The organism is Amycolatopsis sp. NPDC058278 (assembly GCF_042881395.1).
In the GTDB taxonomy this organism is placed as follows: Bacteria; Actinomycetota; Actinomycetes; order Mycobacteriales; family Pseudonocardiaceae; genus Amycolatopsis.
This window is the reverse complement of record NZ_JBHVXZ010000015.1, coordinates 1-111,467: the sequence shown is the minus strand read 5'-3', so window position 1 is coordinate 111,467 and position 111,467 is coordinate 1. Positions and strand designations below refer to the sequence as shown.

The 111,467-nt window shown below is 70.4% G+C and carries 112 protein-coding genes and 1 tRNA gene (1 of these 113 running past the window's edge); 60 read left to right on the top strand and 53 right to left on the bottom strand.

The annotated features are described in order from the left end of the window. Nucleotides 1-403, top strand: partial view of a hypothetical protein gene (locus tag ACFVYA_RS10680; RefSeq protein WP_387044394.1) — the 3' portion only. The gene continues 188 nt to the left of window position 1, outside the view; 403 of the gene's 591 nt are visible here — the last part of the coding sequence; the start codon falls outside the window, past its left edge; its stop codon occupies nt 401-403. 51 nt (nt 404-454) lie between these two features. Then, nucleotides 455-1,105: a hypothetical protein gene (locus ACFVYA_RS10675; RefSeq protein WP_387044392.1), complete on the top strand. Its 651-nt coding sequence runs from the start codon at nt 455-457 to the stop codon at nt 1,103-1,105. A gap of 18 nt (nt 1,106-1,123) precedes the next feature. Here the strand turns inward: ACFVYA_RS10675 and ACFVYA_RS10670 are convergent, their stop codons facing one another. After that, entirely contained in the window at nt 1,124-1,930 is an 807-nt protein-coding gene (locus tag ACFVYA_RS10670) for a serine protease (protein WP_285986997.1), read from the bottom strand. 296 nt (nt 1,931-2,226) lie between these two features. Here ACFVYA_RS10670 and topA point away from each other — a divergent pair, with 296 nt between their 5' ends. The 8 genes from topA (at nt 2,227) to ACFVYA_RS10630 (ending at nt 12,004) form a co-directional block, all read left to right on the top strand. Beyond that, on the top strand, nt 2,227-5,103 hold the full coding sequence (topA, locus tag ACFVYA_RS10665; RefSeq protein WP_387044390.1) for a type I DNA topoisomerase: 2,877 nt from the start codon (nt 2,227-2,229) through the stop codon (nt 5,101-5,103). A 146-nt stretch (nt 5,104-5,249) separates the two neighbouring features. After that, nucleotides 5,250-5,828, top strand: a complete 579-nt coding sequence (locus ACFVYA_RS10660; protein ID WP_387044388.1) for a hypothetical protein — start codon at nt 5,250-5,252, stop codon at nt 5,826-5,828. An 86-nt stretch (nt 5,829-5,914) separates the two neighbouring features. Then, entirely contained in the window at nt 5,915-6,706 is a 792-nt protein-coding gene (locus tag ACFVYA_RS10655) for an ESX secretion-associated protein EspG (RefSeq protein ID WP_285986994.1), read from the top strand. After that, nucleotides 6,699-6,887, top strand: a complete 189-nt coding sequence (locus tag ACFVYA_RS10650) for a hypothetical protein (protein WP_285986993.1) — start codon at nt 6,699-6,701, stop codon at nt 6,885-6,887. Before ACFVYA_RS10655 ends, ACFVYA_RS10650 begins: the two co-directional genes overlap by 8 nt. Further along, on the top strand, nt 6,880-7,671 hold the full coding sequence (locus ACFVYA_RS10645; RefSeq protein WP_387044385.1) for a hypothetical protein: 792 nt from the start codon (nt 6,880-6,882) through the stop codon (nt 7,669-7,671). Before ACFVYA_RS10650 ends, ACFVYA_RS10645 begins: the two co-directional genes overlap by 8 nt. 260 nt (nt 7,672-7,931) lie before the next feature. After that, the gene (locus tag ACFVYA_RS10640) at nt 7,932-8,540 is read left to right on the top strand and encodes a hypothetical protein (protein ID WP_285986991.1); all 609 of its coding nucleotides are present in this window, start codon (nt 7,932-7,934) and stop codon (nt 8,538-8,540) included. Nucleotides 8,541-8,687: 147 nt separating this feature from the next. After that, nucleotides 8,688-10,802, top strand: a complete 2,115-nt coding sequence (locus ACFVYA_RS10635) for a bifunctional MFS transporter/dTMP kinase (RefSeq protein WP_387044383.1) — start codon at nt 8,688-8,690, stop codon at nt 10,800-10,802. Beyond that, the gene (locus ACFVYA_RS10630) at nt 10,799-12,004 is read left to right on the top strand and encodes a DNA polymerase III subunit delta' (protein ID WP_387044381.1); all 1,206 of its coding nucleotides are present in this window, start codon (nt 10,799-10,801) and stop codon (nt 12,002-12,004) included. Before ACFVYA_RS10635 ends, ACFVYA_RS10630 begins: the two co-directional genes overlap by 4 nt. A 60-nt stretch (nt 12,005-12,064) precedes the next feature. Here the strand turns inward: ACFVYA_RS10630 and ACFVYA_RS10625 are convergent, their stop codons facing one another. Beyond that, nucleotides 12,065-13,732, bottom strand: a complete 1,668-nt coding sequence (locus tag ACFVYA_RS10625; RefSeq protein WP_387044379.1) for a hypothetical protein — start codon at nt 13,730-13,732, stop codon at nt 12,065-12,067. 134 nt (nt 13,733-13,866) lie between these two features. On the opposite strand from ACFVYA_RS10625, the gene ACFVYA_RS10620 reads away from it, so the two are divergent. The 4 genes from ACFVYA_RS10620 (at nt 13,867) to shbA (ending at nt 16,591) form a co-directional block, all read left to right on the top strand. Then, nucleotides 13,867-13,940, top strand: a tRNA-Thr gene (locus ACFVYA_RS10620). Nucleotides 13,941-15,139: 1,199 nt separating this feature from the next. Continuing rightward, the gene (locus ACFVYA_RS10615) at nt 15,140-15,712 is read left to right on the top strand and encodes a hypothetical protein (protein WP_387044377.1); all 573 of its coding nucleotides are present in this window, start codon (nt 15,140-15,142) and stop codon (nt 15,710-15,712) included. Next, nucleotides 15,709-15,942 (top strand): hypothetical protein, encoded by a 234-nt coding sequence (locus tag ACFVYA_RS10610; protein WP_387044375.1) that lies wholly within the window; start codon nt 15,709-15,711, stop codon nt 15,940-15,942. The genes ACFVYA_RS10615 and ACFVYA_RS10610 overlap by 4 nt, the downstream gene beginning before the upstream one ends. Nucleotides 15,943-15,991: 49 nt before the next feature. Further along, nucleotides 15,992-16,591, top strand: coding sequence for an RNA polymerase sigma factor ShbA (gene shbA, locus ACFVYA_RS10605; protein WP_387044373.1), 600 nt, complete (start codon nt 15,992-15,994; stop codon nt 16,589-16,591). Nucleotides 16,592-16,883: 292 nt separating this feature from the next. Here shbA and xerC read toward each other — a convergent pair whose 3' ends face one another. Further along, nucleotides 16,884-17,699, bottom strand: a complete 816-nt coding sequence (gene xerC / locus ACFVYA_RS10600; protein ID WP_387044371.1) for a tyrosine recombinase XerC — start codon at nt 17,697-17,699, stop codon at nt 16,884-16,886. 102 nt (nt 17,700-17,801) lie between these two features. Between xerC and ACFVYA_RS10595 the strand changes: the two genes are divergently transcribed. Beyond that, nucleotides 17,802-18,155 (top strand): GntR family transcriptional regulator, encoded by a 354-nt coding sequence (locus tag ACFVYA_RS10595; RefSeq protein ID WP_103351026.1) that lies wholly within the window; start codon nt 17,802-17,804, stop codon nt 18,153-18,155. On the opposite strand, the gene ACFVYA_RS10590 is transcribed toward ACFVYA_RS10595, so the two are convergent. Beyond that, complete coding sequence (locus tag ACFVYA_RS10590; protein ID WP_387044369.1) at nt 18,152-18,352, bottom strand: hypothetical protein; 201 nt, start codon at nt 18,350-18,352, stop codon at nt 18,152-18,154. The two genes, ACFVYA_RS10595 and ACFVYA_RS10590, sit on opposite strands and share 4 nt — an antisense overlap. 230 nt (nt 18,353-18,582) lie before the next feature. Between ACFVYA_RS10590 and ACFVYA_RS10585 the strand changes: the two genes are divergently transcribed. Beyond that, the gene (locus tag ACFVYA_RS10585) at nt 18,583-19,953 is read left to right on the top strand and encodes a hypothetical protein (RefSeq protein WP_387044368.1); all 1,371 of its coding nucleotides are present in this window, start codon (nt 18,583-18,585) and stop codon (nt 19,951-19,953) included. Here ACFVYA_RS10585 and ACFVYA_RS10580 read toward each other — a convergent pair. The 5 genes from ACFVYA_RS10580 to ACFVYA_RS10560 form a co-directional block, all read right to left on the bottom strand. After that, nucleotides 19,912-20,808 (bottom strand): phosphotransferase enzyme family protein, encoded by an 897-nt coding sequence (locus ACFVYA_RS10580; RefSeq protein ID WP_387044366.1) that lies wholly within the window; start codon nt 20,806-20,808, stop codon nt 19,912-19,914. The two genes, ACFVYA_RS10585 and ACFVYA_RS10580, sit on opposite strands and share 42 nt — an antisense overlap. A 128-nt stretch (nt 20,809-20,936) precedes the next feature. Beyond that, nucleotides 20,937-21,731: a Scr1 family TA system antitoxin-like transcriptional regulator gene (locus ACFVYA_RS10575; RefSeq protein ID WP_387044364.1), complete on the bottom strand. Its 795-nt coding sequence runs from the start codon at nt 21,729-21,731 to the stop codon at nt 20,937-20,939. Next, a complete protein-coding gene (locus ACFVYA_RS10570; protein ID WP_387044362.1) occupies nt 21,728-21,994 on the bottom strand; it encodes a hypothetical protein in 267 nt (88 codons plus the stop codon). Before ACFVYA_RS10570 ends, ACFVYA_RS10575 begins: the two co-directional genes overlap by 4 nt. After that, nucleotides 21,981-22,271, bottom strand: a complete 291-nt coding sequence (locus ACFVYA_RS10565) for a hypothetical protein (protein WP_387044360.1) — start codon at nt 22,269-22,271, stop codon at nt 21,981-21,983. Before ACFVYA_RS10565 ends, ACFVYA_RS10570 begins: the two co-directional genes overlap by 14 nt. Further along, nucleotides 22,268-22,465, bottom strand: coding sequence for a hypothetical protein (locus ACFVYA_RS10560; RefSeq protein WP_387044359.1), 198 nt, complete (start codon nt 22,463-22,465; stop codon nt 22,268-22,270). Before ACFVYA_RS10560 ends, ACFVYA_RS10565 begins: the two co-directional genes overlap by 4 nt. A gap of 309 nt (nt 22,466-22,774) precedes the next feature. On the opposite strand from ACFVYA_RS10560, the gene ACFVYA_RS10555 reads away from it, so the two are divergent. Continuing rightward, the gene (locus tag ACFVYA_RS10555; protein ID WP_387044358.1) at nt 22,775-23,926 is read left to right on the top strand and encodes a helix-turn-helix domain-containing protein; all 1,152 of its coding nucleotides are present in this window, start codon (nt 22,775-22,777) and stop codon (nt 23,924-23,926) included. A 95-nt stretch (nt 23,927-24,021) separates the two neighbouring features. On the opposite strand, the gene ACFVYA_RS10550 is transcribed toward ACFVYA_RS10555, so the two are convergent. The 3 genes from ACFVYA_RS10550 to ACFVYA_RS10540 all read right to left on the bottom strand — a co-directional run bounded on the left by ACFVYA_RS10550 (nt 24,022) and on the right by ACFVYA_RS10540 (nt 28,072). After that, nucleotides 24,022-26,112 (bottom strand): hypothetical protein, encoded by a 2,091-nt coding sequence (locus ACFVYA_RS10550; RefSeq protein WP_387044357.1) that lies wholly within the window; start codon nt 26,110-26,112, stop codon nt 24,022-24,024. A 500-nt stretch (nt 26,113-26,612) separates the two neighbouring features. Beyond that, the gene (locus tag ACFVYA_RS10545; RefSeq protein ID WP_387044356.1) at nt 26,613-27,482 is read right to left on the bottom strand and encodes a hypothetical protein; all 870 of its coding nucleotides are present in this window, start codon (nt 27,480-27,482) and stop codon (nt 26,613-26,615) included. Between the two features lie 134 nt (nt 27,483-27,616). Then, nucleotides 27,617-28,072, bottom strand: coding sequence for a GreA/GreB family elongation factor (locus ACFVYA_RS10540; protein ID WP_285986986.1), 456 nt, complete (start codon nt 28,070-28,072; stop codon nt 27,617-27,619). A 124-nt stretch (nt 28,073-28,196) separates the two neighbouring features. Here ACFVYA_RS10540 and ACFVYA_RS10535 point away from each other — a divergent pair, with 124 nt between their 5' ends. The 5 genes from ACFVYA_RS10535 to glyA all read left to right on the top strand — a co-directional run bounded on the left by ACFVYA_RS10535 (nt 28,197) and on the right by glyA (nt 32,520). Further along, a complete protein-coding gene (locus ACFVYA_RS10535; protein ID WP_285986985.1) occupies nt 28,197-28,784 on the top strand; it encodes a TetR/AcrR family transcriptional regulator in 588 nt (195 codons plus the stop codon). Between the two features lie 106 nt (nt 28,785-28,890). Beyond that, nucleotides 28,891-30,096: a M14 family metallopeptidase gene (locus tag ACFVYA_RS10530; protein ID WP_387044412.1), complete on the top strand. Its 1,206-nt coding sequence runs from the start codon at nt 28,891-28,893 to the stop codon at nt 30,094-30,096. Nucleotides 30,097-30,124: 28 nt separating this feature from the next. Next, nucleotides 30,125-30,643: a gamma carbonic anhydrase family protein gene (locus ACFVYA_RS10525; protein WP_285986984.1), complete on the top strand. Its 519-nt coding sequence runs from the start codon at nt 30,125-30,127 to the stop codon at nt 30,641-30,643. Nucleotides 30,644-30,676: 33 nt separating this feature from the next. After that, nucleotides 30,677-31,102 (top strand): uL11 family ribosomal protein, encoded by a 426-nt coding sequence (locus ACFVYA_RS10520; protein WP_285986983.1) that lies wholly within the window; start codon nt 30,677-30,679, stop codon nt 31,100-31,102. A gap of 149 nt (nt 31,103-31,251) precedes the next feature. Continuing rightward, nucleotides 31,252-32,520: a serine hydroxymethyltransferase gene (gene glyA / locus ACFVYA_RS10515; protein WP_387044353.1), complete on the top strand. Its 1,269-nt coding sequence runs from the start codon at nt 31,252-31,254 to the stop codon at nt 32,518-32,520. On the opposite strand, the gene ACFVYA_RS10510 is transcribed toward glyA, so the two are convergent. Beyond that, on the bottom strand, nt 32,508-33,269 hold the full coding sequence (locus ACFVYA_RS10510; RefSeq protein ID WP_387044352.1) for an inositol monophosphatase family protein: 762 nt from the start codon (nt 33,267-33,269) through the stop codon (nt 32,508-32,510). The two genes, glyA and ACFVYA_RS10510, sit on opposite strands and share 13 nt — an antisense overlap. Before the next feature lie 73 nt (nt 33,270-33,342). Between ACFVYA_RS10510 and ACFVYA_RS10505 the strand changes: the two genes are divergently transcribed. Beyond that, nucleotides 33,343-34,269, top strand: a complete 927-nt coding sequence (locus ACFVYA_RS10505) for an Lrp/AsnC family transcriptional regulator (RefSeq protein WP_387044351.1) — start codon at nt 33,343-33,345, stop codon at nt 34,267-34,269. Nucleotides 34,270-34,362: 93 nt separating this feature from the next. Further along, nucleotides 34,363-36,015 carry an MDR family MFS transporter gene (locus ACFVYA_RS10500; RefSeq protein WP_387044350.1) on the top strand — a complete coding sequence of 551 codons (1,653 nt, stop codon included), beginning with the start codon at nt 34,363-34,365 and terminating at the stop codon, nt 36,013-36,015. 54 nt (nt 36,016-36,069) lie between these two features. On the opposite strand, the gene ACFVYA_RS10495 is transcribed toward ACFVYA_RS10500, so the two are convergent. Next, nucleotides 36,070-36,588: an inorganic diphosphatase gene (locus tag ACFVYA_RS10495; RefSeq protein WP_285986978.1), complete on the bottom strand. Its 519-nt coding sequence runs from the start codon at nt 36,586-36,588 to the stop codon at nt 36,070-36,072. Nucleotides 36,589-36,763: 175 nt separating this feature from the next. Between ACFVYA_RS10495 and dacB the strand changes: the two genes are divergently transcribed. The 13 genes from dacB (at nt 36,764) to folK (ending at nt 50,401) form a co-directional block, all read left to right on the top strand. Further along, the gene (gene dacB, locus ACFVYA_RS10490) at nt 36,764-39,217 is read left to right on the top strand and encodes a D-alanyl-D-alanine carboxypeptidase/D-alanyl-D-alanine-endopeptidase (RefSeq protein ID WP_387044349.1); all 2,454 of its coding nucleotides are present in this window, start codon (nt 36,764-36,766) and stop codon (nt 39,215-39,217) included. Between the two features lie 91 nt (nt 39,218-39,308). After that, a complete protein-coding gene (locus ACFVYA_RS10485; protein ID WP_285993995.1) occupies nt 39,309-40,319 on the top strand; it encodes a zinc-dependent metalloprotease in 1,011 nt (336 codons plus the stop codon). Then, nucleotides 40,316-41,275, top strand: a complete 960-nt coding sequence (tilS, locus tag ACFVYA_RS10480; RefSeq protein ID WP_387044348.1) for a tRNA lysidine(34) synthetase TilS — start codon at nt 40,316-40,318, stop codon at nt 41,273-41,275. Before ACFVYA_RS10485 ends, tilS begins: the two co-directional genes overlap by 4 nt. Nucleotides 41,276-41,278: 3 nt before the next feature. Next, nucleotides 41,279-41,830: a hypoxanthine phosphoribosyltransferase gene (gene hpt / locus ACFVYA_RS10475; protein WP_285986975.1), complete on the top strand. Its 552-nt coding sequence runs from the start codon at nt 41,279-41,281 to the stop codon at nt 41,828-41,830. Nucleotides 41,831-41,987: 157 nt separating this feature from the next. Continuing rightward, nucleotides 41,988-42,353: a hypothetical protein gene (locus ACFVYA_RS10470; protein ID WP_285986974.1), complete on the top strand. Its 366-nt coding sequence runs from the start codon at nt 41,988-41,990 to the stop codon at nt 42,351-42,353. Between the two features lie 23 nt (nt 42,354-42,376). Next, nucleotides 42,377-43,789 (top strand): hypothetical protein, encoded by a 1,413-nt coding sequence (locus ACFVYA_RS10465; protein ID WP_387044346.1) that lies wholly within the window; start codon nt 42,377-42,379, stop codon nt 43,787-43,789. Nucleotides 43,790-43,849: 60 nt separating this feature from the next. After that, entirely contained in the window at nt 43,850-44,626 is a 777-nt protein-coding gene (locus ACFVYA_RS10460; RefSeq protein WP_387044345.1) for an ESX secretion-associated protein EspG, read from the top strand. A gap of 97 nt (nt 44,627-44,723) precedes the next feature. Continuing rightward, nucleotides 44,724-45,548: an ESX secretion-associated protein EspG gene (locus ACFVYA_RS10455; RefSeq protein ID WP_387044343.1), complete on the top strand. Its 825-nt coding sequence runs from the start codon at nt 44,724-44,726 to the stop codon at nt 45,546-45,548. 200 nt (nt 45,549-45,748) lie between these two features. Continuing rightward, on the top strand, nt 45,749-48,145 hold the full coding sequence (ftsH, locus tag ACFVYA_RS10450) for an ATP-dependent zinc metalloprotease FtsH (protein WP_387044341.1): 2,397 nt from the start codon (nt 45,749-45,751) through the stop codon (nt 48,143-48,145). Beyond that, a complete protein-coding gene (gene folE, locus ACFVYA_RS10445) occupies nt 48,123-48,728 on the top strand; it encodes a GTP cyclohydrolase I FolE (protein ID WP_387044339.1) in 606 nt (201 codons plus the stop codon). The genes ftsH and folE overlap by 23 nt, the downstream gene beginning before the upstream one ends. A gap of 35 nt (nt 48,729-48,763) precedes the next feature. Further along, the gene (folP, locus tag ACFVYA_RS10440) at nt 48,764-49,561 is read left to right on the top strand and encodes a dihydropteroate synthase (RefSeq protein WP_387044410.1); all 798 of its coding nucleotides are present in this window, start codon (nt 48,764-48,766) and stop codon (nt 49,559-49,561) included. Then, nucleotides 49,554-49,913: a dihydroneopterin aldolase gene (gene folB, locus ACFVYA_RS10435; protein WP_285986968.1), complete on the top strand. Its 360-nt coding sequence runs from the start codon at nt 49,554-49,556 to the stop codon at nt 49,911-49,913. Before folP ends, folB begins: the two co-directional genes overlap by 8 nt. Beyond that, entirely contained in the window at nt 49,910-50,401 is a 492-nt protein-coding gene (gene folK / locus ACFVYA_RS10430) for a 2-amino-4-hydroxy-6-hydroxymethyldihydropteridine diphosphokinase (protein WP_387044337.1), read from the top strand. The genes folB and folK overlap by 4 nt, the downstream gene beginning before the upstream one ends. 391 nt (nt 50,402-50,792) lie before the next feature. Here folK and ACFVYA_RS10425 read toward each other — a convergent pair whose 3' ends face one another. Continuing rightward, nucleotides 50,793-51,728 (bottom strand): MerR family transcriptional regulator, encoded by a 936-nt coding sequence (locus ACFVYA_RS10425; protein WP_387044335.1) that lies wholly within the window; start codon nt 51,726-51,728, stop codon nt 50,793-50,795. A 61-nt stretch (nt 51,729-51,789) separates the two neighbouring features. Here ACFVYA_RS10425 and ACFVYA_RS10420 point away from each other — a divergent pair, with 61 nt between their 5' ends. From ACFVYA_RS10420 to ACFVYA_RS10390, 7 genes are all read left to right on the top strand, one after another. Continuing rightward, on the top strand, nt 51,790-52,251 hold the full coding sequence (locus tag ACFVYA_RS10420) for a DUF3180 domain-containing protein (RefSeq protein ID WP_285986965.1): 462 nt from the start codon (nt 51,790-51,792) through the stop codon (nt 52,249-52,251). A gap of 69 nt (nt 52,252-52,320) precedes the next feature. Next, nucleotides 52,321-54,807 (top strand): DUF6779 domain-containing protein, encoded by a 2,487-nt coding sequence (locus tag ACFVYA_RS10415; protein ID WP_387044332.1) that lies wholly within the window; start codon nt 52,321-52,323, stop codon nt 54,805-54,807. A 361-nt stretch (nt 54,808-55,168) separates the two neighbouring features. Further along, nucleotides 55,169-56,272, top strand: a complete 1,104-nt coding sequence (locus tag ACFVYA_RS10410) for a PrsW family intramembrane metalloprotease (protein ID WP_285993993.1) — start codon at nt 55,169-55,171, stop codon at nt 56,270-56,272. Between the two features lie 89 nt (nt 56,273-56,361). Beyond that, entirely contained in the window at nt 56,362-57,321 is a 960-nt protein-coding gene (locus ACFVYA_RS10405) for a Rossmann-like and DUF2520 domain-containing protein (RefSeq protein ID WP_387044408.1), read from the top strand. Beyond that, nucleotides 57,318-58,229 carry a pantoate--beta-alanine ligase gene (gene panC, locus ACFVYA_RS10400; RefSeq protein ID WP_387044330.1) on the top strand — a complete coding sequence of 304 codons (912 nt, stop codon included), beginning with the start codon at nt 57,318-57,320 and terminating at the stop codon, nt 58,227-58,229. Before ACFVYA_RS10405 ends, panC begins: the two co-directional genes overlap by 4 nt. 9 nt (nt 58,230-58,238) lie before the next feature. Next, entirely contained in the window at nt 58,239-58,736 is a 498-nt protein-coding gene (panD, locus tag ACFVYA_RS10395; protein WP_387044328.1) for an aspartate 1-decarboxylase, read from the top strand. Between the two features lie 5 nt (nt 58,737-58,741). Further along, nucleotides 58,742-59,518, top strand: a complete 777-nt coding sequence (locus tag ACFVYA_RS10390; protein ID WP_285986960.1) for a type III pantothenate kinase — start codon at nt 58,742-58,744, stop codon at nt 59,516-59,518. 13 nt (nt 59,519-59,531) lie between these two features. On the opposite strand, the gene ACFVYA_RS10385 is transcribed toward ACFVYA_RS10390, so the two are convergent. Further along, nucleotides 59,532-59,933, bottom strand: coding sequence for a DUF6640 family protein (locus ACFVYA_RS10385; protein WP_285986959.1), 402 nt, complete (start codon nt 59,931-59,933; stop codon nt 59,532-59,534). Between the two features lie 49 nt (nt 59,934-59,982). After that, a complete protein-coding gene (locus ACFVYA_RS10380) occupies nt 59,983-60,735 on the bottom strand; it encodes a class I SAM-dependent methyltransferase (protein WP_285986958.1) in 753 nt (250 codons plus the stop codon). A gap of 76 nt (nt 60,736-60,811) precedes the next feature. On the opposite strand from ACFVYA_RS10380, the gene lysS reads away from it, so the two are divergent. Next, the gene (lysS, locus tag ACFVYA_RS10375; protein ID WP_387044326.1) at nt 60,812-62,320 is read left to right on the top strand and encodes a lysine--tRNA ligase; all 1,509 of its coding nucleotides are present in this window, start codon (nt 60,812-60,814) and stop codon (nt 62,318-62,320) included. A gap of 145 nt (nt 62,321-62,465) precedes the next feature. Beyond that, complete coding sequence (locus tag ACFVYA_RS10370; RefSeq protein ID WP_013230453.1) at nt 62,466-62,816, top strand: Lsr2 family protein; 351 nt, start codon at nt 62,466-62,468, stop codon at nt 62,814-62,816. 140 nt (nt 62,817-62,956) lie between these two features. On the opposite strand, the gene ACFVYA_RS10365 is transcribed toward ACFVYA_RS10370, so the two are convergent. Next, complete coding sequence (locus tag ACFVYA_RS10365; protein ID WP_387044324.1) at nt 62,957-63,814, bottom strand: DUF6597 domain-containing transcriptional factor; 858 nt, start codon at nt 63,812-63,814, stop codon at nt 62,957-62,959. Nucleotides 63,815-63,849: 35 nt separating this feature from the next. On the opposite strand from ACFVYA_RS10365, the gene ACFVYA_RS10360 reads away from it, so the two are divergent. Then, nucleotides 63,850-64,419, top strand: a complete 570-nt coding sequence (locus tag ACFVYA_RS10360; protein WP_387044322.1) for a TIGR03086 family metal-binding protein — start codon at nt 63,850-63,852, stop codon at nt 64,417-64,419. A gap of 1 nt (nt 64,420) precedes the next feature. Here the strand turns inward: ACFVYA_RS10360 and ACFVYA_RS10355 are convergent, their stop codons facing one another. After that, nucleotides 64,421-65,245: a (2Fe-2S)-binding protein gene (locus ACFVYA_RS10355; RefSeq protein WP_285986954.1), complete on the bottom strand. Its 825-nt coding sequence runs from the start codon at nt 65,243-65,245 to the stop codon at nt 64,421-64,423. Between the two features lie 359 nt (nt 65,246-65,604). On the opposite strand from ACFVYA_RS10355, the gene ACFVYA_RS10350 reads away from it, so the two are divergent. Beyond that, entirely contained in the window at nt 65,605-68,163 is a 2,559-nt protein-coding gene (locus ACFVYA_RS10350; protein WP_387044320.1) for an ATP-dependent Clp protease ATP-binding subunit, read from the top strand. A gap of 106 nt (nt 68,164-68,269) precedes the next feature. Next, on the top strand, nt 68,270-69,997 hold the full coding sequence (locus ACFVYA_RS10345) for an Hsp70 family protein (RefSeq protein ID WP_387044318.1): 1,728 nt from the start codon (nt 68,270-68,272) through the stop codon (nt 69,995-69,997). A 1-nt stretch (nt 69,998) separates the two neighbouring features. Here the strand turns inward: ACFVYA_RS10345 and ACFVYA_RS10340 are convergent, their stop codons facing one another. The 3 genes from ACFVYA_RS10340 to ACFVYA_RS10330 are packed head-to-tail and all read right to left on the bottom strand — an operon-like array spanning nt 69,999 to nt 71,923. Continuing rightward, entirely contained in the window at nt 69,999-70,484 is a 486-nt protein-coding gene (locus tag ACFVYA_RS10340; RefSeq protein ID WP_387044316.1) for a YbaB/EbfC family nucleoid-associated protein, read from the bottom strand. Continuing rightward, a complete protein-coding gene (locus tag ACFVYA_RS10335; RefSeq protein ID WP_387044314.1) occupies nt 70,477-71,538 on the bottom strand; it encodes a hypothetical protein in 1,062 nt (353 codons plus the stop codon). Before ACFVYA_RS10335 ends, ACFVYA_RS10340 begins: the two co-directional genes overlap by 8 nt. 4 nt (nt 71,539-71,542) lie before the next feature. Further along, nucleotides 71,543-71,923 (bottom strand): hypothetical protein, encoded by a 381-nt coding sequence (locus ACFVYA_RS10330; RefSeq protein WP_387044312.1) that lies wholly within the window; start codon nt 71,921-71,923, stop codon nt 71,543-71,545. A gap of 161 nt (nt 71,924-72,084) precedes the next feature. Between ACFVYA_RS10330 and ACFVYA_RS10325 the strand changes: the two genes are divergently transcribed. Continuing rightward, nucleotides 72,085-72,747, top strand: coding sequence for a hypothetical protein (locus ACFVYA_RS10325; RefSeq protein WP_387044311.1), 663 nt, complete (start codon nt 72,085-72,087; stop codon nt 72,745-72,747). Here the strand turns inward: ACFVYA_RS10325 and ACFVYA_RS10320 are convergent. The 3 genes from ACFVYA_RS10320 to ACFVYA_RS10310 all read right to left on the bottom strand — a co-directional run bounded on the left by ACFVYA_RS10320 (nt 72,744) and on the right by ACFVYA_RS10310 (nt 75,321). Beyond that, entirely contained in the window at nt 72,744-73,139 is a 396-nt protein-coding gene (locus ACFVYA_RS10320) for a hypothetical protein (RefSeq protein ID WP_387044309.1), read from the bottom strand. The two genes, ACFVYA_RS10325 and ACFVYA_RS10320, sit on opposite strands and share 4 nt — an antisense overlap. Before the next feature lie 35 nt (nt 73,140-73,174). Next, nucleotides 73,175-73,816 (bottom strand): pyroglutamyl-peptidase I, encoded by a 642-nt coding sequence (pcp, locus tag ACFVYA_RS10315; protein WP_387044307.1) that lies wholly within the window; start codon nt 73,814-73,816, stop codon nt 73,175-73,177. 71 nt (nt 73,817-73,887) lie between these two features. Next, entirely contained in the window at nt 73,888-75,321 is a 1,434-nt protein-coding gene (locus ACFVYA_RS10310) for a M1 family metallopeptidase (protein ID WP_387044305.1), read from the bottom strand. 146 nt (nt 75,322-75,467) lie between these two features. On the opposite strand from ACFVYA_RS10310, the gene ACFVYA_RS10305 reads away from it, so the two are divergent. After that, complete coding sequence (locus ACFVYA_RS10305) at nt 75,468-78,635, top strand: BTAD domain-containing putative transcriptional regulator (RefSeq protein ID WP_387044303.1); 3,168 nt, start codon at nt 75,468-75,470, stop codon at nt 78,633-78,635. An 88-nt stretch (nt 78,636-78,723) separates the two neighbouring features. On the opposite strand, the gene ACFVYA_RS10300 is transcribed toward ACFVYA_RS10305, so the two are convergent. Continuing rightward, complete coding sequence (locus ACFVYA_RS10300; protein ID WP_387044301.1) at nt 78,724-79,530, bottom strand: ABC transporter permease; 807 nt, start codon at nt 79,528-79,530, stop codon at nt 78,724-78,726. Continuing rightward, nucleotides 79,527-80,513 (bottom strand): ATP-binding cassette domain-containing protein, encoded by a 987-nt coding sequence (locus ACFVYA_RS10295; protein ID WP_387044299.1) that lies wholly within the window; start codon nt 80,511-80,513, stop codon nt 79,527-79,529. Before ACFVYA_RS10295 ends, ACFVYA_RS10300 begins: the two co-directional genes overlap by 4 nt. Before the next feature lie 106 nt (nt 80,514-80,619). Here ACFVYA_RS10295 and ACFVYA_RS10290 point away from each other — a divergent pair, with 106 nt between their 5' ends. Continuing rightward, nucleotides 80,620-81,636, top strand: coding sequence for an endonuclease/exonuclease/phosphatase family protein (locus ACFVYA_RS10290; RefSeq protein ID WP_387044297.1), 1,017 nt, complete (start codon nt 80,620-80,622; stop codon nt 81,634-81,636). Here the strand turns inward: ACFVYA_RS10290 and ACFVYA_RS10285 are convergent, their stop codons facing one another. Further along, nucleotides 81,637-82,434 (bottom strand): NAD-dependent deacetylase, encoded by a 798-nt coding sequence (locus ACFVYA_RS10285; RefSeq protein WP_387044295.1) that lies wholly within the window; start codon nt 82,432-82,434, stop codon nt 81,637-81,639. After that, entirely contained in the window at nt 82,427-82,738 is a 312-nt protein-coding gene (locus tag ACFVYA_RS10280) for an antibiotic biosynthesis monooxygenase (protein ID WP_285986939.1), read from the bottom strand. Before ACFVYA_RS10280 ends, ACFVYA_RS10285 begins: the two co-directional genes overlap by 8 nt. 51 nt (nt 82,739-82,789) lie before the next feature. Here ACFVYA_RS10280 and ACFVYA_RS10275 point away from each other — a divergent pair, with 51 nt between their 5' ends. Beyond that, nucleotides 82,790-84,178 (top strand): AAA family ATPase, encoded by a 1,389-nt coding sequence (locus tag ACFVYA_RS10275; protein WP_387044293.1) that lies wholly within the window; start codon nt 82,790-82,792, stop codon nt 84,176-84,178. Here the strand turns inward: ACFVYA_RS10275 and ACFVYA_RS10270 are convergent. Then, nucleotides 84,164-85,570 carry a M1 family metallopeptidase gene (locus ACFVYA_RS10270; RefSeq protein ID WP_387044291.1) on the bottom strand — a complete coding sequence of 469 codons (1,407 nt, stop codon included), beginning with the start codon at nt 85,568-85,570 and terminating at the stop codon, nt 84,164-84,166. The genes ACFVYA_RS10275 and ACFVYA_RS10270 overlap by 15 nt on opposite strands. 75 nt (nt 85,571-85,645) lie before the next feature. On the opposite strand from ACFVYA_RS10270, the gene ACFVYA_RS10265 reads away from it, so the two are divergent. Beyond that, nucleotides 85,646-86,392 carry an alpha/beta fold hydrolase gene (locus ACFVYA_RS10265; protein WP_387044287.1) on the top strand — a complete coding sequence of 249 codons (747 nt, stop codon included), beginning with the start codon at nt 85,646-85,648 and terminating at the stop codon, nt 86,390-86,392. Between the two features lie 128 nt (nt 86,393-86,520). On the opposite strand, the gene ACFVYA_RS10260 is transcribed toward ACFVYA_RS10265, so the two are convergent. From ACFVYA_RS10260 to ACFVYA_RS10240, 5 genes are all read right to left on the bottom strand, one after another. After that, nucleotides 86,521-87,477, bottom strand: coding sequence for an N-acetylmuramoyl-L-alanine amidase (locus ACFVYA_RS10260; protein ID WP_387044285.1), 957 nt, complete (start codon nt 87,475-87,477; stop codon nt 86,521-86,523). A gap of 63 nt (nt 87,478-87,540) precedes the next feature. Further along, on the bottom strand, nt 87,541-88,416 hold the full coding sequence (locus ACFVYA_RS10255) for an A/G-specific adenine glycosylase (protein ID WP_387044283.1): 876 nt from the start codon (nt 88,414-88,416) through the stop codon (nt 87,541-87,543). 9 nt (nt 88,417-88,425) lie between these two features. Continuing rightward, the gene (locus ACFVYA_RS10250; protein WP_387044281.1) at nt 88,426-89,382 is read right to left on the bottom strand and encodes a glycosyltransferase; all 957 of its coding nucleotides are present in this window, start codon (nt 89,380-89,382) and stop codon (nt 88,426-88,428) included. A gap of 46 nt (nt 89,383-89,428) precedes the next feature. Then, nucleotides 89,429-89,920, bottom strand: a complete 492-nt coding sequence (locus ACFVYA_RS10245) for a carbonic anhydrase (RefSeq protein ID WP_013230422.1) — start codon at nt 89,918-89,920, stop codon at nt 89,429-89,431. A 100-nt stretch (nt 89,921-90,020) separates the two neighbouring features. Beyond that, a complete protein-coding gene (locus ACFVYA_RS10240) occupies nt 90,021-91,121 on the bottom strand; it encodes a LacI family DNA-binding transcriptional regulator (RefSeq protein WP_387044279.1) in 1,101 nt (366 codons plus the stop codon). 186 nt (nt 91,122-91,307) lie between these two features. On the opposite strand from ACFVYA_RS10240, the gene ACFVYA_RS10235 reads away from it, so the two are divergent. The 3 genes from ACFVYA_RS10235 to ACFVYA_RS10225 are packed head-to-tail and all read left to right on the top strand — an operon-like array spanning nt 91,308 to nt 93,955. Further along, nucleotides 91,308-92,222, top strand: coding sequence for a metal ABC transporter solute-binding protein, Zn/Mn family (locus tag ACFVYA_RS10235; protein WP_387044277.1), 915 nt, complete (start codon nt 91,308-91,310; stop codon nt 92,220-92,222). Between the two features lie 2 nt (nt 92,223-92,224). After that, nucleotides 92,225-93,070, top strand: coding sequence for a metal ABC transporter ATP-binding protein (locus tag ACFVYA_RS10230; RefSeq protein WP_387044275.1), 846 nt, complete (start codon nt 92,225-92,227; stop codon nt 93,068-93,070). Nucleotides 93,071-93,073: 3 nt separating this feature from the next. Then, nucleotides 93,074-93,955: a metal ABC transporter permease gene (locus tag ACFVYA_RS10225; RefSeq protein WP_285986929.1), complete on the top strand. Its 882-nt coding sequence runs from the start codon at nt 93,074-93,076 to the stop codon at nt 93,953-93,955. 1 nt (nt 93,956) lies between these two features. Here ACFVYA_RS10225 and ACFVYA_RS10220 read toward each other — a convergent pair whose 3' ends face one another. The 3 genes from ACFVYA_RS10220 to ACFVYA_RS10210 form a co-directional block, all read right to left on the bottom strand. After that, nucleotides 93,957-94,391: a hypothetical protein gene (locus ACFVYA_RS10220; protein ID WP_387044273.1), complete on the bottom strand. Its 435-nt coding sequence runs from the start codon at nt 94,389-94,391 to the stop codon at nt 93,957-93,959. 95 nt (nt 94,392-94,486) lie between these two features. After that, nucleotides 94,487-95,695: a DUF445 domain-containing protein gene (locus tag ACFVYA_RS10215; protein ID WP_285986927.1), complete on the bottom strand. Its 1,209-nt coding sequence runs from the start codon at nt 95,693-95,695 to the stop codon at nt 94,487-94,489. Nucleotides 95,696-95,735: 40 nt separating this feature from the next. Continuing rightward, the gene (locus tag ACFVYA_RS10210; protein WP_285993992.1) at nt 95,736-96,905 is read right to left on the bottom strand and encodes a DUF445 family protein; all 1,170 of its coding nucleotides are present in this window, start codon (nt 96,903-96,905) and stop codon (nt 95,736-95,738) included. A 169-nt stretch (nt 96,906-97,074) separates the two neighbouring features. On the opposite strand from ACFVYA_RS10210, the gene ACFVYA_RS10205 reads away from it, so the two are divergent. Together ACFVYA_RS10205 and ACFVYA_RS10200 are read left to right on the top strand one after the other, a co-directional pair. Then, a complete protein-coding gene (locus tag ACFVYA_RS10205; protein WP_387044271.1) occupies nt 97,075-97,992 on the top strand; it encodes a hypothetical protein in 918 nt (305 codons plus the stop codon). 185 nt (nt 97,993-98,177) lie between these two features. Continuing rightward, nucleotides 98,178-98,828 (top strand): class II aldolase/adducin family protein, encoded by a 651-nt coding sequence (locus ACFVYA_RS10200; protein ID WP_285986925.1) that lies wholly within the window; start codon nt 98,178-98,180, stop codon nt 98,826-98,828. Here ACFVYA_RS10200 and ACFVYA_RS10195 read toward each other — a convergent pair. The 15 genes from ACFVYA_RS10195 to ACFVYA_RS10125 form a co-directional block, all read right to left on the bottom strand. Then, nucleotides 98,825-99,478, bottom strand: a complete 654-nt coding sequence (locus ACFVYA_RS10195) for an HD family phosphohydrolase (protein WP_387044269.1) — start codon at nt 99,476-99,478, stop codon at nt 98,825-98,827. The two genes, ACFVYA_RS10200 and ACFVYA_RS10195, sit on opposite strands and share 4 nt — an antisense overlap. A 73-nt stretch (nt 99,479-99,551) precedes the next feature. Further along, nucleotides 99,552-100,190, bottom strand: a complete 639-nt coding sequence (locus ACFVYA_RS10190; RefSeq protein WP_285986923.1) for a hypothetical protein — start codon at nt 100,188-100,190, stop codon at nt 99,552-99,554. Between the two features lie 2 nt (nt 100,191-100,192). Then, entirely contained in the window at nt 100,193-101,206 is a 1,014-nt protein-coding gene (locus tag ACFVYA_RS10185; RefSeq protein WP_285986922.1) for a hypothetical protein, read from the bottom strand. Between the two features lie 183 nt (nt 101,207-101,389). Next, complete coding sequence (locus tag ACFVYA_RS10180; protein ID WP_387044266.1) at nt 101,390-101,971, bottom strand: transglutaminase domain-containing protein; 582 nt, start codon at nt 101,969-101,971, stop codon at nt 101,390-101,392. A gap of 73 nt (nt 101,972-102,044) precedes the next feature. Beyond that, entirely contained in the window at nt 102,045-102,650 is a 606-nt protein-coding gene (locus ACFVYA_RS10175) for a histidine phosphatase family protein (protein ID WP_387044264.1), read from the bottom strand. Between the two features lie 64 nt (nt 102,651-102,714). Then, nucleotides 102,715-103,077, bottom strand: a complete 363-nt coding sequence (locus ACFVYA_RS10170) for a hypothetical protein (protein ID WP_387044262.1) — start codon at nt 103,075-103,077, stop codon at nt 102,715-102,717. A 267-nt stretch (nt 103,078-103,344) separates the two neighbouring features. Then, nucleotides 103,345-104,778, bottom strand: a complete 1,434-nt coding sequence (locus tag ACFVYA_RS10165; RefSeq protein ID WP_285986918.1) for an MBOAT family protein — start codon at nt 104,776-104,778, stop codon at nt 103,345-103,347. A 52-nt stretch (nt 104,779-104,830) separates the two neighbouring features. Beyond that, entirely contained in the window at nt 104,831-105,787 is a 957-nt protein-coding gene (gene rlmB, locus ACFVYA_RS10160; RefSeq protein ID WP_285986917.1) for a 23S rRNA (guanosine(2251)-2'-O)-methyltransferase RlmB, read from the bottom strand. 29 nt (nt 105,788-105,816) lie between these two features. Then, nucleotides 105,817-107,205: a cysteine--tRNA ligase gene (gene cysS, locus ACFVYA_RS10155; RefSeq protein WP_285986916.1), complete on the bottom strand. Its 1,389-nt coding sequence runs from the start codon at nt 107,203-107,205 to the stop codon at nt 105,817-105,819. A gap of 43 nt (nt 107,206-107,248) precedes the next feature. Further along, on the bottom strand, nt 107,249-107,935 hold the full coding sequence (locus tag ACFVYA_RS10150) for an HAD family hydrolase (protein WP_387044259.1): 687 nt from the start codon (nt 107,933-107,935) through the stop codon (nt 107,249-107,251). A gap of 56 nt (nt 107,936-107,991) precedes the next feature. After that, nucleotides 107,992-108,387, bottom strand: coding sequence for a PPOX class F420-dependent oxidoreductase (locus ACFVYA_RS10145; protein ID WP_387044257.1), 396 nt, complete (start codon nt 108,385-108,387; stop codon nt 107,992-107,994). 10 nt (nt 108,388-108,397) lie between these two features. Then, nucleotides 108,398-108,793 (bottom strand): PPOX class F420-dependent oxidoreductase, encoded by a 396-nt coding sequence (locus ACFVYA_RS10140; protein WP_387044255.1) that lies wholly within the window; start codon nt 108,791-108,793, stop codon nt 108,398-108,400. A 60-nt stretch (nt 108,794-108,853) separates the two neighbouring features. Next, nucleotides 108,854-109,321 carry a 2-C-methyl-D-erythritol 2,4-cyclodiphosphate synthase gene (gene ispF, locus ACFVYA_RS10135; RefSeq protein WP_285986912.1) on the bottom strand — a complete coding sequence of 156 codons (468 nt, stop codon included), beginning with the start codon at nt 109,319-109,321 and terminating at the stop codon, nt 108,854-108,856. Beyond that, nucleotides 109,318-109,932: a 2-C-methyl-D-erythritol 4-phosphate cytidylyltransferase gene (locus ACFVYA_RS10130; protein WP_387044253.1), complete on the bottom strand. Its 615-nt coding sequence runs from the start codon at nt 109,930-109,932 to the stop codon at nt 109,318-109,320. Before ACFVYA_RS10130 ends, ispF begins: the two co-directional genes overlap by 4 nt. 53 nt (nt 109,933-109,985) lie before the next feature. Further along, nucleotides 109,986-110,477 carry a CarD family transcriptional regulator gene (locus ACFVYA_RS10125; protein WP_004559016.1) on the bottom strand — a complete coding sequence of 164 codons (492 nt, stop codon included), beginning with the start codon at nt 110,475-110,477 and terminating at the stop codon, nt 109,986-109,988. A 286-nt stretch (nt 110,478-110,763) separates the two neighbouring features. Here ACFVYA_RS10125 and ACFVYA_RS10120 point away from each other — a divergent pair, with 286 nt between their 5' ends. Further along, nucleotides 110,764-111,465, top strand: a complete 702-nt coding sequence (locus tag ACFVYA_RS10120) for a hypothetical protein (RefSeq protein ID WP_387044250.1) — start codon at nt 110,764-110,766, stop codon at nt 111,463-111,465. The last annotated feature ends 2 nt before the right edge of the window (nt 111,466-111,467 follow it).

Genomic DNA, 111,467 nt, shown 5'->3' with positions numbered 1-111,467 from the left:
GGTCCGGGCCCTCGCCGCACTGCCCGCCGTCGATCCCAGCACGCCGCAGAAGGCGTCCCGGACCTCCAGTGACCTGCTTTCTTCGGTGGTCGACGGGCTCGACCAGAGCCTGTCCGGGCTGAAGGCGCTCGGCGCGCCGCCCGTGCCGTCGGCGGACGGCGGGCGCAAGGACGTCATCGGGCAGTTCACCGAAATCCGGGCGGCTGCGGATACCGCCCGCCGTCGCATCGAGGCGGCCCGCGGGAACGCGACGGCGACGAAGGAGGCCCTCGGCCAGGCCAGGGCGACGCTCGACCGCCTCGACGCGCTCGACTACCTCAAGGGCCTCAAGGACGTCCCGGCCCTCACCGCGGCGGAACAGCGCGCGCCGGCCTGCCGCCAGCTGGATCAGCCTGCCGGCTGAAGATCCGCGCGAGGCCTGCCGTGAATCGAACTTGTGTTCTAGTATAGCGCGGTGGATCGGACGATCTCGCTCTTCTCCGCCGAGGCCAGCGGGCCGGGCCTGGGCGACCTGGCCGGCCTGCTGTGCTGCCACGGCCAGATCACCGGGTTCGGGCGCACCGCCGCCCGGCTTTCGGTGGTCGTCGAGGAGCCGTGGCGGGCGCACGTCCTGGCCGGCGAGTTCCGCTGCCGCGGTGCGGACGCCCAGGTGTCGAAGGCCGACTGCGGCCGTCCGCAGGTGCGGACGTCGTTCCGGGTCGACCTGCTGCCGCTGGCGCTCCGGTGGCTGCGTGAGGGCTGCGCAGGCCCGGTCGAGGACGACTCGGGCAAGGCGGTGCCGGACGGGTTCCGGCTGAGCGGCGCGATGCTGCGGATGTGGGCGCTGGCCGGCGGCCGCCCCGCGACACAGGGTTACCTGCTGGCGGTGGACCCGCTCGCGCCCGGCATGCACGAGCGGCTCGTCGAAGCGCTGACGCCGTTGGGTGTCGCGGCGAAGCTGACCGGTCCGAAGGCCGAGGTCCCGGCCGTCAAAGTCACCGGCAAACGCCGGTTGGAGGCGCTGCTGGAACTGATCGGGGAGCCGCCACCCGGCGCCGAAGCGGCGTGGCCGGGTGCGGAGCCGCAACCGGTCCCGCACCCGGAGGCCGTGACGAGCACGGCCTGACCGGGTGCGAGAGCCGCGTCAGGGCCGGGGCAGCGTGCAGCCGGCCTGGGTGAGCGCGATTTCGTTGGCCGCGGTGAGGCAGGCCGGGATGCCGTAGGTCTCCTGGCCGTAGTTCGTCTTGTAGCGCACCGTGACGTTGCCGGCCTGGTCGACCTCGCACGGGTTGTTGTCCGTGCAGCGTTCGCCGTCCTCGTTGCCGGTGTTGTTGACGCCGACGACCTTGCCGCCGGAGATGATCGGCGAACCGGAGGTGCCGCCGATGGTCTGGCAGGCGGAGGTGTAGCGGATCGAGTCCTTCCAGGTCCAGCTGCCCTCTTTCAGCCGGTAGGCGAAACCGTCGATGTTGCAGGAGTAGATGCGCTTCCAGTAGCCCGAGACGACGTCGATCGCCGCGCCGGCCGACGGGTGGGCGTTCGACAGTTCCAACGGCGAGATCCCGTAGCTGGCCTTGATCTGCGCGTAGGTGGTGGTGAGCTGGTAGAGCGACACGTCGGTGTCGGTCATCGTGCCGTAGACGATCTTCTTGGCCCGCAGCGTCGCCTTGTTGCTGCCGCTGGCGGTGAGCAGCGTGAACGTCCGGCTGGAGGTGCGGTTGGTGATTACTTGGCCCGGCGCCGGGAAACCGGTTTCGAGGCAGTGCCCGTTGGACATGACGAGCGCGGGCGCGGTGTCGGGCGTCGCGGCGGGCTTGACCACCGACCCCGAGCAGTTGGACAGGGCCACGGTGCCGGCGAAGTTCGCCGCGGCCGCGTTCGCCGGAGTGACCCCCAGTAATACTGTGGCGGTCGCGGCGGTGAACAGGGCGCCGAGCAGGCGTCGGGTCATGGCGGGTCCTTTCGGCTGGACGGGGAAACCAGTGAAGCGGTCACCTCCCCGCGCCCACCACCGTCGAACGGAGGGTATCCGGATGGTCACGCGCTAGGCTGCGCGGGACGTGGCCGAAATCACTTGGCAGGTACGTTGGGGAAACATCGCCGAGGTCAGCGGCGATGCGCTGGGCACAGGACCGGCGGCGTGTTGGGCCACCTCCGCGCCGTCCGGGCCGGAACAGCGTGCACACTGGCAGGTCGAGACACGGGCCCTGGCAGGGACGTGGTGCAGTCCCGCGGCGGCGGGGCGAGATGAGCGGAGAGCAGGACAGCGTGGCAGGAGCACGGACCAAGAAGAACGGAGCCTCGGCGGACAACGGCGCCGGGCACCGGCGGCTGGTCATCGTCGAGTCGCCGACGAAGGCCCGCAAGATCGCGCCCTACCTCGGCGGCGGTTACGTCGTCGAGTCCTCCGTCGGGCACATCCGTGACCTGCCTCGTGGTGCCGCCGACGTGCCCGCCCAGTACAAGGGCGAAGCCTGGGCGCGGCTCGGCGTCGACGTCGACAACGGCTTCAAGGCCCTCTACGTGGTCACCCCGGACAAGAAGTCCAAGGTCACCGAGCTCAAGAGCCTGCTGAAGGACGTCGACGAGCTCTACCTCGCCACGGACCCCGACCGCGAGGGCGAAGCCATCGCGTGGCACCTCCTCGAGACGCTGAAGCCGAAGGTCCCGGTCCGCCGGATGGTCTTCCACGAGGTCACCGAGCAGGCCATCCTCGCGGCCGCCGACTCGACCCGTGAGCTCGACGTCGATCTCGTCGACGCCCAGGAGACCCGCCGCATCCTCGACCGCCTCTACGGCTACGAGGTCTCGCCGGTGCTGTGGAAGAAGGTCATGCCGAAGCTTTCGGCCGGCCGCGTGCAGTCGGTGGCGACCCGGATCGTGGTCGAGCGTGAACGCGAGCGGATGCGCTTCACCTCGGCGTCGTACTGGGACATCTCCGCAGCGATGGACGCCGGCGAAGAGGCTTCGCCGCGAAACTTCTCCGCCCGGCTCGTCGCCGTCGACGGCGCGCGCCTGGCCACCGGCCGCGACTTCGGCTCGGACGGCCAGCTCAAGGCGTCGAACAACGAGGTCCGCGTGCTGGCCGAGGCCGACGCGCGGCGCCTCGCCGAGGCGCTGAAGCAGCGTGACTTCAAGGTCTCCAGCGTCGAGGAGAAGCCGTACACGCGGAAGCCGTACGCGCCCTTCATGACCTCGACGCTGCAGCAGGAGGCGGGCCGCAAGATGCGGTTCACCTCGGAGCGCACCATGCGGATCGCGCAGAAGCTGTACGAAAACGGCTACATCACTTATATGCGTACCGACTCCACGACGCTGTCGGAGTCGGCGATCTCGGCCGCGCGCAGCCAGGCCACGCAGCTGTACGGCAAGGAGTACGTCTCGCCGACGCCGCGCCAGTACACGCGCAAGGTCAAGAACGCGCAGGAGGCCCACGAGGCGATCCGGCCGTCGGGCGAGGTCTTCCGCACGCCGGGCCAGGTCGCGAGCGAGCTGGACACCGACGAGTACCGGCTCTACGAGATGATCTGGCAGCGCACGATCGCGTCGCAGATGGCGGACGCCAAGGGCACCACGATGTCCGTGCGCATCGTCGGCAACGCGACCTCGGGCGAGGAGTGCACCTTCGCCGCTTCGGGCCGCACGATCACCTTCGCGGGCTTCCTCAAGGCGTACGTCGAGGCGGTCGACACCGAGACCGGTGGCGAGGCCGACGACAAGCAGAGCCGCCTGCCGGTGCTGGAGAAGGACCAGGCGCTGACCGCCGCGGACCTGAACCCGGACGGCCACACCACGTCGCCGCCGGCGCGGTACTCGGAGCCGAGCCTGGTCAGCAAGCTGGAAGAGCTGGGCATCGGCCGCCCGTCGACGTACGCGTCGATCATCAAGACCATCCAGGACCGCGGGTACGTCTGGAAGAAGGGCTCCGCGCTCGTTCCGTCGTGGGTCGCGTTCGCCGTGATCGGCCTGATGGAACGGCACTTCGAGCGGCTGGTCGACTACGACTTCACCGCCGGAATGGAGGACGAGCTCGACCGCATCGCCAACGGTGACGAGCAGCGCGGCCAGTGGCTGTCGAAGTTCTACTTCGGCGGCGACATGGGCGTCGACGGCTCGATCGGCCGGCTGGGCGGGCTGAAGAAGCTCGTCGAGGGCAGCGTCGAGGACATCGACGCGCGGGAGATCAACTCGATCCCGCTGTTCAGTGACGAAAACGGGCACACCGTCGTGGTCCGGGTCGGCCGCTACGGGCCGTACCTCGAGCGCGAGGTCGACGGGAACTCGCAGCGGGCGAACCTGCCGGAGGACCTGCCGCCGGACGAGCTCACGCAGGAGGTCGCGGAGAAGCTGTTCGCGACCCCGCAGGAAGGTCGTTCGCTGGGCGCCGACCCGGTGAGCGGACACGAGATCGTGGCGAAGGAAGGCCGCTTCGGGCCGTACGTGACCGAGGTGCTCCCGGAGATCGAGATCCCCGAGGACGCGACGGCCGCGCAGAAGAAGTCCGCGAAGGCCAAGGCGCCAAAGCCGCGTACGGGCTCGCTGTTCAAGTCGATGGACATCGAGACCATCACGTTGGAAGACGCGCTGAAGCTGCTCTCGCTGCCGCGCGTGGTCGGCAAGGACCCGGAGTCCGGCGACGAGATCACGGCGCAGAACGGGCGCTACGGGCCGTACCTGAAGAAGGGCACGGACTCGCGGTCGCTCTCGACCGAGGACCAGCTCTTCTCGATCACCCTCGAAGAAGCACTGAAGATCTACGCGGAGCCGAAGCAGCGGGGCCGGTCCGCGACGGCGAAGCCGCCGCTCAAGGAACTCGGCGAGGACCCGGTGTCGAAGAAGCCGATGGTGGTCAAGGACGGCCGGTTCGGCCCGTACGTCACCGACGGCGAGTACAACGCGACGCTGCGGAAGGGCGACGAAATCGAGTCGCTGACCGCGGAACGGGCGTCCGAGCTGCTGGCGGAGAAGCGGGCCAAGGGGCCGGCGCCGAAGCGGAAGGCGCCGGCGCGCAAGCCGGCTTCCACGACGGCGAAGACGGTCAAGGCGGGCACGACCAAGAAGGCGGCGGCCGCGAAGTCGACCGCGGCCAAGCGGTCGAGCTCGACCGCGACGAAGGCCAAGTAAGTCCGGCTCGAAGGCCTCCCCGCCGACCTGGTGGGGAGGCCTTCGACGTCACACCTTCGAGTGACACCTCGAACGGATGTTCGGGAATTGTCGGTGGTGCCGGGTTCCATGAACGCGTGACCAGAACACCACGCACCGTGCACACGGTGACTACCAAGATCCTCAAGCCGGTCCGGGCGGCGGCCGCCGGCAGTGCCTCCGCCCTGAACCTGATGGAGTCGCTGCCCGGCTTCCCGGGCAGCGGCGGCGTCTGCGGTGTGGCCGTCGCGATGGCCGGCGAGCCGTGGACCTCGGCGTTCTTCGACGACCGGAGCACGTTCGGGATCGCCGGCGACGGCGTGCGGCTGTCCGGACCCTCGCCGGGCAGTGTCGCGGAGCTGCTCCGGCTGGCGTTGGCGCGCCTGCCTGCCCTTCCGCCGGTGGCGGGCGAGGGGCTGTACCTCGATGCCGACGAGCGTGGCGTGCTCGAGGCCGAGCAGGAGTGTCTCGTCCTCGACCTGATGGACGATCTGCGGCGGGCCCGGCGTGGCACCGTCCAGCTCGACATCGCCCGCGACGGCGAGCGGTCGCGGTGGGAGATGCTCGCGTTCGTCGACGACGACCGGGGCCGGCACCTGGCGGTGCTGAGCAGACCGCGGGGCGGTCACCGCCGGTTCTGGTGGCTGCCCGGGACCGTGGAGCGGCTCGCGGAGTTCGTCGAGGGGCGGGTGCCGGACCATGGCTGAGCCACTCGCCGACCGTTTGCCGAACGATCTCACCTGCTCGAACACATGTGCGAGAAATTGTCGGTGCCAGGGTGTTCAATCGAGGGGTGAGCAACGCAGTCGCCGTCTTCGACGTCATCGACGAGGTCATCGCCCCGCTGTCGGCCGAGGTGCCGGAGCGGCCCTCGGTGATGGAGTTCTACGACCCCGAGTTCGAGATCCCGCCGGTGCTGGCGGACACCGGGCCCCTGCCGGGCCGTCGCTCCTCGCCCGCGTCGAGCCTCGCGGACGAGGTGGAGCAGTACACGCGGTTCGTCGCCGGGATGGCGGCGATCGGTCTCGCGCCGGGTGGCGAGGTCACCGCGGAAGCCGTCGGGCTGTACCGGGCGCTGCGCGGTGGGTTCATCCGCGGCGTGGTCACCGGGGTTTTCCCGGCCCGGGCCAAGCCGTGGGAGGTGCGGTTCTTCGGCGACGAGGACTACACCACGGTGCTGCACAAGCTGGGCAACCGCGCGCGGCTGCGGTCGGGCTTCCTCAGCGAGCTGCCGGGCTGGGTGTTCGACGGGCTGCCCGACCGGCCGCCGGGGCCGGGGGAGCACCTGCGCATCGAGACCGACGAGCGCGGTCTGATCCCACGCCGGTGCGAGCGGGCGGTCGAGCTGATCCGGGCGTGTGCGGCCCGGCCGCGGCTGGGCACGGTGCTGGTCGACCTCGCGGTGCGCAACGCGATCCTGGCCGAGTACCCGCACGGCGCGTTCGGGCTGGTGGACAACGACCTCGGCCGGTACCAGTTCAGCGCCGCGGTGGCCCGGACCGGCCGCTGGACGGTCACCTGGGGTCCGGCGTCGCGGAGCACGGCCGAGCAGTGGATCGTCGAGGCGGTGCAGAGCCATGCCTGAGGACGCGGCGGTGCGGACGACGGCCGGGGAAGGGGTGGACCGGGTGGTCGCGGCGGCCTCGAAGGACCTGACCGTGCGCGAGGCGATCCTCGCGGCCGTCGAGCTCAACAGCGGCGTTCCGGAGCCGCGGCCGGCGGCCGGGTCACCGGCGGTTCCGGGCGAGAGGCGCCGGCATGGCTGAACGCACGGCGGCGCGGGAGCTGCTCGAGCTGGCCGCGGGTCCGGTGCTGGCGGCGATGCCGGACCGCGAGCCGGTCGACCGGCTGTACAACCCGGACGTCAGCGACGACGACATCCTGGTCCACGGCCCGGTGTCGGACGACCCGGCGGACCTGGTGGCCGAGGTCGAGCGGCACGTGGCGTGGGCCGCCTGGATCGACGGCACCCCGTTCGGTGAAAACGGCGAGCTGAACGAGCTCGGCTTCGAGGTGGTGTCGCTGATGCTGCGAGGTTCGGTCCGGGCGGCACTGTGCGGCGTGTTCGACGAAGGGCCGGAGACCGCGGACATCCGCTGCTACGCCGATGGCGAGCGCGCGTTCATGATGGGCTCGCTGCCCGGCCGCACGGCGATCCACCTGGCCGACTTCGAGGAGCTGCCGGAGATGCTGGTGGCGGAGCTGCCGGAGGTCCCGTTCGGCGCTTCGGCGCGGGCGATCTGGGTCTCGGTCGACGACGACGGCCTGGTCCACGACGGCCAGGACGACGACGTGGGAGCGATGAGAGAGCTCCTGGCCCGCCCGCGGTCCGGAACGGCGGTCCTGGACATGCTGGCCTTCGGCGGCCTGTGCGCGGAGTTCCCGGACCACGGCTTCGTCCTGATCGACACGGACCTGGGCCGCTTCGCTCTGGCGGCCTTGGACCGGGGCGACGGCCGCCGGCAGCTGGTCTTGAGTCCCTTCAGCCGCGGCATGCTCCGCGACTGGTGCCGCAAGATGATCGACCTCGGACAGGAGGAGACGCCCTGAGCGGAAGCCCTCGAACTGGCCACCCGTAGGCCGGCCTCCGGCCGGCCACCCCGCGCAGCCGACGTGAGCGGACTCACTACGATCTGTCACCACTGGCGGTCGACCGGGCCACCGGCGGACTGGACACTGCAGGGGGTTCGGGTGCGGGCTTGCGCTCCGTGACGGACTATCCACTGGAGACAGAGCCATTGGGCGGATGCGTTATCCGCCAGCGTCGCTACCCTGGAAAGGCGAGGACATTCAGTAGTGAGGTGGTCACCATGAGCGCGAACGGTGAGGCTCCCTTCTTCAATGCCCCCGAGCTCACTCAGCGCGACGGCACACTGTCCGAAGCGTCCGGCGAGACGTTCGCGGATCCGGTCTCCGGGCTGGTCACCGCGGCGCCCGAGCCACGCAGCGCGATTCCGAATGGCCACGAGCCCGCCGCCATCCCGGTGGCCGGGCCGGTGCAGCCCGACGAAGAAGCCGTGCGCCGGATGGTCGAGGAGACGCTCCGCGAGGACCGGGAAGCCGGCGTGAGAGCGCCGGAAGCCGTTCCTCCGGCGGGCACCCTGGGCGCGGACCAGCCGCTGGGCTTGCTTCCCCGGCAGCGGAACCGGCGGCGCACCTGGCCGACCCGGCCGCCGCAGCTGATGCGGCCCGTCCGGCAGGATCCGCTCGCCGAGGACGACGTGGAGGACGTCGACCTCGTGCCCGTCAAGCGGCGCAGGCTGCCCCGGATGCCGGCGGTGTCGATGCCGGCGTTCAATCGGCCGTCGTCGAGCGCCGCGGGGGTCATGCTGGCCGTCATCCTGCTGATCGTGTTCGGTTTCGTCGCCATCGAGATGGTGTCGAGCCTGGTCAGCAGCGTGACCGGACTGTTCGACTAGCGTCCCTTCGCCGGTCACCGCCTGCCCCGCACCACGGGGCCGTCCCGCGCGCCAGGGGCCGATCGGGCTACCCTGGCTTCACGGTCGGGTCCTCACGAGGGCGTCCGGCACCGCGGTGATTAGTGGGGTGGGCGTATCAGCGAGGGCGTGCGATCGGTACCCGGGGCCGGTCCGGGTTCGTCGTCGGGCGCCGAGGCGTCCACGATGAACCGGGTCCGGCGGGTACTGGCGATCAAACCTTTCCGGCGGCTCTGGGGCGTCACGTACCTGTGCAGCGTGGCCGACTGGCTGAACATCCTGGCTCTCACCGGCCTGGCCACGAAGCTGACGGACAACTACTTCGCGCAGAACTTCGCCTTCGTCGGCGTCGTCCTGACCGGCCTGGCGCCGGGGCTGCTGTTCGCGCCCGTGGGCGGGCTGCTCGCGGACCGGTTCGACCGCCGCAAGGTCATGGTCGTCTCCGACCTGCTGCGCTGCGGTTTCCTGCTGTCCATCGCCTTCGTCAGCGCGCCGTGGTGGTTGCTCGTCGGCAACTTCCTCGTCGGCAGCGCGGCGAGCATGTGGATCCCCTCGAAAGAGGCGGCGGTCCCGAACCTGCTCCGCCGGCCCGACCAGGTCGAGACGGCCAACCAGCTCGGCATGGTGATGACCTACGGCCTCGCCGTCGTCACCGCGGCCGGCGCGAACGCGATCCTCACCGGCATCAACACGAACTTCCTCCACGTTCCCGGCGAAGACACCAGCCTTCGCATCGCGAAGCTGGTCGTCGTCATCACCGCCCTGCTCTACCTGGCCAGCGCGATCCTCATCGCCACCCGGATTCCCGAGCTTTCGCTGCGCAACGTCCACGCGCTGCCGGAGCAGAAAGTCAAGCAGGCCGACGAGGAAAAGCTCGGCATCGGCACGATGATCGCCGACGGCTTCCGGTTCATCCGCACCACGCCGCTCGTGCGCGGGCTGCTGGTCGGGGCGTTCGGCGCGTTCGCCGCCGGCGGCGCCGTGATCGGCTCGGCCAAGCCGTACTCCTCCAGCCTCGGGGCCGGTGACTCGGCGTTCAGCCTCCTCGTGCTGGCCGTCTTCGTCGGCCTTGCCGCCGGGATGGCGTTCGCGCCCAAGCTCTCCCGGCGGCTCCCGCACGACCGGCTGTTCGGCGTCTCCATCATCGCGGCCGGGCTCTCGCTCGCGTTGGTGGCGCTGTCGCCACACCTGTCGGTCTCGCTCATCACCGTCGTCCTGGTCGGCTTCTGGGCGGGGACGGCGTTCCTCACCGGTGTCACGATCATCGGCTCGCGGGTCGAGGACGCCATCCGCGGCCGGATCAACGCGATCTACCAGCTGATGATGAAGCTCGTGCTGTTCGGCACCACGGTCACCGTCCCGGTGCTGGTCGGTGTCCTGGGGACGCGCACCTTCACCGTCTGGGGGGGCAAGGTCTCGGTCGACGGCACCCGGCCGATCATGTTCGCCGGTGCCGTGATCGCGCTGGTCGCCGGGCTCTTCGCCTACCGGCAGATGGACGACAAGCGCGCCGAGCCGATCCTCGCCGACCTGCGCAACGCGCTGCGCCGCACGCCGCGGCGCGTCAACGGTTTCCTCATCGCCGTCGAGGGCACCACCGCGATCAACACCGCCATCCAGGCCGTCAACCTCGCCGACTGGATGCGGGGCGGCACCCGGCCGGTCGTCGTCGCCGCGGATCCGGCGCTCGACGACCAGCGGCTCACCGCGCTCGTCTCCGGCGCCTCCCTCACCGGGGCGCGGGCCCAGGCGCTGGCCGCCGCCGCGGTGCGGGCCGACATCGTGGAGCGGCACGTCCAGCCGGCGCTGGACGCCGGTTCGGTGGTCGTGATGGAGCGGTTCGTCGACTCGCCGCTGGCGCACCTGTCCGCCGTCGCCGGGCTGGACAGCGACGAGCTGGAAGGCCTCGCCGACTGGGCGACCGGCCGCCTGCGGCCGGACCTGACGATCCTGCTGGACGCCGCCCCGAACGGCGCCCCGCGCGACAAGTCGGCCGCGATGAACGACCAGTGGCGCGTCCAGCACCTGCTCACCGAGATGGCCGCGGCGGACCCGGAGCGGTACGTCGTGGTCGACGCCGACGGCACGGACGTCGAGGTCGCCGAGCGCATCCGCACCGCGCTGCGCGCCGTGTTCGTCGGCCGGCTGGCCGCGCTGGCGCCGACGACGGAGAAGCCGGTGACGCTCCCGCTGGAAACGCTGCCCATCGAGACCCCGGAAGAGCCTCGCGTGGAGGCGAAGTGACGACGACCGAACGCATCGGTGTCTGGAACCAGCTGGTCGGCCAGGAACCCGCGGTCGAGACGCTGAACGCGGCCGCGTCGGCGGCCGCCAAGATCGTCGCGGGCGAGCCGGCGCCGCCCGGCGCGATGACGCACGCCTGGCTGCTCACCGGGCCGCCCGGCTCCGGCCGCTCGGTGGCCGCCCGGACGTTCGCCGCGGCCCTGCAGTGCAGCACCGGCACCGGCTGCGACGCCTGTCCCGGCTGCCACACGACGATGGCGGGCACGCACGCCGACGTCCGGCTCGTGGTGCCGGAGGGCCTGTCGATCTCGGTCGCCGAGATGCGCGCGCTGGTGCAGGCCGCCGCGCGGCGCCCGACGACCGGCAACTGGCAGGTCGTCGTCATCGAGGACGCGGACAGGCTCACCGAAGGCGCGTCGAACGCCCTGCTGAAGGCCGTCGAGGAGCCGCCGGACCGCACGGTGTTCCTGCTGTGCGCGCCGTCGGACCACCCCGAGGACGTCTCGGTGACGATCCGCTCGCGCTGCCGCCTGGTGACGCTCCGGACGCCGCCGCCGGAGGCGATCGCCGACGTGCTGATGCGCCGCGACCACGTCGACGCCGAACGCGCGCACTGGGCCGCTTCCGTGTGCGGCGGCCACGTCGGCCGCGCGCGTCGGCTCGCCACCGACGAGGCCGCACGGCAGCGCCGGGCCACCGTGCTGCGGATCCCGCTCGGCCTCCGCCGGGCCAGTGACGTCTTCACGTGCGCCGACCAGCTGATCAGCGCGGCCGAGGCCGACGCGGGCGAGGCGAGCAAGTCCCGCGACGAGGACGAGCGCAACGAGCTGCGGACCGCGATGGGCGGCGACGGCATCGGCAAGGGCGTCGGCGGCGCGAAGCGGGCCGCCGAAGCCGCGGTCAAGCAGCTCGAGAAGAAGCAGAAGTCCCGGGCGACCCGCACCCAGCGCGACACGCTCGACCTGGCGCTGGTCGACCTCGTCGGGTTCTACCGCGACGTCCTGGTGATGGGGACCCGCTCCGGCGCGACGCTCAACCACCCGGACCACGCCGACCAGATCCGCGAAGCGGCCTCGGCGTGGACGCCCGAGTCGACGCTTCGCCGCCTCGAAGCGGTGCTGGAATGCCGCGAGGCGATCGAGCTGAACGTGAAGCCGCGCATCGCCGTCGAGGCGATGGTCACGACGCTTCGCCAAGGCTGAAACGCCGAACGCAAAGGAACCCGCCAGGCGCGCCTGGCGGGTTCCTTCACACCCCTCGGGTCACTCGCGCGGACGCGGTGAGGGCTTGAACGGCTTTTCCGCGACGGCCACGGCCAGGGGACGCCGCCGTCCGCCCGGCATCGCGGCCACCATGACCACGCCGAGCAGCAGCATCGCGGTGCCCGTCCAGAACAGCGGCACGGTGTCGTACGCGCCGCCGGTGTAGGCCAGGTTCTTCACCGGTCCCTTCGGCGCCTCGCCGCCCGCGGGCGGCGGCGTCGACGTGGTCCCGCAGACCACACCGCCGGTCGGGGCGTACGCGCGGGCGACCTGCTCGCCGAGCGAAAGCTGGGCCAGCGACGAAGGCAGGTTCTTCGCCTGGTCGTCCGGCAGCAGGCTCTTGAGCTTGGTCGTCGGCAGCAGCTGCAGGTCGAACATCCGCGCCGACGCGCCCAGCTGGAAGCCCGCGAACGGCGTGGCCATGTTCGCCGACTTCTGGTCGAGCCCGGCGATGCTCAGCCGCAGCACACCGAGGTCGAGCACGGTGCCGGCGGTGGTCCCGACCTGCTGCACCGGACCTTCGAGCGGCGCCAGGAGACCGCCGACCACCGGCAGGTCCTTCAGCTTGCCGAACTGGTCGCTCAGCGGCTTCAGCGGCAGCCCGATCGGGACGTCCTTCGTCGGGTGCGCCGCGTCGAGCGTGTACAGCACCTTGCCGCCGGCCTCGATGCTCAGCACCGGGGCGGTGTACTCGACCTTGGACGTCTTCGCGTCGCCGGTGGAGGTCACCTTCAGCGTCGGCTGGCTGACCACCTTGACGCTCAACGCCAGCGGCGTGCCCTTGAGGATCTCGATGTCCGCGGCCTGCAGCGTCGACGTCGACTGCACGGCCTTGTGGTCCGAGCCCGGGATGTCGACCAGCTTCACCTGCGACCGCGACGACAGCGTGTTCGGCAGGCTCAGCAGGGAGCCGGTGCCGTCCGCGGCGGTCTGCCCGCCGCCCTGCAGCAGGCCGCCCAGGCTCTGCAGCCCCTTGGTCAGGTCGAACCCGCTCGCCAGCGAGTTCGGGTCGAGCTTGGGCTTCAGCGCGTCCAGGCCCAGGTTCGGCATCGACGGCACGACGTTCAGCAGCGACAGGCTGGCCACCGACGTGCTGGCGTCGGCGATGGTGTCGACGCACGGGCCGAGCGTCTGGCTCCACCGCGCGTGCGCACTACCGTTGAGCAGCCCCACGTTGAGCAGCGGATTCGACGGCGCGTTGAGGCCCCCGCTGATCGGCTGCGGGTTGTCCGGCAGGGCGGTCTGCACAACGCTGCCCGGCGTCTGCGGCGCGTTCCCGCCGACCGACAGCCCGAACGGCGACGCCTGCGCGATCGCCTTCTCGTAGCTGAGATAGGCGTCCGAGTTCGCGGAGGCGCTCGAAAGGCCCATCCCGGCCTCGAGCGCCGACTGCTTCGGCAGCGTCTGCCCGAACCCCGGCAGGATCGTGTTCGTCGGCACGGCGTTGGGCAGCAGCCGGATGATCCCGAGCGCGGTCCCGGCATCCCCGACGGCCTGCCCCAGCGGCTGCGGCCCGATCGGCGCGGAGATGGGCGCCTGCCCCGGATTCGCCGGCTGCGGAATCGGCGTGGTCGGATAGGTCGAGTCGGCAGTCGCCGGCGCCGCGCTGAGCAGGAGCAACGCCGCAGCCGCCGGCAGGGCCGCCGAACGTGGCAGTCTTCGCCGCATGTGCCAGAGCCTCCATAGTGGGTCGGCCGGCGACGGAGACCGGCGTCATAGGGCCCTAACGACGGTCCCCCCGAAAAGTGACGACGACAGCTTCCGCTACACTTGTCGACGTCGCCAGCGCAAGCGGGCAACATGCCGCCTTAGCTCAGTCGGCCAGAGCGATTCACTCGTAATGAATAGGTCAGGGGTTCGATTCCCCTAGGCGGCTCCGCAGGTCAGGCCCCATCCGAGACACCTCGGGTGGGGCCTGACTCGTCTGGTGAGGGTCTAACTGAGGGTCTAAGCCGACCTGGGGTTGGTAAGCGGTGACCTGCTTCGGGGCCGCCCGCGGCCGGGGACCGTCGACGCCGGTGAGGGCGGCAGGAGGGTCAGCTCGTCGAGCAGGCCGCAGACCAGCAGCACGTTGTGCGCCGATCTGGCGTTCTCGTAGCGGTGCAGGGTACGCACCGGGCGCGGCGGGAACTCGGTGACGAGCGCGGCCGCGCTCTCAGCTGGGTCGCTCTTGCGGCCGTTGAGCTCGTTTTCCTGCCGCTATGTCGTGGCGCGGATCCGGGCGGCGTGTCGCTCGCGAGGTCGACAATCTCGTTGGCATCGACCCGACCGTTCTTTAGGGCACCAGCACGTTAGGTGCTTGAACCGACACGCTGGGCTTGTAGGCCACTAGGCCATCCCGGTGATCTGCTCATTTCCGATCCTGAGATGGAACGGGTTCGGGGCTCCGGCAGCGGCCAACTCCGCCAAGCAACTCGACTTGGCGAGTCAAGAACACTATGGGCAGGCAGGGCACCGCCGTCTGGATAGGTAGACGTAGCCGTCGCTCGCAACGATGCAGGCCGCGTCGCGAATCGGGTGATGACCTGCGCGTTTCGAGGAGCAGCCCCTTGGCCGGAGGGCGCGGGGCTGCTCACCCGAGTGTCGAGGGACTCCGCGGCAACGGGTCCCTCTGAGCTGTGAGCCTCACCTAGACGATTTGACGGAGGTCCTCAGCTGTACATGGAGTCTTTCGACTTTGCCGCACAGCGGGTCACACGTTTGAGACAAACTCCGAAAAAAGCGCCTCTGCGAGCAGGCATGCGAGGTCGCTCTGCTCATCGGTGAGACATTAGCAAAAAAACCGCGGGCACCGACGAGGCCTGACGCAATTCTCGAAGATTACGATCGCATAAAGGGTATTCCGGAAAATATGACAGAAAGTTGCTGCTAGTCAAGCTGTGGGCCAGGATCTCCACAACTTGGTCTCTGCCGAGCTGCTTCCCGGGCGGCAACCCGGGTGCTCGGCAGGGACTCCTCACCTAGACGATTTGATCAAGGAGGGTTCTCGTGTCGAGTTCGGGTAGAGCTATGCCCGTTTACCGCCCGCGCCCGGGCCGCAGAAAGTCGGCCCTGCCGCCGACCGCAGGTCCTGCGGTGAAGGCGCTGAAGGAGTGGCTGCGCAGATTCGTCGGCGAGACGCCGCTGGAAGAGGTCGCCGCGGCGGCGAGCTACTCCGTGAGCACAGTGTCGAACGCGCTCGGTGGCACGGAGCTGCCGCGACTGCGGCTGGTGCAGAGCATCGCCGCGGGCGTCGGGGCGCCGCTGCCGGCAGCCCACCGCATCTGGTGGGAGGCCGCGTCCGAGGAGTTCACGAAGAACAACCCGGCCCAGCCCGACGACCCGGTCGCCGACTTCGCGCTCCAGCTGCGCCGAGCGATGCTCCGTAGCGACCTCGGCAAGACCGAGGTGCTGCGCCGGATGGTGCGGCTGTCCGACGCCGAAAGCCTCACGATGAAGCCGATGTCGCGCGCGACGCTCTGCCGACTGCTCGACGGGGACACCTTGCCCAACCCGGAGCAGATGAACCTCTTCCTGCGCGTCATCGGCATCCGCGACGAGGAGATCCGCCAGCTGACCGTTCGCTTCGAGGAGCTGATCGTGGCACGGGCGCGAGCACGGAGCACGAAGAGGAAGGCCCGCTCGATCAGCGTCGGGGTGCTGCGATGACCGGCATCATCGGGCTGATCGAGAAGATCATCACCAGCACCCCGAACACGCTGCGGACGATCCTGATCACCGTGCTGGTGATCGCCGCAGTGGTCGGTGGGCTGTGGGTACTGCGAGCCAATCTGACGGTCGGTCCCGTGAGCGTCACGGGCCGCGAGGTCACCTCGAATTCGACGTCGTGCGCGTCGGACGGCTCGGCGATGGGGACACCGGTGACCTGTGGACGCTGAGCGACCGGGCTCGGGCAGGTCCGGCGCGCAGGGCGACGACGAGAAGCCGATGCCAGCGCGCTCGCCCGCGGACGGCGTCCAGGACGTCGTTCCCGCCGCGATGGACGGCGATCCGGTGGCCGTCGAGCGGTTGATGGCTGCCCTTCGCCCGCTGATCGTGCGGTACTGCCGCGCCCGCATAGGCCGCCAGGAGCGCTCCTGGGCATCGGCAGAAGACGTCGCTCAGGAGGTGCTGATGGCCGTGGTGACCTCGTTGCAGTCCTACCGAGGTAAGGCGGAGGGGGCGCAGATACTTGAGCGGCCGTTCCTAGCGTTCGTGTATGGGATTGCTCAGAACAAGGTCGCCGACGCGCACCGCGCAGCAGCTCGCAACCGTTCCGAGCCAGTGGACGAAGTCCCCGACGAAGTCGAAAGCGGGGCGAACCCTGAGCAGCGCGCGCTGCAGGGGGAACTAAACGAGCGGATGTCCCAGTTGCTGCAAGTACTGCCGCCCTTGCACCGCGAAATCGTGGTCCTACGGGTGGTGGTGGGCCTCTCGATGGACGAGACCGCCGAGGCGCTGGGCATTTCGCCAGGCGCTGTTCGGGTGACTCAGTACCGGGCCCTCAAGAAGCTGCGTAAGGTTCTCGCGGCCGAAGAGGTCGTGTGATCCAGACTTTATCGGCCAGAACTCGGCGCTGCGGGCTCTCGTCAACGTCGCGAGTACCAACGCGTCTAGCTACACGCACGAGCGCCGGGTGGCGAGTCTGCTTGCAAGCGGTCGTACTCCTCGGCGGAGAACCTGATGGTCGGGGCGGGTAGTCCTCACGCCAGAAGGCCCCGGCCATGTGCTCCGCGACCGGCATGATGGCTGAAGGTTACTGAGGGGCGCACCACCTTGAGCTGTACAACGAGCCAGGCCTCACCGACAGCTTGGTGGGGCCTGGCTCGTCGGTGGGTTGCTAAGGCGCCTCATCGGTGGTCGACGGAGGTCGAGAAGATTCGTCCGTCGAGGGAAAGAGCCGGTCCATGGCGGTCGCCCCGGACTCAACGACTGGACGGATCTGTTTCCGGTAGACCAGCTCCGTCACGGCCGTGCTGCTGTGCCCGACCAGCCGCGAGATCTCCTCGATCGGCATCCCGCCGTCCGAGAGGATCGAGACGAAGCTGTGCCGCAGCTCCCGGGGCGTCCATTGGGTCGGGTTGAGCCCGGCTGCCTTGATCACCCGGCGGAAGTCTCGTCGGACGTTGTTGACGTCCCGCTCGGTGCCGACGTTGGTTGCGAACACGAGCCCATGTTCAAGCCAGACGTCACCAGCGACCGCCTTGACCACCTGTTGGGCTTCCCGGTGAGCCTCCAGCGCCTTCACGGCCCGCTCGGGCAGCGCAAGCGTCCGGCGGGACTTCCTCGTCTTCGTCTCGCCGCGGGCGCGGACCGAACGCCACACCTTGACGTTCGGCGGGATCGCCGGCGTCGCGTCCGGCTTGCCCACGAGGTCCACGTGATCCCAGGTGAGCGGACGCATCTCCTCAGTCCGCGCGCCAGTCAGCAGGGACACCACGATGTAGGCGCGCATCGGCGATGACTCCGCCGCGCTGAGCACCGCTTCGGCCTGGGTGAGCGTGAGCGCCTTCGACGGACGTCCGGTCCCCTTGCCGGCTGGTAGCTCGTCGCACAGCAGGACCACGTTGTATCGGACCCGTTTGCGCACCTGTGCGCGGTTGATCGCCCGGCGGAGGATCGAGCGGAGGTTGCGCAAGGTGGAGGTCACCAGCACTTCGGCTTTCTCCGCCAGCCAGTCTTCGACGTCCGTCTATTAACTCTGTCAACTGACATGGGAGAACTGACTTAGCCAACTGACTTGGCCTACGCTGGTGGCATGGCATCCCTGAACCCGGACGACCCGCGTGCGCCGTTCTTGCAAGTAGCCGGCGGTCTCCGGGCCGCGATCCTGTCGGGGGAGTACGCCCCCGGGGCGCAGCTGCCGACCTACCAGGAACTGGCCGATTCCTGGGGGGTCGCGGTGAACACGGCCAAGAGCGCCGTTGCCCACCTCAGGGAAGAAGGCCTGGTGGTGATCCGGCACGGCAAGGGCTCGTTCGTTCGCACCCAGCCGGCCGAGGGTGACTCCGCGGTTCGCTCCGAGGCCTCGGGAGACGAGCGGGTCTGGCAGGCCATTGCCGAGATCAGGAAGCGTCTCGGCGAGATCGAGCGGAAGCTGGGGGAGCGCTAGCCGAACAGGGCGCGGAGGAACTTCACGACGCCGTCGATCACGACGCCGACACCGTGCGCGGCTCCGCTTGCCCAGCTCGCCGAGTCGGCCGGGTACTTGACGATCAGCACGACGATCGCGAGTCCGACGACCAGGCCGATCGCCTTGCCGACCAGGCCGCCCCCGCTCTTCATAACCGGGAAGTTGTTCTTCGCCATCACGGTCTCCTTTCGTTCCGCGACGGGCCGGGAGGCCGATCCGGATCGAGGTTTTCGATTCGGCGTTGTCGCTGATGAACTCAGGAAACCGCGCAGGTGCGGGGGTGCAGCAGTGTGCACGCGGGGGGGCATTTCTGCACGTGGGCGGTGCACGGGGGGTGCTTTAATGACCTTCGGAGGTACCGGTGGTCGACAAGGGGAAGCAGCCGAACGCACTTCTAGCTGCGGTTATGCGACAGGCGGGGGCGACTAACAAGGGGTTCGCCCGCCGGGTGCGTGAACGCAGCCAGAGAGACGGCGGCGAGCTGGTCAGTGCTGACCACGTATCGGTCAAGCGCTGGCTCGACGGCACGAAGCCGCACACGCGCACCTGTCAGCTGATCGCCGGAGTCCTCGGCGAATTGCTCGGCCGGCCTGTCAGCCTGGAGGAAATCGGCTTCGCCGCAGCGGCCGAGACCACCTCGGATGACGTCGGCTTGGAGTACCCGGAGGAGGTCGCCCACAGCCTGGTCGCGCTGGGCGCGATCACCGAACTCGAGTTGCGGACACCGAAGCGGGTCGCCCCGCTGGCTGTCGTGCCGGAGGCCTGGAGCGGCCTGCTCGTCCGGTGGTTGACCGACTCCGACGACGAGGGCTCGCGGCCACCAACCGAGCCGCGCTCGATCACCCTCGTGGACGTCGAAGCGGTCCGCGAGGCAACCGCGATGTTCAGCAGCTTCGACTACAAGTACGGCGGCGGCCGGCCGAAGTCGCTCGTCGCCTCGTTCCTCGACCAGGAGATCTTGCCGAACATCAGGCACGTGTCCCCGCACGACCCAGTCGGGCGCGAGTACTTCCGGGAGGTCGCTGCTTTGACGCGGCTCGCCGGGTGGACGGCCTACGACACGGGCGCGCACGGCCTCGCGCAGCGGTACCTAACCCAGGCGTTCCGGCTAGCGAAGGCGGCCGGCGACAAGGCGCTGTGCGGCCGGATCCTCGCGGGCATGTCGCATCAGGCGAACTTCCTCGGGCACTTCCAGAGGGCGGTCGACCTGGCACGGGCCGCGTACAAGGGCGCCAACGGCTACGCCACCCCGACCACGATGGCGCTGTTCCACGCGATGGAAGCGAGGGCGCTAGCCTCGCTCGGCAGGAAAGAGGACGTCGCGGCCGCGCTGGTCACGGCTGAGCGGTGGCACTGCCAGGGCATCCGGGAGAACGACCCCGAGTGGATTCACTACTTCGACGAAGCCGAGCTACACGCTGAGTTCGCGCACTGCTTCCGCGACATCGGGAACGCCGAGTTGGCGAACCACCACGCGGCCGCGTCGATCGCTGCCTCGGAGTCGACCTACGTCCGCAGCCTCTCGTTCTGCCGGACCGTTCTGGCAACGTCCCACCTGCAAGGCGGGAACCTCGAAGAGGCGCTGGACGTGGCCAGGTCGGTCGTCGAGACCGCGGCGAAGCTGAAGTCGTTCCGGGTGATCTCGTATCTCGACGACTTCCGCGGACGGTTGGGCGGGCATGCCGGCGACCCGTTGGTGAAGGAGTTCCTCGACTTCGCCAACATCCACCTGCCGTCAGAAAACCTTCCAGTGTCGGGGCGCCTGGTCGTCGCGTAAGTCGCTGATTCGCTTCTCGACCTCGGCTTTCACTTCGGTGGACTCGTCGACGGTCTGCGAGAGCCACATGGTCATGTTCAGCTCTCGTGTTGCCCTGAGCACGGGGAAGCCCGGCCAGTCGATCGGATCGAACCCGTAGGCCGTCGTGTACGAGTCGTACTCGGCTTCGGAGGCCCAGCCGAATGCCTGGTGGCGGACGGACAGCACGGCCGCGTCCCATTCGCGCGGTCCGTAGGCGAAGTCCTCGAAGTCGATCAGGTTCAGCGTCCCGTCGGGGGAGCGCATGACGTTCCCGGGGTGCGCGTCCCCGTGCACCGGGCCGGCGGGAAGCGGGAACTCAAGGTCTTGGAACTTCTCGGAGAGTTCCTCGTACCGGTCGCGCAGGAAGTCGAGGTCCGCCTCGGGCAGCTTGCCCTTGAGGGATTGAAGGCGCGGCTCGACCTTCGGCATCGGGGAGAAGGCCGGCAAGCGGAAGTCCGTCGGGTGGGGGAGCGCGTGCAGGTCGTGCAGCAGCTTCCCGAACTCCGCCGGGGTGATCGGTGTGTCGTCCTCTTCGAGGCAGTTCCAGAACGTGACGGGCAGCCCGTCCTCGACGAAGGGCTGTTCGTTGCCGTCGAGCACGGTCGCTGCGGGGAACTGATGCTCGGCAAGCCACCCGGCGACGAGTACTTCCTTCGTAGCGGCGGGGATTGAGCGGCCGACGCGGACCACGGCGGAGCCGTCGGCCAGGCGGTAGATGGCGTTCTCCCCGAACCGGACTCGCTGTGCGTCGGTCGCGTCCAGCCCGGCGAAGGCGCACGCTGCCTCGAAGACAGCTTGTGTTCGCTCCGTCGTGAAAGCCTTCGTCGATGTCATCAGACTCCTCTATCGGGGTGCCTTGGCCAGGCTAGAGCTTCGGCAGGAACGTGTGCTCGGCGAATCGGGGCGGTGAGGCCCAGCCGGCGCGCCGTCTGGAGGGAGGTCAGGACGCGCCGACCGGGGGCTTAGGGCCACGCCTTCTCTACGCCGTGGCGTCGTAGTGCTCGGGCGGCGTTCTCGTAGGTCGCCAAGGCGGCTTGGTGGGTGGAGTAGACGGCACCGTGCTGGTGGCGCAGCGCGACGGCGAGAGCGCCGGCGCGGCGTTCGTAAAGGGTGAACGGTTCGACCAGACCAGGCGGGCAGTCGGCGGCGGGCACGATGCGCACGCCGATCCGCGGCTTCCTCGCCCAGATGCGCAGATGGTCAAGCTGGTCGCGGAGGACATCGGAGGTGCAGGCATCGGGCCGCGTGGCGACCTCGCCGATCAGGAAGGTGTGCGGCGGCCCCGGCTCGTCGGACAGGGCGAGCTGACGTGCGGTCCGGAGAAGACAACCCACGTCGGCGGCCTCCGGGTCGAGCAGGCCAGTGTCCCGCAACGCGCGGGCGTATTCGGCGGTCTGCAGGACCTCGGGGATGAGCGTCGGGGACCACTCGGTCACGCGGGTGGATCGCAGTTCGAAGGTGGGGCGCAGGTAGCTCTCGGCACGTCCGGTGCGGTCGATCAGGTCCTGGTCGTGGGATCGGCGAGCCAGGTCGATGAGGTGTTCGCGCACGTGTTGCGGTGCTCGCAGGACGCCAAGAATGTGGGCCACGATCGTGTCCTGTGGCGCGCGGTGGCCGAGTTCGAAGCTCGACAGCACGGCGGGGTAGATGCCGATCATGTCGGCGAGCTGGCGCAGGCCGATGCCGCGCTGGGTTCGGGCTTCGCGCAGGCCGCTGGCCAGGGCGATGACGGCTGGTCGGAGGGCAGTTTCGGTCACGGTTCAGACCGCTCCGTTCGGTCGTGGGTTTCTGTGTCGGGTGCGTTGAGCAGGGCAGATGGATCGAGTTCGGTGCCGTCGAGTTCGCTGGCGCGGCGGGTGAGGGCGACGCCGACGTGGACGAGTTGGCGGCCGAGGGTGCGCAGGCCGGCGGCGTAGGCTGCGTCGTCCGGCTGGAGGGTCAGCAGCTCGACCGTCACGCTTCCGATCTTGGAGTTGACCTTCGAGAGCGCGGCGAGCAACTCGCGATCACGCGCGTGCACGTGGCACCTCGATCCGCCGGTGCTCGTTCTGGGCCGCGCAGACGGGGCAGACCCGGCCCGGCCTGGGGATCACCCGGCGCCGGCTGATGCTGGGCCGGTCATGTTCCAGCGGGAACCGGACGTCGGTTAGGCACCAGGGCAGCAGCATGAACAGCCGCGGGTTGGCCATCTGCGAGTGCAGGTACAGGTGAGCCCACCCGTCGCCCCCGGTGAACTCGTGCCACTCCCAAAAGTCCCGGCACGAGTCGGTCATCGGCCCGTCGTCCAACGCGGTCATCGAAGCCCTCGCTTAGCCTCGAACGCCCGGACAGCGGCGGCAGCCTGCTCCCAGTCGCCATCGGTCATGTCCGCGTGCGTCTTCGGAGGCTGGTAGGTGTCGAGATCGATCTCGTTGAGCCGCTGACCACCCGAGTTGAACTGCGACGCACCACACCTGAACGTCGGCCGGTCGTCGAAGTGCTCCGCGGTCATGGCGCCTTGCACCCCCGAGCTGTGCGAGCGTCGCGCAGCGAGACGGTCAACGCGTCACCCAGCTGGTTCCGAAGCTGCGCAGCCGACTCGGCACTGAACAGGATCGGCTCACCTGGAGGCGTCGAGCTGGTCAGCGCGATCCGGTCGTCATCCCGTACCTCGACCTCGACGTGTGCCGGACCGCCGAGCTGGTCCACACCCTCGGTGCTCTGTCGCGTACGTCGTCGATCACGCATAGTTAATGACCGTACAAAGGTGCAGGTCACAAACGTTTCCTGCTGGGAAACCCACGTCTGTACTCTGGGGCGCATGGACTCGATCGGCATCACGATCCGCCGGCTTCGCCGTTGGCGTGGCCTGTCCCTCGAACAGCTCGCCGGCCTGTCCGGCCTGTCCAAGGGCTACCTGTCCAAGATCGAGAACGAGCGCACGGCGATCGACAAGCGCTCAACCCTGGTCGCGATCGCCGGCGCGCTCCGCGTCAGCCTCTCCGACATCACCGGCGACGGGCTGGAGATCCGCGACCCGCAGGCCGACTCCGCCATCCCCGCCATCCGCGACGCCCTGCTGAGCACCGACCTCGACGGCACCGAGCAGCCGATCGGCGACCTTGCACAGCTGCTGTCCGAGACACAGCTGGTCGCAGCCCTGCGACAGGCGAACCAAGACGCCGAGGTCGGCGCCCGGCTCCCCGAGCTGCTGCTGGCCCTGCACACCCACGTCGACAAACCAGACGCACTCCGCTCGCTCGTCACCGCCACCCACACCACGGCCCTGCTCACCAAGGGCCTCGGCGCGTTCGAGCTGGCCTGGATCGCCGCCGACCGCGGCCACGAGGCAGCGCAGCGGCTCGGCGAACCCGGCTGGATCGCCCTCGCCGAGTTCGCGCGCACCCAGGCTCTGTCTGGCCTCGGCGCGCACAAGCGGGCATCCAAGCTCGCCGAGCGCGCCCTGGACTACGTGCCGGCCGACGCCTACGACGTCCGCGGCGCGCTCACCCTCACGACCGGCTACACCGAATCCGTCCTGGGCGGTGACGCAACCGCGGCGCTCGACGAGGCCGCGGGCCTGGCCGAACATGTCGAATACGGCAATCGGAACTTCCTGCTGTTCAGCCCGGCCAACGTCGTTCTCTGGCGCATCTCATCAGCCCTCGAACGCGGCGACCACGCCGAGGCCGCGCGACTGGCCGCGACCGTTGATCCGGCCGAACTCACCATTGACTCGCGCCGCACCACGTTCCTCATCGAGCGCGCCCGCGCCCTCTACGGCACCCGCCGTTCCGACGAGGAAGTGCTGGCCTTGCTGGTCAAAGCCGAAAAGTTGGGTCATATTCGCACTCGGACGAACCCGTTCGTGCGCGAGATCATCTCCACGATGCTCGCCCGAGCTCGACGCGAGGGCGTAGCCCGCGAGGTCCGCGGCATGGCCGACCGGATGGGCCTGATCAAGACCTCTTAAGGTATCCAAATCAGGCAACGTCTTTACTTGCGCTTCTCTCCAGCAGACATCGACGTTCGGCCCGGGGTATGAGCTTTTCTTCGCCAGAGTTTCGGTTAAGTCTTACGAACGGCACCCGTGAAGCCAGCGATGAACAGAGTGGCAAATGCCCAGGTGAGCAGGCGTAATACCCAACCGCTGACGGTGAGGAATTCGCCAGTGGGGGTGTTCGCGTAGTCGCAGTGAGCGCGGGCTCCAGTGCTGATCAGAGGTGTACCGAGGTCGAGGCCGACTCCGATGCGTTCGATCGGTGTACAAGTGACTGGTGCTTTTGGCGATTGCATGGGGCTCTGGACGAGCCCACCGTCGGCGCCGAGTACGCAAGCTAGTACGGCTGCGATGCCGAGAACGCCGAGTAGCCCGATCAGGGCGCGCCACGGCTGATAGCCGAAGCCAAGGGTCCACCCGGTGACACGCGTCCAGATTCTGTCACTCAGTCCAGTAAGTGCGTTGCGATCAAGTTGTGCTCGGCGTTGTTCCATCAAAATTCGTCGTGCCTCGTGGTCGTGTCCAGCCGCCCGGTGCACAGCAGCCAATTGTTGATAAGGCTGGGGTTGATATTCGGATGTGCCTTCGCGCAAAAGGCTGAGCCACTCGGCGGTGCTTACCCCCCGCGGTACTGTGTTATAAACCAAACCGTCGACTTGGACTCGTTGCAGCGGATCGCTTCGGTGCATGATACCTTTTGGATCTAGGCGAAAACTGCTTCCAAAACGAGCCCCGGTCATGCTGACTGCAGCGTCATCGCCCCCGCCGATCGCTATGAATCCATTCGAAAGGAAGACGCTCTCGTCGATCGTTGCGCCTTCGATGTTCAGTGCGGATCCGGATTCATTACGTAAGGTTGCGCCTTTGAAGTTTAGTTGGCCACTGATATGTGCGCCGGGTAGGCGAATAGTGCCGAATGCTTCAAATTCTTCGTTTACGGACATATCGTCATCTACCCTTATTCCGTCGGCGGTGAGCGCGGGTCCGGATTCGTTGTACAGGGTTGCGCCTTTGAAATTTAGTTGGCCGCCGATGTGTGCGCCGGGTAGGCGGATAGTGCCGAGTTCGCCGGCGCCAGTTGCGTCGAATCCATCGTTGAAGGAAGCGTCTCTTTGGATCTCTACCCCGTCGGCGGAGAGTGCTGGGCCGGATTTGTTGATCAGGGTTGCCCCGTGGAAGTTCAGTTGGCCGCCGATTTGTGCGCCGAGTAGGCGGACGGTGCTGCTTCGTCCAGTCCCGGTTGCCTTGAAGCCGCCAAGTAAAAATACGCCATCGCCGACTCGCATGCCGTCGGCGTTGAGTGCGGGGCCGGATTCGTTGCTTAGGGTTGCCCCGCGGAAGTTCAATTGGCCGCCGATTTGTGCGCCGAGCAGGCGGACGGTGCCGTTTTCTCCGGTGCCAGTCGCCTCGAATGCGCCACGAAATTGCAAGTCTCTGACCTGAATGCCGTCGGCATTGAGCGCGGTGCCGGATTCGTTGCGTAAGATTGCGTTATTGAAGTTCAACAAGCCGACAATGGAAGCGTCCCTTAAGCGGACCGCTCCTCCCATCCCGGCGCCGATCGCACTGAATCCTTCGCTCAGAAGAACACTCTGATCGACCAGCATATTTTCTGCGTTTAGTGCGGGGCCAGAATTATTGTTGAGCCTTGCGCCGTTGCAATTAATTGAGCCGGCGATATGGCTACCTGATAGCTGTACTGTGCCGTACTCTGAATGTGTCGAGAGGTCTGTCTGCGTTAGATTAAGTTCAGCAACCTTGATTCTAAGTGCATCCAGTGCTGGTTCCGAGCGATGTGCTAGCTGGCAGTTGTTGAGGACCATGGCTGGCAAGGATGCGTCGCGCGCATTGATTCCTTCGTCTAAAAGGCAGTCATAAAGTTTGATGACTAGCGAACTGGAAACATGTTCGAGATCTAAGCGGCCCTGGATTCGAGCGCCCCTCAGGCGTAACCCGTGTGGGTCTGACGATGGGGCGAGACGACCGAGCATGATATCGCGCACTACGCGAGCTCGGATGTTTCGGGATCCGAACTCCAGAACCGCAGTCTTATCGAAAGGTTGTCCATCGGACAGGTCGAGTAGTTCGCCGAGCTCTACACAGCGAACCAAGTCGCGTTCGGCTGGGCTCAGCGCTTCGGTTTCTTTGGAGTCCGTCACGTTTTGTAGGTCGCACTAGCTCTGCTTGTGTTACCCCTCGTACCGCTCGTCGCCGAGATGGTGGGCCGACGGCTGCGATAACTTAACGTAGTGTTTTCGACGCGCTGCGATCCGCGAGGAGAACCGGACGAGGCTGACGGGGACCTGACAATGCCCAGGAACCGGCTACGTCGACAGATGGCTGGTGACGATCGGATCGGCGAGTGGTACGGCTCGTGCCGTGTGCTGCCACGTTCGGAACTAGCCTCCGCTGGCTCAGCGGCGGGGCGTTTGCTGAGGGTCAAAGTGAGTGTCAATCAGGGGGGCAAGCGACGGACGTCCGCGGACGCCGGGAGACTCCGAACGTGCAGGTCAGAGCCCCGCAGCCAAGGTCAACAAGTGACGAATTCCGCTCGTAATGAATAGGTCAGGGGTTCGATTCCCCTAGGCGGCTCCGCAGGTCAGGCCCCATCCGAGAGACTTCGGATGGGGCCTGACACGTCTGATGGGTGACCCAGCCGTCAGTGGTCCCGTTCGGCAAGCAGCTCCAGCCCGCCGGGGCCGAGGCGGAGCACTGACGGGACCAGCTCCGTGGTCTCGTACGGCGAACCGAGCACCTGCTCCCGAATGGTCGGCGCCAAGCCGGACTCCTCCCCGGCGACGTACATCTCGTCCGGGCAGGGCAGGCCGACGATCAGGTTGCCGGCGCCGAAGTGCTGGGACAGCTGGGGATACAAGTCGGGCAGTGCCAGCGCGGATGCCGCCATCAGGTTCTGCCTGGCGACTGAGACCAGGACGTCCTGTCCTGAACGGTGGACTTCGAACTCCAGCCCTCGTGTCAGGCTCTGGTACCCGACGCCGAACAGGTCCTCGAGCGGGGGCGTGCCCATTTCCTCGTGCTGGTGGCGGGTGATGTGGTGCATCCCGATGTTGCCCTGCGGGGTTCGCGACACCACCGCGAGCGCGACCGACAACCGGCCGGGGACCAGCGGCTGGTGCGGCAGCGTGTCGAGCAGGCCGGCGCGGGGTGAGGACGTGCTCCACAGCACCGGCAGCACCTCCTCGGCCTGCCGGGACTCGTGGGTTTCGGCTATCACGGAGCGAGCTTCGGCGAACGCGCGCTCCCACTCTCCGGGGGCGGGCCGGGCGAAACTGTAGGTGCACTCGGCCTTGCGGAAGTTCTTGGCCATGAACTTCTGATCCGCCGCGGACGGCTGCCATTCGCTGTACACCGCCGCGACCGCGGATGCGCGCACCTTGTGCTGCTGCCGGATGCTGGCCCACGCCTGTTCGACCGCGTCCTCGGCCTGCGTCGGCGCGCTGGCCAGTACTGGCTCGTCGAAGCCTTTGAGGCGGAAGACCACGAGGTTCTGGGACACGTCGTTGTTCACCGGGACTCCCCCAAAAGCCGCATGTCGCCTGTCTACCACAACCGCCGTCCCGCAGGACGACGATCGAAACCACCCGTACGGGGACAGCGAAGGGCCCCCAGCCGGGAGCCGGGGGCCCTTCGGACGGACTCGGGTTACTTCGGCGGGGTCAGCTTCACCACCGTGGCCTTGGCGTCGCCACGGGGCGTTCGATAGGTGATCTCGTCGCCCGCCTTCCTGCCGACCAGGGCCAGGCCGAGGGGGCTGTCCGAGGTGATCGCGTCCGCGTCCTCGCCCGGGACCGTCACCACCTGGAACGTCTCCTCGTCTCCGTCGGAGAAGCGCAGGGTGACCACCGTGCCGTCCGGGAGCTGGCTGTTGCCGTAGCCGCCGTGCTCCATCTTGGCCGCCAGGTCGGCGATCTGGCGGTCCAGCCGGGCCGCGGACTCCGCCCGGTCGATCACGTCCGCCTGGTCCGCCGCGTCCCCGGTGCGTTCCTGCTCGCCGGGTTGCGGCGCGAGGGCTGCCCGCTGCGCGCGCAAGTTCTCGATTTCCTTCTCCAGCTGGCTGCGCGCAGCCGGGCTGAGCCCCTTGTCCCCTGAGATCACCATGCCGGGCATTGTCCGCCGAGCGGACCGGGGTGGCCAATCCGGTTTTTCACCCGAAAGCCGCTCACACGACCTCTGCCCTAGGATTTCGGGTCCGGCGTCCAGGAAGAAGGTAACGAGAATCACCGTGAGCGCAGTCCCCGGCCGCAGCGAGCAGCTCTCGCCGAACCAGCTGGCCAAGCAGGAACAGATCGTCGAGGCCGCCCGCGTCGTCCTCGCCCGCGACGGGCTCGCCGGGTGCACCGTCCGGGCCATCGCCGACGCCGGCCCGCTCACCAAGAGCGCGATCCACTACTACTTCGCCGACATCGACGTCCTCATCGATCGGGCGATGGCCGCCCACATCACCGCCTTCGCCGCGGGCCTGCGCGAGGTCGCCGCGAAGCACGACGAGCCCCGCGAGCGGCTCTTCGCCGTCCTCGAGGAGTACCTGCGCGTCTTCGCCGCGAACCCGAACGCCGCCTTCCTCTGGTTCGAGTACTGGATCGCCGCCGGCCGGGCGCAGCACCCGCAGGCCATCGACGTCATGCTGACGTCGCTCACCGAGCTGCTGGCCGAGCTGCTCGCCCCGTTCGACGTCGACGACCCGCGGGCCAGGGCCCGCGCCCTGCTGTCGTACCTGCTGGGCACCGTCGTCCAGCAGCGCGTGCGCCCGCGCCCCTTCGCCACGCTGCGTGCCGACATCGAGGCGCTCTGCTTCGCGAACTACGGGTAGAAACCGCCAATAGATCCGTACTGCTCCGGATTGCGTGCTACGTCCGGCTCCCGCCAAGGTCGAGGAACCCTCGAGAGCAGGAGACGTGATGCGCACACGAACGTGCATGGCAGCGGCCGCGGCCGTCCTCTTGGTGCTCACCACCGGCGGCCAGGCCGGCGCCGCCCAGCCCGACGGACCGCAGGTGTACGAGGTGACCGGCGCCGCCACGGCCCAGCAGCGCACCGAGGTCGCCCGGACCGGCGCCGACATCCTCGACGCCGACGGGACGACGACCACGGTCATCGCCAATCCCGGCGAAGCGGCCCAGCTGCGCGCGCAGGGCTTCGGCGTCAAGGCCCTCGGCAAGGTCAACCGGCCGCAGGGCACCGCCACCGTCGAGGACTTCCCGGCCGGCTACACCGGCTACCACACGTACGCGGAGACGCAGACCGAGCTGCAGAAGGCCGTCGCGAACTACCCGGCGCTCACCAAGCTGGGCAGCGCCGGCACCTCCTACGAAGGCCGCGCCCTCTCACTGATCAAGATCAGCGACAACGCCGCCACCGACGAGAACGAGCCCGAGGTGCTCTTCACCTGCAACCAGCACGCGCGCGAGCACCTCACCACGGAGATGTGCCTGCACATCGTCCAGCGGCTGACCAGCGGGTACGCGACGAACAGTGCAATCAAGCGGCTCGTCGACAGCACCGAAATCTGGGTGATCCCCAGCGTCAACCCCGACGGCTCCGAGTACGACATCTCCGGCGGCACGTTCCACAGCTGGCGCAAGAACCGCCAGGGCCCCGGCACCGACACCAACCGCAACTGGGGCTACAAGTGGGGCTGCTGCGGCGGCTCGTCGGGCTCGACGTCCAGCGAGACCTACCGCGGCACGGCGGCGTTCTCCGTGCCCGAGACCCGGGCCGTCTCGAACTGGGTGAACTCGCGCGCGGTCGGCGGCGTCCAGCAGATCAAGACGCACATCGACTTCCACACCTACTCCGAGCTGGTGCTCTGGCCGTTCGGCTACACCTACGCCGACACCGCGCCGGGCTTGACCGCGGCGGAGGCGCAGAAGTTCCAGGCGCTCGGGAAGCAGATGGCCGCGACCAACGGCTACACGCCGGAGCAGTCCAGCGACCTCTACATCACCGACGGCAGCGTCAACGACTGGATGTGGGCGACGCACAAGATCTGGAGCTTCACCTTCGAGATGTACCCGAAGGGCAGCAGCCCGGGCTTCTACCCGCGCGACACCCAGATCGTCCCGCAGACCACGCGCAACGACGCGGCCGTCGACATCCTGATCAACGCGGCGATCACCGGCTGACGCGCCGGGCGCGGTCTAGGGTCTGGACATGCCTCTGTTCTCGTTCGAAGGGCTCAGCCCGCAGGTCCACCCGGACGCCTGGATCGCGCCCACCGCCACGCTCATCGGCGACGTCGTCGTCGAAAAGGACGCCTCGGTCTGGTTCGGCGCGGTGATCCGGGCCGACTTCGGCCGGATCGTCATCCGCGAGGGCGCCAACATCCAGGACAACTCGGTGATCCACGTCAACGACGGCGTCTGCGAAGTGGGCAAGAACGTCACCGTGGGCCACCAGTGCCTCGTGCACGACTGCACGATCGAGGAGCAGGCGCTGATCGGCAACGGCTCGACCGTGCTCGACAAGGCGAAGATCGGCGCGCGGGCGCTCGTCGCGGCCGGGGCGACGGTCACGCCGGCGACGGAGGTGCCGCCGGAAGTGATCGCGATGGGCAGCCCGGCGAAGAAGTTCGTCCCCCTGACCGACTCGGCGCGGATGTGGGTCGAGCACAACGCGGCGATCTACCAGGAGCTGGCGCGCCGGCACCGCGCCGGAACAAAACCGGTTTGACCCTCCAGTAACTGGAGACTCTAGCTTCGGGGCATGGCTCCGAAGAAGAAACTCACCCACCAGGTCACCCTGGAACTCACCGCGGGCAACGCCCCGGTCGTCGACCTCGGCAAGATGCTGGGGCAGACCGGGGTCAACCTCGTCGAGATCAAGAAGACCTACGACGCGGCGACGGCGGCCCAGCGCGGCGACATCGTGCCGGTGGTCGTCTCGGTGTTCGAGGACCGCTCGTTCGAGCTCCGGCTCAAGACGCCCCCGACGTCGTTCCTCATCAAGAAAGCGTTGGGGGACAAGGGCTCTCCACGGCCGGGGCACGAGGTCGCGGGCAAGCTGACGGAGGCTCAGCTGCGGGAGATCGCCGAGCGCAAGCTGCCCGACCTGAACACCTCGGACGTCGAGGCGGCGATGCGCACGATCGCGGGCACGGCCCGTTCGATGGGTGTCGTGGTCGTGCCCTGACCGTCGGGCGGACGGGCTTGCGGGCGGAGTGGACTACGCTCTTCCCCGCAGCAGCGACTGGCGCCATCGAGGTGGAGCACCACCGGGAAGCGACGACGAGGCCGGCACCGCGCGCCTGGGTGAAGGCCACTCCAGAGGCGGAGTACGCCATGACACACCAGCCGAAACTGACCGCACTCGCCGCCGCCGATCCCGCCATCGCCGGGCTCGTCGAGGACGAAGCCAAGCGGCAGCACGACAAGATCCGCCTGATCGCGTCGGAGAACTACGTCTCGCAGGCCGTGCTCGAAGCCACCGGCACCGTGCTCACGAACAAGTACTCCGAGGGCTACGCGGGCAAGCGGTACTACGAGGGCCAGCAGTTCATCGACCAGGTCGAGCAGCTCGCCATCGAGCGGGCGAAGGCCGTGTTCGGCGCCGACCACGCGAACGTCCAGCCGTACTCCGGGTCTCCGGCCAACCTGGCCGTGTACCTGGCCTTCGCGCAGCCGGGCGACACCGTGCTCGGCATGGCGCTGCCCGACGGCGGCCACCTCACGCACGGCTGGAGCGTGTCCGCCACCGGCAAGTGGTTCACGCCGGTGCGCTACGGCGTCGCGAAGGAGACCGGCCGCGTCGACCTCGACCAGGTGCGCGACCTCGCCCGGCAGCACCGACCGAAGCTGATCTTCGCCGGCGGGACGGCGATCCCGCGCACCATCGACTTCCCGGCGTTCGCCGAGATCGCCGCCGAGGTGGACGCGGTCCTCGTCGCCGACATCGCGCACATCGCCGGCCTGATCGCGGGCGGCGCGCACCCGTCGCCGGTCGGGCACGCGCAGGTGATCACGACGACCACGCACAAGACCCTGCGCGGCCCGCGCGGCGCGATGATCCTTTCCGACGCCGACCACGCCAAGGCCGTCGACAAGGCGGTGTTCCCGGGGCTGCAGGGCGGCCCGCACAACCACACGACCGCGGCGATCGCGGTCGCGCTGGGTGAGGCCCAGCAGCCGTCGTTCAGCGACTACGCCCACACCGTCGTCGCGAACGCCCGCGCGCTGGCCGACGCGCTGCTGGCCTGCGGTTACGACCTCGTGTCCGGTGGCACCGACAACCACCTGCTGCTGATCGACCTGACGAACAAGGGTGTCGCGGGCAAGCCGGCCGCGCAGGCCCTCGACCGCGCGGGCATCGAGCTGAACTACAACACGGTGCCGTTCGACCCGCGCAAGCCCTTCGACCCGTCCGGCATCCGGCTCGGCACGTCCGCGATCACGACGCGCGGTCTGCGGCCGGAGCACCAGGTCCAGGTGGCGGAGTGGATCGACCGCACGGTGACGGCGGCCGCGGCTTCCGAGGAGGCCGCGCTGGACGCGATCGCCGCGGAGATCCGCGAGTTCCTGGCGCCGTTCCCGATCCCGGGCTACTCCGCCTGACGCAGGATTTCGACGGCCGTCGCGTGCAGTCCCGGCGCGGCGGCGAGGAAGCTGCCCGCCGACGGCGTCCACGGGGCGCCGTCGGCGGTGGTGACCACCGCGCCGGCCTCCCGCGCGATCAGGGCGGCGCCGGCCAGGTTGGCCGCGTCGCGGCCGTACTGCCAGAAGAGGTCCAGCCGCCCGGCGGCGACGTCGGCGACCTGCCAGGACGTCGGCCCGAGGTTCCGCACGGCAGCGACCTGTCCGAGCATCGCGGTCAGCGACCGCCCGGCCGCTTCCGCGACCCCGGGCTGCTTCGCGACGAACGGCGGTTGGCTGGTCGCCGCGATGACCGCGTCCAGGCTCTTCTTCCGCGAGGGTTCGACGGGTGTGCCGTTCCGGTGCGCGCCCTCGCCTCTCCGGGCCGCGTAGGTCTCCTTCAGCCACGGCGAGTGCAGCACGGCGAGCTCCGGTTCGCCGTCGCGCACCAGCGTCACGGTGAGGCAGTACTGCGGCAGGCCCTGGAGGAGCTGGACGGCGCCGTCGAGGGCGTCCACCACCCAGACTTCGCCGCCGGGCAGGTCGTCGAACTCGTCCGCCCACGCCGCTCCGGGCCGGATCCCGGTGAGCGCGGCGCGGAGGCTCGCGGCCAGCGGGTCGTCGATCGCCCCGAACACCGAGGCGAGTTCTTCGAAGGTGGCGGGCGGCCGCTCCGGGGCGCGGACGCCGGCGGCCAGGGTTTCCACGATGTCGATCACGGATTTCAGCATGAGGCCAGGATTAGGCTCCGTTGGCGCCGGAAAGTACTCCCGGGCGTCGAGTCGAGCGAAACCGGACTTCGAAGTGCCTCTTTTGACGGAAATCGAACAGCGAGTCGTCTCCGCGCTGCAGGTGGACGGCCGCGCCGGGCCCGGTCGGATCGCCGAGGTCCTCGATCTCTCGCCGCGCACGGTCACTCGCGTGATCGCGCGGCTCAAGGCCGACGGCCGGTTGAGCGTGGTCTGCGTTCCGAATCCCGCACACGGCTTGCGTGGCGCGCTGCTTCTGCGGGTGAAGGTGCTTCGCGGCCGGACATCGGTGATCGCCGACGCGCTCGCGAAGCGCGACGACGTCCTCTTCGTCGACATCCTCGCCGGCGGCGAAGAGATCAGCGCCGTCGCGCTCGGCGGTCTCGACGGGCGGCTGGTGCACGACGCCTTGCCGTCGACGTCCGCGGTCACCGAGCTGCGCGCGCACTCGATCCTGCACGTGTTCTCCGACGCGACCCGGTGGCGAACCGGCCTGCTCACCGCCGGCGAGGTCGCCGCGCTGACTCCGCCGCCACCCGGCGAGGACGTGCCGCTCGACGAACTCGACCGGCGGCTGCTGAACCGGCTCGCCGCCGACGCCCGGCTGGGCCCCGGCGACCTGGTCGCGGAAGCGCCGGAATCCACCGTCCGCCGTCGCCTCGACCGGCTGACCGCGGCCGGGCGCCTCCGCACCTACGCGAACATCGACGTCCGTGCGCTGGGCCTCGAGGTCGACGCGAACGTCTGGATGACCGTCCCGCCCGGCAGGCTCGACGACGTCGGACAAGCGCTCGCGAGCCACCCGATGGTCCACGGCACCCTCGCCACGACCGGTGTCACGAACCTGATGGCCGCTGTCTGGTGCCGGGATCTGAGCGATCTCTACGCCTTCGTCACCAGCCTCGACGTCCCCTCCGCCGAGGTCACCGTGGTTGCCGGAGCGGTCAAGCGCGGTGGGAGACCGGGGTCACAGAAAATTTGATTGCACGATACAAGCGTCCGAGGAATACTTGGCTCAAGCAAGTAGTTGAGAGGTGCAAGCAACTGCGCCGGAGACTTTCCGAGGGAGACCACCATGAGCGACACCACCACGGCGGAAGGAGCAGCCGCCACGAACGGCAAACTGACCCATCGCCAGATCCTGACCGTGCTGTCCGGGCTGATGCTCGGCATGTTCCTCGCCGCACTCGACCAGACCATCGTGTCGAGCTCGATGCGCACCATCGCCGACGAGCTCCACGGCCTGTCCCTGCAGGCCTGGGCCACCACCGCCTACCTCATCACCGCCACGCTCTCGACGCCGCTGTACGGCAAGCTGTCCGACCTCTACGGCCGCAAGCCCATGTACCTGACGGCGATCTCGCTGTTCCTCGTCGGCTCGCTGGCCAGCGGCATGGCGACGTCGATGTACGAACTCGCCGCGTTCCGCGCCTTCCAGGGCCTGGGTGCCGGTGGCCTGATGTCCCTCGCCCTGGCCATCATCACCGACATCACCGCGCCGCGTGAGCGCAGCAAGTACCAGGGCTACTTCATGGCGGTGTTCGGCATCTCGAGCGTCGCCGGCCCGGTCGTCGGCGGGTTCTTCGCCGGTATCGACACCTTCGCCGGCATCACCGGCTGGCGCTGGGTCTTCCTGGTCAACGTCCCGATCGCGCTCGCCGCGCTGGTCGTCGTCACCAAGGTGCTGAACTTCCCGCACACCCGCGTGGACCAGAAGGTCGACTACTGGGGTGCCGTGGCGCTGGCCACCGGCCTGGTGCCGCTGCTGATCGTCGCCGAGCAGGGCCGCGAGTGGGGCTGGGGCTCCGCCGCTTCGATCGCGATGTACGTCGTCGGCGGGCTGGGCGTGGCCGCGTTCGTCTGGATCGAACGCCGGATGGGCGACGCAGCCCTGCTGCCGCTGCGCCTGTTCAACCGGCCGGTGTTCCGGATGTCGACGATCGTCACCGTCGTGCAGGGTGCCGGGATGTTCGGCGCGATGATGTCGCTGCCGCTGTACCTGCAGATCGTCAAGGGCGCGACGCCGACCCAGGCCGGCCTGCAGATGCTCCCGCTGACCCTCGGCATCATGCTCGCCAGCCTCGGCAGCGGCGTGGTGATCTCCCGGACCGGCCGGTACAAGATGTTCGCGGTGGCCGGGGTCGGCCTGATGGCGGCGGCGCTGTTCGCGCTGTCGACGATCACCGTCGACACCTCGCTGGCCCTGGTCATGGTGATCGCCTTCGTGATCGGCCTCGGCCTCGGCGCCTCGATGCAGACGCTGGTGCTGGCCGCGACCAACGACGTCCGCCCGCAGGACATCGGCGTCGCCACCTCGGCGGCGACGTTCTTCCGGCAGATCGGCGGCACGGCGGGCACCGCGGTGTTCCTGTCGATCCTGTTCGGCACGGTCGGCGACCGGATCGCGAACGCCATCCGCTCGGCGATGACCACGCCGGCCTACACGGCGGCGCTGGCGCAGCACCCGGAGTTCGCGAAGCAGATGCAGAGCGGCCTCGACGTCAACGACACGTCGTTCCTGTCGACGCTCGACCCGACGCTGGCCCGGCCGATCCTGCAGGGCTTCGCCGAGTCGATGAGCACGGTGTTCCTGGTCGGCGGGATCGTGCTGGCCGTCGGCTTCGCGCTGGTGTGGTTCCTCAAGGAGAAGCCGCTGTCGGACAAGTCGGCCATGGAGCAGCGCGCGGAGGCCGAGGCGGACGCTCCGGCACTCGCCCTGGCGCACTGATCGCGTGAAAAAGGCCCCCCGGGAAGCTTCCCGGGGGGCCTTTTCGCGTGCGGGCTAGTGGGCCGCGCCGCCGTTGGCCTTCTCCTTGGCCAGGCGGTCGGTCTCGCGCTCGTACGACCGGCCGATCTCGGCCTCGGCCTCGGTGCGGCCGACCCAGGACGAGCCTTCGACGCTCTTGCCGGGCTCCAGGTCCTTGTAGACCTCGAAGAAGTGCTGGATCTCCAGGCGGTGGAACTCGTTCATGTGGTGGATGTCGCGCAGGTGCTCGAGGCGCGGGTCGTTCGACGGAACGGCGATGACCTTGTCGTCCGGGCCCTTCTCGTCGGTCATCCGGAACATGCCGATCGCGCGGCAGCGGATCAGGCACCCGGGGAAGGTGGGCTCCTGGACGAGCACCATCACGTCCAGGGGGTCGCCGTCCTGCCCGAGGGTGTCGTCGATGAACCCGTAGTCGGCCGGGTACTGCGTGGCCGTGAACAGGGTCCGGTCCAGCTTGATGCGGCCGGTCTTGTGGTCGACCTCGTACTTGTTGCGCTCCCCTTTGGGGATTTCGATCGTGACGTCGAACTCCACGCCGTCCTCGCTGCTTCTTTATCGGGTTCGGGCATGCCCGCGTCGCGGGCGGCAACCTTCAGGACTGTCTTGACGTCTCCTAGTGTGGACTACGCCCTGGCCGCGGGTCGCATCGATGTCGGCCACGCGGTATGTGAGCTTGGCCCCTCCCGGGGCAGGTGAGAAGGAGTGGTGGGTGCCGGAAAACGACCAGCCGATGTGGCCTTCGTCGGACGAAGACCGCTCGTCGTCCGGCGCGCGGGAGACCACTCCGATGTCCCTGCCGGCCCCGCCGGAGGGCGCGCCGGGCGGCCCCGCCGTGCCCAAGGTCACAGGCAGCGAGGCGCCGAAGGGATCGTGGTTCGCGCCGAACGTGCCGCCCGAGCCGGTCCCCGGCCTCAACGCCCCGGTGGAGGAGGAGCCGCCGCCCCCGCCGTCCCCGGCCAAGCAGGACCTCGCCGACCGCCTGGGCAGCCGTGCGCCGAAGCAGCAGCCCGCGGCCCAGCAGGCCCCGGCGGCCCAGTCGCCGCCCGCGAAGCAGCCCCCGGCGGAGTCCGTCGAGCAGAGCACTCAGTACATCCAGGTCGAGCAGCCCGAGCCGGAGCCTGCCGCGCCGTCGTCGGCCGGGGAGCGCACCCAGTACGTCGAGCAGCCCGAGCCGGAGCCCGCCGCGCCGTCGCCGGGCGGGGAGCGCACCCAGTACATCGAGGTGAAGCCGTCCGGGCCGGTGCCGGTGGTGCCGATCGAGCGCCACGTCCCGCCCGGGCAGGAGCCGAAGCCCGAGGAGCCGCAGCAACAGTGGCGTGACGAGCTGAAGCACTGGCGCGAGGAGCAGCAGCGCCGAGAAGAGCAGCTGAACCGCGAGACCGGACAGCGCCGCGAAGAGCCGGCGGCCCAGCAGCAGCCCGCCGCACCCTGGAGCCAGCGCCTCGAACTGCGGGAGGATCGCGTCGCCGACCGGCCGGCCGAACCGGGTGACCGCCGTCCCGCGCTGCCGCCGGAGCCGCCGCGCGGGGTGGTGCCGTCGGCGTCCGCCGGTTCGCTCGCCCGGCCGCAGCGGATCGAACCCGACGGGCAGCGGTTCGACGCCGAGGCGACCGTCGGGATCGAGCGGCCCACCCAGTTCCCCGGCGTCTTCCAGCAGCAGCCCCAGCTCCGCGGCGACCAGCCCCGCGCCGAGCAGCGGGCCGAGCCGCCCGCCGAGCCGCCGTCGCCACCCGCGGCCGAAGCGCCGGCCGCGGCGGAGCCGCCGAAGAAGAAGCGGCGCAAGGGCAAGCTGATCGCGCTCGTCGTGGTCGTCCTCCTGGTGCTCGCCGGTGGCGGGGTCGCCGCGGCGACGCCGAAGGTGGCGAACCGGCTGGGCCTGCCGTGGGCACCGAACGCGCCCAAGGGCGAACCGCCGTCGCCGTCCGCGGCCACGCGTCAGCTGCAGGGGCCGGCCACGTCCGGGACGGCCCCGACCGCGAACGGCGTCAAGTCCGCGCTGGCCTCGGCGGCCGGCAACAGCGCGCTCGGGCAGCTCACCGGCAGCGTGACCGACCCGGTGACCGGGACCGTGCTGTGGGACCACGGGTCGTCGACGCCGGTGACACCCGCCTCGACGACGAAGGTGCTCACGTCCGCGGCCGCGCTGCTCTCGCTGGACCAGAACCTGCGGCTGTCGACCAAGATCGTGCAGGGTGCGGACCCGGGCACGGTGATCCTGGTCGGTGGCGGCGACACGACGCTCACCAACCTGCCGCTGGGCACGGACTCCCCGCTGTACCCGGGGGCCGCGCACGTCGACGACCTCGTCGCGCAGGTCAAGAAGGCGGCACCGGGCGTCAAGAAGGTGCAGGTCGACCTGACGCTGTTCAAGGGACCGACGACCGCGCCGGGCTGGGCGGCGGGCGACGCGCCGTCGACCTACGCGACGCAGATGTCCCCGGTGATGGCCGACGGCGGCCGCATCAACGCCAAGGACAACAACTCGCAGCGCACGGCGAACGCGGGCACCGCGCTGGCGTCGTCGATCGCCTCGAAGCTGGGGGCTTCGGCGGGCGGCCAGGCGACCGCGCCCAAGGACGCGAAGGTGGTCGGCGAGGTCAAGTCGGCCCCGCTGACGGAGCTGGTGTCCGACCTGATGGTGCTGTCCGACGACGTCCTCGCCGAGGCGATCGCCCGGCAGGTCGCGCTCGCGAACGGCGAAGAGGCCAGTTACGCCGGCGGCGCCAAGGCGACCATCAAGGTCCTGAAGGACCACGGCTTCGACGTCTCGGGTGTCGCGCTGTCCGACGGCAGCGGCATCTCGTCGCTGAACCGCATCCCGGCGCGGCTGCTGACCCAGCTGCTGGCGGCCGCGGCGACGCAGGAGGGCAAAAACCCGGGCACGGCGAAGCTGCGCCCGGTGCTGGCCGGCCTCCCGGTCGCCGGTGGCTCGGGCACCCTCGCGGACGGGCGGTTCGACACGGCGGCGTCACAGGCAGGCCGCGGCTGGGTGCGGGCCAAGACCGGCACGCTCACCGGGGTCAACACCCTCGCCGGGCTGGTCCTCGACCAGGACGGCCGGGTGCTGGTGTTCGCGTTCATGTCCACCGGCTCCGACACCGACACCGGCCGGGACGCCCTCGACGCCCTCGCGACCAGCCTGCGCAAGTGCGGCTGCGCCTAGCGGACGCCGAACCGTACGAAGATCGTGGCCGGAAACCGGCACCGGGGCAGGTAGCGTCGGAAGGGTGAGTCAGGAAACGCAGACCCGGCCCATGGTCGACTGGGCGATCGCCGCGCAGACCGGCGCGCTGCTGGTGCGCGGGGGCCCGCAGGTGCCGCGGGAACGGGCCGAAGAGGCCGTGACCGACCTGCGCGAGCTGACCGTCGAGGCCGAGGGGCACGTGCGGCAGCTGACGAACCTGGGACTCGACCTGCCGCTGCTGCCCGGCGAGGTCGTCGACCGTCCCGGCTGGGTGCGGTCGGCCGCGGCCGGGCTGGACGCGCTGACCGGGCGGGCGCTGCCGCAGCAGGGCGGACCGCTCGGGCCGATCCTGGCCGGCGGTGCCGGTGTCCAGACCGGACTGGTGCTCGCCTTCCTCGCGAGCCGGGTCCTCGGCCAGTACGACCCCTTCGGCGGCCCCGAGCGCGCCGGCACGCTGCTGCTGGTGGCGCCGAACGTCGTCGCCGCCGAGCAGGCGATGGACGTGCCCGGCCACGACTTCCGGCTCTGGGTCTGCCTGCACGAGTGCACCCACCGGCTCCAGTTCACCGCGGTCAAGTGGCTGCGCGACTACTTCGCCGACGAGGTCGAGCGGCTCGTCTCCGGGCTCGCGGGCGGCGGCACCGACAGCCTGTCCGACCTGTTCGGCCGCCTGCCGGAGGCGATCAAGCAGGGCCCGAAGCTGAACCTGGCCGAGCTGCTCCAGTCACCGAAGGAACGCGCGGTGTTCGACCGGCTGCTGGCGCTCTCGACGCTCCTGGAGGGGCACGCCGACTACGTCATGGACGCCGTCGGGCCGCAGGTCGTGCCGAGCGTCGACCGGATCCGCGCGCGGTTCACCGCCCGGCGGAAGGGCGGCGGCGTCTTCGACCGGCTGTTGCGCGCGCTGCTCGGCGTCGACGCGAAGATCCGTCAGTACGAAGAAGGCGCGAAGTTCACGAAGCACGTCGTGGACGCCGTCGGCATGGACGGCTTCAACGCCGTCTGGCGGTCGCCGAACACCCTGCCCTCGCGCGCCGAGATCGCCGACCCGGCGGCGTGGGTCCGGCGCCTGCACGGATGACCGGGCCGGCGGTCGCGGCCGTCCGCCGGGCTGTGCGTGCCTTCCTGGAGGGCACCGAGGCGCCGCCCGAGCTCTGCGTCGCGGTTTCCGGCGGCGCCGACTCGCTCGCGCTGGCCGAGGCGGCCGCGTACGTCGGGCACCACCGCGGGCACGTCGTCCGCGCGCTGGTCGTCGACCACGGCCTGCAGGAGGGCTCGGCGAAGGTCGCGGCCGACGCGGCCGCCGCGGCGAAGGCACTGGGCGCCGACGAAGCCGAGGTGCGCCGGGTCGACGTGACCGGCCCGGGCGGCCCGGAAGCCGCGGCGCGCAAGGCCCGCTACCGGGCGCTCGCCGGGCACGGCCTCGTGCTGCTCGGCCACACCCTCGACGACCAGGCCGAAACGGTCCTGCTCGGGCTCGGCCGCGGTTCCGGTCCGCGCAGCGTCGCCGGGATGCGGCCGCACGATCCGCCGTGGGGGCGTCCGCTGCTCGCCGTCGGCCGGGCCACCACCCGGGCGGCGTGCGCCGAGCTCGGTGTCGAGCCGTGGGACGACCCGCACAACGCCGAGCCGCGCTTCACCCGCGTCCGGCTGCGCACCGAAGTCCTGCCGCTCCTGGAGGACGTCCTCAACGGCGGGGTGGCGGCCGCACTCGCCCGCACGGCCGCGCAGCTGCGGGAGGACAACGAGGCGTTGGACACAGTGGCGGAGGCGATCTTCACCCGCGCGGGCGGCCCCGATGGGCTGGATGTGGGCGTCCTCACGGCGGAGCCCGCGGCGGTCCGGCGGCGGGTTCTCCGCAGGTGGCTGCTGGCTTCGGACGTGCGCGAACTCACGGACGCCCACCTCCGCGCGGTCGACGCGCTCGTCGCCCGGTGGCGCGGTCAGGGCGGCGTCTGGTTGCCGGGCAACTTGGAAGCGCGCCGGGCGCATGGCAGGCTCTGCGTCGTCTCCCAACCCACCACCCGAGGGGAATGACCCGTGTACGAGGGCGAAATCGCCTCCGTGCTCGTCACCGAGCAGCAGATCAAGGACAAGATCGCGGAGTTGTCGGAGCAGATCGCCGCCGACTATCCGGCCAACGGGCAGGGCGAACTCCTGCTGGTGGGCGTCCTGAAGGGTGCGGTCATGTTCATGACCGACTTCGCCCGTGCGCTGCCGCTGCCGACGCAGCTGGAATTCATGGCCGTGTCCTCCTACGGGTCGGCGACGTCGTCGTCCGGCGTCGTGCGCATCCTCAAGGACCTCGACCGCGACATCGCGGGCCGGGACGTCCTGATCGTCGAGGACATCGTCGACTCCGGCTTGACGCTGTCGTGGCTGCTGAAGAACCTCGCCAGCCGCAACCCCGCGTCGCTCGAGGTCGTCTCGCTGCTGCGCAAGCCGGAAGCGGTGAAGGTCGACGTGCCGGTGAAGTACATCGGCTTCGACATCCCCAACGAGTTCGTCGTCGGCTACGGCCTCGACTACGCCGAGCGGTACCGGGACCTGCCCTACATCGGCACCCTGGACCCGAAGGTCTACTCGGCGTAGTGCACCGGCGGAGTTCACCGACCGTTCACCGCAACTACCGGATTTGCGGAACCCGGGCTTCGCGGATTGCGTCATAGGCTCTGATCACGTGCGTTAACCTATGCGAAGACCAATCGTGCCCGCGGTGACCGGGTCGGGGGAACGGGAGAGAGTGCAGATGGGGAACAGCAGCGCTGCCGACGCGAACGCCTTCAAGGCCGCGGCCGCGGCGGGTCAGGTCGGAATCGACCCCGACGCCGCCCAGACCGTGCTGAACAAGATCCGCACGGGCAAGGACGCGGTCGAGGCCCTGCTCGCCGGCGCGGGCACGCTCGCCCAGCCGCCGCAGCTCGGTGACAACCCGGTCGGTCACGCGATGGCCGCGAAGTTCGTCCAGCGTGCGGACGGCGGCGGCGACTCCTACGCCGCCGCGCTGCAGAACCTGCTCGAGCAGTACTCCGCCGCCGAAGAGGGCATCGTCACGGCGATGGCCCGGTACCACGAGATCGACCAGGCCGCGGCCGACCCGTTCCGTAACGTCTGAGTCCAGAGGGGGATTTCGAAGTCATGGCTCCGAACCAAAGCGACCAGCCGTCGAAGACCACTCCGGGCCCTGCTGATCAGGGCTCGCTCGTCCCGCTCGGTGACAACTCGGCGTCGCAGAACATCGTCGAGAGCGCCCGCGGCCGGTCCGACGGCTTCGACGTCGGCGACGACCGCGCGATCGCCGACCCGCCGAACTGGGACGCCCAGAACAGCAACCAGCTCTACCACGCCGCGCGCGACAACAACGAGCCCGGCACGGCGGAAGCGACCGGGCACGTGTGGGCGCACCACGGTACCGAGCTGAAGCAGGCGTCGGATCACCTCTACAACGCGATCGCCGAGCTGGGCAACGCGTGGGTCGGCAAGGGTGCCGCGGGTGCGCAGGGCGCGCTCGTGGCGATCGCGAACTCCGGTTCGCAGGCCTCCGAGGCCGCGCACACGATGTCCGACCGGCTCTACCGGCAGTCCGCGGCGGCCGCGCAGGTCAAGCAGATGCCGAAGCCCGTGGACTTCGACCCGAACATGGCCATGGCGCTGGCGCTGGCCGGCGGCCCGGCGACGCTGACGGACGACCAGAAGGTCCAGTACGACGCGGCCAACGACGTCAAGGCGCAGCAGGTCGCGATGTTCAACGCCTACACGCAGACGATGAGCGAGATCGACAGCTCGACCCCGAGCTTCGGCCCGGAGTCGCTCGGCATGCAGCCGACGGCGTCGCACAACTCCATCTCGTTCAACGCGGTGAACAGCGTCGGCAACATGGGCTCGGTGGACAGCCTGCCGGGCGCGGGCGGCGCGGTCTTCGCCTCCGGCGGCGCGGGCTTCAGCGGTCACGGCGGCGCGTTCGGCGCGCAGCACGCCGGGGTCGGCCCGAACGGCGGCCACGGCGGCGTCCCGGGCGCCGGCTTCGGCGCGGACGCGGCCACGCTCGGCAGCGACGGCGCCGGCGGCTCGGTCACCCCGGGAGCGGGCACCGCCACCGGCGCGGGCCACGTCGCCCCGGGCGGCGGGCAGTCGGGTGGCAGCAACCCGCTCGGCAAGATCGGCATGGGCCTCGGCCTGGGCGGGGCGGCCGGCGGCCTCGGCGCGCTGGCGTCGCGGGCCCTCGGTGCGGGCAGCAAGTCCGGCGCGAAGAAGTCCGAGAACGAAACGACCCTGGCGTCGGCCGATGGCCAGGGCCAGAGCGCGGCGTCGGCCCAGGCTCCGCAGCAGGGCGTCGTTTCGTCCGCGGGCACCATCGGCGGGCAGACCCCGCCGCCGATGAACCCGGGCATGGGCGGCATGGCCCCGCAGGGTGCCCAGGGCGAGCAGGACGAAGAGCACACGCACGCCTCCTTCCTCATCGAGGCGGACCCGGACGAGGCCTTCGGTGCGAACCAGGCGACCCCGCCGCCGGTCATCGGCGCGTGGTCCGAGGACGACGAAGACCGCTGATCCGTTCGGGCCGGGCACGCACACGGCGTGCCCGGCCCGGTTTCTCCTGGGGGTGGCTCGATGCCGAACGCTGAGCTGCTCACCCCGGTCGAGGTGGACTTCCTGTGGGAGTCGGCCGGGCTGGGCGAGCTGCCGTACCCGTTCAAGATCCCTTCGCACGGCGCGACCGTCGACGAGCGGGCGCTGCTGCGCCGCCGCACGTTGGAGGGGCTCACCGCGCGCGGTCTCGCCGACGGCCGCGGCCGGCCCGAGCCGCACGTCGAGGACTACTTCGGCGTGCTGGCCGCCCCCGAGCTGAGCCTGGACGCCATTCAGCTGATCGCCCCGGGCGCCCAGGCGCTGCTCGCGCTCGCCGGCGTGCTGGGCGGCCAGGGCCTGCTGGCCGTGCAGGACACCCGCGGCCTGCACCTGCAGCCGTGCCCGGCCGACGGGCTCGCGAGCGCGATCGTCTCGCTGCTGCCCGGTGGCCCGCGCGGGACCGAAAAGTCGATCACGGTGCCGCTGGAGCAGCTGACCAGTGGCGATTTCCTGCAGCGCCGCGGCAACGGCGACGAGCGCTCGTCGGCCGACGAGGACCGCAAGGCGCTGGCCCGGCTGCAGGCCCAGCCGCGGCTGCGCGGCGGCCAGATCGGCGCCAACGCGCGCACCCGGGTGGGCGGGCGCACCCGCACACCGGTCCTGGGCTGGTTCGACACCGAGACCGGCCGCTACTTCACCCAGGCCACCCGCGGCCACGACGGCCGGGACTGGATCACGATCGCCCCGGCCGACGCCGCCACGCTGCGCCACCGCCTCGGCGAGATGCTCGCCGGCGCCGCGACGACCAGCGCGGTCTGAGCCCGGGTTCTCCGGACGTGCCCAGCTCGCCTCCGGACCGGTCCGGTTTTGTCGGTGCCGCGGGCTACGCTGGGCAAGAGTCCGATCCGGGAGAGTAATGATGCAAGAGTTCTTCACACCAATGGCGTTCGACTTCCTGTGGGAGTCGGCGCGGGTCGGGGAGCTGCCGTACCCGCTGATCGTCCGGTCGCACGGCGCGACCGAGAACGAGCGCGTGTCGCTGCGTCACCGCGTCGACGTCGAACTCAAGGCGCGCGGTATCCGCGAACCACGCGGCAGGCTCGCGCCGCCGATCGAAGATGCCTTGCACCTGCTGGCCTTCGCCCCGCTGAGCATCGACGCGCTGCACATCCCGCAGTTCGAGGCCCCGACGGTCGGCGTCCTCGCGGCGGCCGACGACACCAAGGGCGTGCTCGCGGTCCAGGACGCCGATGGCATCTGGCTGCGGGACGTCCCGCCGGACGGTCTCGTCTCCGCCGTCATCGGGGTGCTGCCCGCCGGGCCGCGCGGCAGCGAGGCGTCGGTCACACTTCCGCTGGACGACGCCCTGCGCACCGCGCCGATCCGGGTGCCGGTGCCACTGCCGTCGTCGGGTGAGGAAGAAGACAGGCGCCGGGGCAGGACGCGCCGGACACCGCTGAGCGAACGCCTCACGGCCGACCCGCGCGAGGCCTACGGACGCATCGCCGGCCAGCCCCGGCAGCGGGGCGGTCAGCTGGCAGCGAACAGCCGTTCGCAGGTCGGGGCCAAGCAACGGTCCCGCGTGCTGGCCTGGTTCGACACCGCGACCGGGCGCTACCTGAGCCTCTCCCGCGCAGGTACGGACGGGCGCGAGTGGGTCACCGTGGCTCCCGCGGACCCGGCCACGCTGCGCACCCGGCTGGGCGAGATGGTGAGCAGTGTGTCGGACGGCACGCGATAGCGTCGACGTGTGGACACCGGTCGGGAACCCCGGCGCGGTATCGCCCGTTGACCTGCGAGAGGCTCACAGGGGATGAACGCGGCAGCGGACGGTACCCTGATGAGCAGGTGTCCAGGCACCACGGGTTGTCAAGATCGTGATGGCGGGTATCACAGGAGCCGCCCAACCAGGGAGGGTCGAGGCCACCAGGGCCGAGTCGTATGAACCGGAAGAGCGTGCTCAGGAACCCACTGCTGTGGATCGTCGCGGGGTTGCTGGCGTTGTTCGCGTACAACACGATCTTCGACAGTGATCGTGGGTACACCCAGGCACCCATCTCGGTGGCGAACTCCCAGATCACCTCGAACAACGTCAAGGAAGCCAGCCTCGAGGACAAGGAACAGCAGCTCAAGCTGCTGCTGACCAAGCCCATCGACGTCGACGGCCAGCAGGTCACCCAGATCATTTCGCAGTACCCGGCGGACGCCACCCGCCCGATCTACGACTCGTTGATCGCGGCGAAGGCGGGCGCCCCGCCGATCAAGTTCACCACCAAGGTGACCCAGCAGGGCGTGCTGACGCAGATCCTCATCTTCGCCATCCCGCTCGCCCTCGTCCTGGGCCTGCTGATGTGGATGATGAACAACGCCCAGGGTGGCGGCAACCGCGTCCTCAACTTCGGCAAGTCCAAGGCCAAGCAGCTGAACAAGGACATGCCCAAGACGACCTTCGGGGACGTCGCGGGTGCCGACGAGGCCGTCGAAGAGCTGTACGAGATCAAGGACTTCCTGCAGAACCCGGCGCGCTACCAGGCACTCGGGGCGAAGATCCCGAAGGGCGTGCTGCTCTACGGGCCGCCCGGTACCGGTAAGACGCTGCTGGCCAGGGCCGTCGCCGGCGAGGCGGGCGTGCCGTTCTACACGATCTCCGGCTCGGACTTCGTCGAGATGTTCGTCGGTGTCGGTGCCTCGCGGGTGCGTGACCTGTTCGAGCAGGCCAAGCAGAACGCGCCGTGCATCATCTTCGTCGACGAGATCGACGCGGTCGGCCGCCAGCGCGGCGCCGGCCTCGGCGGCGGTCACGACGAGCGCGAGCAGACGCTGAACCAGCTGCTCGTCGAGATGGACGGCTTCGACGCCCGCGGTGGGATCATCCTGATCGCGGCGACGAACCGGCCCGACATCCTGGACCCGGCGCTGCTGCGCCCGGGCCGCTTCGACCGGCAGATCCCGGTCTCGGCGCCCGACATGCGCGGCCGTCGCGCGATCCTCGAGGTGCACGCCAAGGGCAAGCCGATCGCGCAGGGCACCGACCTGGGCAGCCTGGCCAAGCGGACCGTCGGCATGTCCGGCGCCGACCTGGCGAACGTGCTGAACGAGGCCGCGCTGCTCACCGCCCGCAAGAACGGGCACGTGATCAGCGACGTCGAACTCGAGGAGTCCGTCGACCGCGTGGTCGGCGGCCCCGCCCGCAAGAGCCGGATCATCTCCGAGAAGGAGAAGAAGATCACGGCCTACCACGAGGGCGGGCACGCGCTCGCCGCGTGGGCGATGCCGGACATCGAACCGGTCTACAAGCTGACGATCCTGCCGCGCGGCCGGACGGGCGGGCACGCGCTGCTCGTCCCGGAAGACGACAAGGACCTGATGACCCGCTCCGAGATGATCGGGCGGCTGGTCTTCGCGATGGGTGGCCGCACGGCGGAGGAGCTCGTCTTCCACGAGCCCACCACCGGCGCCTCGTCGGACATCGAGCAGGCGACGAAGATCGCCCGCGCGATGGTCACCGAGTACGGCATGAGCGCCCGGCTCGGCGCGGTCAAGTACGGCCAGGAACAGGGCGACCCGTTCCTCGGCCGCTCGGCCGGGCGGCAGGCGGACTACTCGCTCGAGGTGGCGCACGAGATCGACGAGGAGGTGCGCAAGCTCATCGAGACCGCGCACACCGAGGCGTGGCACGTGCTCAACACCTACCGCGACGTGCTCGACGAGCTGGTCATCGAGCTCCTCGAGAAGGAGACGCTGACCCGCAAGGACCTGGAGCGGATCTTCGCGACGGTCGAGAAGCGCCCGCACATCACCGTGTTCAACGAGTTCGGTGAGCGGACGCCGTCGGACAAGCCGCCGATCAAGACCCCGGGCGAGCTGGCGATGGAGCGCGGCGAGCCGTGGCCGCCGCCGGAGAAGGAGAAGCCGGTCCTGAAGCCGGAGCCGACCCCGGTCGGCACCGCCCAGGGCGCGGGCGACCTGCCGGGCGGTCCGCCGTACCCGTCGCCGGTCGACCCCAACGCGAACCCGTACGCCCCGCCGCAGCCGGGCGCCTACCCGAACGGCGGCCGTCCCTACGGCGGCCCGAACGGTGGCGCCAACGGCTCGGCCCACTGGCCGCAGGCCTACGGCGGCCAGCCGGGCGGTCCGGTGGGCCAGAGCGGCCCGCCGAACTACGGTGCCCCTCCGGGCTGGACGCCCGCGACCTCGCCGGGCGGTCAGCCGGGCCAGTCGTGGCGGCCCGGCGGTGAAGAACGCCCTCGTGAGCACGGCTGGTTCGCCGACCAAGCCGGCAACCAGCAGAGCGAGGGGGAGCGTCGTGACGTGGATGGACCAGAAAAGCCTCAGTGACGCCGACCGCCCGGTCTTCGACCACGACCGGGCGGAGAAGGCGATCCGCGAGCTCCTCTTGGCGTGCGGCGAAGACCCGGAGCGGGACGGTCTCAAGGACACGCCCGCCCGGGTCGCCCGCGCGTACAAAGAGATGTTCGCGGGGCTCTACACCGAGCCGGACTCGGTGCTGGACCGCACGTTCGACGAGGCCCACGAAGAGCTGGTGCTGGTCACGGACATCCCGATGTTCAGCCAGTGTGAACACCACCTGGTGCCCTTCCACGGCGTCGCGCACGTCGGGTACATCCCGAACGCCGGCGGGAAGGTCACCGGGCTCTCCAAGCTCGCTCGCTTAGTCGACCTCTACGCCAAGCGTCCCCAGGTCCAGGAGCGCCTCACCTCCCAGGTCGCCGACGCGATCGTGCGGAAGCTCGAACCGCGGGGCGTCATCGTGGTGATCGAGGCCGAGCACCTCTGCATGGCCATGCGCGGCGTCCGCAAGCCGGGCGCCCGCACGACCACCTCGGCTGTCCGCGGGCAGCTGAAGACCTCGCCGTCGTCCCGGGCGGAGGCGCTCGACCTCATCAGGGCGCGCCGGTGAACGTGGGGCTTCCCGCGCCCGGCCGGTGCGTCGTGATGGGCGTGCTGAACGTGACGCCCGATTCCTTTTCGGACGGTGGCCGGTACCTCGGGCTCGACCAGGCGCTCGAGCACGGCCGCGCGATGTGGGCGCGCGGCGCCGACCTGATCGACGTCGGCGGTGAATCGACGCGGCCGGGGGCGTCCCGGGTGGACGCCGACACCGAACTGCAGCGCATCCTGCCGGTGATCAAGACGCTCGCCGCCGAAGGGATGGCGCTGTCGGTCGACACCACCCGCGCGGCCGTCGCCGCCGCGGCGCTCGACGCCGGTGCGCACGTCATCAACGACGTCTCCGGTGGGCTGGCCGATCCGGACATGGCGCGCGTCGCGGCCGAGGCCGGCGTGCCGTGGGTGCTGATGCACTGGCGCGGGCACAGCAAGGACATGCAGTCGCTCGCCGAGTACGGGGACGTCGTGGCGGACGTGCGGGCCGAGTTGCGGTCCAGAGTGGACGCGGCGCTCGCGGCCGGCGTGGCGGAGAGCGCCATCGTGCTGGACCCCGGGCTCGGGTTCGCGAAGAACGCCGAGCACGACTGGGCGTTGCTGCGCGGCCTGGCCTCGTTGCGTTCGCTCGGTTTCCCGGTGCTCGTCGGCGCCTCGCGCAAGAGGTTCCTCGGCCGCCTTCTGTCCGAAAAGGACGGCACACCGCGTCCGCCGGACGGCCGGGAGGACGCCACCGCGGCGATTTCCGCGCTCGCCGCGGCGGCCGGGGCGTGGGGCGTGCGCGTGCACGAGGTCGGGGCTTCGCTGGACGCGGTCGCGGTGGCGGCCGCTTGGAGGACGGATGGCTGACCGGATCACGCTGACCGGCCTGCGCGTGTTCGGGCGCCACGGCGTGTTCGAGCACGAGAAGCGCGACGGCCAGGAGTTCGTCGTCGACGTCACGGTGTGGCTGGACCTCGGCCCGGCCGCCGCGTCGGACGACCTGACGAAGACCCTGCACTACGGCGAGCTGGCCGAGCTGGCGGCCGGGATCGTCGCGGGCGAGCCGTACGACCTCATCGAGAGCGTCGCGGGCAGGATCGCCGACGAGGTGCTGCGCGACGAGCGCCTGAGCGCGGTCGAGGTGACGGTGCACAAGCCGTCGGCACCGATCCCTCTGACGTTCGACGACGTGGCTGTCACGGTCCGGCGCGACCGGTGAGCCGCGCGGTGCTGTCGCTGGGCTCGAACCTCGGCGACCGCCTCGGGTTCCTCCAGTCGGCACTCGACGCGCTTCGGCCGGCGCTGGTCGCGGTGTCGAGCGTGTACGAGACCAAGGCGTGGGGCGTCGAGGACCAGCCGGACTTCCTCAACGCGGTGTGCGTGGTCGACGACCCGGCGCGCGACCACTGGGCGTGGCTGCGCACGGGTCAGGCCGCCGAGCAGGCGGCGGGCCGGGTGCGCGAGCTGCGCTGGGGCCCGCGGACGCTGGACGTCGACGTGGTCACGGTGGACGGCGTGACGTCCGAGGACCCGGAGCTGCTGCTGCCGCACCCGGGCACACCGGACCGCGCGAGCGTGCTGGTGCCATGGGCGGAGATCGAGCCGGACGCAATCCTGCCGGGCCACGGCCCGATCGCGGCGCTGCTCGCCGCTCGCCCCGCGGACGAAGTGGCAACGGTCCGCCGGACGGACCTCGCCCTGCGCTGACGCCGGACCAAGCCGGGGCGGCCTGGGGACAAGACCTGTGGACACCGCGAGAACCCTGTGGACAACTGGGGTGCGCGGGCCCGGAATTGTCGGTCCTCACGAGTAACGTTGAAACCGGGGGTCCCCCGAGCGGCCGATGACCGGAAAGAGCCGAGCGGGGGGCGCGACGGCGGGAACGAGCGGCGGCCCGCTGGCCGGAGCCACGCGGCCGGAGCCCGCGGCGGCGGCCGGAAAGCCGTCGCGCGGCGGGCGCCAAAAGGCCAAGCCGGTGCCCGTGCCGCGAGGCGGGATGGCCGCGGTTTCAACGGCCGGAAACGTGACTCATCGGTGAACCGGCGGTGACCGTTACCGATCACCGCCGGTCCGTCGCCGAACTGCCGTTCCGGTGCGGTCAGCCGCGCAGCGCCGCGATCATGAAACCGACCGCGGGCTGCGTGGTCGGGACCGGGGGCCAGTCGTTGATGATGGCCAGCAGCTGCCAGTAGCGCTCGGCGCGCGGGTCGCCGCTGGCGGCGAAGCGGTCCGCCAGCTCGCGGCGGAACTCGGCCGAACCCGCGTCCTGGTCTGGTCGCGCGGAGGCCGCCGCGATGTCGGCCGCAAGCGCTTGCCCCCGCTCGGACGTCGGGGTTTCTGCGGCTTCGAGGGCCTCCTGAGCGCGCGCGATCCACTCGTTCCAATGGGTTCGCCAGGCCTCCGCCGGCTGCTGGAACTCGCCGTCCTCGATCTGCTTGGCCTGGGTTTCGCTCATCTTGCGGATCAAGGCCCGGAACTCCGGGTCCTGGACCAGCTCGGCGAACTCGATCCAGGCCTCGAGCTGCTCGGGCGTCGGGTCGTCGGGCAGCTCCGGCTTCCCGGCGCGCATCCGGCGGTAGAACTCCTGGTCGATGTCGAGCCCGGCGACCATTTCGTCCCAGAACTCGTCGACCAGCCGCTTGCGCTCCTCGTCGGACATCGACGCGAGACGGTTCATCAGGTTCACTTCCTCCAGTTCGGAATTGCGCTTGGCCACCGCGCGCAGCACCGCCCGGCGCAGCCGCAGCCGCCGGATCTGCTCGTCGAGCGCCTCGACGTGCCGGACCGCCAGCTCGCCGACGGTCGTCGACTGCGTCAGGGCGGCGGAGACGTCGGCGAGGCCGAGACCCAGCTCCCGCAGCGTGCGGACCAGCTCCAGGCGGGCCATCGCCGCCGCGTCGTAGAGCCGGTAGCCGGCGTCGGTCCGCTCGGTCGGCGGCAGGAGGCCTTCGTCCGAGTAGAAGCGGATGGTCTTGACCGGCAGGCCGGTCCGCCGGGACAGCTCGCCGATGGTGAAGGTCGCGGTGGTGCCCACAAAACGCATGATGAACTCTCCAGTCGGTGGAGAGTCAACCCTTGCACGGTACGGTTGAGCCATGCACTTCACCCGGCCTCGCGACCTCGTGATCGCCGGGCTGCTCGGCCTGGGCCTCGGCTACCTGCTCTTCCAGACCGCCTACGGCTCGCTGCCGCAGCTGCCCCTGCTCGCCGGCGTCACCTTCGCCGTGCTGGCCGTGATCGAGGTCGTGCTCGCCTTCTCGGTCCGGTCGCGCATCAAGAACGGCCGGGTCGTCAGCGCGATCGGGGTCGCCCGATCGGTGGCCCTGGCCAAGGCTTCGTCACTCGCCGGAGCGTTCATGGCCGGCGCCTGGCTCGCGGCGCTCGCCTATCTTTTTCCCAGACGTGACGAACTCGTCGCCGCGGTGCTCGACACGCGCGCCGCGTTGGTCGGCGTGGTGTCCGCCGCGGCCCTGGTAGCAGCGGCTTTGTGGCTCGAACACTGTTGCCGGACCCCCCAAGACCACGATCGTGAGCGCACCCGCGGGACGACCGGTTAGCGCTGGAATCCCACCGCTCGCTGGACCGAGTAGGTCTCGTTCGGATTACGAGCAGGTACGGTGTCAGTCATGACCGGCGTGGGTGACGACTCGCGCGGCCGCCTCTTGGGCAGGCCGTGGCTCGTTGTCGGCTTTGTCCTCGCCATCGGAGCCACCCTCGCACTGGTGCTCAGCGACGATCTCCGCTATCTCCGGCTCGGGATCGTCGCGGCCCTCTGGGCCGCCCTGATCGGCGCTTTTCTCGCCGTGAAGTACCGCAAGAGCGCGGCACAGAGCGAGGACGCGGTCGCCGAGGCGCAGGCTGTGTACGAACTGGAGCTGGAACGCGAGATCGCGGCCCGGCGCGAGTACGAGCTGGAGATGGAGGCGGAGAACCGCACCGCGGCCGACTCCAAGGGCCGCGAGGAGCTGGAGGCGCTGCGCGCCGAGGTGTCCGCGCTGCGCGACAGCCTCCAGTCGCTGTTCGGCGGCGAGGTGCTGCTCGAACGCGTCGCGCTGACCGCGCAGGCCACCCGGATGCGCAAGCTGTCCGACGAGAACCGCATGATTCCCGACAGCGCGCCGAAGAAGAAGCCCGCTCAGCTGATGGCCGGGAAGAAGCCGGTGGTCGAGGGCGGCGAGCGGCCGACCGAGCTGATCGACCGCGTCCTCGACGAGCGCCGCCGCAAGGCCTCCAACGGGAAGCCCGCGAACGGCAAGGGCCTCGGCAAGGGCAAGGGCTTCGGCGGCAAGCCGGTCCCGAAGACGCCGGCGAACGTCTCCGTGCAGAGCACCCAGCAGATGGCCCGGCCGAAGCCGCTGAGCGAGCGCCGTCCGCCGGTGCCGCCGGTCGACCCGGCGCTGAACGCCGCGCAGCGCGAGCTGAAGGCCGCCGAACTGCGGGCCGAAGCGGCGCGTCGCCAGGCCGAATCGCAGCCGATGCGGCTGCCGAAGCAGGAAGAAGTCGCGATGCAGCCCGAGCGCCGTCCTGAGGCCGCCGCCGAGCCGACGCGCCGGGACGTGCCACGGCCCGACCCCAAGACCGAGATCCGGCGTCCGCAGGAGCCGAAGACCGAGATCCGCCGCCCGCAGGAGCCGCAGACGGAGATCCGCCGCCCCGAGCCGCCGCCCGCTCGCCGGGCCGAGATGTCGCGATCGGACATCCGGCCCGTGGAGATGTCGCGGCCCGACATCCCGCGCGTGGAGATGTCGCGGCCCGATATCCCGCGGGTGGAGATGTCGCGACCGGACATCCCGCGTGTCGAGATGTCGCGTCCGGACCTCCCGCGTGTCGAGGCGCCGCGGCCGGACATGCCGCGGCCCGAGGCCCCGCGTCCGAACGTCTCGCGGGCCGAAGCGTCGCGTTCGGACATTCCGCGGGTCGAGATGCCGCGGCCGAACGTCCCGCGGGCTGAACCGTCGCGTTCGGACATTCCGCGGGTTGAGATGTCGCGTCCGGACATCCCTCGGGTCGAAATGTCCAGGCCGGACATCCCCCGCGTGGAGATGTCGCGCCCGGACATTCCGCGGGTCGAGATGTCGCGGCCCGATATCCCGCGGATGGAGATGCCGCGGCCGAACGTCCCGCGGGCCGAAGCTTCGCGGTCGGACATCCCGCGCGTCGAGATGTCCCGGTCGGACCTTCCGCGCGTCGGCGGGCAGCCGAACGGTGCGCGGCCCGAGCCCCGCAAGGCGCCCGAGCCGCCGCGGCCGGTGCCGGGGCGTCCGGCGGCCAACGTGCCGCCGCCGAAGCCGTCCGAGATGTCGCGTTCGGACATCCGGCCGGTCAAGGACCTCAGCGCGGCCTTCCAGAACCGCGACGACTTCGCCGAGCGCCAGCGGCCCAACCGGCCGAAGCCGCCCGAACCGAAGCCGCCGATGCCGCGGGACGCCGCGGCGTCCCGCACCGACATCCCGCCGGTGGTCCCCCCGACGACGCCGGTGCCGAGCAACAACCCGTCGCCGCGGCAGCCGTCGCGCACGGACCTGCCCCCGGTGGTGCCGCCGACCACGCCGGTCCCGGCGGCCGACAGCCGCCGCCCGTCGCGGCTGGAGCAGTTCTCGCGGGCCGACATGTCGCCGATCCTGGAGGAGCCGCCGTCCCGCCACGGTGGTTCGCACGGTGGTTCGCACCGGGCGCCGGCGGAGGCCGCCAAGGCCGAGCCGCCGATGGCGAACCCGACGTTGCCGGAGTCGGTCCGCAACTTCCAGGGCCGCTCCGGCGGCCGCCGTCGCAAGCCGGAGGAATCGCAGCAGCTGCCGGTGGTGCCGCCGGCGCCGGAGCCCCCGGGTGGCGGCCGCCGCCGCCGTCCGGACGGCGAGCCCCCGGCCTGGGAAGGCATGGTCGCGGAGCGGGCCTCGATGTCCCGCCGGGGCATGGCCCCGGTGGACCCGGCGGACGTCGAGCAGCAGCAGAACGGCAACGGCCACAACGGAGCCCGCAACGGCCACCGAGCGGCCCCGGAACCGGCCCCGGGCAGCGGATCCCATGCGGCGGGCCGCTCGGTGAGCGAACTGCTGGCGGCCAACGGCGGCACGGGCTCGACGCCCCGCCGCCGGCGGCGCGCGGAGGACTGAGCGGCACCGGGTACGCCAAGCCCCGGCGCGCCAAGGTGGCCTTGGGTGCTCCGTCCATGCCCCGCCGCTGCCCTCGACGGAGGCGCTGCGCGCCGCCGAGCTGATCCGACGGCACCGAGGGCCAGCTTGCGCGTGCCCCCACCGCCACCCTCGACGGAGGCGCTGCGCGCCGCCGTGTTGAGCCGCGCCCAAGGCCACATCGGGGCGCTCACGCGTTCTTGAGGCTTCGGCGCGGGCGGGGCGCGAGAGCTGAGGCGGCATTCCGGTCCTCCCGGCCTCTTGCGTAGGGTGACCCGCTGTGAGCGGAACCCTCTCGCCCGCGACGGGACTTGATCGTGGACGGCGGCCTCGCCGGGTCACCGTGCTGCTGCCGGTGCTCGGGCTGATCGTGGTGGCCCTGTGCGGCCTGTTCCTGTTCGGGCTGGCCACCGCGCGGGTCGGGCCCCTCGCCGTCACCATCGGTGTCCTCGCCGCGCTCGTGCCCGTGGCCGGCGTCGTCGCCGGGTTCCTCTGGGTCGACCGGTGGGAGCCCGAGCCCGCCAAGTTCCTCCTGCTCGCCTTCGCCTGGGGCGCCTGCATCGCGACCATCACCGCGCTGCTGATCAACACCACCGCCGAAGCCGTCGGGGACGAGCTGCTCGGCTCCGGGCACGGCAACACGATCGCCGCGCTCGTCTCGGCTCCCGTTGTCGAGGAGGCCGCCAAGGCCCTCTTCGTCGTGCTCATCCTCTGGCGGCGGTCCAGCGAGTTCGACGGCGTCGTGGACGGGGTCGTCTACGCCGGGTTCAGCGCCGCCGGGTTCGCCTTCACCGAGAACATCTACTACTTCGGCCGGGCGTTCGCCGACTACGGCTTCGGTGACGGGCACAGCCAGGGCGTCATCACCGCGTTCTTCCTGCGTGGCGTGCTCGCGCCCTTCACCCATCCGCTGTTCGCCGTGCTCACCGGCATCGGGATCGGGATCGCCGCGCGGACGACCGTCAAGGCCCTCAAGATCGCCGCGCCGATCGCCGGGTACCTCGCCGCGGTCTGCCTGCACGCCCTGTGGAACAGTGCCGCCCTGCTCGGCGGGTCGAAGTTCCTCACCGTCTACTTCCTGATCATGCTGCCGCTCTTCCTCGGCGTCGTCTACCTGGTCGTCCTGCAGCGGAAGCGGGAGCAGCGGATCATCGCCGCCGCGCTGCCGCACATGGCCGCGGCCCGGTGGATCGCGCCGTCTGAGGTCGACCTGCTGGCCAGCCTGCCCGGCCGCCGGGCCTGGCGCCGCCAGGCGAAACGGCAGTCCGGAAAACGCGCTGCCCGCGCCGTCGCCATTTACCAGGCGAGCGTGACGGAGCTCGCGTTCCTCGACCGGCACCAGCTCACCAGCGACACCGACCGGCAGCGCCAGCAGGAGCTGCTGCGCACCCTGAAGGCCGCCCGCGCGGAGGCGACGCGCCTCGCCGACGAGGCCGCCCACGGGTGAACCGGTCCGGGTGAAGCTGGTCACCCGGGCTCAACGGCGCGCGTTCGCCCGAGTTAGTCTCGCGCCGTCGTCCGGTACCCGGAGCGGGACTGGAACGAGAGCAGAGGGAGTCTGCGAACCATGAGCGTCCACAGGCGCACGCCATGATGAGGCCCGCCCGCCTCGCGGTCGGCGTCGTTTCCGCCGGCCGGGTGGGCAGCGTGCTCGGCGCCGCGCTGGCCCGGGCGGGGCACACGGTGGTCGCCGCGTCCGGCCTGTCCGCTTCGTCGCTGGCCCGTGCCGAACGCCTCCTGCCCGACGTGCCCCTCCTGCCGCCCGACGAAACCGTCCGCCGGGCGGACCTCGTGCTGCTCGCCCTCCCCGACGACGCGCTCGCCGGGATGATCCGCGGGCTCGTCGCCACCGAGTCGCTCCGGCCCGGCCAGATCGTCGTGCACACCTCCGGTGCGCACGGCATCGACGTCCTGGCCCCCGCGGCCGAGGCCGGGGCTCTGCCGCTCGCCCTGCACCCGGTGATGACGTTCACCGGCCGCGAGGAGGACCTCGAACGGCTGGCGGCGTGCAGCATCGGCGTCACGGCGGCCGAGGACGACGAAGCGGCGTGGAACGTCGGCGAAGCGCTGGCCGTCGAGATGGGCGCCGAGCCGGTGCGGATCCCCGACTCCGCGCGAGCGCTCTACCACGCTGCGTTGGCCCACGGGGCGAACCACCTGATGGCGCTGGTCGCCGACTGCGCGGACCTGTTGCGCCAGGCCGGAATCGGGCAATCCGAACGCCTGGTCGCACCACTGCTCTCGGCGGCATTGGATAATGTGCTGCGACACGGCGACCGTGCCCTCACCGGCCCGGTCGCGCGTGGCGATCTCGGCACCGTCCGCAAGCACCTCGCGGTGCTGGCGGACCAGGCGCCGGACGTGGCGCCGGCCTACCGCGCGCTGGCCAAGCGTACGGTGGCGCGTTCGACGGCGGCCGGGCTGCTGGACACCGCGGCCGCCAAAGACCTCACCGAACTCCTCGACGATCCCGCCGAAGGGCACCAAGACCAGTGACCACACCGAAATTCAGCCGCGGCACCCTCAACGCGTTCGCGTCGCCCGAGCAGGTGAGCCAGGTCAGCCGGGCGCTGCACGGCGTCGGCCGCAAGCTGGCGCTCGTGCCGACCATGGGCGCGCTGCACGCCGGGCACCGCGAGCTGATCCGCCGCGCGAAGCGGCTGCCGAACACCGTCGTGGCCACCTCGATCTTCGTGAACCCGCTGCAGTTCGGCGCGGGCGAGGACTTCGAGGCGTACCCGCGGACGCTGGAGGCCGACCTCGACATCCTGCGCGAGGACGGCATCGAAATCGCCTTCACGCCCAGCGCGGACGCCCTCTACGCCGAAGGTGCCGTGGTGACCGTGCACCCGGGCCCGCTCGGCGCCGAACTCGAAGGGGCCGTCCGGCCCGGCCACTTCGCCGGTGTGCTGACCGTCGTGGCGAAGCTGTTCAACCTGCTCCGTCCGGACTACGCCTTCTTCGGCGAAAAGGACTACCAGCAGCTGGTGCTGATCAAGCGGATGGTGCGCGACCTGAACATCGACACGCGCGTGATCGGCGTGCCGACCGTGCGGGAGCGTGACGGGCTCGCGTTGTCGTCGCGCAACGTCTACCTGACGCCTGAGCAGCGCGAAGACGCCATCGTCCTGTCGGCCGCCCTCACCGCGGGGGCGTTCGTCGGCCGGGACGGTGCCGACGCGGTCCTCGAGACCGCGTGGAAGACCCTCGCCGCGCGGCCCGCGGTCGAGGTGGATTACCTGGAGTTGAGGGGAACCGACCTCGGGCCCGCGCCCGTCGATGGTGAAGCACGCTTGTTGATCGCGGCCCGGGTGGGGAGTACCCGGCTGATCGACAACGTTCCGGTGTTGCTCGGCGCTTCGGTAGATCACCCAGCGCACCCGGAGCGGGACGCAGGGGAATAGGAGTCCACGATGTACCGCACCATGCTCAAGTCGAAGATCCACCGGGTGACCGTGACCCAGGCCGACCTGCACTACGTCGGTTCGGTGACGGTCGACGAGGACCTGATGGAGGCCGCGGACCTGCTGCCGGGGGAACAGGTGTCCATTGTGGACGTCACCAACGGGGCGCGGCTGGAGACCTACGTCATCAAGGGGGAACGCGGCAGCGGGGTGCTCGGCATCAACGGTGCCGCGGCGCACCTGGTGCACCCGGGTGACCTGGTCATCCTCATCTCGTACGGCCAGATGGACGACGCCGAGGCGGCGACGTACCAGCCGCGCGTGGTGTTCGTCGACGCGGACAACCGGATCGTCCACCGGCACACCGACCCCGGCCACGCGCCGGAGGGTTCCGGGCTGCTGTCCGGCACGGTGATCCTGCCGCCGGACGAGGAGGCGGCGATCTTCCCGGTCGCCGAGACGGCCGACGCCCGCCGCCTCGACGCGTTGCTGCACGCGGAAAGCTGACCCGCTTGCTGCTCACCGTCGACGTCGGCAACACGAACATCGTGCTGGGGCTGTGGTCCGGTCAGGAGCTCGTGGGCGACTGGCGCATGCGCACGGACGCGCGCATCACGGCCGACGAGCTGGCGTTGACGGTCCGCGGGCTGCTCGGCCCGCACGCGGACGCGGTGTCCGGGATCAGTGCGTTGTCGACGGTGCCGGCCGTGCTGCGCGAGCTGCGGGTGATGCTCGGCCGGTACTACGCCCGGGTCCCGAAGATCGTGGTCGAGCCGGGCGTGCGCACCGGCGTGGCGCTGCTGGTGGACAACCCGAAGGAGGTGGGCGCGGACCGGCTGGTGAACACGCTGGCCGCGCACCACCTCCACAGCACGGCGTGCGTGGTGGTCGACTTCGGCACGTCGACCAACGTGGACGCGATCTCGGCCCGTGGCGAGTTCCTGGGCGGCGCGTTCGCCCCCGGGATCGAGATTTCGGTGGACGCGCTGGCGTTGCGCGCGGCGGCGCTGCGGAAGGTCGAACTGGTGCCGCCGCGGTCGGTGATCGGCAAGAACACGGTGGAGTGCCTGCAGTCCGGGATCCTGTACGGCTTCGCGGGCCAGGTGGACGGGCTGGTGCGCCGCATCGTCCGCGAGCTTTCGCCGGGCGGCGCGGAACCGGTGGCGGTGCTGGCCACGGGCGGCCTGGCGCCGCTGGTGCTGGACGAGTCGGAGACGATCACCGACCACGTCCCGGAGCTGACGCTGCTCGGCCTGCGGCTGGCGTACGAGCGCAACATCCGGCCCTGAGCAGGGACAGCCGTCAGCCGCGGGCCAGGCGGCGGCGCTCCAGCACGTATCCCAGCGCCGTGACCGCCAACGCCGGGAAGGCCACCTTGGCCTGCGGGAACCTCGCGGCACCCGGCGGGTCCACCGCCTTCGACCCCGGATAGGCCAGTGCCGAAATCTGCGTCACCCAGTACAGCGACGCCAGTACCGCGCCGGCGTCGAGGCCCGCCCGGGCCGGCGCCCGCCACAGCTGCCACAGGCTGGTGACGCCCAGCGCGAGTCCCAGGCTCATCGTCTGGCCGTTGTGGAACTTGGCGTGCGGCGGCCAGGCCGGGTTGTGCACGTGGGTCTCGTTCCAGTCGGCACGGTACGGGCCCACCGCCGTCACGACCGAAGTCAGCGAGATCAGTGCCCGTCCCAGAGATTTCCTGCGCATGACTCCAGTATCGAACCTCGACCTCGATCGAGGTCAAGGACGAAGAACGTCAGCGCCGCCGCGCGCGCAGGACCGTGGTGATCAGCGGCAGGTCGAACTCGCCGTTCGCGGTGGCCGGATTCGCGGCCAGGAACCGCCGGAGCCGGCCCAGCAGGGCCGCCGACTCCTCCGGCGCCGACACGATCACCTTCGAATACGTCGCGATCGTCTCCAGCAGGGTCTCCGCGGTGCGCCGTTGCGTGTGGCGGAACCGGTCGCTTTCGAACGGCTCGAACGCCGGGTGCGTCACCTCGCGCATATCTTCGATGCTCGTCGGGCGGCGGGCGCCGTCGCGGCCCAGCGTGGTGAACTCCGCGACCCACGGCACCGATTCGTCTTCGTAGTTCCACATCGGCACGCACACGCCGCCCGGGCGCAGCACGCGGCGGATCTCCGTCATCGCCACGGGTACGTCGAACCAATGGAACGCCTGGCCGACGAAAACCGCCTCGACGGTCTCGTCGGGCAGGGGGATCCGTTCCGCGTTCCCCGCCAGTGACGTCGCGGAGGGCACGGCTCGCTCGAGTTCCGCGCGCATTTCCGGGTCGGGTTCGACCGCGGTGACGTCGAGCCCGAGCGCGGTCAGCCCGAGGGTGAGTTTGCCGGTTCCGGCGCCGAGATCGAGCACCCGGCGCGGTGTTCCGCGGACCCCGGAAAGGCCCCACTCGATCGCCTCCCGCGGGTAATCGGGCCGGTGCTGGGCGTACTCGGCGGCGCGGCTGCCGAAGGAAGACGCACGCTGACCTCGGGTGGGATCGCTCATCGGTCCAGGCTAATGGAGGGAAAGGTAAAGGTAATCCGGTTGGCGTAGCGGTCAGCCGGGTTCGTACCCTATGGCCATGACCGAAAACCCCGCTTCCACCAGCGAGCCCGCCGAAGACGAACTGCCCGAGCAGATGCGGGTGCGCCGGGAGAAGCGCGACCGGATCCTGGCGGAGGGTATCGATCCCTACCCGGTCGAGGTACCCCGCACGCACTCGCTCGCCGAGGTGCGCGCGGCGCATTCCGGTCTCCCCGCCGATACCGCCACGGGCGCGCAGGTCGGCGTCACCGGCCGGGTGATGTTCCTGCGCAATACGGGCAAGCTGTGCTTCGCGAGCCTCCGCGACGGCGACTCCGAACTCCAGGCGATGATCAGCCTGGCGAAGGTCGGCGAGGACGCGCTGGCGGCGTGGAAGTCCGACGTCGACCTCGGCGACCACGTGTTCGTGCAGGGCGAGGTCATCACGTCCAAGCGCGGTGAGCTTTCGGTGATGGCCGACGCGTGGCGCATCACGTCGAAGGCGCTGCGCCCGCTGCCGAACGCCTTCAAGGACCTGGCCGAAGAGACGCGGATCCGCCAGCGCTACGTCGACCTCATCATGCGCCCGCGCGCGCGGGACGTCGTGCGCACGCGCGCCGGCGTGGTCCGGTCGCTGCGGGAGTCGTTCCACCGCCGCGGGTTCACCGAGGTCGAGACGCCGATGCTGCAGACGCTGCACGGCGGCGCCGCGGCCCGCCCCTTCGTCACGCATTCCAACGCGTTCGACATGGAGCTCTTCCTGCGGATCGCCCCGGAGCTCTACCTCAAGCGCTGCGTCGTCGGCGGCATCGAGAAGGTCTTCGAGATCAACCGCAACTTCCGGAACGAGGGCAGCGACTCGTCGCATTCGCCGGAGTTCGCGATGCTCGAGTACTACGAGGCCTACGCCACGTACGACACGAACGCGGTGATGACGCGGCAGCTGATCCAGGAGGCCGCGCAGACGGTGCTGGACACCCAGGTCGTCACGCTGCCCGACGGTTCGGAGTACGACCTCTCCGGCGAATGGACCACGCTCGGAATGTACGAGTCGTTGTCCGATTCCCTCGGCGAAGAGGTGACGCCGGAGACGCCCGCCGCCAAACTGCTCGGATTCGCGCAGGCCAGGGGCCTGGAAGTGGATCCGAAGCTCGGGCACGGGAAGCTCGTCGAGGAACTGTGGGAACACCTCGTCGGAGATCACCTGCACGCACCGACGTTTGTCCGTGATTTTCCGCTGGAGACGTCGCCATTGACGAGGCAGCACCGCTCCCGGGCGGGGGTGGCCGAGAAGTGGGACCTCTACGTGCGCGGATTCGAACTCGCCACCGGATACTCCGAGCTGGTCGATCCGGTCGTCGAACGGGAACGCCTCACCGAACAGTCGCTGCTGGCCGCGCAGGGCGATAGCGAAGCCATGCGGCTCGACGAGGATTTCCTGCGGGCCCTGGAGTACGGAATGCCCCCGAGCGGTGGTGTCGGAATGGGGATCGACCGCCTCCTCATGGCGCTGACCGGCCTCGGTATCCGGGAGACGATCCTCTTCCCGCTGGTACGGCCTGAATAACCCGGCCGTGTGAGGATAGCGACTGGTTATGGATATGAGATTTGCGCTGCACTCCAGAAGCGGGTACTAATGTTCTAGACAAAGTCTTCTGTCCCGGGGCTCGCCCCGTACCAGATCATTGAGTAAGCCCCGCAGGAGGAATCGGATGGCACAGAAGGTGCTCGTCTCGCTGGTCGACGACCTCGACGGCAGTGAGGCGGAAGAGACCGTCGAGTTCGGTTTGGACGGAGTCAGCTACCAGATCGATCTCTCCTCGGAAAACGCGGAGGAGCTGCGGGACGCGCTCGCTCAGTATGTCGAGCACGCGCGTCGTGCGGGAGGGCGCAAGCGCGCCACGGTTCGCCCGGTCGCGGGTAAGGGTTCGGCTCGCCCGGCCGCTGTCGACCGTGAGCAGAACCAGGCGATCCGGTCGTGGGCGCGCAAGAACGGTTACGCGGTTTCCGACCGCGGCCGCATCCCCTCCGAGGTCGTCGAGGCTTACCACAAGAAGAACTGAAGATTGTTCACGCCGCCTCCGCGCGGGCCGGCTGCGAGTCGCTGACCAGCAGCGATCCCGTACGCGTGGTGGCGTGGCCAATCGCCGACGCGGGGTTTCCAGCGGTGGCCGCCGGGCGCATTTTCGCCCGGCGGCTTTCTTCATGTCCGGTCGCTGTCCGGTTCCCGTTCTCCCGCGCGTGCGGTTCGGGCGTACTCGGCAGGCGACTGTCCGGTCACCGTCCGGAAATCGCGGATGAAGTGCGACTGGTCGCTATAGCCCAGTCGAACCGCCAGACCGGCGTAATCGCGTTGTCCTTCTGTGACGAGCCGCTGCGCTGCGTCATTGAGACGGTAAATCCGGATCGCCCACTTGGGCGGGCAGCCGACGTGTTCGGCGAACACCCGCTGGAGGGACCGGGTGGTTAGTCCAGTATCCGCGCACAGTTGCGCCACCCGGGTAATTCCCGGATCCCGTGCGATTTGTTCCACCGCCTCCGCCGCCGCGCGGGCGGCCGGAGACAGCCGCACGGGATTTGCGATCAGCAAGTTGTCGATGGCACCGACCATTTGCGCATCGGTGCCGGCCGTGCGCACCGATTCGGCGGCCGTCGACGCCGCGGCCCCGAAAACGTCGGTGAGCGGGACGGCCCGGTCGGCGATGTCACGCACGGGTCCGCCGAGGAACGCGCGGAAGGTGCCCGGCCGGAATCGCACGCCCAAGCCCTGGACACGGCCGGTCAAGCGGTGGGAAAAGACGTCGTGGGCCGGGCCGTGGACACCGGAGGCGCCCGGGAAGAACGTGACGTGGACCGAGAGGTTCGGCAGCACCCGCTGCTCGTACGGTGGTTTGCCGCGCAGGTCCCAGCGCAGGATCCAGTGGTATTCGACGAATTCGGCGAGTTCCGGGGCCGGCGGGTGCCTGGTCAGCGTGAACATCGTGCGCGCGGTGGCTTCGGCCACGATGCCGCGCGGGATCCGGTGCGTCACGGGTTCACGGTAGCTGTCGCGTTCGTTCAAGACGCGCTGCTCGGCGGCGAGTTTGGATCACCGGCATGACTGCCGAGTTGCTGCGTCCCGCCGCGGCCGAATTCCTCCGGATCGCGTGTGCGGTCCCCGACCTGACCGCGCCGACGCCGTGCGCGGGGTACGACGTCCGCGGGCTGCTCAACCACCTCCTGTACTGGGGCCCGTGGTTGATCGCCGCGGGACGGCGCGAGGACCCGCCCGCGATGGGGTCCGCCGAAGCGGAGGCGGCCCTGGTGACGGACGGCTGGCGCGCGGATCTGGAGAAGCAGACGGAGACGCTGGTGGAGGTGTTCGGGACGCCGGCGGCGTGGACGGGCACGACGGCGCTGGGTTCGGCGCCGATGCCGTCGGCGGTGGTGGGCGCGATGGTGCTGGGCGAGTTCGTGCTGCACGGCTGGGACCTGGCCCGGGCGAGCGGCCAGGAGTGCGCTTACGCCCCCGAAGCGGCGACGGCGGTGTACGAGTCCGCGGTCGCGATGGGCGACCAGGCGCGGTCGATGGGGGTGTACGGGCCGGCGGTGGCGGTGGCCGCCGATGCCTCGCCGCTGGAGCGGGCGCTGGGGGCGGCCGGCCGGGATCCGGGCCGGCCGGCCTGAGTCACCGGGGGCAGGTGCGCGGGCAGCCGTCGCACTCCGTGGCCGAGGGAAGCAGGTACGAAAAACAGCAGCTCTCCCGCCGCCGCGTCCACTCGCGGTGGCCGTCCGGGCCCTCCTGCAGGCGCAACGTCGACGCCGAGGTCAGCGGCGGGTACCGGGCGTCGAGCACCAGTGCCGCGTCCGCCACGCCCGCGCCCTCGGCCTCCGGGGTCCCGCCTTGGCGGCCCGCCCACCACAGCGAGTTCTCCAGCGCGTCCGTCGCCGCCGCCCACAGCGTCCGGCGGCCCAACCTGCTGAGCGGTGCGTACGCCCGGACGAACTGGGCCGCGTGAGCCAGGTAACGCGCCCGGAGGACGGCCGCCAGCGCGCGTTCGTCGCGGACCACGGTGGCCTCCGGGCGGGCCGAGCCCGGGTCGGTCGGGAGGCAGTGGAACGCGTCACCCAGCACCGCCATGCCGTCGGGGTGCGGCCGGTCGTCGGCCAGCCGGAACGCCAGCTCGGCCGGCTTCAGCGACGGCACCCGGCGCTCGTGGTGCCACAACAGCGCGCCGACGTACGCCGGGACGTGGAGGTACCAGGTCAGCACCCAGCTGGCCGTGGTCCGCGACGGCGTCGCGTCGTGCTCGCGCAGCAGCCAGTCGCCCAGCAGGCCGCGCCACTCGTCGAAGTACCCGGGTGTCTCCAGCAGCTCCGAACAGCGGATCCAGCCCGCCGGGACGTCACGTCGCAGTTCGGAGCGTTCCTGCAGGCCGGAGACCCGCCGCAACGACGACGCGAGGCCGTCGCCGACCTCGCGTGCGTCACGGAAGGACCGCTGCTGGCTCAACCGCGGCCCTCCTCGGGTGCCGTAGTGGATTAGGCGTGCCTAACCTTACAGACTTCCGGGAGCTGCGCCAATCGGGTGGGGCACTCCCAGCTTGCGGACTGTTCGCGGTGAGCGGACAGGGCGCGGATGGCGGAATCCGCGTGGCCGTTCGCACGTTGGGCTTGACGTAAAGGTGCAGGGCAACCTGATGATGGGAGCACCCGGGAGACACCACGTCCGGGTGCGGAAACGACCGCCGAGAGCCGTAGTGGCACGCCAGCGCGACGGCTTGGCTACTAGAGTGGTCTCACGGTGCTGAATCCATCGCGGTGAAAGCACGATGGAAACGGGCCGCCGGCGCAGCAGTCGAGGGAGTGCACATGTTTGAGAGGTTCACCGACCGCGCGAGGCGGGTGGTCGTCCTGGCTCAAGAAGAGGCCAGGATGCTCAACCACAACTACATCGGCACCGAGCACATCCTCCTGGGTCTGATCCACGAGGGTGAGGGTGTCGCCGCCAAGGCGCTGGAGTCGCTGGGCATCGCCCTGGAGGGCGTGCGCCAGCAGGTCGAAGAGATCATCGGCCAGGGCCAGCAGGCGCCGAGCGGGCACATCCCGTTCACGCCGCGCGCCAAGAAGGTGCTGGAGCTGTCGCTGCGCGAAGCGCTGCAGCTCGGCCACAACTACATCGGCACCGAGCACATCCTGCTCGGCCTGATCCGCGAGGGCGAGGGCGTCGCCGCGCAGGTCCTGGTCAAGCTGGGAGCGGACCTCAACCGGGTCCGCCAGCAGGTGCTGCAGCTGCTCTCGGGCTACCAGGGCGGCAAGGAGTCCACCGAAACCGGTTCCGGCCGCGGTGAGGGCACCCCGTCGTCGTCGCTGGTCCTCGACCAGTTCGGCCGCAACATGACCGTGCTCGCCCGCGAGGGCAAGCTCGACCCGGTCATCGGGCGCGGCAAGGAGATCGAGCGGGTCATGCAGGTGCTGTCCCGCCGGACCAAGAACAACCCGGTGCTCATCGGCGAGCCCGGCGTCGGCAAGACCGCCGTCGTCGAGGGTCTCGCGCAGAGCATCGTCAAGGGCGAGGTGCCCGAGACGCTCAAGGACAAGCAGCTCTACACGCTGGACCTGGGCTCCCTGGTCGCCGGCTCCCGCTACCGCGGTGACTTCGAAGAGCGCCTGAAGAAGGTGCTCAAGGAGATCAAGACCCGCGGCGACATCATCCTGTTCATCGACGAGCTGCACACGCTGGTCGGGGCGGGTGCCGCCGAGGGTGCGATCGACGCGGCTTCGATCCTGAAGCCGATGCTCGCCCGCGGTGAGCTGCAGACGATCGGCGCGACCACGCTCGAGGAGTACCGCAAGTACATCGAGAAGGACGCCGCCCTCGAGCGCCGGTTCCAGCCGATCCAGGTCGGCGAGCCGTCGCTGGAGCACACCATCGAGATCCTCAAGGGCCTGCGTGACCGGTACGAGGCGCACCACCGCGTCTCGATCACCGACTCGGCGCTGGTCGCCGCCGCGACCCTGGCGGACCGGTACATCAACGACCGGTTCCTCCCGGACAAGGCGATCGACCTGATCGACGAGGCCGGCGCCCGGATGCGCATCCGCCGGATGACCGCGCCGCCGGACCTGCGCGAGTTCGACGAGAAGATCGCGAACGTCCGCCGCGACAAGGAGTCCGCGATCGACGCGCAGGACTTCGAGCGGGCCGCCCGCCTGCGTGACGAGGAGAAGACCCTCCTCGGCCAGAAGGGCGAGCGGGAGAAGCAGTGGAAGGACGGCGACCTCGACGTCGTCGCCGAGGTCGACGACGAGCAGATCGCGGAGGTGCTGGCCAACTGGACCGGCATCCCGGTGTTCAAGCTGACCGAGGAGGAGACCACCCGGCTGCTGCGCATGGAGGACGAGCTCCACAAGCGCATCATCGGCCAGGAGGACGCGGTCAAGGCCGTCTCGCAGGCGATCCGCCGTACGCGGGCCGGTCTGAAGGACCCGAAGCGCCCGTCCGGCTCGTTCATCTTCGCCGGCCCGTCCGGTGTCGGTAAGACCGAGCTGTCCAAGGCGCTGGCCTCGTTCCTGTTCGGCGAGGACGACGCGCTCATCCAGATCGACATGGGTGAGTTCCACGACCGCTACACCGCTTCGCGGCTCTTCGGTGCCCCTCCGGGCTACGTCGGCTACGAAGAGGGTGGCCAGCTGACCGAGAAGGTGCGGCGCAAGCCGTTCTCGGTGGTCCTGTTCGACGAGATCGAGAAGGCGCACCAGGAGATCTACAACACGCTCCTGCAGGTGCTGGAGGATGGCCGCCTGACCGACGGTCAGGGCCGCACGGTCGACTTCAAGAACACGGTCCTCATCTTCACGTCCAACCTGGGCACCTCGGACATCTCGAAGTCCGTCTCGCTCGGCTTCGCCGGGGGCAACGACACCGGCACCCGGTACGAGAAGATGAAGCAAAAGGTCAACGAGGAAATGAAGAAGCATTTCCGCCCGGAGTTCCTGAACCGGATCGATGACATCATCGTGTTCCACCAGTTGACCAAGGAACAGATCATCATGATGGTCGACCTGATGATCAACCGTGTGGAGAAGCAGCTCAAGGCCAAGGACATGGAGCTGGAGCTGACCGAGAAGGCGAAGTCCCTCCTCGCGAAGCGCGGCTTCGACCCCGTGCTGGGTGCGCGGCCGCTGCGCCGCACGATCCAGCGCGAGATCGAGGACCAGCTGTCGGAGAAGATCCTCTTCGGCGAGGTCGAGCCGGGCCAGATCATCCTGGTCGACGTCGAGGGCTGGAGCGGCAACCCGGAGGACAAGGACGACCAGGCGAAGTTCACCTTCCGCGGTGAGCGCCGGCCGTCGTCGATCCCGGACGCCCCGCCGGTCAGCATCGGCGCGGGCCACGAAGAGCAGGGCGGCGAAGCCGAAGGCGAGTGATCGTCGCGTAGGACGCCAGGAGGGCGGTTCCCCGGTTCGGGGAGCCGCCCTTCCGGCTGTCCGGGCCCGTGAGACGATGCCGCGGACCTTGGGAGGGGGAATCCGCGTGGACGTGCTGTCGATCGACTTCGGGACTTCCAGCACCGTCGGTGTCCTCTCCGCCTTCGGCCGGGGGCCGCGGGCCATCGAGGTCGACGGGTCCGTCACCATGCCCTCCGCCGTCTACGTCAACGACGACGGCCTGCTCGTGGTCGGCCAGGATGCCGAACGGCGAGCCCGGCTCGATCCCAGCCGGTTCGAACCCAACCCCAAGCGGCGCATCGACGAAGGCCGGCTGCAGCTCGGTGACCACGAAATACCGATCACCGACGCCTTCGCCGCCGTCCTGCGCCGGATGGGCGAGGAAGCCGAACGGCAGCTCGGCCGCCCGCCCGCGCAAATCCGGATTTCGCACCCTGCCGGCTGGGGTGCCGTCCGGCAGGACGTCCTCCGGGCCGCCGCCGCGAAGGCCCGGTTCGCCGATGTCCGGCTGATCCCCGAACCGGTGGCCGCCGCCGCCCACTACGCCAGCCTGGGGAGCCGGACCGGCGGCCCCATCGGCGTTTACGACCTCGGGGCCGGCACCTTCGACTGCGCTGTCGTCGGAGTCACCCGGCAGGGCTTCACCGTGCTCGCCGAGGACGGCCTGCCCGATCTCGGCAGCCTCGACATCGACCAGGCCCTGCTCGTCCACATCGGACGTTCGGTCTCGCACACCGATCCGGCGCAGTGGCAACGCCTCCTGCGGCCGCAGACCACCGCCGACCGCCGCACGCGCCGCGCGTTGCTGCAGGATGTCCGTGACGCCAAGGAAAGCCTCTCACGGCACGCGCAAACCCACGTGCCGATGGCCGAGCCGTTCGGGGACGTCCTCGTCAGCCGGGACGAGCTCGAAGCGCTCGTGCGGCCCAGCCTGCTGCGCAGCGCCGAGCTGCTCGCCGCCACGATCCGCCGCGCCGGCCTCACGCCCGCGCAGCTCGCCGGGGTCTACCTCGTCGGCGGGCCGAGCCGGATGCCGCTGCTGGTCAGCCTCCTCGGCCGGCAGCTCGGCGTCGCGCCGACCACGCAGGACCAGCCCGAGACGGCCGTCGCGTTCGGGCTCCACCACGTTCCGCTGGGCACCACCACCGACCTCACCGTGCCCGCGTTCGCGCCGGTCCGCCCGCCCGTGGTGCCGCCGCGGCCGCAACCGTGGCAGCAGCAGGCCGCCCGGCCGCCGCACTACGCGCCGCCCCCGCAACAGCAGCAGTCACAACCGTTGCCGCGCAAGCGAACCAAGCTGCTCGTCGGGATCGCGGTGCTCGTCGTCGTCGCGATCACGGTGACCGTCGTCCTCTTCGCCACGAAGAGCGAATCGGCGCAGGCCACAGTGGACTGCACGACGACGGCTCAGCGCGACCGGGCCGGGTTCACCCCCTGCCTGCGCTCGCTGGCCGGTACCGTCCCGGACCGGACGACCTGTCAGGCCGCCGACTCCGTGGGCAAGCTGGTGCACGCCCAAGCCGCGGTCACCTGCGGGTTCGGCAAGGGCAGCGTGGTCAGCTACTACCAGGGCGTCACCGTCGCCGAGGTCGAGGCGAGCGCGAAGCTGCAGGTCGGCGGCCGCAACATAGTGGAGGGCAGCTGGGACGGCGGCGGGCTGCACGGCCGGTACATCGCCGGGGTCGGCAGCTTCTCCGGGATCGTGCTCTTCGGCCCGGACGACCGCCGGGCGGCCGGGCTCTACACCTCGCTCGACGCGCGCCGCACCGCCGACCTCGTGGCCTTCTTCACCCGAGAGATCAAGCCGGCCTGATTCACCAGGCCTTGTCGAACCGCATGCCGCCGGCGTACCAGTCGTCGTCGGGCACGGGCCCGGACGGCGGTGCTGCGGTAGCTGCGGCCTCCGAAGACCGGTCCTGCAGCACCTTGGCGCCGGAGTCCGCGGCCGGAGCAGGCGCAGGCGCAGCAGCCGGGGCGGCCACCGGAACCGGGGCCGGCTCGAACTGCACCCGCCAGCGCAGCCGGTCCATCAGGTAGCCGCCGGTACCCAGCGGCGCCAGCAGCTGCCCGGTCCGCTTCGCCGACTCCCGCTGGGCCTCGACGTACGTGCACAGGACGGCGTCCGCGATCTCCGACGGCGACATCCCCGAGACGGCGTCGGTGAGCCGCAGCCGGGTCAGCACGCCGTCGGTGTTGACCGACAGCGAAACCGCGCCGTCGGCGGACGTCGCCGTCGCCGACAGCGCGTCGAGCTCGGCCAGCAGGGTTTCGCGGTCCGGTTTCGCCGGACGGTCAGCCATCCAGCCGCTCCAGGTGGCCGTTGTCCTGCGAGACCCGGCCGTCGGGGGCGATGTCCACGTTCCGGTCGCGGACGTTCTTCTCGGTCTGCCGCGAAGTGTGGTCGGTCTCGAAGTTGTCCGGGTCGAAGCTCGAGCCCGGACTGACGTCCGGCGGGTCGGGGATCTTCGGCAGGTCGACGGCTTCGTCGCCGATGCGGTTCGCCAGCGTCTGGGCCGCCTCGCCGGCCCCGTCGCGGATCTTGCCCGCGCTGTCGAGGAAGCTCTGGTGCAGCTCGAACGCGTTGTCGCCGGTGATCTCCGCCTGGTTCGCCACCATCGCGCTGATCGCGCCGCCGGCGGCGTTGCCGGCCACCAGCGCGCCGTTGGCCGCGGTGAAGATCGCCGCGCCCGCCGGGGCGGCGACGCCGGCGCTGGCCACGGTGAGCAGGCCGGCGACCGCGCCCGCGAACGTGGCCGCGAGCACCTTCGACATGGCGGCTTCGCGCTTGCGGGACTGGTCTTCCTGGTACTTCTTCGCCGTCTCCAGGAACGTGGTGCCGAGGTTGCTCAGGTCCTGGCGGGCCGACGCGATGGCTTCACGTGCCGCCACGACATCGCTCTCCAGCACGGTGATCTTGGTTTCGACCTCGGTGAAGGCGTCGGCCAGCTGGTTGAGGTAGGCCTTGACCGCGTTCGCGGCCGACCCGCGCCAGACGTCGAGGAACTGCCGGGCGTCGTCGAGCTTCGGCCTCGAGTCGCGCTGCAGCTGCTTCCAGACGGCGTCGTGCTTCATGATCAGGCTCTGGAGACCCGAGGTCGACTCGTGGTCGATGTCGGCGTCGGAGAACTCCCGGTAGACGTCGGCGATCTGGTCCTGCATCTTGCGGAACTGCTCGCTGGAGTCGTCGAACCCGAACAGCCAGATCTCGGTCATCCGCAGGACTTCGAGGGCGTCCAGTGCGTCGTTCGCGCCGTCCTTCAGGTCCTCGGACACACCCTCGAGGAGTTCGGCGCGGCGGTCTTCGCCGCTGGACATCGGTGCGGCGTCGAGGCCGGTGTCGAAGTAGCCGTCCACGTCCTCAGTTCCCTTCCAGGCCCGCGGCCGCGCGGTTGACGTGCCGCTTCGAGTCCTCGTCGGCCTGTTCGTACAGCTCGGCGACCCGCATCAGCGCGTGGCTGGTGTCCGCGGTGGTCTGGTGCAGCTGCGCGACCAGTTTCTGGATCTTCGCCAGGTGGTCGTCGTAGGCCGCCGCGACGGCGGGCATGCCCAGCGTGCGGCCGAAGGCGTTGGCCGCGGGGAGCATCCCGGCGATGCCGCCGAAGAAGCCACCGCCACCGGACGCGACGGGGACGTCGGTGCCGCGCAGGCCACTCGACGCGGTTTCTGCGGCGACCGCCGCGTCCTGGAGGGCTCCGGCCGAGTCCCGCAGGTCCTGCAGGTCGGTCTCGAATCCGATCATCACTCACCTCTTCTTCGGGCTGCGCGTCCGGACATGTAAACACCGTTCGATCGGCCGGCAGGGGCGTTTGCGGGTGGTGTGCCTCAGATCACGAGTGGCCCGCTGTACCGCCGAACGGGCGAATGCCGTCCGTGGCGGGCGGGCTCGGCGCTCCTCCCTGCATGAGCACAGTCACGGAACCTCGCGCACCGACCGTGCGGAGCCGGTTGCGCGAGGCAAAACGCTTCTCCTGGACGGGATTCGCGGTCACGGTCGGGGCATCGCTGCTCGGCACGCTCGTCCCGGCGGCGATCGGGGCCGGCCCGGACGCGACGCTGATCTCCACGCTGGTGGTCACGGTCCTGGCGGCGGGCGGGTTCACCGCGAAGGACGGCAGCGCCCGCGGTGTCAAGGCGATCGCGATCGTGCTGCTGGCGACGGGCGCGCTCGTCCTGACGGTGACCGGGGTGACCGTGCTCGACCTCGTCCGCGGGCGCCCGGCGACGTTCCCCGGTGTGCCGGAAGCGGCCGCCGAAGCGCGGGTCATCGTCCCGGAGTCGGTCACTTGCGGCGCGACACCCGTGCACACGACGACGACTTGCGTGGTGGCGGTCCGCAGCGTCGGCGCGAGCGCGCTGCGGGTCAGCGGGGTCGAGGTGGACAGCACGGACTTCGCGGTGGACGCGAGGGGGTGCGTCGGCCACGAGGTGGCCCCGGGCCGCCGGTGCACGCTGGTCGTCAGCTTCACCCCGGCCTCGAGCGGCGACCGGGTCGCGGACCTGACGGTCCACCACAACGTCCCGGGCCCGGCGGCGTTCGTCGAGCTCACCGGCCGCGGCGGTTAGCCGCGGGTCAGCCGCGCCCCGGCGGCGAAGGCGATCCACGCCTGCACGGTCCCGAACGCGAGCGCCGTGACCAGGACCGGCGGGCCGTGGACCGACGCGGCGACGCCGAACGGCTCGACGATGACGACCGGCAGCAGGAACGCACCGGCCAGCAGCCGGCGCCGCGGCTCGATGCCGGCTATGGCCAGCACCGGCCACATCACGAAACCGGCGAACAGCGCCGTGGCCACGACGACCGCCGGGCCCCAGAAGATCATGCCGAGGCCACACATGCTTCCGGGGTTCACCGCGAGGTCGGCCGCGCAAATCTGCTTCATGTACGTGGTGAAGGTGTGCGCGAACAAGCCGATGGCCGCGCCGGTCAGCAGGGCCGTGACGCCGACGGTCAGCACCGCCCCGGGTCTGGCCCAGGCGTCCCGGCCGCGCGTCAATGCTCCGCGCCCGCGCTGACCGCCAGGTCCTCGGTGACCCGCAACGCCGTGTCCGCCAAGGCTTCCAGCGCGTCGGCGATCCGGTCCACGCTCAGCGACGGCTCGGCCCCGCCCGTGGCCGCGACCTGCTCCGGGCTGAACGGGACGTGCACGAACCCGCCGCGCACGCCCGGGAACTCCGTGGCCAGCAAGTGCATCAACGCGTAGAACACCTGGTTGCACACGTACGTCCCGGCGGTGTGGGAGACCGACGCCGGTACGCCCACCGCGCGGATCGCCGCTACGCACGCCTTCACCGGCAACGTCGTGAAGTACGCCGCCGGGCCCTCCGCGACGACCGGGGCGTCCACCGGCCGGGCACCCGCGTTGTCCGGGATGCGGGCGTCGATCAGGTTGATGGCCACCCGCTCCGGGGTCACCTCGGACCGGCCGCCCGCCTGGCCCGCGCAGACCACCAGCGACGGCCGGTGCTCCTCCAGCGCCCGCCGCAGCGCGGGCAGCGACGCCGCGAATTCGCAGGGCAGCTCCACCGCCGCGACGTCGTCACGGCGGGCGCCCACCAGCGAAACCGCCTGCCACGACGGGTTGACCGGCTCGCCGCCGAACGGCGCGAAGCCCGTCATCAGCACCCTGGCCATGCCATCCTCCCGGAACGAAAAGCGTCGAGGCCACCCTACGTCCGCAGGGTGGCCTCGACGACGATCGCGGATCAGGCGGCGGGCTTGAGCCCACCCGGGTAGAGGTACTGGTCGGCCGGCTTGCCGGTGCCGTACACCCACGCGTCGAAGAAGCCCTGGAGGCTCCGGTGCGCGGCGAATTCGGTGAACCGCTGGAACTCCTGCATGCTCGCGTTCCCGTCGCGGTGCAGCGACGGCCAGGTCTTCAGGACCCAGTCGAACGCCGGCTGCCCGATGTAGTTGCGCAGCGCGTGCAGCATCACCGGGCCCTTCGAGTACACGTACGTGAACTCCCGGCCCTGGCCCATGTCGTACAGCTTCCCGTTCCAGAACGCCGGGGACGCCTTCTTGACGTCGTCGGCGTACTGCTTGTTCAGGTCGACGCCTTCCTTCGCCTCGTCCCACAGCCAGGTGGCGTAGGAGGCGAAGCACTCGTTGAGGCAGACGTCGCGCCAGTGCGCGACCGCGACCGAGTCGCCGTACCACTGGTGGGCGTTCTCGTGGACGATCGTCGGCACCGTGCCGGCCCAGCCCGCCGAGTAGATCGGCCGGCTCATCGTCTCCAGCGAGAAGCCGATCTGCTCGTTGAGGAAGATGCCGCCCGCGGCGTCGATCGGGTACTTGCCGAACTTCGACTCGAGGAAGTCGAGGATCTCCGGCAGCCGCGCCTCGGCCTGCTTCGTCGAGTCGGGGACGCCGGGGGCGAACGCGCTGACGATCGGGGTGCCGTCCTTGCGCTTCTGGCGGTCGAAGGTCCACTTGTCGATCGCGACCGTCGTCATGTACGGCACGATCGGCGTCTCTTCGGCCCAGACGTGCGTGGTGCCGCCCGGCGCCTTGAACGACGGCTTCTCGCGGCCGTTGGCGATCACGCCCCACTCGTCGGGCACGGTGATGGCCAGGTGGAACGTGGCCTTGTCGAGCGGGGTGTCGTTGACCGGGTACCAGGTGGTGGCCGACTTCGGCTCGCCGGCGGCGAACGCGCCGCCCGCCTGGGCGAACTGCCAGCCGTTGTTGCCGAGCGCCGGGTCGTCGATCGGCGCGGGCACGCCGTGGTAGGCGATCTGCACCTTGAAGTGCCGGCCCCGCCACAGCGCCCGCGACGGCGTGATGACCAGCTCATGGTCCCCGGTCCGGCTGAACTTCGCGTCCCGGCCGTCGACCTTCACCGAGTCGACGGTCAGGCCCTTGAAGTCCAGGTCGAACGAGCTGAGCGACTGCGTCGCCCGCGCGGTGATGTCCTGGTTCCCGGTGAGCTGGTGCGACGCCGGGTCGTAGCCGACCTTGAGGTTGTAGTCGGCGACGTCGTAGCCGCCGTTGCCGTCCTGCGGGTAGTAGCTGTCGCCGGCGCCGTCGCTGCCGGGCTGCGCTGTGCCCCAGCCCTCGCCGGCGACGGCGACGCCGGTGCCGAGGCAGAGACTGGCGGCCACGGCGGCCGCCACCACGGCCGGTTTCTGTCCCCTCATGAACGCTCCTGTTCGTGTCGGTGGACGTCGTCCGCAACGTATCGCCACGATCGGGTGATCCGGCAGATCGCGTCGTATTTGTCCGGATAATCAGCACTTCCGTCGGCCCGCCCCGGCGCGGCACCGCCGTCTGGAAAGCTGGACACATGCGCGTTGCGCTGCTGGGCCCGCTGCGGGCGGCGGAAGACGACGGCACGCCGATCGACATCGGCGGCGCCCGCCTCCGCATGCTCCTGGCCCGGCTCGCGCTGGACGCCGGGCGCGCGGTCCCGGCCGACGCGCTCGTCGACGGCCTTTGGGGCACCGGACCACCGGCCGACGCGGCCAACGCCCTGCAGTCGCTGGTCTCCCGGCTGCGGAAGGTGCTGCCGGTGGCGGTCGAATCCGGGCCGGGCGGGTACCGGCTCGCGGTGGCGGCGGCTGACGTCGACGCCGAGCGGTTCGAACGGCTCGCCGCCGAGGGCCGCCGCGAGCTGACTGCGGGCCGCGACGCCCGCGCCGCCGACCTGCTCACCGAGGCCCTCGCGCTGTGGCAGGGCGCCGCCCTCGCCGACGTCCTCGACGCGCCGTTCGCGCCGGCGCCCGCGCGGCGGCTCACCGAGCTGCGGGCCGAGGCGGCCGAGGACCGGTTCGAAGCCCTGATCCGGCTGGGCGAGCACGCCGCGGTCCTGGCCGACCTGGCCGCGGCGGCCGACGCCGACCCGCTGCGCGAACGGCTCGCCGGACTGCGGATCCGCGCGCTGTGCGCGGCCGGACGGCAGCCGGAAGCGCTGGCCGTCTACGCCGGGCTCCGCCGCACGCTGGCCGACCAGCTCGGCGTCGACCCCTCGGCCGAGCTGCAGGAGATCCACGTCGCCGCGCTGCGCGGCGAGTTCGCGCCGCCGTCGCCGGTGGCCGACCGGCTGCCGACCCGGCTGACCACCTTCGTCGGCCGCGACGACGAGCTCAAGCTGCTGGCCGAGCTCCTCGGCGGCGCCCGGCTGGTCACCCTGACCGGGCCGGGCGGGGCGGGCAAGACCCGGCTCGCCACCGAGGCGGCGTCGCGGCACCCCGCGCACCAGCGGGGCCGCGTCTGGTTCGCCGCGCTGGCCGGCGTCCGCGACCCCGACGACGTCGCCGGTGCGCTGCTGGGCGCGCTCGAGGTCCGCGAGATCCGCACCGAGGCCGAGGTCCACCGGCGGCCGCCGGATCCCGTGGCGCAGGCCGTCGAGGTGCTCGGCGGCGAGGAAGCCCTGCTGGTGCTGGACAACTGCGAGCACGTCGTCGACGCCGCCGCGCGGCTGGCCGACGAGCTGCTGCACCGGGCGCCGCGGCTGCGGATCCTGGCCACCAGCCGCGAGCCGCTGGCCATCACCGGGGAGGCGCTCTGCCCGCTCGGCCCGCTGCCGGTGCCCGCGGAACGCGCCGCGCCCGCGGAGGCCGCCGAGCTCGACTCGACCCGGCTGTTCCTCGACCGGGCCGCCGCGGTGCGGCCCGACTTCGTGCTCGACGAGTCCACTGTGGACCAGGTCGGGGAGATCTGCCGCCGCCTCGACGGGATGCCGCTGGCGCTGGAGCTGGCCGCGGCCCGGCTGCGGTCGATGACCGTGGCCCAGATCGCCGGCCGCCTCGGCGACCGGTTCCGGCTGCTCACCTCGGGCAGCCGGACGGCCCTGCCGCGGCAGCGGACGCTGCGCGCGGTCGTCGAGTGGAGCTGGGAACTGCTGGCCGAGCCCGAACTCGTGCTGGCCCGGCGGTTCGCGGTGTTCACCGGCGGCGCCGAGCTCGGGGTGATCGAGGCCGTCTGCGCCGACGAGCAGCTCCCCGCGGGCGACGTGCCGTACGTGCTCGGCAGCCTGGTCGAGAAGTCCATAGTGGACACGGTGGACGCCGGGAACGGCGAGCCGCGGTACCGGATGCTCGAGACGCTGCGCGCGTACGCCACCGAGCGGCTGGTGGAGTCGGGAGAGCACGACCGGACGCGCCGGGCGATGGCGTCCTACTACGCCGAGTTCGCCCAGCGGCTGGAGCCGACGCTGCGCACCGGCGCGCAGCTGGAGGCGATCGACGCGTTCGAAGCCGAGAGCGCGAACATGATCGCCGCCCTGCGCGGCGCGATCGAGATGTCCGATGTGGACAACTCGGTCGCCCTGCTGGACGGGATGATTTGGTACTTCACCATTCTCGGCCAGGGCGGCCGGGCGGGCAGCCTGATCCACGAGACCCTCGAGTTCGGCGACCGGCTGCCCGCCGAGGTGATGGCCGCCTACCGGGTGCTCGTCCACCTCATGGACGAGATCCCGATGCGGTCGGACCCGGCCGGGATCATGCGGCTGGTCGACGACTGCGTGCGCACCGGCGCGGTCGACCGCTACCCGGGGCTCGCGGTGGCCCTGCCGATGCTGGCCTTCCTCGGGGGCGATCGCGAGGTCGCCCTCCGCGAGGTGCACCGGGCCGAACGGCACCCGGACCCGTGGACCCGCGCCGGCGGGCACTGGGTGGAGAGCTTCCTGCTCGACGACGAGGGTGATGTCGAGGGGGCCGACCGGGCACGCGACCTGGCCCACGCCGGGTTCGAGGCGGTCGGCGACCGCTGGGGCATCGCGATGACGCTGAGCTTCAAGGCGTACGCGCTGTCGCAGAACGGCGACAGCGCCAAGGCCATCGAGATCTACCAGCAGGGCTTGGCCCTGTCGATGGAGCTGCGGTCGTACGAGGACGCCGTGCAGCACTGGTGGCGGCTGGCCGTCGAGCGGGCGCGCACCGGGGACTTCGAGGGTGCCTGGCGCGATCAGGAGGCGGCGGAGCGCTACGGCGAAGGCATCACGAACCTGCAGCACCGGGCCATCCTGATGTTCGGCCGGCTCGAGCTGCTGCTGCGCACGGACCGGCTGGCCGAAGCGCGGGCGCTGCTCGACCGCCTCGCCGCGATGGGTGGCGACGACTGGTTCCCCGGCGGCATCGGCGACGAGTTCATCCACGCCTTCGAAGCGCGGATCCTGCTGGCCCAGGGCCGCCCGGACGAGGCCGATCCGCACGCGGCCATCGCGATCCGGGCGACGGGCCGGCGCGGCGACATGCCGGACATGGCCGGGGTGGTCGAGCTGCTGGCGATGATCCGCGAACGGCAGGGCCGTCCCGAGACGGCGACCCGGGTGCTCGCCGCGTCCGCCGTCATCCGCGGGCGGCTCGACCTCGGCAGTCCCGAGGTCCGGGCGCTCATCGACGCCCTGCGCGCGGCGCTCCCGGACTACGACGCCCGCTACGGGGAAGCGTGCCGGGTGTCCAAAAAGGACACGATCGCCTGGCTGCTGGCCGAGCTCGGCCCGGCCTGACCGTGGACGTGCCGGAAGGGACGTCCGCCCCCGCGAACGTCCCCTCCGGCTTCCCCTGGCGCGACCCACCCCCGTGCGTCGGCGCCTCTCAGACCCGCCGGCGGTAGGCCCAGGTGGCCAGCGGGAAGAACACGATCACCGCACCGGCCATCCAGGCCAGCGCCCCGGCCAGCGGGCCGGCCACCGGGCCGCCGTTCATCAGGCCGCGCAGCGCGTTCGCCATCAGGCTGACCGGGCTGATGTCCGCCCACGCCCGCAGCCAGCCCGGCATGGTGTTCGTCTGCACGAACACGTTGCTGCCGAACGTGAGCGGCATGATGAAGACGAACATCAGCGCCTGCGCCGAGCCCGGCGACTTCATCACCATGCCGACGAACACCGAGGCCCAGCAGAAGGCCAGCCCGAACGCCAGCGCGAGCAGGATCGCCACGGCGAACTCGCCGGGGCTGGTCGCGATCCGGTAGCCCATGATCGTCGCCACGACCATCAGCACGGTCAGGCACACCACATACCGCACGACGTCGGCGAGCACGGCGCCGATCAGCGGCGCCGAGCGGGCGATCGGCATGCTCCGGAACCGGTCGAACACACCCTTGGTGACGTCGGTGTTGAGGTTCGTGCCCACGGTGAGGCACGCCTGCAGGATGTTCATCACGATGATGCCGGGCACGACCATCTGCAGGTAGGCGTCGGTCGAGCCGGACAACGCGCCGCCGAACAGGTAGACGAACATCACCAGGAAGACGATCGGCATCAGGGTGACGTCGGCGAGCTGTTCGGGGTTCTTGCGGATCTTCAGGATGCCGCGCCACGCGAGCGAAAGCGCGTGCTGGAGCCCCTTGCCGGGGCTGATGTGCCGCGGCGGGGCCGGGCGGTCGAGGGCCAGCGTCGTCATGCCAGGCTCCCTTCGAGGGTCTTGTCCGAAGAAGACACAGCGGACTGTTCGGCCGTATGCCCGGTCAGGGCGAGGAACACCTCGTCGAGGCTGGGCAGCCGCAGCGCCAGCTCGTCCGCGGTGATCCCGGCTTCGTCGAGCTTGCGGACCAGGGTGGACAGCAGCACCGGGTCGTTGACCGGCGCAGTGAGCAGCCCGGAGGCGTCGTCGCGGGTCGGCCGGACCCCGGAGAGGTCGCCGAGAATCCGGTTGACGGCGTCCATGTCGGACAGCTGGGTCGGCCGGACCTGCAGCGTCTGCCCGCCGACGCGGCGCTTCAGCTCGTCGGCGCGGCCGTCGGCGACGACCCGGCCGTGGTCGAACACGGTGATCTTGTCGGCCAGCTGGTCGGCCTCCTCCAGGTACTGCGTGGTCAGCAGCACCGTCGCGCCTTCGGCGACGAGGCCGCGGACGACGTCCCAGACCTCGTTGCGAGCGTGCGGGTCGAGCCCGGTGGTCGGCTCGTCGAGGTAGAGCACCTCGGGCCGGCCGACGAGGCTGGCGGCCAGGTCCAGCCGCCGCCGCATGCCGCCCGAGTACGTCCGGATCGGCCGCTTGGCCGCCTTGGCCAGCTCGAACCGCTCGAGCAGCTCGGCGGCGCGTGCCTTGGACTGGGCGCGGGAGTGGCCGTACAACCGTCCGATCAGGACGAGGTTCTCGATGCCGTTGAGGTCCTCGTCGACCGACGCGTACTGCCCGGTCAGCCCGATCAGGCTGCGGACGCGGACCGGGTCGGCGACCACGTCGTAGCCCCCGACCGTGGCTCTGCCCGCGTCCGGTTTCATCAGGGTCGCGAGGATCCGGACGGCGGTCGTCTTGCCCGCGCCGTTCGGCCCGAGCACCCCCACGACCTGGCCGAACGGGACCTCGAGATCCACCCCGTCCAGCGCCGTCGTGTCCCCGAACTTCTTGACCAGGCCCTCGGCCTGGATCGCGTGCGACATGGGCGTTCCTCCTTCGCTCGTCGCTTCTGCGATCACAGTGGGCGTCCGCGCTGGCAGCTCACGCACAGCGCGCTGGCAGCGGCTGGCAGGCCCTGGTGGAGATCTTGTGGAGGAGTTGTCGGTGCCCGGGCCGCGCGGCGCCGGTCTCGGCATACTCGGCAGCATGGTGATTGCGGAAGAGACGCGGTCGCGGCGGAAGTACCCGCTGGTCACGGCCCTGCTGGTGGTGGCGGTGGTGCCATTGGCGCTGCTGGCGGCGCTGCGCCTGGTCGGCTTCGACGGCGGCTGGTACACGCTCGTGGCGCTCTCGCTGACGCCGTACGCGGCGGCCGCGGGACTGCTCGTCGGCGGCCTCTCCCTGGCGTTGCGGCGGTGGTGGACCGGCGGGGTCGCGCTGGTGCTGGCGCTCGCGCTGGCCGTCCTCGTCCTCCCGCGGGCGTCGGCGAGCGAACAGCGTGACGTGCACGGCAAGACCCTGCGCGTGCTCGCTTCGAACCTGCTCTACGGCCGGGCGGACCCGAAGGCCGTCGTCGACCTGGTGCGCGAGCAGCGGATCGACGTGCTGAACCTGGTCGAGATGACGCCGGCCGCGGTCAGCCGGCTGACCGCGGCCGGGCTGTTCGACCTGCTGCCGCACCGGGTGCTGCACCCGGCGCCCGGCGCGTTCGGCTCGGGGATCGTCTCCCGTTTCCCGCTGAAGGAGGTCAACCTGACCGGTGACTCGGCGGCCAAGCAGCCGGGCGCGGAGGCCGACCTGGGCGACGGCGTCGTGGCCGAGATCGTCGCCGTCCACCCGATCTCCCCGGACGTCGACTCGCGGGGGTGGGAGCGCGAGATCAAGGACCTCTCGCAGCCGGCGGGCGAGCACGGCCTGCGCATCCTGGCCGGCGACTTCAACGCGACCCTGGACCACGCGGCCTACCGCACGGTGCTGGCCCGCGGCTACCGCGACGCGGCGGAGGAGCGCGGCGAAGGGCTGACCCCGACGTGGCCGTCGTCGCTGCCGGTGGTGACGATCGATCACGTGGCGGTGGACAACCGCGCGGCCGTGCTGGACTACCGCGTGTTCGACGTCACCGACAGTGATCACCGGGCGGTGTTCGCCGAGGTGCGGCTGCCGTGATCAGCGCGGCAGGAGCCGCGTCAGCGTTTCCAGCGCTCCCGCCGCGATCGAGACGCCACGGCCGTGCCGGATCTCCGATTCCCTCGGGTTGACGCGGATCAGCGCGCCGGTCGCCGCGCTGGCCAGTTCGGCGTAGCGGCGGACCGTCGGGACGGCCTGGCCCGCGCCCAGTTCCACCACCACGAGGTCACGGGCGGTCCGGCGCCACGCCGTCAGCTCGTCCAGCTGGGCCTGGCTGCGGTCCGGGACCCAGGAGAAGTCGCCGAACATGAGGATGTTGGGCCGGGCGAGGCCGCCGCAGCGGGGGCACGACGGCAGCGGCGGCACCGCACGCATGGTCTCCTCGTCGACCACGACTTCCCCGGTGGCGGGCCAGATGTCGTCCGTGCACCCGGCGAGGCACTGCAGGTGGTGGATGGAGCCGTGCGCCTCGGCGACGGGCTCGAAGCCCGCCGCCTGGAACTGGCCGTCCACATTGGACGTGAACACCCGGACGCCGTGGGGCAGGGCCGAGCCGAACTCGCGCAGCAGCCGGAAGCCCTCGTGCGGCACGGTCTTGCGGTAGAGCTCCAGCCGGTGCCCGTAGAAGCCCCAGGCCAGCTCCGGGTCGCCGGCGAAGTGCCGTGGGTCGGCGAGCTCCTCGAACCGCAGCCCGAGCCGGGCGTACGGCGGGTACGCGCGCCAGAACCCTTCGCCGCCGCGGAAGTCCGGCAGTCCGGAGTCGACGCCCATGCCGGCGCCGGCGCAGATCAGGAGCGCGCCGGCGCCGTCCAGGAGCTTTGCGGCGAGCTCACTCACCCGGCTGCGAACCGAGGACGACCTCGAACTCCAGCAGGTTCGCGCCGGTGGACACGGGCTTGGCCCGCTCGCCCGCGTGCGCCGCCGCGGCCGGGCCGCCCTTCGCCCACGCCTGGTAGTGCTCCTCGGTCTCCCACTTCGTGTACACGAAGTAGCGCGTCTCGCCGGAAACCGGCCGCAGCAGCTCGAAGCCGAGGAAGCCCGGCTGCTCGTCGACGGAGTGCATGCGCGCGGCGAACCGCTTCTCCAGTTCGGGGCCGGCGCCCTCGGGGACCTCGATCGCGTTGATCTTCACGACACTCATGGCTCCCACCCTAGTTGGCTGCCGGGTGTGATCCGTGCCACTGTTGGTGGTATGGGGAACACCGAGCGCGACCTCGCCACCGATCTCGCCCGGATCGTCCGCGCCGCGGCCGACGAGGTCGCGGGCGGCGGGGGCAGCGAACTGATCGAGCGGGTGACCGGCCACCTGGGCGCGCCGTTGCCGGAGGTGGTGGTCGTCACCCGCAACTGGCCCATGTGGGAGCACGCCAACATCCAGTGCGGCGTCGACGCCTACCTCGCCGAACACGGCACGGCCGTGGGCTGGTTCGGCATCGCGGGCGGGCAGCGCACGCACGAAGACCTGATCGGGATGCTCGCCACCGCGCGCAGGCAGGGGATGTACGAGCTCGGCTCGGTGGACTACACGACCACGGCGATCGGCCCCGACGCCGCGACCGAGGCGGTGCAGCTCGGACTGGTCGGCACGCACGCCCCGGGCGGCGAGCCGGTGCTGCTCGCGATCCGCGGCGCCAACCCGCAGTGGGGACTCGAGCAGTGCCGGCTGGAGGTCCTGGCGACTTCGCGGGCGACCGCCACCGAAGTGCGCGACCGCGTCGAGCGCCTGATGGCCGAGCGCGACCTCCTGCGCGGCCAGGTGCTGGCCTTCGGCACCAGCGAGCACCGCGGCAACGAGCTGCTCACGTTCCTTCCGCGGCCGGCGTTGACCGGTGAGGAGGTCGTGCTGCCGGACGGCGTGCTCGACGCGATCGAGCGGCACACGATCGGTATCGCGCAGCACGGCGAGCGGCTGCTGGCGGCGGGGCAGCACCTCAAGCGCGGGCTGCTGCTGCACGGCCTGCCCGGCACGGGCAAGACGCACACGGTCCGCTACCTGATGGGCCGCCTGCCGGACACCACGGTGATCATCCTGACCGGCACGGCGATGAAGCTCGTGGGCAAGGCCGCGGAGCTGGCGCGGCGGCTGCAGCCGAGCGTGGTCGTGCTGGAGGACGTCGACCTGATCGCGCAGGACCGCAGCTACGGGCCGATGGTCCAGCCCCTGCTGTTCACCCTGCTCGACGCGATGGACGGCGTGGGCGGCGACGCCGACGTCACGTTCCTGCTCACCACCAACCGGGCGAGTGAGCTGGAGAAGGCCCTCGCGGACCGCCCGGGCCGCGTCGACCTCGCGGTGGAGATCCCGTTGCCGGACGCGGCCGGGCGTGAAGCGCTGCTGCGGTTGTACGCGCGCGGCCTGAAGTTGACGGCGGACTTGGCCCCGGTCGTCGAGGCGACGGCGGGGATGACGGCGTCGTTCGCGAAGGAGCTGTTGCGCCGGGCGTCGCTGCTGGCGCTGGGTGCGCGGCCGGAGGAGGACGTCGTGGTCGGGGACGCGGAGCTGACGACGGCGTTGCGGGAGATGCAGGACGCCCGGAGCGCGCTGACGCGGTCGCTGCTGGGCAGCTCAGCTGCGCAGTGAGCCGGGGAACAGGTCGGCGTCCGCGGGGAGTTTCGTGCCGCGGAACCAGGTGTCGAAGAACGGCCGCAGGTTCTTGCCGCCGATCCGGGTCGCCATCGCTTCGAAGTCGGACCAGGTCGCGTTGCCGTGGCGGTAGCGGGCCGGCCACTCGTGCAGCAGCTTGGCGAACGCCGGGTCGCCGATTTCGCGGCGCAGGGCGTGCAGCGCCAGGATGCCCTTGTTGTAGACGCCTTCGAACTCGTGGCCCTGGCCCATTTCCACCAGCTTCTGCGCCCAGAAGTCCGTGCTGCCGCGGGTGATCTCGATCGCCGCGCGGTAGCGGTCGTCCAGGTTCTGGCCCTCGCGCTCGGCCCACAGCCACTGCGAGTACGACGCGAAGCACTCGTTCAGGCAGACGTCGGACCAGTTGCGCACCGAGACCGAGTCGCCGAACCACTGGTGGGCGTTCTCGTGCACCAGCGTCGGCAGGTCGGCCCACTTCGCGTACGTCGGCCGGGTCTGCGTCTCGAGCGAGAACGGGACGTCCTCGTTCAGGAAGATCCCGCCCGCCGCCGACTGCGGGTACGGGCCGAACTGGCCGGTCAGGAAGCCGAGCACCTCCGGCAGGCGGTCGCCGACCGCGCGGCGGGCTTCGACGCCCGGCGCGTACGCCGAGACCACCGGGGTGCCGTCCGGCAAGGTCGACCTGTCGACCTCGAACTTGCCGATCGCGATCGTCGTCAGGTAGCTCGCCACCGGGGTGACCTCGGTCCAGGTGCCGGGCGGGCCCTCGCGGCCGTTCGAGAGCACCGTCCAGCCCGCCGGGACGTGCGCGGTGAGCGTGAAGGTGGCCTTGTTGCGCGGGGTTTCGTTCGCCGGGTACCAGAACGCCGCCGAGTGCGGCTCGCCGACCATGTACGCGCCGCCGTCGGCCGAGTGCTTCCAGCCGTTCTCGCTGCCGCCGTCGTGCGGGGTCTTGGCCGGGTCGCCGCCGTAGCGGACCCGCGTGCGGAACGTCGTCCCGGCCCGGATCGGCGACGGCGGCGTGACGACCAGCTCGAACGCCTTCTCCCGGCTGAACTTCGCCGGCTTGCCGTCGACCTCGACGCTGTGCACGTCCAGCCCGCGCAGGTCGAGGTCGAACCGGCTCAGGTCCTGGGTGGCCTTCGCGGTCACCGTGGTGTCGCCGTCGAGGTGCCCGCTCGGCGGGTCGTACTTCACGTCGACCTGGTAGCCGAGGGCGTCGTAACCACCGTTGCCGTCGTCGGGGTAGTACGGGTCGCCGGCGCCGGCCGCGCCCGGCACCGGGTGCATGGGCGGCGGCGGGGGCGGCAAGGCGACGGCGTCGCCACCGCACGCCGCGGCGAGGACCACCGCGGCGCAGACGGCCAGGGCGGTGAGTCGGCGGCGCATGACCACCACCATAGGTGATGGACAGCGACGGTTTGGTCACGTTCCGCACCAGGGGTTTTGTGGTTAGGTGGCCGCGTGCTCTGTTTCGGCGGCAGCGGCGTGCCGATCGTTCTGCTCCACGGCCTGATGGGCCGGGCGCGGACGTGGTGGCGGGTCGCGGAGTGGCTCCGGCCCTACGGCGCGGTGTACGGCCTGGACGCGCGCGGCCACGGGAACGCGCCGCGCGTCGGGCCGTGGACGACCGAGCGCTTCGCCGACGACGTCGCCGAAGCGCTGCTGAGCCTCGACGCGGGCCCGGCGGTGCTGATCGGGCACTCGATGGGTGGCCTGCACGCCTGGGCGACCGCCGCGCGGCACCCGGAGCTGGTCCGCGCGGTCGTGTCGGAGGACTTCGCGCCGGACCAGCGCGGCCGGACCGTCGAGACCTGGCGCGGGTACTTCGAGAGCTGGCCGGTCCCGTTCTCCTCGCTCGACCACGTCCGCGAGTTCTTCGGCGACGCGGGCGGGTACTTCGCGGACTGCGTCGAGGAGCGCGACGACGGCTTCCACCTGGTCGCGGACCTCGAGGACCTGTACGTCATCGCCGCCGAATGGGGCCGCCGGGACTACTGGGACGTCGTCGAGGCGATCCGTTGCCCGCTGCTGCTGGTCGAGGGCGAGCACACGGCGATGCCGATCGGCCAGCAGGCCGAAGTCGCCGACCGCGTCCCGGGAGCGAAACACCTGGTGGTGCCCGGCTCGGCGCACCTGCCCCACGACGAAGCCCCGGAGACCTACCGCGGCGCCGTCGAAGCCTTCCTCAGCCAGGTCCCGGCCCGCTGAAAGGGTCGACACGCGTGATTGCCGGGTCGACACGCGTGATCAGAGGGACGACACGCCGCACGCCGTTGTATCGCCGTGTCGACCCTCAAATCACGCGTGTCGGCTTCCCGATCACGCGTGTCGACCCTTCAGGCCCGGGCCAGGTCCGTCCGCCAGGCCGCCGTCGAGCGGTCGGCCGGGACGATCAGGGGCCAGACGTCCGCGCCGAGGAAGCCGGTCTCGTCGGACGCCTTCGCCGCGGTGCACGTGTCGCGGGCCAACCCCGCCTGACCGGACAAAGCGGCCACTGCGTCCTTTGTGGACTTCCCGAAGACGCCGTCGGTGGGGACGCCGAAGCCGGACGCCCGGAGGAACCGCTGCGCCAGCTGCACCTGCCGGCCCGTGTCACCCGGCTTGAGCAGTGGCCACTCGGCCTCGGTGCGCGTCACCGCGACGCCCAGGACGCGGCCGACGGCTGTGCGCAGCTCCGGCAGCCGGTTGTAGAGCACCTGGCCGGGGCACTCGGTCGAGTTGAAGTCGCGGTGGCCCTTGATGAACTCGGGGGCGATGCCGTACTGGCTCGCGATGTAGGCGACGAGGGAGACCAGCGAGTTCCACAGCGCCGGCGGCACGTCCACCGTGCTGTACAGGCCCTCGTTCTCGATGCCGATGACCTCGCTGTTGTGGTTGCCGACGTTCGCGCCCTGCACGTGCTGCGTGCCGCCGCGCAGGATCTCCAGGCTGCGGTGCCGGCCTTCGGTGATGAACCCGCCGCGGCTGTTCGTGAACTGCTGGCCGCTGTCGATCCAGCCGTTCTTGTCCATGTGCAGGTTCTGGATGAAGCGCGAGACGTAGAACGCGCGCGCCAGGGAGAAGTCGTCGTTCATCGGCGGGTCGACCGCGTGGTGCACGACGATGTAGGTCGGCTTGTGGTTCTCCACCACGATCGGGCCGGCGGCGGGCCGGGCCCCCCAGTCGGACGTCGGGTGGATCGTCGGAGCCGGGACGGCCGCGCCGGCCGTTCCCGTGGTCGTCATCCCCAGTGCGCCGGCCGCGGTCGCGGTCACCCCCGCTTTGAACAGGGTCCGGCGGTCAACAGTGACCATGCGTGAAACGGTAACTCCGGAACGCGCCGATGACAACTATTGACCAACTTTGGTCGTACCGCGTCAGTGTTCGCCCGGGAGTGCGAAGAGGCCGTCGCGGGTCTGCTCCAGCAGGCCGTCGACCAGCAAGGAGTCCAGGCAGCGGTCGCGCTGGCCGCCGTCGTGCCAGACGAGGTCGAGACGGGCCTTGTCGACCGGGCCTTCGCTGCCGCGCAGCACGTCGAGCAGCCGTCCGCGGACGTACCGGTCGGTGCCCGCGTACCGCTGCACCGGCTTGGCCGGGCCGGTGTACTCGGGCCGGCCGGCGTGCTGCCACGCGCACTCGTCGTAGATCGGGCAGTCCGCGCACTTCGGGGCGCGCGCGGTGCAGATCAGCGCGCCCAGCTCCATGATCGCCGCGGAAAACTTCGCCGCGGGGGCGTCCTCGGCCGGGAGCAGGGCCTCGACGTCGGCCATGTCCCGGGTGTTGGACGCCGGCCCGGCGTCTCCGGCCCCGTGCACCGCCCGCGCGACGACCCGCCGCACGTTCGTGTCGACGACCGGCGCCCGCCGGCCGTAGGCGAACGCGGCGACGGCGCGCGCGGTGTAGGCCCCGATCCCGGGCAACGCGAGCAGAGTGTCCACATCGGACGGAACGACGTCCCCGTGTTCACGCGCGATCACCCCGGCGGCCTCGTGGAGCCGCAGCGCGCGGCGCGGGTAGCCGAGCTTGCCCCACGCCCGCACGACCTCGCCCTGCGCCGACGCGGCCAGCGCCGAGGGCACCGGCCAGCGCGCCATCCACTCGAGCCAGATGGGCTGCACCCGGACGACCGGGGTCTGCTGGAGCATGATTTCGCTGACCAGGACGCCCCAGGCCGAGCAGGTGGGCTCGCGCCACGGGAGATCCCGGCCGTGCGCGGAGAACCAGTCGAGCAGTACGTCAGCGTCCACAGCCACGCCGGGAGGCTACTTCACGGCGAAGAGGCGCTCGCGGGCCACTTCGCCCGGGGCGGGCATGGCGGCGATCTCCGCGGCGATCGCGCGGGCGGCGTCGCGGCAGGAGGACGCCTTCCGGGCCTGCTCGGTGACGGCGTCCGCGCTCAGTTCGCCGGGCAGGAGCCGCCGGGCGGCACCCGCGGCGAGGAGCGCCTCGGCGTTGGCGAACTGGTCGGCGCCCTGCGGCAGGACCAGTTGCGGCACGCCCGCGGCGAGCGCGCCCAGCGTGGTGCCGCTGCCGCCGTGGTGCACGACCAGGCCGGCGTGCGGCACGACCGCCGCCTGGGGTACCCAGGCCTGCAGCGTGACGTTGCCCGGCACGCTGCCGAGTTCCTCCGGACGCACCCGTCCGGTGGCCACCAGGACGGGCGCGCCGAGCGCCGCCAGCCCCTCGATCGCCGTCGTGAGCACCTCCGGGGTGCCGAACGCGGTGCCGAGGGTGAGGTAGACCAGCGAGCGGCCGTCCACCGGCGGTGCCGGTTCCGGGAACGGGACGGGACGCAGGGCGATGCGCTCGGCGGTCGCGAGGAAGTCCGCCTCCTGCAACGACGGCGGGCAGATGTCGAGGTGCACCCCACCGGTGGGCCGCTCGAACCCGATGTCGCGCGGGAACATCCGGCCGAAGCCGTGCCAGAGCGCCGGGATCCCGGCACGCCGTGCGGCGACGCCGGCTTCCGGGACACCCCAGCCGTGCACGACCAGGTCCGGTCGCAACCGGGCCAGGTCCGGCTCGAGGTCTTCGGCGTAGATCTCGTAGAACGAATCCGCGGGCCGGAACGGGTCGAGCCCGAGCCGGCGCAGCGGCGCGTGGACGTGCTCACCGGCGGCGAAGTGCACCTCGTGCCCGATGTCCCGCGCGGCGAGCGCGAGCGGGACCATCGGGTACGTGTGACCGGCGGACGCGAGCCCGGCGAAGAGAACGCGCATGCTCTTCCCATTCGGATGTCGTGAACATCTGAATGGGAAGGATAGCCTACTGGACCTCGGTGAGTTTCCCGGTCTTCACGTCGTAGACGAAGCCGCGCACGTTCTCGGTGTGCGGCAGGTAGGCACTGCGCCGCACCCGCTCCACCGACGTCCGGACGCTGTTCTCGACGTTGCGGAACGCCTCGACCGACCACGTCGGCCGCAGGCCCGTGTCGCTCTCGAGCTCGTCCTTGAAGTCGTCCTCGGTCACCATCGAGAGACCGCACTCGGTGTGCTGGACGATCAGCACCTCGCGCGTCCCCAGCTTGCGCTGCGAAAGCGCCAGTGAACGGATCATGTCGTCGGTCACCACACCGCCCGCGTTGCGGAGGACGTGCGACTCGCCTTGCAGGAGGCCGAACAGCTCGAACACCCGGATCCGGGCGTCCATGCAGGTCAGGACGGCCACCTGGAGTGACGGCTTCGGGGACGACCGGTCACCGGGCGTCACCTCGCCGAGTTCCTGGTTGCGCTTGAGCAGTACGTCGATCGAGGTCATCGGTCACCTTCCGGCCAGTGGCCCCGCGGCGCGGGCGTACCACTCCATTTGACCGGGTAACCACCCCGCCGAGCAATGCACTAAGGGCAATGTCACGACGTCAGCCGCCGAACCACGGCTCCTCGACCGTCCGCGGCGGCGCCGACGTGCGCCCGACGCGCAGCTCGGTCGGCAGGGTGATCGTCTTGGGTGCGCTCCGCTCGCCCGAGCTGAGCAGTAGCCGCCCGGCGACCTTGCCCTTCTCCAGGACGGGCTGGTGGACCGTGGTGAGCCCGATGCGCTCGGCTTCGGCGATGCCGTCGAAGCCGGTGACCGTGAGGTCTTGCGGCACCCGCAGCCCGCGCCGCTCGGCCTCGGCCATGGCGCCGAGCGCGAGGATGTCCGAGGTGCAGATCACCGCGGTGATCTGCGGGTAGGCGTCCAGCAGCTGGCGGGCCGCGGACGCGCCGTCGTCCACCGTGTGGTCGAACCGCTCGACCACCGGGACGCCCGCCCAGTCGACGCCCGCCGCCGAGAACGCGACGGCCAGCGCCTCCAGCCGGGTGCGCTGGACGTGGAAGTGCGCGCCGCTCTGCCGGGTCGCGGAGACGAAGTCGTCGTTGCGCTCGCGGGCCAGCCGCATGCAGATCACGCCGACCTGCCGGTGCCCCAGCGTCACCAGGTGCTCGGCGATCTTGCCGACGGCGGCGGCGTCGTCCGGGCCGACGCGGTCGATGCCCTCGATGCTCGGCTGGTCGATGATCACCGTCGGCACCGGCCGCTCGAGCACCGCGGCCAGGTGCGGGTCGTCGTCCGGCACGGAGTAGACGACGAAGCCGTCGACGCCCGCGCGGTGCACCGCGGCGACGTCCTCGCGGCCCGGGCTGGCCGGCACCAGGTGCAGGCCGACACCGCCGTCTTCGCAGGCCAGTGCCAGTCCTTCGAGGACACCGACGGCGGCGGGGTCGCGGAAGGCGTAGGAGAGGTTTTCGGTGAGCAGGAGCCCTACCGCGCCCGCCTTGCGCGTGCGCAGGGAGCGGGCGACCGGGTCGGGGCCGGGGTAGCCGAGGCGCCGCGCGGTCTCGAGGACGCGGCGGCGCAGTTCCGGGGACAGCTGGTCCGGCCGGTTGTAGGCGTTGGACACCGTGGTCCTGGACACACCGAGCTCCGCCGCGAGCGACGCCAGTGTCGCCTGCCTCCGGGTGCGAATAGGACGTCCCATCAGCAAACCGTAACGGTTCAGATCGGTTTCCTGAAGAGACACCCCGCGTGGTCGATGTCTCGATCCGCATGCGCGGAGACGCATACACCAAAGCACGATCCGATGGCCAGAAAGTCATCCGGATGGGGTAAGGTGAATCTGACAACGGTTTCCATTAGCGTCTGTGTCCCTCTCAGGAGTTCCTCGATGAGTTCTCGTCGCACCAGGAGCGTGCTCGCCGCCGCTTCGGCCCTGTCCGTGTTCGCCTTGGCCGCGTGCTCCGGCGGCGGCACGTCCTCCGACGGCGGCGGCGCGCAGGCGGGCAGCGACGGCAAGATCAAGATCGTCGCGTCGACCGACGTCTGGGGCAGCGTGGTCAGCGCTGTCGGCGGCGAAAACGTCGAGGTCAAGTCGATCATCCACGACCCGTCGGCCGACCCGCACTCGTACGAGACGACGGCGGACGACGCCCTCGCGGCGAAGGGCGCGCAGCTGCTGCTGTCCAACGGCGGCGGGTACGACGAGTTCTTCGGCAAGCTCACCGAGCAGGCGGGGAGCGCGAAGAAGCTCGTCGCCTACGACATCGCCGCTACCGGCGACGAGAACGAGCACGTCTGGTACGACCTGCCGGGCGTCGACAAGGTCGCCGACCAGCTCGCCGCGCAGCTGGGCGAGCTCAAGCCGGCGGCCAAGCAGCAGTTCGCCGACAACGCGACCGCGTTCAAGGCGAAGCTCGACGCACTCGAGAAGCGGCTCGAAGAGCTCGGGACCACCCATCCGGGTACGAAGGTCGTCGTCACCGAACCGGTCGCGCACTACCTGCTGGCGAGCGCGAAGATCACCGACGCGACACCCAAGGCCTTCTCGGACGCGGTGGAGAACGACACCGACGTCCCGGCCGACGCCGTCAGCGCCTGCAAGCAGCTGATCGCGACGAAGCAGGTGAAGGCGCTGGTCAACAACGAGCAGACGGTGACGCCGCTGACCCAGGACATCGTCAAGCAGGCGAAGGAAGCGGGGATCGGCGTGGTCGGCGTGACCGAGACGCTGCCCGCGGGTGTGACGGACTACATTGGCTGGATGACCGGGGAAGTCGACGAGCTGGCTGGGGCGTTGAAGTAGCCATGGCACCCGTATCGGACGACGTACGCCCCGCGGTCCGGGTCCGCGGGGCGGGTCTCGCCTTCGGTCCGCGCACCCTCTGGTCGGGGCTGGACCTCGTCGTCGAGCCGGGCGAGTTCCTCGCGGTGCTGGGTCCGAACGGCTCCGGGAAGAGCAGCTTCCTCAAGGCGCTCCTCGGTATGCAGGACCTGTCGGCCGGCACGGTCGAGATCGCGGGCGGCCGTCCGGGCGGCGCGAACCGCAAGATCGGGTACATCCCGCAGCAGCGCGCGATCGACGAGTCGCTGACGCTGCGCGGCGTCGACCTGGTCGGGCTGGGCCTCGACGGGCACCGCTGGGGCTTCGGGCTGGCCGGCATGGCGGCCCGGCGTCGTCTGGTCGCTTCGGCTGTTTCCGCCGTCGGGGCCACGCGGTACGCGAAGCAGCCGGTCGGCCGGTTGTCCGGCGGCGAGCAGCAGCGGCTGCGGGTGGCGCAGGCCCTGGTCGGCGACCCCGAGGTACTGCTGTGCGACGAGCCGCTGCTGTCGCTCGACCTGGCGCACCAGCGCGCGATCAGCGAGCTGATCGATTCCCGCCGGCGGTCGGCGGGGACGGCGGTGCTGTTCGTGACGCACGAGATCAACCCGGTGCTGCCGTTCGTCGACCGCGTCCTCTACCTGGTCAACGGCCAGTTCCGGATCGGCAAGCCGGACGAGGTCATGACGACCGAGACGCTGTCGCAGCTGTACGGCACCCGCGTCGAGGTGCTCAAGGTCGGCGGCCAGATCCACATCGCGGGCGCGCAGAGCTCGCTGTGCGAGGCGGAGCCGCACCACCACGAACACGACGTCGAAGAGCAAGTGGGCTGAGTCTTGGATCTGTTCGACTTCGGCAAGACCTGGGAGCTGATCACCGAGCTCGACGGCGTCCAGACGGCGCTGCTGGCGGCGGCGATCCTCGGCCTGGTGGCCGGCGTGCTGGGCCCGCTGATCGTGATGCGGCGGATGTCGTTCGCGGTGCACGGGACGTCCGAGCTGGCGTTCACCGGCGGCGCGGCGGCCCTGCTGCTCGGGATCGGCGTCGAGTACGGCGCCCTCATCGGCGCGGTGGTGGCGGCCCTGCTGCTGGGCATCCTCGGCGCGCGTGACGCCGACCGCGACTCGGTGATCGGCGTGATCCTGTCCTTCGGGCTGGGGCTGGGCGTGCTGTTCCTGGCGCTCTACAAAGGACGGCAGGGGAACAAGTTCGGGATCCTGACCGGCCAGATCATCACGATCGACTCCACGAACCTGACGTTGTTCGTGGTGTCGTCGGTGGTGGTGCTGGCGGTGCTGGCGCTGGTGTACCGGCCGCTGCTGTTCGCTTCGGTGGACCGGAACGTGGCCGTGGCGCGCGGGGTCCCGGTGAAGACGCTGACGGTGGTGTTCGCGCTGCTGGTGGGCGTCTCGACGGCGCTGAGCGTGAAGGTGGTCGGCTCGCTGCTGGTGGTGGCCCTGATGGTGACGCCCGCCGCGGCCGCGGCCCGCGTGACGGCGTCGCCGTGGAAGGCGACGGTGCTGTCGGTGGTCTTCGCCGAGGTGTCGGCGATCGGCGGGATCGTGCTGTCGCTGGCCCCCGGGCTGCCGGTGAGCGCGTTCGTGACGGCGATCTCGTTCTTGATCTACGTGGTGTGCCGGGTCCTGGCCTGGCAGCGCGATCGCCGGACGAAGGTCCGGGCGGTCGACCCGGCCCCGGACCTCGTCGCGGCGGCGTGAGCTACTGCACCTGCAGCGTGTCGCTGATCGCGGCGTCGCCCCCGTTGGGGTAACCGACGGACTGGTAGGCGGCCCGGCTCCGGGACAGGACGCACGCGTTGCTCGGCGTCTGCCTGACCGAATGGGCGGAGATGGTGAAGTTCGTGAAGTAGCCGCAGAAGACGTAGCTGCCGGACTTGTAGTAGCCGACGTTGATCCTGGACGGAGTCCAGTCGGAGCCGGTGGCGTTGCCGAGGGCGACGGTGAAGTACACCTCGTTGTTGTCGGCCCAGGCGCAGGACTGCCAGTACAGCGCCGAGTTGCCCGATGCGTACTTGTAGCTGCTGCACACGTGCCCGAACTGGCCCGGAGCCACGATGACGTCGGCGGACGCGACGCCGGCGCCCGCGAACAGGCCGGCGAGCGAAAGAACGACTGCGGTGACGAACCGTTTCATGAGTTTCCCTCGTGGTTGCCTTGGTCGGCCGGGTGGCCGATCACGACACTGCGAGAGCCGGTGCCGGGTTTAGCCGCACCGCGACAAGCACCCGATCAGCCCAGCATCAGCAGGACCTGCAGCTCCCCGACCACGAACCCGATCACCCCGCCGACGGCGATGAGCTTCCACTCGTCCTGCCGGAACGCCGGCCGCAGCAGGCCCTCGAACTCCAGCGGCGTCAACGCCAGCATCCGCTGCTCGATCACCTTCGCGACGTCCATCGCCTCGGTGAGGTACCCCTCCGCGTAGCGGGCGGTGTCCGGCAGCTGCTCCAGCGCCTTCCGGGCCGCCGCCTGCTTCATCTCGCGCAGGCGCGTGCCGCCCACCGTCCAGGCCAGGGGCATCTGCGCGTCGACCGCTTCCGACACCAGGTGCTCCACCCGCGCGGCCAGCCGGTCGGCGCGGGGGCCGCGCAGGATCGCGTCCAGCAGGTTCTGGACCGTCAGGACCTCGTTCGCGATCAGCTCGCCGTACTGCCGCGCCACCTCGGCCCGCCGGCGCTGGAACTTGCCCTGGAAGATCACCCGGCCCACGCGCACCGGCTCGCGGGGGACGAAGATCAGCTTGATCGCCAGCCAGTCGGTGCACAGCCCGATGACCCCGCCGAAGATCGGCAGCACCCACGGCTCGCGCGTGAACGCCCACACGATCGTCTGCACGAGACCCAGCCCGAACCCGAAGTAGATGCCCATCCGCGCGATGAACGCCATCTCCGGGCGGGACGTCTCGCGGATCAGCCGCACCAGCAGCTTCTTGTCCCGGGTCAGCCGCTGGACCGTCATGTGCTGGACGTCGAGCACCTCGTCGAGGTTCTCGCGGACGTCGTCGAGGAACTCCCGCACCAGCCGCGGCGCCGACGCCTGGACCTGCTTGATCAGCAGCTCCTGCGCCAGCGTCGGCAGGACCTCCCACAGCCGCGGGTGGTGCTCGGCCAGTACCTCGCGCGCGGTGTGGTCGACCGCGCGCAGCAGTGGCTGTTCCAGCTCGCTGGTGATGATCACCGGGTCGATCCGGCCCAGGACCTCTTTGAGGTCCAGCAGGTTCGCCGTCAGCAGCTCGGTCGCGACCGCGGCCATCCGCCCGCCGTGCTTCGGGACGACGCCCTGCCAGCCGAGCAGCGGCGGGATGCCGACGAACTCCAGCGGCCGGAACATCATCTCGATGGCGACGCGCTTGGTGACGTACCCGATCAGCGCGGCGATGAACGGCATCGCGGCGTACAGCGGCCAGTGCAGGGCGAGGTCGTGCAGGACAGCGTCCATTCCGGCCTCCCTCGCGATCCCGAGATCGAAACCGTACCGGCTACCCGAGCAGGAGGAGCACCTGCAGTTCCCCCACCAGGCCGCCGATGACCGCGCCGACGGCGATGAGCTTCCACTCGTCCTGCTTGAAGGCCGGCCGCAGGATGCCCTCGAACTCGAGCGGGGTCAGCTGCTGCATCTTCGTGACGATCGTGTTCCGGACGTCGAGTGCGCCGGTGGCGTAGCTCTCGACGTGTTTCACCGTTTCGGGGAGGAACTCGATCGCTTTGGCGGCGGCCGCGCGCTTCATCTCCTGGTACTGCCGGCCGCCGATGGTCAGCGCGACCAGCGGCTTGGCGATGCTCGCCTGGGCGTCGATCGTGCGCTGGACCTCGCGGGTGACCATGGCGAACAGCTTGTCGGCACGCGGCCCGGTGAGCACGGCCTCCATCACGTTCCGCACGGTGAGCACCTCGTCGGCGATCAGCGCACCGTAGTCGGCGGCGACCTCCTGGCGGCGCTTCTGGAACATGCCCTGCCAGCGGAAGACGCCGAACCCGCGGGGCGTGCGCGGGTAGAAGATCATCTTGAGGGCGAGCCAGTCCGTGACGAAGCCCGTGACGAAACCGAAGACCGGCATGATGAGCGGCTCTTTCGTCAACGCCCAGGCGGCCAACTGGACGAGCCCGATCACGAACCCGAACCAGATCCCCGAGCGCGCGATGAACCGGAACTCGGGCGCGGCGACCTCGCGGATCAGCCGGCAGGTCAGCGATTTGTCGCGGACCATGGCGTTGATCAGCATGTCGTTGACGTCGAGGACGTCGTCGACGTTGGCCGAGACCTCCCGCAGCAGCCGCTTGACGACGGCCGGTGCCTGCGCGCGGACCTGGTCGACGAGCAGCCGCTGCGCCCGCGCCGGCAGCAGTTCCCAAAACCGCGGCTGGTAGGTCTCCATGACCTCGCGCGTGACCTCTTCGACGGCCTTCAGCAGGGGCGGTTCGAGCTCTTTGACCATTTCTTCCGGGTCGAGCCGGGCGAAGATCTCCTGCGGGTCGACGAGGTTGCGGGTCAGCAGGTCGACGGCCGTGGTGGCCATCCGCCGCGCGTTCGCCGGGATGACGCCCTGCCAGCCGAAGGGTCCGACGCCGGCGAACTCCAGGGGCCGGAACATCATTTCGATGGCGACGCGCTTGGTCAGGTAGCCGATCAGCGCGGCGATGAGCGGCATGGTCGCGTAGCCGGGCCAGTGCGCGCCGATGTCCGCGAGTATGTCCAAAGTGGTCTCCTCGCGTTCGGTCGGCGATTCAGGATGCCATGCGTTACCGGGGGTTCCAATATTCGTGATGCATCCGTTTGGCGGTACGCATCGAAGGACCCTTGCTCATTAAGGTGGCCCGATGGTCGCGCCTGAGAAGCCCCACTCCGCTCCCAAGACTGCCCAGTTCGCCGTGGGTGTCCGCGGCTACAACCAGCGCCAGGTCGACGCCCGTCTCGCCGAGCTGACCAAGGAGCTTCGCGAGACGTCCCGCAACCGCGACGACGCCGTCGCGACGTCCTCGGACCTGACGAAGGCCCTCGCGTACGCGCAGAAGGAGCTGGCCGAGACGAAGGCCGCCCTGGCCAGGATGAGCTCGAGCCCGTCCGGGGCGGGCGCGATGGCCGAGCGCGTCCGGATGATGATGCAGCTCGCCGAGGAGGAGATCGCGGACCTCCGCTCGGCCGCGGAGGCGGACGCGGCCTCGACCCGCGACCAGGCGGACAAGTACGCGCACGAGACCCGCCGCACGGCCGACAAGCTGGCGAAGGACGCCGAGGAGGAGCGCGCCCGGCTGCGGTCGGAGGCGAAGGCCGAGATCGAGAAGCTGAACGCGGCGGCGGGCGCGAAGAGGGTCGAGCAGTCAGCGGCGGCCGAGCGAGCCCGCAAGGAAGCGGACGCGGCGGCCGAGGCAGCGGCGGCTGCGTTGCGCGAGGAAGCGGACCGGAAGGCCGCGGAGGAGCTGGCGCGCCGGAAGAAGGACTTCGAGGAGGAGTTCGCCCGCAAGAAGCAGGAGACGGAGGCGGCGCTGGCCTCGGCCAAGGCCCAGCAGGCCACGGCGGACCAGAACCGCAAGCTGGCGCTGGACTTGCGGGCGAAGGTGGCCGAGCGCATCGCGGCCACGGACGTGGCGGTGAAGGAAGCGATGCGGCTGCTGGTCCCGGCGGAGGACGCGCCTGCCGCGAACGGGGACCGGAAGCCTGCGCCTGCTCCGAAGCCATCGGCGGCGGCTGCTGCCGGGCCTGCCGCTGCCCCTCCCGCGGCTCCGGCGAAGGCTTAGTTATCCACATCGGCTTGGGTTGTCCACAGATTTCGGCAGTGGACGTTTTTGCAGGCCAGGGCCGATAGACTGGACTTGGGACGCCCCCCGGAGAGGGTGGGGGCGTGTGTGGTGGTGGCCGAAGCTCGTGGGTGGCTGGCAGTGTTCAGCTCAGCTGCTGATCACCCACGAGACGGGACCTGCGCATGATCCTCGAGACCGAGCGGGCCGCCGTGTGCGCTTATGCGCGCCGGATGGTCGGTGATGGCCTGGTCGTCGGTACCTCCGGCAACGTCTCCCTGCGGGCCGGTGATCTCGTCGCCGTCACGCCCACCGGGGTTGCCTACTCGAGCCTGACTCCCGGCGACATCGCCGTCGTCGATCTCGGGGGGCAGGTTGTCGATGGTTCGCTCAGGCCGACCAGTGAACTGCCGATGCACCTGTCCGTGTACTGGGACGTTCGTGACCCGGACGGTGAGCCCGTCACGGCCGTCGTGCACACGCACTCGCCGCACGCCACCGCCGTCTCGACGCTCGTGCGTGAGGTTCCGCCGATCCACTACATCGTCGCCACCATCGGTCCCTCGGTGCGCGTCGCGCGCTACGCCACCTACGGCACGCCGGAGCTCGCGGCCGCCGTGCTCGAGGCGCTCGAAGGGCGCCGCGGGTGCCTGATGGCCAACCACGGCACCCTCACCTACGGCGACGGCCTCGAGGCCGCCTACCACCGCGCCCAGCAGCTCGAATGGGCCTGCCGCGTGTGGCTGCTCGCGCAGAGCGCCGGCCGGCCCAGCCTGCTGCCGCCGCCCGAGGTCGCCAACGTCGTCGAACGGCTGCGGGGCTACGGGCAGGGCTAGGAAGCGACCGCGTCCAGCAGCTCCGCCACCGTCGGGTCGTCGACCGCCTCCTTGATGCACTGCCACAGCTGCAGGTTCGCCGTCGCCCAGCGGGAGTACGTGGCCGCCGCCTCCGGGTTGTAGAAGTAGTAGCCCTCGTCGTGGACGTCGCACTGCTCGCCGACGATCTTGTGCGCCAGTTCGCGCAGGCTCAGGCCGTTCTCGCGCAGGTACCGGTGCGCCAGCACCACCGGCGTCACCGGCAGTGCCTTGAACAACGTGTCCGCGTCGCTCAGCGCCTGCGCTTCCAGGGAAATGTCCCGGCCGCGGGTGGCCATTTCCGCTTCGTCGACGATCTCGTCGATCCACCGCGCGATCCGCGGCAGGACGCCGCATTCGGCGAGGATTTCCAGCCGCAGGCTCCGGCCCGCCGCGGCGGGCGAGTTCCGGAGCACCAGGTAGTTGACGTCGTGCACCAGCGCGGCCACTTCCACCACCGCTTCGTCGGCGCCGTTGTGCCGGGCGAACCCGGCCGCCTTCGCGCGGACGAAACTCACGTGGTGCCAGCCGTGGAATGGCAGCCGGTCGGCGTACTGCCGGCAGAGCCGGTGGACCCTTTCTTCGACGGTGCCGACGATCGCGTGGTCGATCGTGCTTTCCTGCGTGCGCATACACCTCTCCCATCCCGGCCGTGGTGTTCAGACGGGTGGAGTAATGGTAAGCGCCGCTGACGCCGGTGTGTAGCTAGATGCGGTCGGCCAATTCCCCCAATCGGACCTCTACCGGAACGTGACGATGACCGATTCCGCCGGCTGGGTCGAAAGACAAGCTGAAACTGCTCACCGGGCGTGATTTCACGAGGAAAGTCATCGTTCCGGTGGCCGCTTCGGGGATCCGGTGGAATTCGTCGGCCAGCATGGTGGCGCACGCGCCGGCCGTGCACCGCGTCCGGCGGCGCAACCGCGCGGACGTGATCAACCCGGTGCCGGCGTCGATCGTCGTCTCGTACCTTTCGTGCAGGTAGTCACCACGGAGGATCGTGGTGCAGAAGTGGTACCTGTGGTTGTGCACGGAATCCGCGTACCCCTCCCGCCAGTCCCGCTGCGCCTTGTATTCGTGCAGCCAGAAGGAGAACGGGTCGGACGGCGAATCGAGCAGGCACCAGGCGAAGTGGGTGGTCGTTTCCCGGGACGAGCGCAGGACCTTGGTGGCCTGCGCGGCGGACAGCGCGCGAAGCTGCGTGCGCAGCTCGTCCCGCAGCCCGGCCTGGGCGGCCCACGGCCGGAACCAGCCGTCGACCGCGCGCCAGTCCGCGGCGAGCGGGAACCTGGCCGTGCGCAGGCGGGTGGCCAGTTCGGAAAGGGGGGACAGGCGGGTGAGCAAGGTCAGCTCCCTAGCTCGGCGACTGCGGAGAACTCCGCGCGGAAGGCGTGGAACTTGCCCTCCAGCTCGCGGAACTGCTCCTCGGACAACGGGGATCCGGTGATCTTCTCGAACAGCGCCAGGAAATCCGTCCGCGTCGTCGCGGACGTGATGCGGAAGTGGCGGCCGGTCCGGGACTGCGAGACGCGCACGAATTCGGCGCGTTCCATGTTGTAGAGGAAGGAACCTTCGGTGAACCGCAGGGACCGCGGGTACAGCTTCGTGGCGCCGCGGACGTCGCTGTAGAGCGACACCCACACGCTGTCGTCGAACATCTCGAGCCGGTCCAGCGGCGGGTCGGCGACCACGGTGATGTCGACCGACGCGCAGCGGCTGCGCGCCAGGAAGAGGCCGACGAGCCCGATCCGGATCTCTTCGTCGAGCCGGGTCTGGATCCGTTCGTAGTCGACGTCGGCCGCCTCGCGGCGCAGCAGGTACCGGGCGCGCCCGCTGATCGAGCTCGCGTCGCGCGGATCGGCGATGACCGCCCGCAGTTCCCGTTCGGTGCGCGAAAGCAGCAGGCGGGCGGCGGCGTGCCGCCCGGAGAAGCCGCGGAAGAAGTACTGCCGGGTCGCGTCGAGGTCGGCCATCAGCGCGCGGTTGAACGCCGGGTCGGGATCGGTCGTCGCCTCGAAGACGTCGGTGGGGAAGAACTCCTTGTTGAGCGCGCGGTATTCGGCGCTCAGGTCCTCCAGCGCGCGCCGGCTTTCCTCGATCACCGGTGTGACGAGTGCCTTCTGCGACGCGCTGGCGGTGATCAGTGTCTGGCCGAACCCGACGATCGCGGAGATCAGGGTGCCGGTGCCCAGCGACGTCACCAGGTTCTTCCCGGTGCCGGGGTCCATCAGGCCGGCGATCCACAGGCTCAGGCCGGCGACCACGACGAGCACCGTGAGGAGCAGGCTCGTCCTGGTCCAGAAGATCTCTTGCAGTGGGGTACGGCGGAGGCGTCCGCCAGCCGCGGCCACGTGCTTCACCTCCCTCGAACCACCCGAACGGACGTATGCGTAAAGTGTCTGTTCGAGCGCGGGGAGTCACTTTACGCGCCTCCCGAGGTGTGCGAAATAAGAAGTTCGGGGGACAAGGCTGACGGACAGACGTCACTCTCGGCAATAATTTACCGAGTGGGCCGGTTTTCCGAAAAACGGGAAAAACCATGATCAAAGCGTGCGTGGAAGCCCCTTTTCGTACCAGCCGGGGCCCGGTTCGACGGTCATCAGGAAATCCACCACGACCGGGGCGGGCGCCGGGTGGATCTCCGGGTGATCGCGTTCACCGCGGGCGAGGTCGACCGGCCAGGCCAGTTTTTCCGCGTCGAGCGAAAACTCGCCGCCGGCGCCCGTGCGGTTGCCGCGGGCGTCGAGCCGCGACCACTTCCCGTGCAGGTACACGGCATTCAGCCCGTGCAGCACGGAGAGCTCCTGGTAGCAGAAACCGGCCGGAATCCCTTGTGCCCGCAGCAAAGCAGCGAGCAGGTGCGCCTTGGCGTGGCAGATCCCGACGCGCTCGCGCAGGACGTCCGACGCTCGCCAGGTGACCCGCGGGTCGGCCGCGTCCATGACGTGCTCGACCTCGTCCCGGACGAAGAGGAAGGCGGCTTCGGCGGCCTCGGCGGGATCGTCGCCGCCGGGACGCAGAGCGTCGGCCAGCGCGCGGATCGACGGGTGCTCGTGGTCGACGACGGCGTCGGCGGCGAGGTAGTCGCTCAGCCGATCGGAGGTGGGCGTTGGCGCGGGATTCATCCGCGCATCCTGACAGGTGCGGCCATTCGGGCGAGAGCCATTTTCCGGCGTGACCACACTCCGCAGTTGCCGATTACGGAACGTAGAAGTCGGGTGGGAAGCCGGTCCAGCGCAGTTCGGCGGGGAGGTGGCTCAGGTCGTTGTAGGTCAGCAGCGCGGCGGGGCGTCCCGGGGAGTACCGGATGACGGTCAGGCCGGCGTTGGCGTGGGTGAGGGTGAGCCAGCGCCACGGCGGTGCGTCCTGTGACGCGCGGATGAGCCAGCCGACGAGGAAGTTGTGCGTGACGAGGACTTCGTACCGCGGCTCACTTCCCGGCACGGGGCCGCTGAACCGGCGTTCGGCTTCGGCGGCCAGTTCTTCGTCGGCGGGCGGGAATTGGCGGGCGAAGGCGAGCAGGAGATCGCCGGAGGTCTCCGGGAGTTCCTCGCGCTTCGGCGCGTACGGGACGAAGTCGCCGGCCGCTTTGTCGACGTGGAGGGGAACGCCCGGGAGCTGACCGGCGACGAGGTGGGCGGTCTGTGCGGCGCGCGGCAGGGGCCCGTGGTGGATCGAGGTGACCGGGACGTCGCGGAGGCGGCGTCCGAGCAGAACGGCTTGACGCCGGCCGGCTTCGGTGAGCCTTCCGTCCGGTCCCGCTTCACCGTGACGGGTGAGGAAGAGGTACCGCGTGGTCAGCACGGGCCCAGGGTTTCACGCTTGGGCCGTTCGGGTGAGCGGGTTGCGCATACTGAAGGGGGCTTCCTCAGACGACGGGGACGAGCGCGCCTTCGGGGCCCTGGCTCGGGACGAACTGGGTGACCAGGCGCATCGGTGCCGGGTGGGGCGAGAGGACGATCGAGGCGAACGGGGTGATCGTGTGCTCGTGGCCGCTGTTCGTGTGGAGGTGGACGCTCACGTGGACGTTGCGGTCGGCCGGGATTTCGAACGAGACCGAGCCCCAGGAGACGACGTATTGGCGGCCGTCGATGCTCGCAATCGGCGCGTAGGCGCGGACGGTGTGGCCCAGGTGGGGGATTTCCACGGTGAGGAGGCGGCGGGGGCCGTTGTGGTTGTCCACGTACGGGATCACGCCGGGGGTCTTGAACAGCTCGTTCGGGTTGGTCACTTCTCGGGGGCTCTCGGTTGGTCGGGATCGGGCGGCTGGTCGGGATTGGGCGGCTCTGATCATGCTGCCAATTCGGCCGTCTGTCAGCGGTTCCCCACCGACCCGAACGCCGGATTGTTCAGCGGCCGCCAGACCGCGTCAAGGCGGGAAAGCGTGCCTTGACCCGGCCTGGCGGCCGCTGAGGCGGCTGCGTATCGGTTCGGCAGGGGGGGTGTGGCCGAGGGGGCGGGGGTGTGGCCCGGGGTGGGGTGTGGCCGGGGGGCGGCGTTAGAACTGGTAGTACAAGAACGGGCTGAATGTTCCCGTTGCGATCAGGATTGCCGCGTACAGCAGGCCCACCGTCATCACTCCGATGCGCAAGGCCGTTGCCGGGCGGCTTCGGGATGACTCCAGGAGCGGTCCCGTCACCGGGTGGGCCGGCAGTGCGAACACTGCCAGTGCGGCCAGCAGCAACACCAGGCGCTGGTTGGTGAAGGCCTGCTCCACTCCCGTTCCGAGGCCTTCGAAGTCGGGGATCAGCATGTGGCCGAGCATTGACAGTGCGTGGCCCAGGTCCGGGGAGCGGAAGAACACCCAGCCGATCACCACCAGCAGCATCGTCAGGGCCCTGCGGAGGTAACGCTTCCACGGGGTCGACGGGTCCAAGTCCAGGCCGAAGCGGCGCTCGATCACCAGGAGGGCTCCGTGGTAGCAACCCCACACCAGGAACGTCCACTGGGCTCCGTGCCAGAAGCCCGTCAGGACGAACACTATGCAGAGGTTGCGGTACGTCTTCGCCGCTCCGTGGCGGTTGCCGCCCAGGGGGATGTACACGTAGTCGCGGAACCAGCGGCTCAAGCTCATGTGCCAGCGGCGCCAGAACTCCGTGATCGTCACCGAGGAGTACGGCCTCGCGAAGTTCTCCGGCAGCCGGAAGCCCAGCATGCGGCCGAGGCCGATGGCCATGTCCGAATAACCCGAGAAGTCGAAGAACAGCTGGAGGGTGTAGCCGATCGCGCCCAGCCAGGCCGTGGCGAACGTCATCTGGTCCGAGGGGACCTTGAAACACGCGTCGACCAACGGGCCCAGTGAGTCCGCGATGATCGTCTTCTTGCACAGGCCCAGTGCGAACCGGGGGAAGCCCGCCGCGATGTCGTCCAGGCGGTGCGACCGCAGCTGGGGGAGCTGGTCGGCGATCTCCCGGAACCGCACGATCGGGCCCGCCACCAGCTGCGGGAACATCGCGATGTACGCCGCGAACGACACCGGGTTGCGCAGGGCTTGGCGCTCGCCGCGGTAGATGTCCACCACGTACGAGATGTGGTGGAACGTGTAGAACGAGATGCCGATCGGGACCACCAGGCTCGCCACCGGCACGCTGCCGCCGAACCAGTGGGCCACCGCCGCGATCTGCTGGGTCGCGAAACCCGCGTACTTCCAGATCAGCAGCACCGCGACGTCCAGCGACACCACCGCGATGAGGATCCGGCGCCTTCGGAGGCCGTGGACGTCCCAAGGGCTCGGGGCCAGGAGCGGTCCGGCCAGGAAGTTGACGACCATGCAGCCGAGCAGCAGGAACACGAACCCGCCGGCGCCGATCGTGTAGAACAGCAGGCTGGCGACCGCGATGATGCCGTTTCGCCAGCTCCGCGGGAGCACCAGCACGGCGATGAGTACCGCCGGCATGAAGTACCACAGGAAGAGTGGCGAAACGAACGACATCGGGTCCCCTCGGTCTATCCGACGGTGACCTTAACCCGACTGGGTGGCGGTGTCAGACGCGCCCGGCGGCACGGCGGCGCCGCGCCACCTCCGCGAGCAGGACCCCCGCCGCCACGGAGGCGTTGAGGGATTCCACGCCCGCGGCCATCGGGATCGACACCGTCGCGTCACACGTTTCCCGCACCAGGCGGGACAGCCCGCGGCCCTCCGAGCCCAGCACGATGACCAGCGGGTCGGCCGCCAGCTCCAGCTCGTCGATGTCCACCGAACCGTCGGCGTCCAGGCCCACCAGCATCAGGCCGTCGTTCGCCCACGTCTTGAGCTGCCGCGTCAGGTTCGTCGCCACCGCGATCGGCAGCTTCGCCGCCGTGCCCGCGCTCGTCCGCCACGCCACCGCCGTCATGCCCGCGCTGCGCCGCTCCGGCAGCAGCACGCCGTGCGCGCCGAACGCGGCCGCCGAGCGGATCACCGCGCCCAGGTTGCGGGGGTCGGTGACGCCGTCGAGCGCGACGAACAGCGGGACCTCGCCCGAGTTGCGCGCCGCCGCCATCAGGTCGTCCGGGTGTGCGTACTCGAACGGCGGGACCTGCAGGCCCAGGCCCTGGTGCACGGCCCGGTTGGTCTTGCGGTCCAGCTCTTCGCGCGGGATCTCCAGGATCGAGATGCCCTTGTCGCCGGCCAGCCGGACGGCGTCGTTCACGCGGTCGTCGATCTCGATGTTCAGCGCGACGTACAGCGCGGTCGCCGGGACGCCCGCGCGCAGCGCCTCGACCACCGGGTTGCGCCCGGCGATGAGCTCCGGCTTGTCGGCCTTCTTCTGCCGCGCCTGGTCGCGCTTCGCCTGGGCGTTGTTCTGCCGGTACGCCTTGTGCCCGGGACGGTCCTCCGCCTTCGGGGTCGGGCCCTTGCCTTCGAGGGCCTTGCGGCGCTGACCGCCCGAGCCGACGACGGCACCCTTCTTGGTACCCGTCTTGCGGATCGCGCCCTGGCGCCGCGAATTGCCTGCCATGGTGAAAGTTCCTTGCGTAGAAAGCCGGTTCAGTCGGACTTCACAGTCCACTGAGGACCGTTGGGGGTGTCCTCCACCACGATGCCCGCCTGCTGGAGGCGGTCACGGGCGGCGTCCGCGCGGGCGAAGTCCTTCTCGGCCCGGGCCTGCTGGCGCTCGGCCAGCAGCCCTTCGACGATCCGGGACAGCGCTTCTTTGGTGGGGGTTTCGGAACCGCCCGCCTCGGACCAGCGCGCGGACAGCGGGTCGAGGCCGAGCACGTCGGTCATCGCGCGGACGGCCGCGGCGAATTCGAGTGCCTTGGAGGTGTCGCCCGCGTCGAGGGCGGCGTTACCGTCCCGCACCGTGGTGTGGACCACGGCGAACGCCTGCGGGGTGGCGAGGTCGTCGTCGAGCGCGTTCGCGAACGCCTCGGGGACCGTGCCGACCGGCACGTCGCCCGACTGCGCGGCGCGGCGCAGGAACGTCTCGATCCGCCGGTAGCCCTGCGCGGCCTCGGAGACCGCGGCGTCGGAGTACTCGATGGTCGAGCGGTAGTGCGGCTGGACCAGGTAGTACCGCAGCTCCGGGGCCCGGTAGCGGTCCAGCATCGCGGGGATCGACACGGTGTTGCCGAGCGACTTCGACATCTTCTCGCCCGACATGGTCACCCAGGCGTTGTGCAGCCAGTACCGCGCGAACGCGTCGCCCGCCGCGTTGGACTGGGCGCGCTCGTTCTCGTGGTGCGGGAAGACCAGGTCGATGCCGCCGCCGTGGATGTCGAACTCCGCGCCGAGGTACGCCGTCGCCATCGCCGAGCACTCGAGGTGCCAGCCCGGCCGCCCCTGCCCCCACGGCGTCGGCCACGACGGCTCGCCCGGCTTCGCGCTCTTCCACATGGTGAAGTCGCGCGGGTCGCGCTTGCCGCGGGTCGGCGTCTCGCCCTGCTGGACGTCTTCGAGGACCTGGCCGGAGAGCTTGCCGTAGTCGTCGAACGACTTCACCGAGAAGTAGACGTCGCCGTCCGCGACGTAGCCGTGGCCGCTCTCGATGAGGCGTTCCATCAGCTCGACCATCTGGGTGACGTGCCCGGTCGCGCGCGGGTTGATCGACGGCGGCAGGCAGCCCAGCTGCTCGTACGCTTCCTCGAAGGCGCGCTCGTGCGTCGCACCCCACTCCCACCAGGGCCGCTCGTGCTCGGCGGCCTTGGTCAGGATCTTGTCGTCGATGTCGGTGACGTTGCGGACCAGCAGCACGTCCAGTCCACTGTGGACGAGCCAGCGGCGCAGGACGTCGTAGTTCAGGACGCCGCGGACGTGCCCGATGTGCGGAACGCCCTGGACGGTGGCACCACACACGTAGATCGACGCCGTTCCGCTACGGACGGGGTGGAACTCCCGTACGCTCCGGGTCGCTGTGTCGAAAAGGTGAAGGGCCACCCTCGAAGGGTACGGGGTCGGGCGTGAGCGACGTCTCTGGCCCTCAAGCCACGCCGAAGCCGCGCAACGCCGTGAGCAGGGCGTCCGGCCGGTCGGCGGTCGGCAGCGGGTCGACCAGCGCGAACTCGCAGCCCAGGGCGCGGGCGCCGCCGTCGGCCTCCTCGCTGTCGCCGACCATCAGCGTCTCGGTGGCCGGCACACCGAGTCCCTCGACGGCCTTGCGGAAGATCTCCAGCTCGGGCTTGACCGCGCCGACCTCGAAGGACAGCACGAACTCGTCGACGTAGGCGTCCCACCCGCGGGCGGTGAACGCGGGCCGGATGTCGAAGGCGATGTTGCTCAGCACGCCGACCTTCAGCCCGCGCTCGGCGGCCGCCTTCAGCGCGGCCTCGGTGTCCGGGTACGGCGTCCACTGGCTGGGATCGATCAGCCGGTTGTAGAGCGCTTCGGCCTGGTCGAAGTGCGGGACGCCGGACTTCTTGAGCACCGCGAGGTAGACCTTCCGGTGCAGCTCCGGGTCGCGGTCGCGGTGCTGCCAGGCGTGCACGTGCTCGGCGTCGAGCTCGACGACCTGCCCGACCGGTGCGGTCATCCGGCGCATCAGCTCGGCCTGCGCCTCGATGTCGAGCGGCTCGCCGTCGTGGTTCGTCAGTTCGGTGAGCCAGGACTCGTCCTGCTCGAGCCGGAACAGCGTGCCGGAGAAGTCGAACAACACCGCCCTGATCGTCATGGGTCCAGCCTAGCGAGGAGGCGGGCGCTCGAGCGGCGCCCGCGACCCGCGTCACGTCACGCGGCGTAGCCGGTGATCTTGTCGGGAACCACGCGCACGACCACGCGGACGACCTCCGGCGGTTCGGTGCGGAAGTCCTTGCCGTCGTACTTGTGCGAGAGCTCGTTGATGAGCTCCCGGCCGCCCTCCTCGGTGATCTCGGCGCGGCCGCGGACCTCGACGTACTTGAGCGGGTCCTCGAGGTCGAAGACCGTCAGCGAGATCCGCGGGTCGCGCTGCATGTTCCGCTCCTTGAGACGCCCGCGGACGGTCGCGAAGAGGACGGCGTCGCCGTCCCGCTTGGCCCAGACCACCGAGGTCTGCACCGAGCCGTCGGCGTTGATGGTGGCGACCACCGGGAAGTTCTTGCCGTCGAAGAGGGCCTTGGTGGCCTCGTTGAAAGTCACACCCATGGTCTGGACCCTATTTCACGTTGCCGGCGATTTTCTCGGCTTCGAGGCGCACGATCACCCGCTGGACGTCGGCGTCCTCGGGCGGCGGGTCCTGGGCGAGGTACTTGTGGCTCAGGGCCCGGGGGAGCGTCTTGCCCGGGTCGGGGGTGATCGTCACGGTGCCGCGCAGCTGCGTGTGCCGGTACGGGTTCTCCGCGTCGGTGATCGAGACGCTGATGCGGGGGTCGCGCCGCAGGTTGCGGACCTTCCGGCGGTCCTCGGTCGCGCTGAAGACGAGATCGCCGTCGTCGAGGCCGACCCAGACGACGGAGGTCTGGGGGCTCCCGTCGGGATCGAGGGTGGCGACGGTGGCGAAGTTCCGGCCGTCGACCAGCGCGCGGACGGCCTCCGGGAGAGTGAGGGACATATCACGCCGAACCGGCGCAGGCGGGGGCCTATTCCGCTCCCGGTGCTCGGGACGGCGGCCCTAGTCCGCCGCGAGCAGCAACGCCGTCGCGAAGGCCGCGATGCCTTCGCCGCGCCCCGTCAGCCCCAGGCCGTCGGATGTGGTTCCGGACACGCTCACCGGGCCGCCCACCGCCTCCGACAGCACCTTCTGCGCCTCTTCGCGCCGCTTCCCGACCCGCGGGGCGTTGCCCACGATCTGGACCGTGGCGTTCCCCACCCGCCAGCCCGCCGCCTCGATCAGCGCCCGGACCTCGGCCAGCATGTCGGTGCCGTGCGCGCCGTCCATCCGGGGGTCGCCCGTGCCGAACACCGCGCCCAGGTCGCCGAGGCCCGCTGCCGACAGCAGGGCGTCACACAACGCGTGAGCTGCGACGTCGCCGTCGGAGTGGCCCGCGCAGCCGTCCGCGTCCGGCCACGACAGGCCCGCCATCCAGCACTCGCGGCCCGGTTCGACCGGGTGGACGTCGACCCCGTTGCCGATCCTCACAGCGTCTCCTCGTTCTTCGGTGCCGCCGCGATCGCCTCGGCCAGGGACAGTTCGAACTCGCTGGTGACGCGCATCGCGTCCGGGTGGCCGGGGACCGTCGCCGCGCCGGCGGGCGCGAGGTCCGGCCGGAACGCCGCGAGCGCGTAACCCACCGGCGTCTGGAGGGTGCGCAGCCGCGTCCGGTCCTCCGTGCCGACGATCAGGGACGCCGCGTCGGTCACCTTCACCGTGTCGGCCATCGGCAGCACCGGGACCACGACCGGAGCGCCGCCACGGACCGTGCTGATGACGTCACTCACCGTTTGCGCAGGAATGAAGGCCCGCAGCGCATCGTGGAGGAGTACAACTGAATCACGGGCGAGTTCGGGCTCGACGGCGGCGAAGGCCTCCGGGAGCGAGCCGGGGATGACCCGGCAGCCGAGGCCGCGAACGGCCTCGGAAAACGACGAAGCACACCGCTGGGGGGCCGCCACGAGCACCAGATCGATCTCCGGTACGTCGAGCAGCCCCCGCACGGTGTGCGTGAGTAGCGGCTCACCATGGACCGGCGTGAGAGCTGACTCTCCGTCGGAGGCATGATGTGCGACGGTCACGATCGCGACGACGTTCATCGGTACGCGATCGTAGAGGCACCCGCTCGCCCGTCGAGCGGGATGGCCCCGGGCTAGACCGTCGCGGTTTCCAGAACTTCGTCGAGGAGGACCTCAGCCTTGTCCTCGTCGGTGCCCTCCGCGAGCGCGAGCTCGCTGACCAGAATTTGCCGCGCCTTCGCCAGCATGCGCTTCTCACCGGCTGAAAGTCCGCGGTCCTTCTCTCGCCGCCAGAGGTCGCGCACCACTTCGGCCACCTTGTTCACATCGCCGGAGGCGAGCTTCTCGAGGTTGGCCTTGTACCGACGAGACCAGTTGGTGGGCTCCTCGGTGTGCGGAGCACGCAGAACGTCGAAGACCTTGTCCAGTCCTTCTTGCCCGACGACATCGCGCACGCCTACGATCTCGGCGTTGTCAGCGGGCACGCGAACCGTGAGATCCCCTTGCGCGACTTTGAGGACGAGGTACTTCTTTTCCTCGCCCTTGATCACGCGGGTCTCGATGGCTTCGATGAGTGCGGCACCGTGGTGCGGGTAGACGACGGTCTCTCCGACCTTGAAAACCATGTGTCCTCTGCCCCTTTCGCTGACTCCATCCTAGCACGGGCCGCCAGTGCCCACCTAGCGGGCCGGACTCGTCCTCGCAGGTCAGCGGCCTGGCCGGGGGTTGACAAACGTCGGACCCCCGTGCTCACGCAGGTAGCGGGGAAGCGTTTCGTCACAGGCCGGTAATTCCTTTGTGGACGGTTGATCTTGGTCGCCGTGTCCCGGCAACGCACACCCGTTCCGCGGCGGAGATCGACCCCGGCTAGTCTTCGGGGCGACGAGGCCGTGAAAAGGGAAGGACTGCGACGTGAGGCTGCAGAATCGTCGCGTGCTCGGTGCGGGCGTGCTGGCGCTCGGTGCCGCGCTCGCGCTCGCCGGGTGCGGGGCCGGCCAGATCACCCAGACCGACTCGCAGCAGCCCGCGGTCAACGGTACGCACGCCCAGGTCAAGACCCTCGACCTGCGCAACGCCGCGGTCCAGTACCCGACCTCGGGCCCGGGCTACGCGGCCGGCGCGACGCCGGCGCTGACCCTGACGATCGTCAACCGGGGCGCGCAGGACGACTCGCTCGTCTCGGTGACCACCGAAGACGGCACCCAGGCCACGATCGAGGGATCCAAGACCGTCGTCGCCATGCACTCGCTGGTGATCGGCCCGGACGACGCCGCCGAGTCCACGAACGAGGTGCAGCCCACGTCCTCGGGCGCGCCGTCAGCGCCGTCCTCGTCCCCGGGCACGCCGACGTCGGGCGGCACGCCGACCGGCAGCAGCTCGGCCTCCAACAGCCCGGGCAACCTCACCGCCACGGCCACTTCCGAGGTCCCGTCGTCCGGTCCGGCCGCGACGCCGACCGCGCCGGAGAAGGTCGGCCAGGCCACCGTGACGCTACCCGCGCTGAAGCAGCCGCTCTGGCCCGGCCAGGTCATCAAGGTCACCTTCGTCTTCAAGAACGCCGGACCGGTCACGGTCGAGCTGCCGGTCGCGGCGCCGGCGCACGTCAAGGAGTAGGT

Excerpts from the sequence above, each read along its gene's own strand:
- ACFVYA_RS10340 (WP_387044316.1), bottom strand. The coding sequence starts at position 70,484 with ATGGCTGACCGTCCGGCGAAACCGGACCGCGAAACCCTGCTGGCCGAG.
- ACFVYA_RS10360 (WP_387044322.1), top strand. The coding sequence starts at position 63,850 with ATGACTGCCGAGTTGCTGCGTCCCGCCGCGGCCGAATTCCTCCGGATC.
- ACFVYA_RS10280 (WP_285986939.1), bottom strand. The coding sequence starts at position 82,738 with ATGAGTGTCGTGAAGATCAACGCGATCGAGGTCCCCGAGGGCGCCGGC.
- ACFVYA_RS10370 (WP_013230453.1), top strand. The coding sequence starts at position 62,466 with ATGGCACAGAAGGTGCTCGTCTCGCTGGTCGACGACCTCGACGGCAGT.
- ACFVYA_RS10670 (WP_285986997.1), bottom strand. The coding sequence starts at position 1,930 with ATGACCCGACGCCTGCTCGGCGCCCTGTTCACCGCCGCGACCGCCACA.
- ACFVYA_RS10310 (WP_387044305.1), bottom strand. The coding sequence starts at position 75,321 with ATGAGGGGACAGAAACCGGCCGTGGTGGCGGCCGCCGTGGCCGCCAGT.
- ACFVYA_RS10330 (WP_387044312.1), bottom strand. The coding sequence starts at position 71,923 with ATGATCGGATTCGAGACCGACCTGCAGGACCTGCGGGACTCGGCCGGA.
- ACFVYA_RS10530 (WP_387044412.1), top strand. The coding sequence starts at position 28,891 with ATGGCAGCGGCCGCGGCCGTCCTCTTGGTGCTCACCACCGGCGGCCAG.
- tilS (WP_387044348.1), top strand. The coding sequence starts at position 40,316 with ATGACCGGGCCGGCGGTCGCGGCCGTCCGCCGGGCTGTGCGTGCCTTC.
- ACFVYA_RS10460 (WP_387044345.1), top strand. The coding sequence starts at position 43,850 with ATGCCGAACGCTGAGCTGCTCACCCCGGTCGAGGTGGACTTCCTGTGG.
- ACFVYA_RS10325 (WP_387044311.1), top strand. The coding sequence starts at position 72,085 with ATGAGCACAGTCACGGAACCTCGCGCACCGACCGTGCGGAGCCGGTTG.
- ACFVYA_RS10585 (WP_387044368.1), top strand. The coding sequence starts at position 18,583 with ATGCGACAGGCGGGGGCGACTAACAAGGGGTTCGCCCGCCGGGTGCGT.
- lysS (WP_387044326.1), top strand. The coding sequence starts at position 60,812 with ATGACCGAAAACCCCGCTTCCACCAGCGAGCCCGCCGAAGACGAACTG.
- ACFVYA_RS10240 (WP_387044279.1), bottom strand. The coding sequence starts at position 91,121 with ATGGGACGTCCTATTCGCACCCGGAGGCAGGCGACACTGGCGTCGCTC.
- ACFVYA_RS10220 (WP_387044273.1), bottom strand. The coding sequence starts at position 94,391 with ATGAAACGGTTCGTCACCGCAGTCGTTCTTTCGCTCGCCGGCCTGTTC.
- ACFVYA_RS10590 (WP_387044369.1), bottom strand. The coding sequence starts at position 18,352 with ATGGCGAAGAACAACTTCCCGGTTATGAAGAGCGGGGGCGGCCTGGTC.
- shbA (WP_387044373.1), top strand. The coding sequence starts at position 15,992 with ATGCCAGCGCGCTCGCCCGCGGACGGCGTCCAGGACGTCGTTCCCGCC.
- ACFVYA_RS10595 (WP_103351026.1), top strand. The coding sequence starts at position 17,802 with ATGGCATCCCTGAACCCGGACGACCCGCGTGCGCCGTTCTTGCAAGTA.
- ACFVYA_RS10245 (WP_013230422.1), bottom strand. The coding sequence starts at position 89,920 with ATGACCTCGATCGACGTACTGCTCAAGCGCAACCAGGAACTCGGCGAG.
- ACFVYA_RS10610 (WP_387044375.1), top strand. The coding sequence starts at position 15,709 with ATGACCGGCATCATCGGGCTGATCGAGAAGATCATCACCAGCACCCCG.
- ACFVYA_RS10125 (WP_004559016.1), bottom strand. The coding sequence starts at position 110,477 with ATGGTTTTCAAGGTCGGAGAGACCGTCGTCTACCCGCACCACGGTGCC.
- ACFVYA_RS10305 (WP_387044303.1), top strand. The coding sequence starts at position 75,468 with ATGCGCGTTGCGCTGCTGGGCCCGCTGCGGGCGGCGGAAGACGACGGC.
- ACFVYA_RS10150 (WP_387044259.1), bottom strand. The coding sequence starts at position 107,935 with ATGACGATCAGGGCGGTGTTGTTCGACTTCTCCGGCACGCTGTTCCGG.
- folB (WP_285986968.1), top strand. The coding sequence starts at position 49,554 with ATGGCTGACCGGATCACGCTGACCGGCCTGCGCGTGTTCGGGCGCCAC.
- ACFVYA_RS10415 (WP_387044332.1), top strand. The coding sequence starts at position 52,321 with ATGACCGGCGTGGGTGACGACTCGCGCGGCCGCCTCTTGGGCAGGCCG.
- ACFVYA_RS10520 (WP_285986983.1), top strand. The coding sequence starts at position 30,677 with ATGGCTCCGAAGAAGAAACTCACCCACCAGGTCACCCTGGAACTCACC.
- panD (WP_387044328.1), top strand. The coding sequence starts at position 58,239 with ATGTACCGCACCATGCTCAAGTCGAAGATCCACCGGGTGACCGTGACC.
- ACFVYA_RS10200 (WP_285986925.1), top strand. The coding sequence starts at position 98,178 with ATGATCCTCGAGACCGAGCGGGCCGCCGTGTGCGCTTATGCGCGCCGG.
- ACFVYA_RS10250 (WP_387044281.1), bottom strand. The coding sequence starts at position 89,382 with ATGCGCGTTCTCTTCGCCGGGCTCGCGTCCGCCGGTCACACGTACCCG.
- ACFVYA_RS10205 (WP_387044271.1), top strand. The coding sequence starts at position 97,075 with ATGGTCGCGCCTGAGAAGCCCCACTCCGCTCCCAAGACTGCCCAGTTC.
- ACFVYA_RS10165 (WP_285986918.1), bottom strand. The coding sequence starts at position 104,778 with ATGTCGTTCGTTTCGCCACTCTTCCTGTGGTACTTCATGCCGGCGGTA.
- ftsH (WP_387044341.1), top strand. The coding sequence starts at position 45,749 with ATGAACCGGAAGAGCGTGCTCAGGAACCCACTGCTGTGGATCGTCGCG.
- ACFVYA_RS10500 (WP_387044350.1), top strand. The coding sequence starts at position 34,363 with ATGAGCGACACCACCACGGCGGAAGGAGCAGCCGCCACGAACGGCAAA.
- folE (WP_387044339.1), top strand. The coding sequence starts at position 48,123 with ATGGACCAGAAAAGCCTCAGTGACGCCGACCGCCCGGTCTTCGACCAC.
- ACFVYA_RS10580 (WP_387044366.1), bottom strand. The coding sequence starts at position 20,808 with ATGACATCGACGAAGGCTTTCACGACGGAGCGAACACAAGCTGTCTTC.
- ACFVYA_RS10625 (WP_387044379.1), bottom strand. The coding sequence starts at position 13,732 with ATGCGGCGAAGACTGCCACGTTCGGCGGCCCTGCCGGCGGCTGCGGCG.
- ACFVYA_RS10470 (WP_285986974.1), top strand. The coding sequence starts at position 41,988 with ATGGGGAACAGCAGCGCTGCCGACGCGAACGCCTTCAAGGCCGCGGCC.
- ACFVYA_RS10540 (WP_285986986.1), bottom strand. The coding sequence starts at position 28,072 with ATGGTGATCTCAGGGGACAAGGGGCTCAGCCCGGCTGCGCGCAGCCAG.
- ACFVYA_RS10215 (WP_285986927.1), bottom strand. The coding sequence starts at position 95,695 with ATGGACGCTGTCCTGCACGACCTCGCCCTGCACTGGCCGCTGTACGCC.
- ACFVYA_RS10565 (WP_387044360.1), bottom strand. The coding sequence starts at position 22,271 with ATGACCGCGTTGGACGACGGGCCGATGACCGACTCGTGCCGGGACTTT.
- ACFVYA_RS10350 (WP_387044320.1), top strand. The coding sequence starts at position 65,605 with ATGTTTGAGAGGTTCACCGACCGCGCGAGGCGGGTGGTCGTCCTGGCT.
- ACFVYA_RS10195 (WP_387044269.1), bottom strand. The coding sequence starts at position 99,478 with ATGCGCACGCAGGAAAGCACGATCGACCACGCGATCGTCGGCACCGTC.
- ACFVYA_RS10180 (WP_387044266.1), bottom strand. The coding sequence starts at position 101,971 with ATGAATCCCGCGCCAACGCCCACCTCCGATCGGCTGAGCGACTACCTC.
- ACFVYA_RS10420 (WP_285986965.1), top strand. The coding sequence starts at position 51,790 with ATGCACTTCACCCGGCCTCGCGACCTCGTGATCGCCGGGCTGCTCGGC.
- ACFVYA_RS10525 (WP_285986984.1), top strand. The coding sequence starts at position 30,125 with ATGCCTCTGTTCTCGTTCGAAGGGCTCAGCCCGCAGGTCCACCCGGAC.
- ACFVYA_RS10130 (WP_387044253.1), bottom strand. The coding sequence starts at position 109,932 with ATGAACGTCGTCGCGATCGTGACCGTCGCACATCATGCCTCCGACGGA.
- ACFVYA_RS10560 (WP_387044359.1), bottom strand. The coding sequence starts at position 22,465 with ATGACCGCGGAGCACTTCGACGACCGGCCGACGTTCAGGTGTGGTGCG.
- ACFVYA_RS10210 (WP_285993992.1), bottom strand. The coding sequence starts at position 96,905 with ATGCCGCTCATCGCCGCGCTGATCGGCTACCTGACCAAGCGCGTCGCC.
- ACFVYA_RS10270 (WP_387044291.1), bottom strand. The coding sequence starts at position 85,570 with ATGCGCCGCCGACTCACCGCCCTGGCCGTCTGCGCCGCGGTGGTCCTC.
- ACFVYA_RS10230 (WP_387044275.1), top strand. The coding sequence starts at position 92,225 with ATGGCACCCGTATCGGACGACGTACGCCCCGCGGTCCGGGTCCGCGGG.
- ACFVYA_RS10555 (WP_387044358.1), top strand. The coding sequence starts at position 22,775 with ATGGACTCGATCGGCATCACGATCCGCCGGCTTCGCCGTTGGCGTGGC.
- topA (WP_387044390.1), top strand. The coding sequence starts at position 2,227 with ATGAGCGGAGAGCAGGACAGCGTGGCAGGAGCACGGACCAAGAAGAAC.
- ACFVYA_RS10140 (WP_387044255.1), bottom strand. The coding sequence starts at position 108,793 with ATGTCCCTCACTCTCCCGGAGGCCGTCCGCGCGCTGGTCGACGGCCGG.
- ACFVYA_RS10380 (WP_285986958.1), bottom strand. The coding sequence starts at position 60,735 with ATGAGCGATCCCACCCGAGGTCAGCGTGCGTCTTCCTTCGGCAGCCGC.
- ACFVYA_RS10260 (WP_387044285.1), bottom strand. The coding sequence starts at position 87,477 with ATGGTCACTGTTGACCGCCGGACCCTGTTCAAAGCGGGGGTGACCGCG.
- ACFVYA_RS10455 (WP_387044343.1), top strand. The coding sequence starts at position 44,724 with ATGATGCAAGAGTTCTTCACACCAATGGCGTTCGACTTCCTGTGGGAG.
- ACFVYA_RS10275 (WP_387044293.1), top strand. The coding sequence starts at position 82,790 with ATGGGGAACACCGAGCGCGACCTCGCCACCGATCTCGCCCGGATCGTC.
- ACFVYA_RS10510 (WP_387044352.1), bottom strand. The coding sequence starts at position 33,269 with ATGCTGAAATCCGTGATCGACATCGTGGAAACCCTGGCCGCCGGCGTC.
- folP (WP_387044410.1), top strand. The coding sequence starts at position 48,764 with ATGGGCGTGCTGAACGTGACGCCCGATTCCTTTTCGGACGGTGGCCGG.
- ACFVYA_RS10145 (WP_387044257.1), bottom strand. The coding sequence starts at position 108,387 with ATGGGTGTGACTTTCAACGAGGCCACCAAGGCCCTCTTCGACGGCAAG.
- ACFVYA_RS10235 (WP_387044277.1), top strand. The coding sequence starts at position 91,308 with ATGAGTTCTCGTCGCACCAGGAGCGTGCTCGCCGCCGCTTCGGCCCTG.
- pcp (WP_387044307.1), bottom strand. The coding sequence starts at position 73,816 with ATGGCCAGGGTGCTGATGACGGGCTTCGCGCCGTTCGGCGGCGAGCCG.
- glyA (WP_387044353.1), top strand. The coding sequence starts at position 31,252 with ATGACACACCAGCCGAAACTGACCGCACTCGCCGCCGCCGATCCCGCC.
- ACFVYA_RS10645 (WP_387044385.1), top strand. The coding sequence starts at position 6,880 with ATGGCTGAACGCACGGCGGCGCGGGAGCTGCTCGAGCTGGCCGCGGGT.
- ACFVYA_RS10295 (WP_387044299.1), bottom strand. The coding sequence starts at position 80,513 with ATGTCGCACGCGATCCAGGCCGAGGGCCTGGTCAAGAAGTTCGGGGAC.
- ACFVYA_RS10640 (WP_285986991.1), top strand. The coding sequence starts at position 7,932 with ATGAGCGCGAACGGTGAGGCTCCCTTCTTCAATGCCCCCGAGCTCACT.
- ACFVYA_RS10300 (WP_387044301.1), bottom strand. The coding sequence starts at position 79,530 with ATGACGACGCTGGCCCTCGACCGCCCGGCCCCGCCGCGGCACATCAGC.
- ACFVYA_RS10465 (WP_387044346.1), top strand. The coding sequence starts at position 42,377 with ATGGCTCCGAACCAAAGCGACCAGCCGTCGAAGACCACTCCGGGCCCT.
- ACFVYA_RS10385 (WP_285986959.1), bottom strand. The coding sequence starts at position 59,933 with ATGCGCAGGAAATCTCTGGGACGGGCACTGATCTCGCTGACTTCGGTC.
- rlmB (WP_285986917.1), bottom strand. The coding sequence starts at position 105,787 with ATGGCAGGCAATTCGCGGCGCCAGGGCGCGATCCGCAAGACGGGTACC.
- ACFVYA_RS10485 (WP_285993995.1), top strand. The coding sequence starts at position 39,309 with ATGGTCGACTGGGCGATCGCCGCGCAGACCGGCGCGCTGCTGGTGCGC.
- ACFVYA_RS10650 (WP_285986993.1), top strand. The coding sequence starts at position 6,699 with ATGCCTGAGGACGCGGCGGTGCGGACGACGGCCGGGGAAGGGGTGGAC.